This is a genomic window from Streptomyces sp. cf386, from assembly GCF_900103585.1.
Taxonomy (GTDB): domain Bacteria; phylum Actinomycetota; class Actinomycetes; order Streptomycetales; family Streptomycetaceae; genus Streptomyces.
Genome location: NZ_FNHV01000016.1, coordinates 113,004 through 226,991, shown reverse-complemented (window position 1 = coordinate 226,991; position 113,988 = coordinate 113,004). Strand labels below are relative to the sequence as shown.

General features: G+C 71.0%; 96 protein-coding genes and 1 pseudogene (3 of these 97 only partly in view). 51 read left to right on the top strand and 46 right to left on the bottom strand.

Annotation, left to right across the window (positions count from 1 at the left end; genetic code table 11):
• Position 1 carries a 1-nt sliver of a dTDP-glucose 4,6-dehydratase gene (gene rfbB / locus BLU79_RS34785; RefSeq protein WP_093909972.1) on the bottom strand. 989 nt of this gene lie to the left of the window's left edge, so a 1-nt sliver of its 990-nt coding sequence is all that appears in the window; its start codon straddles the left edge of the window (only 1 of its three bases is visible, at position 1); its stop codon lies off the left edge, out of view.
• Positions 1–1,065 carry the 5' portion of a glucose-1-phosphate thymidylyltransferase gene (locus tag BLU79_RS34780; protein WP_093909971.1) on the bottom strand. Its footprint begins 3 nt before the window's first position, so 1,065 of the gene's 1,068 nt are visible here — the first part of the coding sequence; it begins with the start codon at positions 1,063–1,065; its stop codon lies beyond the left edge, outside the window. The genes rfbB and BLU79_RS34780 overlap by 4 nt, the downstream gene beginning before the upstream one ends.
• Positions 1,066–1,160: 95 nt before the next feature.
• Complete coding sequence (locus BLU79_RS34775) at positions 1,161–3,602, bottom strand: SpoIIE family protein phosphatase (RefSeq protein WP_093909970.1); 2,442 nt, start codon at positions 3,600–3,602, stop codon at positions 1,161–1,163.
• Between the two features lie 187 nt (positions 3,603–3,789).
• Between BLU79_RS34775 and lanKC the strand changes: the two genes are divergently transcribed.
• The 4 genes from lanKC to BLU79_RS50115 all read left to right on the top strand — a co-directional run bounded on the left by lanKC (position 3,790) and on the right by BLU79_RS50115 (position 10,772).
• Positions 3,790–6,396, top strand: coding sequence for a class III lanthionine synthetase LanKC (lanKC, locus tag BLU79_RS34770; RefSeq protein WP_093909969.1), 2,607 nt, complete (start codon positions 3,790–3,792; stop codon positions 6,394–6,396).
• A 58-nt stretch (positions 6,397–6,454) separates the two neighbouring features.
• Positions 6,455–6,571 (top strand): SapB/AmfS family lanthipeptide, encoded by a 117-nt coding sequence (locus tag BLU79_RS34765; protein WP_093909968.1) that lies wholly within the window; start codon positions 6,455–6,457, stop codon positions 6,569–6,571.
• A gap of 145 nt (positions 6,572–6,716) precedes the next feature.
• Complete coding sequence (locus tag BLU79_RS34760) at positions 6,717–8,408, top strand: ABC transporter ATP-binding protein (RefSeq protein ID WP_093910004.1); 1,692 nt, start codon at positions 6,717–6,719, stop codon at positions 8,406–8,408.
• Positions 8,409–8,864: 456 nt separating this feature from the next.
• Positions 8,865–10,772 carry an ATP-binding cassette domain-containing protein gene (locus tag BLU79_RS50115; protein ID WP_371131999.1) on the top strand — a complete coding sequence of 636 codons (1,908 nt, stop codon included), beginning with the start codon at positions 8,865–8,867 and terminating at the stop codon, positions 10,770–10,772.
• On the opposite strand, the pseudogene BLU79_RS34750 reads toward BLU79_RS50115, so the two are convergent.
• Positions 10,695–11,276 (bottom strand): annotated as a pseudogene (locus BLU79_RS34750) (LuxR C-terminal-related transcriptional regulator); the annotation flags it as partial. The gene BLU79_RS50115 and the pseudogene BLU79_RS34750 overlap by 78 nt on opposite strands.
• A gap of 317 nt (positions 11,277–11,593) precedes the next feature.
• Between BLU79_RS34750 and BLU79_RS34745 the strand changes: the two are divergent.
• A complete protein-coding gene (locus BLU79_RS34745) occupies positions 11,594–13,744 on the top strand; it encodes a SpoIIE family protein phosphatase (protein WP_093909966.1) in 2,151 nt (716 codons plus the stop codon).
• Between the two features lie 133 nt (positions 13,745–13,877).
• On the opposite strand, the gene BLU79_RS34740 is transcribed toward BLU79_RS34745, so the two are convergent.
• The gene (locus BLU79_RS34740; protein WP_093909965.1) at positions 13,878–15,200 is read right to left on the bottom strand and encodes a S1 family peptidase; all 1,323 of its coding nucleotides are present in this window, start codon (positions 15,198–15,200) and stop codon (positions 13,878–13,880) included.
• A gap of 188 nt (positions 15,201–15,388) precedes the next feature.
• Between BLU79_RS34740 and BLU79_RS34735 the strand changes: the two genes are divergently transcribed.
• The 6 genes from BLU79_RS34735 (at position 15,389) to BLU79_RS34710 (ending at position 24,253) form a co-directional block, all read left to right on the top strand.
• Complete coding sequence (locus BLU79_RS34735) at positions 15,389–15,802, top strand: PaaI family thioesterase (RefSeq protein ID WP_093909964.1); 414 nt, start codon at positions 15,389–15,391, stop codon at positions 15,800–15,802.
• A 474-nt stretch (positions 15,803–16,276) separates the two neighbouring features.
• Complete coding sequence (locus tag BLU79_RS34730; protein ID WP_093909963.1) at positions 16,277–16,492, top strand: type A2 lantipeptide; 216 nt, start codon at positions 16,277–16,279, stop codon at positions 16,490–16,492.
• 142 nt (positions 16,493–16,634) lie between these two features.
• Positions 16,635–17,441, top strand: a complete 807-nt coding sequence (locus BLU79_RS34725; protein ID WP_093909962.1) for an HlyD family efflux transporter periplasmic adaptor subunit — start codon at positions 16,635–16,637, stop codon at positions 17,439–17,441.
• Entirely contained in the window at positions 17,438–19,660 is a 2,223-nt protein-coding gene (locus BLU79_RS34720; protein WP_093909961.1) for an NHLP family bacteriocin export ABC transporter peptidase/permease/ATPase subunit, read from the top strand. The genes BLU79_RS34725 and BLU79_RS34720 overlap by 4 nt, the downstream gene beginning before the upstream one ends.
• Position 19,661: 1 nt before the next feature.
• Positions 19,662–22,478, top strand: a complete 2,817-nt coding sequence (locus BLU79_RS34715; protein WP_093909960.1) for an NHLP bacteriocin export ABC transporter permease/ATPase subunit — start codon at positions 19,662–19,664, stop codon at positions 22,476–22,478.
• Between the two features lie 224 nt (positions 22,479–22,702).
• Positions 22,703–24,253 (top strand): alpha/beta fold hydrolase, encoded by a 1,551-nt coding sequence (locus BLU79_RS34710; protein WP_093909959.1) that lies wholly within the window; start codon positions 22,703–22,705, stop codon positions 24,251–24,253.
• Between the two features lie 20 nt (positions 24,254–24,273).
• Here BLU79_RS34710 and BLU79_RS34705 read toward each other — a convergent pair whose 3' ends face one another.
• The 10 genes from BLU79_RS34705 to BLU79_RS34660 all read right to left on the bottom strand — a co-directional run bounded on the left by BLU79_RS34705 (position 24,274) and on the right by BLU79_RS34660 (position 33,243).
• Positions 24,274–24,804, bottom strand: a complete 531-nt coding sequence (locus tag BLU79_RS34705) for an SRPBCC family protein (protein WP_093909958.1) — start codon at positions 24,802–24,804, stop codon at positions 24,274–24,276.
• A 6-nt stretch (positions 24,805–24,810) separates the two neighbouring features.
• Positions 24,811–25,152 (bottom strand): ArsR/SmtB family transcription factor, encoded by a 342-nt coding sequence (locus BLU79_RS34700; protein ID WP_093909957.1) that lies wholly within the window; start codon positions 25,150–25,152, stop codon positions 24,811–24,813.
• A 99-nt stretch (positions 25,153–25,251) separates the two neighbouring features.
• Complete coding sequence (locus BLU79_RS34695; protein WP_093909956.1) at positions 25,252–25,863, bottom strand: TetR/AcrR family transcriptional regulator; 612 nt, start codon at positions 25,861–25,863, stop codon at positions 25,252–25,254.
• Positions 25,864–25,910: 47 nt separating this feature from the next.
• On the bottom strand, positions 25,911–26,813 hold the full coding sequence (locus BLU79_RS34690; RefSeq protein ID WP_093909955.1) for a 3-hydroxybutyryl-CoA dehydrogenase: 903 nt from the start codon (positions 26,811–26,813) through the stop codon (positions 25,911–25,913).
• A gap of 34 nt (positions 26,814–26,847) precedes the next feature.
• On the bottom strand, positions 26,848–28,020 hold the full coding sequence (locus BLU79_RS34685) for an acyl-CoA dehydrogenase family protein (RefSeq protein ID WP_093909954.1): 1,173 nt from the start codon (positions 28,018–28,020) through the stop codon (positions 26,848–26,850).
• Between the two features lie 29 nt (positions 28,021–28,049).
• On the bottom strand, positions 28,050–29,222 hold the full coding sequence (locus BLU79_RS34680; RefSeq protein WP_093909953.1) for an acyl-CoA dehydrogenase family protein: 1,173 nt from the start codon (positions 29,220–29,222) through the stop codon (positions 28,050–28,052).
• 19 nt (positions 29,223–29,241) lie between these two features.
• Positions 29,242–31,296: an acetate--CoA ligase family protein gene (locus BLU79_RS34675; protein WP_093909952.1), complete on the bottom strand. Its 2,055-nt coding sequence runs from the start codon at positions 31,294–31,296 to the stop codon at positions 29,242–29,244.
• A gap of 1 nt (position 31,297) precedes the next feature.
• Positions 31,298–31,489: a ferredoxin gene (locus BLU79_RS34670; RefSeq protein WP_093909951.1), complete on the bottom strand. Its 192-nt coding sequence runs from the start codon at positions 31,487–31,489 to the stop codon at positions 31,298–31,300.
• Positions 31,490–31,561: 72 nt separating this feature from the next.
• Entirely contained in the window at positions 31,562–32,821 is a 1,260-nt protein-coding gene (locus tag BLU79_RS34665) for an NADH-ubiquinone oxidoreductase-F iron-sulfur binding region domain-containing protein (protein WP_093909950.1), read from the bottom strand.
• Positions 32,818–33,243 carry a hypothetical protein gene (locus BLU79_RS34660; protein ID WP_093909949.1) on the bottom strand — a complete coding sequence of 142 codons (426 nt, stop codon included), beginning with the start codon at positions 33,241–33,243 and terminating at the stop codon, positions 32,818–32,820. Before BLU79_RS34660 ends, BLU79_RS34665 begins: the two co-directional genes overlap by 4 nt.
• Positions 33,244–33,684: 441 nt before the next feature.
• Between BLU79_RS34660 and BLU79_RS34655 the strand changes: the two genes are divergently transcribed.
• The 7 genes from BLU79_RS34655 to BLU79_RS34625 all read left to right on the top strand — a co-directional run bounded on the left by BLU79_RS34655 (position 33,685) and on the right by BLU79_RS34625 (position 41,819).
• Positions 33,685–34,863, top strand: coding sequence for an aromatic ring-hydroxylating oxygenase subunit alpha (locus BLU79_RS34655; protein ID WP_093909948.1), 1,179 nt, complete (start codon positions 33,685–33,687; stop codon positions 34,861–34,863).
• A 200-nt stretch (positions 34,864–35,063) separates the two neighbouring features.
• Complete coding sequence (locus BLU79_RS34650) at positions 35,064–36,188, top strand: polyamine ABC transporter substrate-binding protein (RefSeq protein WP_093909947.1); 1,125 nt, start codon at positions 35,064–35,066, stop codon at positions 36,186–36,188.
• A gap of 3 nt (positions 36,189–36,191) precedes the next feature.
• Positions 36,192–37,085: an ABC transporter permease gene (locus BLU79_RS34645; protein WP_107489326.1), complete on the top strand. Its 894-nt coding sequence runs from the start codon at positions 36,192–36,194 to the stop codon at positions 37,083–37,085.
• Positions 37,082–37,963: an ABC transporter permease gene (locus BLU79_RS34640; protein WP_093909945.1), complete on the top strand. Its 882-nt coding sequence runs from the start codon at positions 37,082–37,084 to the stop codon at positions 37,961–37,963. The genes BLU79_RS34645 and BLU79_RS34640 overlap by 4 nt, the downstream gene beginning before the upstream one ends.
• Positions 37,964–37,967: 4 nt before the next feature.
• The gene (locus BLU79_RS34635) at positions 37,968–39,038 is read left to right on the top strand and encodes an ABC transporter ATP-binding protein (protein ID WP_093909944.1); all 1,071 of its coding nucleotides are present in this window, start codon (positions 37,968–37,970) and stop codon (positions 39,036–39,038) included.
• A 47-nt stretch (positions 39,039–39,085) separates the two neighbouring features.
• Positions 39,086–40,405 carry a flavin monoamine oxidase family protein gene (locus tag BLU79_RS34630; RefSeq protein ID WP_093909943.1) on the top strand — a complete coding sequence of 440 codons (1,320 nt, stop codon included), beginning with the start codon at positions 39,086–39,088 and terminating at the stop codon, positions 40,403–40,405.
• A complete protein-coding gene (locus BLU79_RS34625; protein WP_256333577.1) occupies positions 40,398–41,819 on the top strand; it encodes an aminobutyraldehyde dehydrogenase in 1,422 nt (473 codons plus the stop codon). The genes BLU79_RS34630 and BLU79_RS34625 overlap by 8 nt, the downstream gene beginning before the upstream one ends.
• Positions 41,820–41,846: 27 nt before the next feature.
• On the opposite strand, the gene BLU79_RS34620 is transcribed toward BLU79_RS34625, so the two are convergent.
• The gene (locus BLU79_RS34620) at positions 41,847–43,487 is read right to left on the bottom strand and encodes a sigma-70 family RNA polymerase sigma factor (protein ID WP_093909941.1); all 1,641 of its coding nucleotides are present in this window, start codon (positions 43,485–43,487) and stop codon (positions 41,847–41,849) included.
• A 333-nt stretch (positions 43,488–43,820) separates the two neighbouring features.
• Between BLU79_RS34620 and BLU79_RS34615 the strand changes: the two genes are divergently transcribed.
• Positions 43,821–44,243, top strand: coding sequence for an STAS domain-containing protein (locus BLU79_RS34615; RefSeq protein ID WP_093909940.1), 423 nt, complete (start codon positions 43,821–43,823; stop codon positions 44,241–44,243).
• A gap of 139 nt (positions 44,244–44,382) precedes the next feature.
• Here the strand turns inward: BLU79_RS34615 and BLU79_RS34610 are convergent, their stop codons facing one another.
• The gene (locus tag BLU79_RS34610; RefSeq protein WP_093909939.1) at positions 44,383–44,817 is read right to left on the bottom strand and encodes a protease inhibitor; all 435 of its coding nucleotides are present in this window, start codon (positions 44,815–44,817) and stop codon (positions 44,383–44,385) included.
• A gap of 337 nt (positions 44,818–45,154) precedes the next feature.
• On the opposite strand from BLU79_RS34610, the gene BLU79_RS34605 reads away from it, so the two are divergent.
• The 5 genes from BLU79_RS34605 to BLU79_RS34585 all read left to right on the top strand — a co-directional run bounded on the left by BLU79_RS34605 (position 45,155) and on the right by BLU79_RS34585 (position 50,463).
• Positions 45,155–45,706, top strand: coding sequence for a hypothetical protein (locus tag BLU79_RS34605; protein WP_093909938.1), 552 nt, complete (start codon positions 45,155–45,157; stop codon positions 45,704–45,706).
• Positions 45,707–46,000: 294 nt separating this feature from the next.
• Positions 46,001–47,554 carry a purine-cytosine permease family protein gene (locus tag BLU79_RS34600; RefSeq protein WP_177001292.1) on the top strand — a complete coding sequence of 518 codons (1,554 nt, stop codon included), beginning with the start codon at positions 46,001–46,003 and terminating at the stop codon, positions 47,552–47,554.
• Positions 47,551–48,246: an alpha/beta fold hydrolase gene (locus BLU79_RS34595; protein WP_093909936.1), complete on the top strand. Its 696-nt coding sequence runs from the start codon at positions 47,551–47,553 to the stop codon at positions 48,244–48,246. Before BLU79_RS34600 ends, BLU79_RS34595 begins: the two co-directional genes overlap by 4 nt.
• Before the next feature lie 73 nt (positions 48,247–48,319).
• Positions 48,320–49,489, top strand: coding sequence for a lactate 2-monooxygenase (locus BLU79_RS34590; protein WP_093909935.1), 1,170 nt, complete (start codon positions 48,320–48,322; stop codon positions 49,487–49,489).
• A complete protein-coding gene (locus BLU79_RS34585; protein WP_093909934.1) occupies positions 49,486–50,463 on the top strand; it encodes a 2-hydroxyacid dehydrogenase in 978 nt (325 codons plus the stop codon). Before BLU79_RS34590 ends, BLU79_RS34585 begins: the two co-directional genes overlap by 4 nt.
• A gap of 149 nt (positions 50,464–50,612) precedes the next feature.
• Here the strand turns inward: BLU79_RS34585 and BLU79_RS34580 are convergent, their stop codons facing one another.
• The 3 genes from BLU79_RS34580 to BLU79_RS34570 form a co-directional block, all read right to left on the bottom strand.
• Positions 50,613–52,229: an RICIN domain-containing protein gene (locus BLU79_RS34580; protein WP_093909933.1), complete on the bottom strand. Its 1,617-nt coding sequence runs from the start codon at positions 52,227–52,229 to the stop codon at positions 50,613–50,615.
• Between the two features lie 504 nt (positions 52,230–52,733).
• Positions 52,734–53,111 carry a toxin Doc gene (locus BLU79_RS34575; protein WP_093909932.1) on the bottom strand — a complete coding sequence of 126 codons (378 nt, stop codon included), beginning with the start codon at positions 53,109–53,111 and terminating at the stop codon, positions 52,734–52,736.
• Between the two features lie 3 nt (positions 53,112–53,114).
• On the bottom strand, positions 53,115–53,360 hold the full coding sequence (locus BLU79_RS34570) for a hypothetical protein (RefSeq protein WP_093909931.1): 246 nt from the start codon (positions 53,358–53,360) through the stop codon (positions 53,115–53,117).
• Positions 53,361–53,582: 222 nt separating this feature from the next.
• Between BLU79_RS34570 and sigJ the strand changes: the two genes are divergently transcribed.
• From sigJ to BLU79_RS34555, 3 genes are all read left to right on the top strand, one after another.
• The gene (gene sigJ / locus BLU79_RS34565) at positions 53,583–54,509 is read left to right on the top strand and encodes an RNA polymerase sigma factor SigJ (RefSeq protein WP_093909930.1); all 927 of its coding nucleotides are present in this window, start codon (positions 53,583–53,585) and stop codon (positions 54,507–54,509) included.
• On the top strand, positions 54,506–55,975 hold the full coding sequence (locus BLU79_RS34560; protein WP_093909929.1) for a cytochrome bc1 complex cytochrome b subunit: 1,470 nt from the start codon (positions 54,506–54,508) through the stop codon (positions 55,973–55,975). Before sigJ ends, BLU79_RS34560 begins: the two co-directional genes overlap by 4 nt.
• A gap of 165 nt (positions 55,976–56,140) precedes the next feature.
• Positions 56,141–56,920: a hypothetical protein gene (locus tag BLU79_RS34555; RefSeq protein ID WP_093909928.1), complete on the top strand. Its 780-nt coding sequence runs from the start codon at positions 56,141–56,143 to the stop codon at positions 56,918–56,920.
• A 60-nt stretch (positions 56,921–56,980) separates the two neighbouring features.
• Here BLU79_RS34555 and BLU79_RS34550 read toward each other — a convergent pair whose 3' ends face one another.
• Positions 56,981–59,212 (bottom strand): glycoside hydrolase family 9 protein, encoded by a 2,232-nt coding sequence (locus BLU79_RS34550; RefSeq protein ID WP_093909927.1) that lies wholly within the window; start codon positions 59,210–59,212, stop codon positions 56,981–56,983.
• A gap of 237 nt (positions 59,213–59,449) precedes the next feature.
• Positions 59,450–62,557 carry a glycoside hydrolase family 2 TIM barrel-domain containing protein gene (locus BLU79_RS34545; RefSeq protein WP_093909926.1) on the bottom strand — a complete coding sequence of 1,036 codons (3,108 nt, stop codon included), beginning with the start codon at positions 62,555–62,557 and terminating at the stop codon, positions 59,450–59,452.
• 192 nt (positions 62,558–62,749) lie between these two features.
• Here BLU79_RS34545 and BLU79_RS34540 point away from each other — a divergent pair, with 192 nt between their 5' ends.
• Both BLU79_RS34540 and BLU79_RS34535 read left to right on the top strand, forming a co-directional pair.
• Positions 62,750–65,134: a SpoIIE family protein phosphatase gene (locus BLU79_RS34540; RefSeq protein ID WP_093909925.1), complete on the top strand. Its 2,385-nt coding sequence runs from the start codon at positions 62,750–62,752 to the stop codon at positions 65,132–65,134.
• A 34-nt stretch (positions 65,135–65,168) separates the two neighbouring features.
• Complete coding sequence (locus tag BLU79_RS34535; RefSeq protein ID WP_093909924.1) at positions 65,169–65,834, top strand: DUF4232 domain-containing protein; 666 nt, start codon at positions 65,169–65,171, stop codon at positions 65,832–65,834.
• 9 nt (positions 65,835–65,843) lie between these two features.
• On the opposite strand, the gene BLU79_RS34530 is transcribed toward BLU79_RS34535, so the two are convergent.
• Together BLU79_RS34530 and BLU79_RS34525 are read right to left on the bottom strand one after the other, a co-directional pair.
• Entirely contained in the window at positions 65,844–68,123 is a 2,280-nt protein-coding gene (locus tag BLU79_RS34530) for a ricin-type beta-trefoil lectin domain protein (RefSeq protein WP_093909923.1), read from the bottom strand.
• 315 nt (positions 68,124–68,438) lie between these two features.
• Positions 68,439–69,359 carry a helix-turn-helix domain-containing protein gene (locus tag BLU79_RS34525; protein ID WP_093909922.1) on the bottom strand — a complete coding sequence of 307 codons (921 nt, stop codon included), beginning with the start codon at positions 69,357–69,359 and terminating at the stop codon, positions 68,439–68,441.
• A gap of 63 nt (positions 69,360–69,422) precedes the next feature.
• On the opposite strand from BLU79_RS34525, the gene BLU79_RS34520 reads away from it, so the two are divergent.
• Entirely contained in the window at positions 69,423–70,244 is an 822-nt protein-coding gene (locus tag BLU79_RS34520; RefSeq protein WP_093909921.1) for a phytanoyl-CoA dioxygenase family protein, read from the top strand.
• A gap of 87 nt (positions 70,245–70,331) precedes the next feature.
• Here BLU79_RS34520 and BLU79_RS34515 read toward each other — a convergent pair whose 3' ends face one another.
• Both BLU79_RS34515 and BLU79_RS34510 read right to left on the bottom strand, forming a co-directional pair.
• Positions 70,332–71,300, bottom strand: coding sequence for an aldo/keto reductase (locus BLU79_RS34515; RefSeq protein WP_093909920.1), 969 nt, complete (start codon positions 71,298–71,300; stop codon positions 70,332–70,334).
• Positions 71,301–71,441: 141 nt separating this feature from the next.
• Entirely contained in the window at positions 71,442–73,565 is a 2,124-nt protein-coding gene (locus BLU79_RS34510) for an alpha-galactosidase (protein WP_093909919.1), read from the bottom strand.
• Positions 73,566–73,635: 70 nt separating this feature from the next.
• Between BLU79_RS34510 and BLU79_RS34505 the strand changes: the two genes are divergently transcribed.
• The 5 genes from BLU79_RS34505 (at position 73,636) to BLU79_RS34485 (ending at position 80,353) form a co-directional block, all read left to right on the top strand.
• A complete protein-coding gene (locus BLU79_RS34505) occupies positions 73,636–74,673 on the top strand; it encodes a LacI family DNA-binding transcriptional regulator (RefSeq protein ID WP_177001291.1) in 1,038 nt (345 codons plus the stop codon).
• A gap of 56 nt (positions 74,674–74,729) precedes the next feature.
• Positions 74,730–76,052 (top strand): ABC transporter substrate-binding protein, encoded by a 1,323-nt coding sequence (locus BLU79_RS34500; protein WP_093909917.1) that lies wholly within the window; start codon positions 74,730–74,732, stop codon positions 76,050–76,052.
• Between the two features lie 2 nt (positions 76,053–76,054).
• Positions 76,055–76,975, top strand: a complete 921-nt coding sequence (locus tag BLU79_RS34495; RefSeq protein WP_093909916.1) for a carbohydrate ABC transporter permease — start codon at positions 76,055–76,057, stop codon at positions 76,973–76,975.
• Positions 76,972–77,805 carry a carbohydrate ABC transporter permease gene (locus tag BLU79_RS34490; protein ID WP_093909915.1) on the top strand — a complete coding sequence of 278 codons (834 nt, stop codon included), beginning with the start codon at positions 76,972–76,974 and terminating at the stop codon, positions 77,803–77,805. The genes BLU79_RS34495 and BLU79_RS34490 overlap by 4 nt, the downstream gene beginning before the upstream one ends.
• 82 nt (positions 77,806–77,887) lie before the next feature.
• Entirely contained in the window at positions 77,888–80,353 is a 2,466-nt protein-coding gene (locus tag BLU79_RS34485) for a CBM35 domain-containing protein (protein ID WP_093909914.1), read from the top strand.
• A 49-nt stretch (positions 80,354–80,402) separates the two neighbouring features.
• On the opposite strand, the gene BLU79_RS34480 is transcribed toward BLU79_RS34485, so the two are convergent.
• Together BLU79_RS34480 and BLU79_RS34475 are read right to left on the bottom strand one after the other, a co-directional pair.
• A complete protein-coding gene (locus BLU79_RS34480) occupies positions 80,403–80,933 on the bottom strand; it encodes a flavoprotein (RefSeq protein WP_093909913.1) in 531 nt (176 codons plus the stop codon).
• Positions 80,934–80,982: 49 nt separating this feature from the next.
• Positions 80,983–81,441 carry a nuclear transport factor 2 family protein gene (locus BLU79_RS34475; protein ID WP_093909912.1) on the bottom strand — a complete coding sequence of 153 codons (459 nt, stop codon included), beginning with the start codon at positions 81,439–81,441 and terminating at the stop codon, positions 80,983–80,985.
• Positions 81,442–81,552: 111 nt separating this feature from the next.
• Between BLU79_RS34475 and BLU79_RS34470 the strand changes: the two genes are divergently transcribed.
• Positions 81,553–82,104: a TetR/AcrR family transcriptional regulator gene (locus BLU79_RS34470; protein WP_093909911.1), complete on the top strand. Its 552-nt coding sequence runs from the start codon at positions 81,553–81,555 to the stop codon at positions 82,102–82,104.
• Positions 82,105–82,177: 73 nt separating this feature from the next.
• Here BLU79_RS34470 and BLU79_RS34465 read toward each other — a convergent pair whose 3' ends face one another.
• A complete protein-coding gene (locus BLU79_RS34465; protein ID WP_093910003.1) occupies positions 82,178–82,378 on the bottom strand; it encodes a ferredoxin in 201 nt (66 codons plus the stop codon).
• Between the two features lie 42 nt (positions 82,379–82,420).
• Positions 82,421–83,629, bottom strand: a complete 1,209-nt coding sequence (locus BLU79_RS34460) for a cytochrome P450 (RefSeq protein WP_256333575.1) — start codon at positions 83,627–83,629, stop codon at positions 82,421–82,423.
• A 317-nt stretch (positions 83,630–83,946) separates the two neighbouring features.
• Here BLU79_RS34460 and BLU79_RS34455 point away from each other — a divergent pair, with 317 nt between their 5' ends.
• The 4 genes from BLU79_RS34455 to BLU79_RS34440 all read left to right on the top strand — a co-directional run bounded on the left by BLU79_RS34455 (position 83,947) and on the right by BLU79_RS34440 (position 86,658).
• Positions 83,947–84,576, top strand: coding sequence for a LysE family transporter (locus tag BLU79_RS34455; protein WP_177001299.1), 630 nt, complete (start codon positions 83,947–83,949; stop codon positions 84,574–84,576).
• An 82-nt stretch (positions 84,577–84,658) separates the two neighbouring features.
• Complete coding sequence (locus tag BLU79_RS34450; RefSeq protein WP_093909908.1) at positions 84,659–85,108, top strand: nitroreductase family deazaflavin-dependent oxidoreductase; 450 nt, start codon at positions 84,659–84,661, stop codon at positions 85,106–85,108.
• A gap of 208 nt (positions 85,109–85,316) precedes the next feature.
• Positions 85,317–86,330, top strand: coding sequence for a glutathione S-transferase family protein (locus BLU79_RS34445; protein ID WP_093909907.1), 1,014 nt, complete (start codon positions 85,317–85,319; stop codon positions 86,328–86,330).
• A 70-nt stretch (positions 86,331–86,400) separates the two neighbouring features.
• Positions 86,401–86,658 (top strand): DUF4235 domain-containing protein, encoded by a 258-nt coding sequence (locus BLU79_RS34440; protein ID WP_093910002.1) that lies wholly within the window; start codon positions 86,401–86,403, stop codon positions 86,656–86,658.
• Positions 86,659–86,730: 72 nt separating this feature from the next.
• Here BLU79_RS34440 and BLU79_RS34435 read toward each other — a convergent pair whose 3' ends face one another.
• The 3 genes from BLU79_RS34435 to BLU79_RS34425 all read right to left on the bottom strand — a co-directional run bounded on the left by BLU79_RS34435 (position 86,731) and on the right by BLU79_RS34425 (position 88,441).
• Complete coding sequence (locus tag BLU79_RS34435; RefSeq protein WP_093909906.1) at positions 86,731–87,123, bottom strand: VOC family protein; 393 nt, start codon at positions 87,121–87,123, stop codon at positions 86,731–86,733.
• A gap of 79 nt (positions 87,124–87,202) precedes the next feature.
• Positions 87,203–87,667 (bottom strand): pyridoxamine 5'-phosphate oxidase family protein, encoded by a 465-nt coding sequence (locus BLU79_RS34430; protein ID WP_093909905.1) that lies wholly within the window; start codon positions 87,665–87,667, stop codon positions 87,203–87,205.
• 15 nt (positions 87,668–87,682) lie between these two features.
• Positions 87,683–88,441 carry a TetR/AcrR family transcriptional regulator gene (locus BLU79_RS34425; protein WP_093909904.1) on the bottom strand — a complete coding sequence of 253 codons (759 nt, stop codon included), beginning with the start codon at positions 88,439–88,441 and terminating at the stop codon, positions 87,683–87,685.
• A gap of 125 nt (positions 88,442–88,566) precedes the next feature.
• On the opposite strand from BLU79_RS34425, the gene BLU79_RS34420 reads away from it, so the two are divergent.
• From BLU79_RS34420 to BLU79_RS34410, 3 genes are all read left to right on the top strand, one after another.
• Entirely contained in the window at positions 88,567–90,072 is a 1,506-nt protein-coding gene (locus tag BLU79_RS34420; protein WP_093909903.1) for an APC family permease, read from the top strand.
• 20 nt (positions 90,073–90,092) lie between these two features.
• Positions 90,093–91,727 carry an amidohydrolase gene (locus tag BLU79_RS34415; RefSeq protein WP_093909902.1) on the top strand — a complete coding sequence of 545 codons (1,635 nt, stop codon included), beginning with the start codon at positions 90,093–90,095 and terminating at the stop codon, positions 91,725–91,727.
• A 452-nt stretch (positions 91,728–92,179) separates the two neighbouring features.
• Positions 92,180–93,793 carry a hypothetical protein gene (locus BLU79_RS34410; RefSeq protein WP_256333574.1) on the top strand — a complete coding sequence of 538 codons (1,614 nt, stop codon included), beginning with the start codon at positions 92,180–92,182 and terminating at the stop codon, positions 93,791–93,793.
• A 76-nt stretch (positions 93,794–93,869) separates the two neighbouring features.
• On the opposite strand, the gene BLU79_RS34405 is transcribed toward BLU79_RS34410, so the two are convergent.
• From BLU79_RS34405 to BLU79_RS34380, 6 genes are all read right to left on the bottom strand, one after another.
• Complete coding sequence (locus BLU79_RS34405; protein ID WP_093909901.1) at positions 93,870–95,120, bottom strand: cytochrome P450; 1,251 nt, start codon at positions 95,118–95,120, stop codon at positions 93,870–93,872.
• The gene (locus tag BLU79_RS34400; RefSeq protein WP_093909900.1) at positions 95,117–95,722 is read right to left on the bottom strand and encodes a GTP-binding protein; all 606 of its coding nucleotides are present in this window, start codon (positions 95,720–95,722) and stop codon (positions 95,117–95,119) included. The genes BLU79_RS34405 and BLU79_RS34400 overlap by 4 nt, the downstream gene beginning before the upstream one ends.
• Entirely contained in the window at positions 95,703–96,074 is a 372-nt protein-coding gene (locus BLU79_RS34395) for a DUF742 domain-containing protein (protein WP_093909899.1), read from the bottom strand. The genes BLU79_RS34400 and BLU79_RS34395 overlap by 20 nt, the downstream gene beginning before the upstream one ends.
• The gene (locus BLU79_RS34390; protein ID WP_030043913.1) at positions 96,071–96,481 is read right to left on the bottom strand and encodes a roadblock/LC7 domain-containing protein; all 411 of its coding nucleotides are present in this window, start codon (positions 96,479–96,481) and stop codon (positions 96,071–96,073) included. Before BLU79_RS34390 ends, BLU79_RS34395 begins: the two co-directional genes overlap by 4 nt.
• Positions 96,482–96,485: 4 nt before the next feature.
• Positions 96,486–98,210 carry an ATP-binding protein gene (locus BLU79_RS34385; RefSeq protein ID WP_093909898.1) on the bottom strand — a complete coding sequence of 575 codons (1,725 nt, stop codon included), beginning with the start codon at positions 98,208–98,210 and terminating at the stop codon, positions 96,486–96,488.
• Between the two features lie 288 nt (positions 98,211–98,498).
• Positions 98,499–99,479: a GlxA family transcriptional regulator gene (locus BLU79_RS34380; protein WP_093909897.1), complete on the bottom strand. Its 981-nt coding sequence runs from the start codon at positions 99,477–99,479 to the stop codon at positions 98,499–98,501.
• A 71-nt stretch (positions 99,480–99,550) separates the two neighbouring features.
• Between BLU79_RS34380 and BLU79_RS34375 the strand changes: the two genes are divergently transcribed.
• Positions 99,551–100,501 (top strand): NADP-dependent oxidoreductase, encoded by a 951-nt coding sequence (locus BLU79_RS34375; RefSeq protein ID WP_177001290.1) that lies wholly within the window; start codon positions 99,551–99,553, stop codon positions 100,499–100,501.
• Position 100,502: 1 nt separating this feature from the next.
• Here the strand turns inward: BLU79_RS34375 and BLU79_RS34370 are convergent, their stop codons facing one another.
• Together BLU79_RS34370 and BLU79_RS34365 are read right to left on the bottom strand one after the other, a co-directional pair.
• Positions 100,503–101,609, bottom strand: coding sequence for an NAD(P)-dependent alcohol dehydrogenase (locus tag BLU79_RS34370; RefSeq protein ID WP_093909895.1), 1,107 nt, complete (start codon positions 101,607–101,609; stop codon positions 100,503–100,505).
• 25 nt (positions 101,610–101,634) lie between these two features.
• Positions 101,635–103,086: an aldehyde dehydrogenase family protein gene (locus BLU79_RS34365; protein ID WP_093909894.1), complete on the bottom strand. Its 1,452-nt coding sequence runs from the start codon at positions 103,084–103,086 to the stop codon at positions 101,635–101,637.
• Between the two features lie 103 nt (positions 103,087–103,189).
• Here BLU79_RS34365 and BLU79_RS34360 point away from each other — a divergent pair, with 103 nt between their 5' ends.
• Together BLU79_RS34360 and BLU79_RS34355 are read left to right on the top strand one after the other, a co-directional pair.
• Positions 103,190–103,627 carry a MarR family winged helix-turn-helix transcriptional regulator gene (locus BLU79_RS34360; protein WP_093909893.1) on the top strand — a complete coding sequence of 146 codons (438 nt, stop codon included), beginning with the start codon at positions 103,190–103,192 and terminating at the stop codon, positions 103,625–103,627.
• 164 nt (positions 103,628–103,791) lie between these two features.
• Positions 103,792–104,157 carry an anti-sigma factor antagonist gene (locus tag BLU79_RS34355; RefSeq protein WP_256333573.1) on the top strand — a complete coding sequence of 122 codons (366 nt, stop codon included), beginning with the start codon at positions 103,792–103,794 and terminating at the stop codon, positions 104,155–104,157.
• Here BLU79_RS34355 and tuf read toward each other — a convergent pair.
• The 3 genes from tuf to BLU79_RS34340 all read right to left on the bottom strand — a co-directional run bounded on the left by tuf (position 104,150) and on the right by BLU79_RS34340 (position 107,744).
• Complete coding sequence (gene tuf / locus BLU79_RS34350; protein WP_093909891.1) at positions 104,150–105,343, bottom strand: elongation factor Tu; 1,194 nt, start codon at positions 105,341–105,343, stop codon at positions 104,150–104,152. The two genes, BLU79_RS34355 and tuf, sit on opposite strands and share 8 nt — an antisense overlap.
• An 80-nt stretch (positions 105,344–105,423) precedes the next feature.
• Entirely contained in the window at positions 105,424–106,377 is a 954-nt protein-coding gene (locus tag BLU79_RS34345) for a ribose-phosphate diphosphokinase (protein WP_093909890.1), read from the bottom strand.
• 176 nt (positions 106,378–106,553) lie between these two features.
• Positions 106,554–107,744, bottom strand: coding sequence for a cytochrome P450 (locus BLU79_RS34340; RefSeq protein ID WP_093909889.1), 1,191 nt, complete (start codon positions 107,742–107,744; stop codon positions 106,554–106,556).
• 144 nt (positions 107,745–107,888) lie between these two features.
• On the opposite strand from BLU79_RS34340, the gene BLU79_RS34335 reads away from it, so the two are divergent.
• Complete coding sequence (locus BLU79_RS34335) at positions 107,889–108,551, top strand: DUF4230 domain-containing protein (protein ID WP_093909888.1); 663 nt, start codon at positions 107,889–107,891, stop codon at positions 108,549–108,551.
• Between the two features lie 95 nt (positions 108,552–108,646).
• A complete protein-coding gene (locus BLU79_RS34330; protein WP_093909887.1) occupies positions 108,647–109,342 on the top strand; it encodes a VanZ family protein in 696 nt (231 codons plus the stop codon).
• A gap of 31 nt (positions 109,343–109,373) precedes the next feature.
• Here the strand turns inward: BLU79_RS34330 and BLU79_RS34325 are convergent, their stop codons facing one another.
• Entirely contained in the window at positions 109,374–110,150 is a 777-nt protein-coding gene (locus BLU79_RS34325; protein WP_093909886.1) for a sulfite exporter TauE/SafE family protein, read from the bottom strand.
• 255 nt (positions 110,151–110,405) lie between these two features.
• Here BLU79_RS34325 and BLU79_RS34320 point away from each other — a divergent pair, with 255 nt between their 5' ends.
• A complete protein-coding gene (locus BLU79_RS34320; RefSeq protein ID WP_093909885.1) occupies positions 110,406–111,635 on the top strand; it encodes a ricin-type beta-trefoil lectin domain protein in 1,230 nt (409 codons plus the stop codon).
• A gap of 38 nt (positions 111,636–111,673) precedes the next feature.
• On the opposite strand, the gene BLU79_RS34315 is transcribed toward BLU79_RS34320, so the two are convergent.
• Positions 111,674–111,910, bottom strand: a complete 237-nt coding sequence (locus BLU79_RS34315) for a hypothetical protein (RefSeq protein ID WP_093909884.1) — start codon at positions 111,908–111,910, stop codon at positions 111,674–111,676.
• Positions 111,911–112,009: 99 nt separating this feature from the next.
• Between BLU79_RS34315 and BLU79_RS34310 the strand changes: the two genes are divergently transcribed.
• Positions 112,010–113,020, top strand: coding sequence for a PHP domain-containing protein (locus BLU79_RS34310; RefSeq protein ID WP_093910000.1), 1,011 nt, complete (start codon positions 112,010–112,012; stop codon positions 113,018–113,020).
• A gap of 68 nt (positions 113,021–113,088) precedes the next feature.
• A protein-coding gene (locus BLU79_RS34305; protein WP_093909883.1) for an SDR family NAD(P)-dependent oxidoreductase crosses the window boundary here: on the top strand, positions 113,089–113,988 show its 5' portion. Its footprint extends 66 nt past the window's final position; only the first 900 of its 966 coding nucleotides appear in the window; it begins with the start codon at positions 113,089–113,091; its stop codon lies off the right edge, out of view.

The following is a 113,988-nucleotide window of genomic DNA, read 5'->3' as shown; positions in this document are numbered from 1 at the left end:
TGTGTGTATCTGCACCTTGCTGTGGTCTCCGAGGACGAGTCGGTGGGCGCTGGGCACACTGGGCGCCGGGGTGACCTCGACGTGCCGCCCGATGAGCGAGGACTCGATCCGGCCCACCCCGTCGATGGAGGCGTCCCGTAGCACGATGGAGAACTCCAACTCGCTGTCGGTGATACGGCAGTTCTCCGCGATGGAGGTGAAGGGGCCTACGTAGGAGTCCTCGACGACGGTGCCGGCGCCCACGACGGCGGGGCCCACGATGCGCGAGTTGACGATGCGCGCCCCCTCCTCGACGACCACCCGGCCGACGGTCTCCGAGGCGTCGTCGACGTCGCCGTCGATGCGGCGCGCCAGGCCCTCCAGGACGGTCCGGTTGACCTCCAGCATGTCGGCGACGTTCCCGGTGTCCTTCCAGTAGCCCTTGATGACCGTGCAGCGCACGTCGGCGCGGGAGTCGATCAGGTGCTGGATGGCGTGGGTGATCTCCAACTCGCCGCGCCAGGACGGCTCGATGGCGCGGACGGCGTCGTGGATCAGCGGGGTGAACAGATAGACGCCGACGAGGGCGAGGTCGCTCTTGGGATGCTCCGGTTTCTCCTCCAGGCCGATGACCTGGCCGAGGTCGTCGAGTTCGGCGACGCCGAAGGAGCGCGGGTCCTGGACACGGGTCAGCAGGATCTGGGCGTCGGGGCGGTTGCCGCGGAACTCGTCGACGAGGTCGCTGATTCCGCCGACGATGAAGTTGTCGCCGAGGTACATCACGAAGTCGTCGTCACCCAGGTAGTCGCGGGCGATGAGGACGGCGTGGGCCAGTCCCAGCGGGCGTTCCTGTGGGATGTAGGTGATGTCCAGACCGAATCCGGTGCCGTCGCCGACGGCGTCCTGGATCTCCGCGGCGGTGTCGCCGACGATCACGCCGACGTCGGTGATGCCCGCTTCGGCGATGGATTCCAGCCCGTAGAAGAGCACGGCCTTGTTGGCCACCGGCACGAGCTGTTTGGCCGAAGTGTGCGTGATCGGCCGCAGGCGTGTACCGGCGCCGCCGGACAGCACGAGAGCCTTCATCTGCTTCACCTTAGCCCGGATCCGGCCGATTTGATGGGGTCGGGATTGGCTTGTTCGTAACTGCCGCACCGCCCGGCGTTCACCGGGAACCGGTCTCACTCAGTCAGCGCGAGCTCGCTCCACACCTGTTTCCCGCCACTGACGGGCACCGTTCCCCAGGTGGCCGACACGGCCTCGACCAGGAGGATGCCGCGTCCGCCGGTGGCCTCCCAGCTGATGCTGGTGGGCTTGACCGGGGTACGGGGCGAGGCGTCGGCGACGGCGACGCGCAGCCGGTGGTTGACGAGGGTGAGGTAGAGGCGGACCTGTCCGTCGGTGTGCACGAGGGCGTTGGTGACGAGTTCGCTGACGACGAGCAGCGCGGCGTCCATGTCCTGCGACGGCACGCCCCAGGCGCGCAGGGTGCGCCGGGTGAAGCGGCGGGCGTGGCCGACGGCCTCCGGGACGCGCCAGACCGTCCAGGTCTCGCGCAGCGGGCGCACGGCCATGCCGTCGTAGCGCATGAGGAGCAGGGCGATGTCGTCGCTGCGGCGGGCGCCCACGAGGAGGGCGTCGGCGACGAGGCCGAGGTGGGCGGGGTCGGAGCGGCCGAGTTCCCGGGCGAGCCGGTCCATGCCGTCGTCGATGTCGGCGTCGGCCGACTCGACGAGCCCGTCGGTGGTGAGGGCGACCACGGTGCCGGGCCGCAGCCCCAGCGGGCTCATCGGGAAGCCGGCCTGCCGCACCACGCCGAGCGGTGGGCCGCCCTCGGCCTCGACGATCTCCGTGCTGCCGTCCGGGTGACGGAGCACCGGCGGGAGGTGTCCGGCGCGCACGCACCAGGCGGAGCCCTCCTCCAGGTCGACGTCGACGTAGCAGCAGGTGGCGAAGAGGTCGGTCTCCATGTCCATGAGGAGACGGTTGGCGTGGTGGACGACCACGTCCGGCGGGTGCCCCTCGGCGGCGTAGGCGCGCAGGGCTGTGCGCATCTGACCCATGAGGGTGGCGGCGGCCGCGCTGTGGCCCTGGACGTCACCGATGACGAGGGCCACGTGGTTGTCGGGGAGCGGGATCACGTCGTACCAGTCGCCGCCGACCTCCAGGCCGGCCGTGGTCGGCAGATAACGGGCGACGGCCTCCGCGCCGGGCAGCCGGGGCAGGCGGCGCGGCAGCAGCTGGCGCTGGAGCATGCCGACGAGTTCGTGCTCGGCGTCGAAGGCGTGGGCGCGCAGCAGGGCCTGGCCGGCGAGGCCTGCGGAGGCGGTGAGCAGGGCGCGTTCGTCGGGGCCGAAGTCGTGCGGGGCGTCCCAGCCGATCAGGCAGGCGCCGGCCATCCGGCCCCCGGCGGGCAGGGGCAGGACGGCCAGGCCGCCGGGGCCGACGTCGGCGAGGGCGGGCTCCAGCGGGCTGCCGGCCGGCCAGATCTGGGCGCGGCCCTCGCGTAGGGCGGCGGCGAGGGTGGGCATGGCGCGGACGGGGGCGTCGGGCCATTCGGTACGCCACTCCAGGCGCCACAGCTCGGGCCAGGACTCGGGTTCTGGCGGGTCGAGGACGGTGACGACGAGCCGGTCGTTCTCCAGTACGGCGAGCGCGATGCGGTCGGCGTGCAGCGGCCCCCGCAGGGCGGTGACCACGGCGTGGCCGACGTCCCGGACGGTACCGGCGATGGCGAGGGCGGCGGCCAGACGCTGGACGCGGGCCACATCGGTGACCTCGGCGCGCAGGGTGGAGGCGTCGGCGACGGTGCCGAGGAGGCGGGCCGGGACGCCCTCGCCGCCGGGCAGGAGGCGGCCACGCAGCCGGAGCCATCTGGGCGGGCCGGTGGGCTGCAGGATCCGGAACTCCAGCTCGCGGTCGCCGATGGACATGTGGCCGGCCTCGACGACGGACATCAGCGACGGCAGGTCCTCGGGGACGGTCAGGCCCAGCAGGGTCTCGACCTTGCCGTCGAACGTGTCCGGGGAGAGGCCGAACAACGTGAGGATGTCCTCGCCCACGTCGACCCGGCCGGTGTCCATGGCGAGGCTGAAGGCGTTGCCCGGCAGCTCGCCGCCCTCGGCAGCCGCGGGCAGCGCCGGGAAGGCGACGGCCTCGGCGACCAGCTCCAGGCACTCCCGGTCCTCGGTGTCGAAGCCGCCCGGGTTCTCGCTCACGGCCAGCAGACAGCCGCCGTCGCCGCGCGCGGGGAGGGCGGCCAGGAAGAAGTCCCGCGCGGGCGCACGTCGCGATTCGGCGAGCTGCTCCGGAGCGAGCCACCGGGGACGGCCGGTGCGGTGGACGTCGGCGACCGGGGAGCGTCCGGCGAGGGCGTAACTGTCGCGCAGGCCGTACAGGGTCCGGGGCACGCCTGCGGACTCGACCAGGCACAGCAGTTCGCCGTCCTCGCTCGGTGTGTACACGGCGGCGAAGGAGGCTCTGCCGAAGACGAGCGCCTGTTCCAGGACCCGGCGCAGCCGCTCGGGCGAGTCGGGCTCGGCAGAAAGCGCCTTCAGGGCACCCTCGGCACGCGGACGCCTCGTCCTGCCTCCCGCAGCGCCCTCACTGACCACGTCCGCCATTACAGCGCTTGTGGGCCACCTGCGCAGCCCTTGTGACCATTCGATGGTGCGTTGACGTGGGACACGCTCGAAACCCTCCGAACAGTTCTTGACGCATGCGTTCCGCACGGCGATCTCGTGACAGGCATGACTGTCGGTGCCCGCCGGCCCGCTGGAAGTCTCGGCGTGGGGCCACGGAGGGGGAGGCATGGACAAGCGGTACGAGGTGTACGCGCTCGCCGACCGGTACTTCTACGAGACGCCGGAACGCATGTCCGCAGGGGCACGGGACACCGGGCACCTGTACGAGACGGCGCGGCGCGAGGTGGCGGAGGGCTGGGAGGCGGGACGGATCGGCGACTGGCTCGCGCTCACGCCGCTCGACGCGCAGGGGGCGCCGGTGCCCGGCCCGGCGCAGGGCTGGAAGATCCATGCCTCGGCCACCCGGACGAACGCGGAGCACATCGCCGCGCTCGTGTGGGACTACTGCGTGCCCCGCCGCATCCCGTTCAAGTTCGTGCCGGGCCCGCAGCTGCTGCACCTGCGCAACACCAAGTACGCCGCCCGCGACTCCAGCGGCAAGTTCGTCACGATCTACCCGGCCGACGAGGATCAGCTGCACCTCGTGCTGCGCGAGCTCGGCCAGCTCCTGGAGGGCTTCGAGGGGCCGTACATCCTCACCGATTTGCGCTGGTACGACGGCCCGCTCTACGTCCGCTACGGCGCTTTCGCGCGCACCTTCGTCGTCGACGAGCGTGGCTCGCTGGTGCCGGCGGTGCTGGACGGAGACGGGAAGAGGGTGCCGGACCGGCGGGCACCGTCCTTCCAGGTACCTGAGTGGGTGACGCTGCCGGCGTTCCTGGAGCCACATCTGGCGGCACGCAACACAACGACGGTGGGCGACCTGCCGTACCGCATCGAGAAGGCGCTGCACTTCTCCAACGGCGGCGGGGTGTACGTGGGCACCGACACCCGGGACGGGCGCCGGGTCGTCCTCAAGGAGGGGCGGCCGCACGCGGGGCTGGCTGCCGACGGGGCGGACGCGGTCGCCCGCCTGGAGCGGGAGAAGGCGGCGCTGGAGCAGGTGGCGGGGACGGGGGTGGTGCCGGAGGTGCGGGACTGGTTCACGCTCGGCGACCATCGGTTCCTCGTCATGGACTTCCTTCAGGGGCGCCCGCTCAACTCGTTCTTCGCGCAGCGGCATCCGCTGCTGACCCCGGATCCCGACCCGAAGGCGGTGGCCGAGTACACGGCATGGGCGGTGCGCATCCACGGGGCCGTGCAGCGGGCGGTGGAGGCGGTGCACGCGCGCGGGATCGCCTTCAACGACCTGCACGTCTTCAACATCATGGTCGGCCTCGACGAGGAGTCGGTGTCCCTGCTCGACTTCGAGGCGGCGGCACCGATCGCCGAGCAGGGCCGCCAGGTGGTCGCCCATCCCGGATTCTTCGCCCCGCCGGACCGCACCGGCGCCGACGTGGACCGCTACGCGCTGGCGTGTCTGCGGCTGGCCCTGTTCCTGCCGGTCACCACGCTGTTCGTGGTCGACCGGGGCAAGGCGGCCCACCTCGCCGAGGTGATTGCCCATCAGTTCCCGGACGTGCCGCGGGAGTTCCTGGACGAGGCTGTCGCGGAGATCACGCGGGGCAGCACCGCGCCCGCGCCCTCCCCTGTCGAACCGGGCGACTGGCCGTACAGCCGCGACTCCATGGTCAAGGCACTCCTCGCCTCGGCGACCCCGGAGCGCGACGACCGGCTCTTCCCCGGCGACATCACCCAGTTCTCCGACGGCGGCGGCCTCGGGCTGGCGCACGGTGCGGCCGGCGTGCTGTACGCGCTGCACGCGGTCGGTGCCGAGCGCTACGAGGAGGGCGAACGCTGGCTCCTGGCCCGCACCGCACCGCCGCCGACGGGCACGCCGCTCGGGCTGTACGACGGTCTCGCGGGCGTCGCCCACGTCCTGGACCGGCTCGGTCACCGACAGCGCGCCCTGGACCTGATCGAGGGAATCCTCGCGGAGCGGTGGCAGAACCTCTCCTCCGACCTGCACGGCGGACTGGCCGGACTCGGCCTGGTCCTGGGCGAGTTGGCGCACACGACCGGCGAGACGGAGCTGCGGGACCGTGCCGCCGAGGTCGCCGACATCCTCGTACGACGACTGGCGCAGCCGCTGGCGGACACTCCCCGGCGTCGCCGGGCCGGGCTGCTGCGGGGTGCGAGCGGATCCGCGCTGTTCTTACTGCGGCAGTACGAACGGACCGGCGATCCAGGGTTGTTGGCTGCTGCCGGGGTGGCGCTTCGCCGGGACCTGGAGTGCTGTGTGACGCACCCGAGCGGCTCGCTGGAGGTCGACGAGGGCTGGCGGACGCTGCCCTACCTCGGTGACGGGAGTGCGGGCATCGGGATGGTCCTGGACGACTACCTCGCCCAAGTCGGAGAACCCGAGGGCGAGTTCGAGCGGTCGCGCGCCGGGATCCTGACCGCCGCGACCAGCATCTTCTACGTTCAGCCCGGTCTCTTCCAGGGGCGGGCCGGGATGATCCTGCACCTCGCCCGCACCGCCACGCCCGGAGCGACCGGCGAACGGCTCGCCGAGCAGATCGCCGGGCTCGGCTGGTTCGCCATGGACTACCAGGGCCAACTGGCCTTCCCCGGCCACCAGATGATGCGGCTGTCGATGGACCTGGGCACCGGAACGGCAGGGTGCCTGCTCGCACTCGGCGCGGCCCACGCGTCCCCCGGCGATCCGGCGCCCGCGCACCTGCCGTTCTTGCCGCCGCTCGGGCGGCCCTCACAGCACGGTTCCGCGATCTGACGGAGCCGTGACCCAACCCCGTCCCCACGGGTGGACGACACCGAAGGAAGGAAACGAGATGGCACTGCTCGACCTGCAGGCGATGGAGTCCGAGGAGCGCACCGAAGGCGGCGGCCCCAGCACGCTCAGCCTGCTGTCCTGCGTCAGCGCGGCGAGCCTGACGCTCTGTCTCTGACGAACACAGTGCGTCCAAGGCTCCGGGCGGTCCACTCCCGCGAGGGAGGGGCCGCCCGGGGTCCCGCACAGACCCAGGGGGCAGCAGCCGCATGACGGAAGCCAGCCGCATGACGGAGGCCGGCCAGGCAGCGAAGGCCGGTCGTATGACGGAAGCCATCAGGACGCTCCCCGGACCGCTCGGCCCGACGCCCGTCCGCACGCTGGCCCTGTGCCTGGTGAGCACGGCCGCGACCGGCGCCGGTCTGCTGCTGCCCGCCGCGCTGGGACACACCCTGGACTTGCTGCTGACCCGGGCCCCGGCGACCCACTGGGTGCTGTACTGCGCAGGGGTCCTCCTTCTGCTCACCCTGCTCGACACGTGCGAGACCGTACTGCGCGGCACGGTCGACGCCCGCACCTCCGCCTTCCTGCGCCTCCGCCTGACCGAGCATGTCCTGGCCGTCGGCCCACGCGCCGCCGCTCGCTTCGGCGCCGGTGACCTCGTCGCCCGCCTCGTCGGTATCGCCGCCCAGGCCGGTACGGCACCGACCGCCCGCGCGGCTCTGCTCGCCGCGCTCGCCGGACCGGTCGGCGGGATCGTGGCCCTCGCCCTGATCGACCCGTGGCTCGCGGCCGTGCTGCTGGCCGGGGCACCGGTGCTGGCGCTGCTGCTGAGGGCCTTCGCCCGCGACACCAGGGACTGCGTCGCGCGCTACCAAGAGGCGCAGGGGCGGATCGCTCAGGCGCTCTCGGAGGCCGTTCGCGGGCACCGCACCATCGAGGCGTCGGGGACGGCCGACCGGGAGACAGCGCGGGTCCTGCGTCCGCTGCCCGAACTGTCCGACGCCGGGCACCGCATGTGGCGGGTGCAGGGCAGAGCGGCGGGCCAGTCCGTGGCCGTGGCCCCGCTGCTCCAACTCGGCGTCGTCGCCGTGGCCGGCGTGCTGCTCGCCCGGCACCGGCTGACGGTGGGCGACATGCTCGCGGCCTCCCGGTACGCGGTCCTCGCCACCGGCGTCGGCGTGCTGGTCGGACAACTCGCCGGGCTGGCCCGGGCTCGCATGGCAACGGAACGCCTGGACGAGGTCCTGACAGAGCCGGCCACCCGCTACGGCAAGCAAGACCTCCCACCCGGTCCGGGCCGGCTGGAACTGCGCGGGGTGACCGCCCGACGCGGTACCCGTGCCGTGCTCGACGGCGTCGACCTCATGGTGCCGGGCGGGACCACGCTGGCTGTCGTGGGGCGATCGGGCGCGGGCAAGTCGCTGCTCGCCGCGGTCGCCGGACGGCTGGCCGAGCCGGACGAGGGAGAGGTGCTGCTCGACGGGATGCCGGTGCGCGAACTCACCCACGAGGCATTGCGCCGGGCCGTCGGCTACGCCTTCGAGCGCCCCGCCCTCCTGGGCGGCACCGTCGAGGAGGAGATCGGCCTCACCCTGGCGTCCCCCTCCCCCACCCGCATCCGAGAGGCGGCCCGCACGGCCCACGCGGACGACTTCGTGCGCCGCCTCCCCCAGGGCTACGCCACCCCCATCGCCGACACCCCGCACTCCGGCGGCGAGTCCCAACGCCTGGGCCTCGCCCGGGCATTCGCCCACCCCGGCCGACTGCTCATCCTCGACGACGCCCTCTCCAGCCTCGACACGGTCACCGAGGCCCGCATCACGGCAGCCCTCGTCCACACCGACGACCAGATCACCACCCGCCTCCTGATCGCCCACCGCGCCACCACGGCGTCCCGCGCGGACGCGGTTGCCTGGCTGGACGCGGGGCGGGTGCGGGCGGTGGGGCGACACGGGGAGCTGTGGGAGATCCCAGAGTATCGGGCGGTGTTCGCGGACGGGGCGGGGCCGTGACCGAGAGGGGGTGGCGGCGCGGGCTGGGATTCGTGGCGGGCCGGTGGGGGGTGTGGTGCGGGCGGGTGAGGTGCGGGCGGATGCGCGTGGTCGGGCGGCACGAGGAACTGCCGGGGTACCGGGCGGCCTTCACGGACGGGACCCTGTCATGACCGAGGGCGGTCGACGACGCGCACTGCGCCTCCTCACCGAGGGGCTACAGACCCTCATACGGGCGGGTGAGGGGCGGGCGGATGCGGGCCGTCGGGCGGCACGAGGAACTGCCGGGGCACCAGGCAGCCGTCACGGACGGAACCCGACCATGCCCAAGAGCGGCCGGCGACGCGGACTGCGCCTCCTGACCGACCAGCGACAGACCCTCACACGGGCGGGCGAGCGGCGGGCGGATGCGGGCCGTTGCGCAGCCCGAGGAAATCTGTCGGCGCACCGGGCGGCCTTCACGGACGGGACGCAGCCATGACCGTGAGCGACCGACGACGCGGACTGCGCTTCCTGGCCGATCGGTGGCGGGTGGTGATGCGGCTGGGTGTCTGGTCGATTCTGGAGACCGGGCAGACCTTTCTCACCGGGTTCGCGCTCGCCCGGGCCCTGGACGAGGGATTCCTCACCGGGCGGCCCGGGAACGGGCTCGCCTGGCTCGGGGTGGCCGGCCTGGCTGTGCTCGTCGGGGCGTACGGCACTGTGCGCGTGTACGGCGCGGTCGCCGGGCTGGCCGAGCCGCTCCGGGACCGGCTGGTGGCGCGGGTCGTCTCGCGCGGGGTGCGGGAGGCGGACGCCGGGGCGCTGTCCGGGCTGACCCAGCAGGTCGAGATCGCTCGGGACACCTTCGCCGGGCTGGTGATGGTGTCCCGTTCGTTCGTGTTCACCGCGGTGGGTGCCGTCGTCGGCCTGGTGTCGCTCGACCCGCTGCTCCTGCTGGTCGTCGGGCCTCCGCTCGCCGCGGGTCTGGGCCTCTTCGCGGCAACGCTGCGACCGCTCGCCCGCCGCCAGGAGGCGTTCCTCGCCGCCGACGAGGCGCTGGCCGACCAGCTCGGCGCCGTCTGCCCAGGATTACGGGACATCACGGCGGCCGGCGCGGAGGAACGGGTCGCCGCCACCACGGAGTGTCGCGTCGATGCCGAGCGGCGGGCCGCCTGTTCCCTCGCCCGCTGGGGTGTCCTGCGCGTGATCTCGCTCGCGCTGGGTGGCCATCTGCCGATGGTGCTCCTCCTGGCCTGTGCGCCCTGGCTCCTCGACCACGGCGTCACCACCGGCGCACTGGTGGGCGCCCTCGCCTACGTCACTCAGTCCCTGCTCCCGGCCCTGCACAACCTGGTCCACGGGATGGGCACGAGCGGGGCTCGGCTGGTGGTGGTGCTGCGGCGGGTGACCCGCGAGGCCGAATCGGGGGTGGGGGCTGGAGCCGGGGCGAGGGCAGGTGCGGACGCGCGGGCGGCGGCCGAGACAGAAGTGCGCGCCTGCCCCGGTCGCCCACCCCAACCACCGCCCGACCACCCCGCCCTCTCCCTCAGCTCCATCACCTTCGCCTACGGCCCCTCCGCGACCCCCGTCATCGACGGCCTGGACCTCGCCCTCCCGCCCGGCGCCCACCTGGCCGTCGTGGGCCCGAGCGGCATCGGGAAGTCGACGCTCACCGCGCTGATCGCCGGGCTGCTGGAACCGGGTCGGGGCACCGTCCGGCTCTGCGGGCACCCGGTGCCGGGGCCGGAGGCCGCCGCGCTGCGGGTGCTGATCCCCCAGGAGGCGTATGTGTTCACCGGCACGCTCGCCGAGAACCTCGGGCTTCTGCGGGCGGACCCCGTGCCCGAGGCTGAGGTGCTCGCCGCAGCGGATGCCGTGGGGCTCCTGCCGTTGCTCGACGCGCTCGGTGGACCGGCCGCGACGGTCGATCCGGCGGCACTCTCGGACGGTGAGCGGCAGCTCGTCGCCCTGACCCGGGCCTATCTGTCGCGTGCCCCGCTCGCCCTGCTCGACGAGGCGACCTGCCACCTGGACGCACGGGCCGAGCAACGCGCGGAGCGGGCCTTCGCGGACCGGCCGGGCGGCACCCTGGTGGTCGTCGCGCACCGCATCAGCTCGGCCCGTCGCGCCGACCGGGTGCTGGTCCTGGACGGCCGCCGCACGGCGTACGGCACCCACGACGAACTCCTGCGCCGCTCGCCGTCGTACCGCGATCTCGTGGACGGCTGGACGCCCCCACCGTCACAGCCAGCCCTCGCCCTGCGAGATCCGGATCGCGTCGATGCGGTTGCGGGCACCGGTCTTGCGGGTGATGGCGGCCATGTAGTTGCGCACGGTCCCGTGGGACAGGTGCAGACTCCCCGCGATCTCCGCCACCGAGGCCCCCTCGGCGGCGAGGGATAACACGCTCAGCTCCCGCCGGGTCAGCGGCATCTCGGCGGCCTTGAGGAAACCGAAGCCCAGCGAGTCGTCGACGAAACGTTTTCCCTCGGCGACGCGCCGGATCCCGTGCACGAGGTTCTCGGGCGAGCCCTCCTTGTCCACGTAGCCGAGCGCCCCGGCCTCGGCGGCCCGCTTCAGCAGGCCCGGCCTGTTCGCGCTCGCCAGCACGAGGAGCCGTGACGGTGTCCGGCCCGACTCCCGTGCGGTGAGGTCGCCCAGCGGCGGGATGCCGTACGCGTCCGAGCAGTCGAGGTCGACCGCGCAGACGTCCGGACGCACCGATCGCAGACGGCCTGCCGCGCTGTGCCACGAGACGTCGAACACCCCGAGGTCCCGTTCCCGGCGCAACCACTCCGCCAGGACCGACCTGACCAGACACGCGTCGTGCACCAGAAGCACGCGGATCACTGCCCGTCCTCTCCGCTCCCCGTTCACCGGTTCCGTGGTGAGAAGCGCGTGCCCCATTGTTCGCGTCCGGCACCGTCACCGGACGCGAAGATCCAGCCATCAGGGTGCGCGGGGGCGCACGCGCGGCGCCCACACACCGCCCCGCGCTTCAACTGCGGGGGCATGGGCCGGGGGCGAGGGGGTACACGGCGGATCTCGTCGGCGCGCGGGCAGCCGTGCGCCGAGGCACGAGCCGGGCCGGTGCGACCCGGCCCTCGCCCACGGCCCGCCCGCGCTCGCCGTGCGCGAAGGCCCGCAAGGGGGGAGATTTGAGCCCTGGGGCCCGGCTCGCGCGAGCGGTCCGGGTCGCCTCCGGGGCGCGCCCGTGCGAGGAGGTGGTCGGCGTGTCCGACGGGCAGACGTCCGCCCAGGCACAAGCGGCCGCGCGCACGCGGGTCGGCAGGCCGCTGCTGTCGCTCGCGCTGGCCTCGATGATGGACGAGGTGCACGCGCACTCCGGTGCCGTGTATCTGCTGGCCGCCGACGAGCCCGTGCTGGAGATGGCGGTGATGGCGGGGCTGCCCCGGGCGTTCGCGGCTCCGTGGGAACGGGTCGGGCTGAGCGCGCCGATCCCGGTCGCCGAGGCGGTGCGGGAGCGGCGGCTGGTCTGGGTCGGGGGCGAGGAGGACATGGCGGCGCGGTATCCCCGTATCGCCGTCGTCCTGCCGTATCCGTTCGCGCTGGCCGCGCTGCCCGTGGCCACCGACTCCACCGCCTACGGCGCGATCTTCGTGACCTGGCCGGGTGCGCATCCCCCGGAGCTGTCGGACCGGGAGGAGGAACACCTGACGGCCGCCTGCCGACGGCTCGCGGTGCGGCTGGAGCGGGCCATGGAGGACAGCCGCCCACCGCTGCCCGAGCCCGATCTGGTCGCCGGGCCGGCGTTCAGCGGGCCGGCGGGCACGCTCGGCACGGTGGAGGCGGCACGGATGGTGTCGCGGTTGCCGTACGGGCTGTGCTCGCTCGATCTGCACGGCCGGATCAGCTTCGCCAACCCGGCGGCGGCCGAGCTGATCGGCCTCCCGGTCAGCAAACTGCTCGGCAACCAGCTGTGGGCGACGGTGCCCTGGCTGAACGACCCTGTGTACGAGGACCGGTACCGGGCCTCGCTGATGAGCCAGCACACCACGTCGTTCGTGGCGCTGCGCCCGCCCGGGGACTGGCTGTCGTTCCGCATCTATCCGAGCACGACCGGCCTGAGCGTGCGCATCAGCCGGGCCCGCGCGGTGGCCGAGATGAGCCGCAGCGGGCCCGAGCCGGGCGACGCGCCAGCCCGGCTGGTGACGATCTCCCAGGTGCTGAGTCTGGCCGGTGCGCTCACCGAGGCGGCGAGCGTGCAGGACGTGGTGCAGCTGGTCGCGGACGAGATCGTCCCTGCCGTCGGCAGCCAGGCCCTCGTCGTCCTGGGGTCGCGGGCGGGCCGGCTGCACGTACTGGGTCACCGCGGCTACCCGGATCCGCACACCGTGGAGCGGTTCGACGGGCTGCCGCTGACCGAGCCGACTCCGGGTGCGCACGCTCTGAGCACCGGGGTGCCCGCGTTCTTCGACACCCGGGAGGAGCTGGAGCGGCTGTATCCGGCGCGGCAGGCGACCCCCGACGGCTTCGCGGCCTGGGCGTATCTGCCGCTGATCGCCTCCGGCCGCCCGGTCGGCACCTGCATGTTCGCCTACGCCGAGCCGCATCCTTTCCCCGCGGACGAGCGCGCGGTCCTGACCAGCCTGGGCGGGCTGATCGCGCAGGCGCTGGAGCGGGCCCAGCTCTACGACGCCAAGCACCAGTTGGCGCACGGCCTGCAGGCCGCTCTGCTCCCCCACTCGCTGCCGCAGCTGCCCGGCATCGAAGCGGCCGCGCGCTATCTGCCCGCCACACAGGGCATGGAGATCGGCGGCGACTTCTACGACCTGGTGCCGACGGAGCAGGGCCTGACGGCGGCGGTGATCGGGGACGTGCAGGGGCACAACGTCACCGCGGCCGGCCTGATGGGCCAGATCCGCACCGCCGTACGGGCGTACACGACCGTCGGTCAGCCGCCCGAGGAGGTCATGCGCAGCACCAACCGGCTGCTGCTCGACCTCGGTTCCGACCTGTTCGCCAGCTGTCTGTACCTGCGCCTCGATCCGGCGCACGGGCGGGCGGTGATGGCCCGTGCCGGGCATCCGCCGCCGCTGCTGAGACGGCCGGACGGACGGGTGCGGGTGCTCGATCTCGCCGGTGGCCCGCTGCTGGGCATCGACGGCTCGCCCGCCTATCCGACGACGGAAGTCGACCTCGCGCCCGGCAGTGTGCTCGTCCTCTACACCGACGGGCTGATCGAGTCGCCCGGCGTCGACATCGAGGACGCCCTCGCCGATCTGGGCCAGGTGCTCGCCGAGGCCGGGGAGCGACCGCTCGACGAGCTGGCCGATCTACTCGTCCAGCACAGCACGGCGGTACGGGACCGGGTGGACGACGTGGCGCTGCTGTTGTTGCGGGCGCTGGGCTGAGGGCCCCGGACGCGGGCAGCGGGCAGCGGGCAGCAGGACTACGTCCCCGTAAGCGAAGCGGTCCGACCCTCCCGCCGGAGGGCCGGACCACGTTCGTGCACATCACTCGGATCTGTGCGTCGGTGTCCCTGTGTCAGTTCCCGACGCCGTTGCCGACGATCTCACCGAGGCCGTTGCCCGTGCCGTCGGCGTTGCCGTTTCCGACCTCGTCCTCAGCACCGGCTTCCTCGCCGCCGACCTCTTCACCGGCTCCGGCTTCCTCACCGGCGCCCGCTTCCTCACCGGCGCCCGCCTCCTCGCCGGCTCCGGCCTCGTCACCCGCGCCCGCGCCGCCCGCGGCGTCGCCGCCGAGGGTCGCGCCGACCGCCTCCAGGGCGGTGGTCACCGGCTGGAAGAAGGTCTCGCCGCCGACCGTGCAGTCACCGCTGCCGCCGGAGGTGAGGCCGACCGCCAGGCCGTCCTGGGTGAACAGGGAGCCGCCGCTGTCGCCGGGCTCGGCGCAGACGTTGGTCTGGATGAGCCCGGTGACCGTGCCCTCCGGGTAGTTCACGGTGGCGTCGAGGCCGGTGACCTGACCGTCGCTCAGCCCGGTGGTGCTGCCCATCCGGAAGACCTGGAGACCGACCTCGGCGTCCGCGGCCTGGCTGATCGCGAGGGTCTGGTCGCCGAGGTTGACCTCGCTGGGTGCCTCGGTCGCCGGGTCGTCGTACTTGACGAGGGCGAAGTCGCCGGCGCCGGGGAAGGTGGCCTGGTCGACGGTGGCGATCGGCTGGCCGCCCTCGGCGTCCGACCACTGCTCGGCCGCGACCCCGCAGTGACCGGCGGTCAGGAAGGCGGGGGTGCCGTCGCCGGCGGTGACGTTGAAGCCCGCGGAGCAGCGTGCGCCGCCGGCGAAGATGGCGTCGCCGCCGGAGAGGAACGTCTTGAAGGTGCCGGCCGACTTCTTGATGGTCGCCATGCCCGAGCCGAGGCCGTTGACGGTCGACTCCAGCGTGTCCCAGTTGTCGCCGGTGACGGTGCTGTCGGCGGTGACGAGGATCTTGTTCGTTCTGGGGTCGACCGCCCAGGCCGTGCCCGGGATGGTCGCCTCGGACTTCAGCGTCTGCGCGCCGGACGCGAGCTCGTCCAGGCTGTTCTCGACCTCGCGGACCTTCGCGCCGGCCTGCTTCGCCTGGACGATCACGTTGTTGTCGTCGCCCGGGATGACGTTGACGACGAGCTGCTGGCTGCCGGAGTCGTAGTACGAACCGGCAAAGGCGTCGCCGAGCAGACCCGCGAGCTGCGAGGCGAGATCCGACGCGTCCGCCGCCTTCAGGGTCTTGGGGGCGGCGGCTTCGTCCGACGCACCGTCCTGGGACGCGTTGGCGTTCGGCAGCAGAATCGCGGCCGCTCCGAGCGCCACCACGCTGCCCGCGGCTATCGCGGCCTTGCGCTTCGGAATTCGCTTGTGACTCAAACTTCTCGACCTCCTGGGGGACGGGGTCTGTGCCGCCGTCTCTGCGGCGACTGTTCGGGGCGCCTGGTTGGCAGTTGGTACGCACGGTTCGGGTGGGGCGTTCAATTCCGTTTGCGGGCAACCGACTCGGGCCACCTATTCGGCCAAGGAACGCGTCCAGGGGTCCGGCGGCGGGAACAATCCCCCATATGACGATGACCACCGCCGAAGCCGACAAGATCCTCTCCGCCAACTTCGCCCCCTGGGTGCTCCGCCTGGGCCTGTCCGTCGAGGCGGTGGAAGATCATCGCGCGGTCCTGCGAATGCCCTGGTCGGAGGGGCTGGCACGGGAGGGCGGCGCACTCTCGGGGCAGGCGCTGATGGCTGCCGCCGACACCGCGACCGTGATCGCCGTATCGGTGGCGCGCGGGGCGTACGGGCCGATGACGACGGTGCAGCAGTCGACGTCCTTTCAGCGCGCGGTGATCGGTTCGGATGTCCTGATCGAAGCGGTCGTCACCAAACTGGGCCGGCGTATGGCGTTCGCCGACATTGCGATGACCGACGAGGGGTCGGGGGAAATCGCGGCCCGGGCGAGCACCGTGTACGCACTTCTGGGCTGACACGATCCGCTACCGATCGGTAACGGTCGGTCGTGCACAGCGAGGACAATCCAGGCTCCAGCGAATCTGCACATTCAATACTCAACGAAGTCACCGTGCGCCGGGGTTCTGCACAAGGGGCTACCGACGGTCACCCTCTTGGGACGGGAGTGTCGGATTCGCCGCCGCTCCGACGGAGTTCCCCATGACGGGCGCAACAGCTCGCCGGAGCCGATGCTGTGACGCTTGTGAAGAAGTCACCCACGAGACGTGCACAAGTCTGCACGGATGGATGCTCCAGGGACTCAAGTGCCCTGGTGAGACGGATGTTTGATTGGAAGCCCGCACCTCGGGCGTGCTTTGATCCATCGCACCGCAGGGGCCGCCAACGGCTTCCGGAAACGGACGCCGGGTACCCGCGGTCGCGGCCGTCATCTGTCCCCAGAGGGGGCCGCTCCCCCTTGTGAAATACCCATTAGGAAGGGAAGTTCCATCATGAACTCCACCCCCCAGGTTGCGACCGTCGAGATCTCCGACGCCGAGCTCGACAACGTCTCCGGCGGTCTGCAGATCAACGCCGTGAACGGTGCCCTCGACGCTGTCAACGGCATCGCCCCGGTCTCCGGCCTGGTCGACACGGTCGTCGGCACCGTGGAGGGTGTCACCGGCCTGAACACCGCCCCGGTCACGAACCTGGTCGCCGGTCTCTGATCGCGCCTTCGTAACCACTGAGTCCCGGAGCCGTTCCAGGCTCCGGGACTCTCGGGTGCCAGAAAACAAATCCGGCACCACTCGCAAAACGACCGGCCCCCGCGCGCCGGTCTCCGCTCATCTTCAGGTGAGGGAAAGTCCCGTGCAGTTCCGCCAACAGGCCCTCGCCAAGCTTCAGTCACCGGAGGAGCTCGACCTTCCGGTGCGCTTCGCCCGCCCCCAAGGGTGGCTCGTCCTCTCCGTGACCGTGGTCGTGATGGCCGCCGCGTCCGTGTGGGCGGTGACCGGCTCGGTCACCTCCACCGTCAGCGCGCCCGCCATCCTCACGCACGGCCAGGGCAGCTACCTCCTGCAGAGCCCGGTCGCCGGGCAGGTCACGGCCGTCCTCGCCGAGCAGGGCGAGCGGCTCCCGGCCAACTCCCCCGTCCTGAAGGTCCGCACCGCCCAGGGCGAGACGACCGTCCGCACCGTGGCCGCGGGCCGGGTCACCGCGCTCGCCGCCACCATCGGGCAGATCATCTCCACCGGCGCGAACGTCGCCGCCGTCGAGAAGGTCGCCCACGCCAAGGACGCGCTGTACGCCACGGTGTACGTCCCCGCCGAGAACGCTGCCTCCATCCCCGACAAGGCGGCCGTGGATCTCACCATCTCCTCCGTGCCCACCCAGGAGTACGGCGTCCTGCGCGGCCATGTGAAGTCGGTGGACCGCTCCGCTCAGTCGGCGCAGCAGATCGCCGCGTTCCTCGGCGACAACCAGCTGGGCGAGCAGTTCACCAAGGACGGCAGGCCGGTCGCCGTACTGGTGAAGCTGGACAAGGAGTCGAGCACGAAGAGCGGCTACAAGTGGTCGTCCGCGGACGGGCCGCCGTTCGATCTCACCTCCATGACCCTGGCCTCGGGCTCGATCCGGCTGACCGACCAGCGTCCCGTCGATTGGCTGCTGCCGTGAGCGCCGCGCAGGAGACGCGGAGCAGGCGGCGCGCCGCCCCGCCGAAGCGCCCGGTCCCCAAGGGGAAGGCGAAGACGGTCCGTACCCCCACCGTCCTCCAGATGGAGGCCGTGGAGTGCGGCGCCGCCTCGCTCGCCATGGTGCTCGGTCACTACGGCCGCCATGTCCCGCTGGAGGAGCTGCGCATCGCGTGCGGTGTCTCCCGCGACGGCTCACGCGCCAGCAACCTGCTGAAGGCGGCCCGCAGCTACGGCCTGACCGCCAAGGGCATGCAGATGGACACGGCCGCCCTCGCCGAGGTGAAGACGCCGGCCGTCCTGTTCTGGGAGTTCAACCACTACGTCGTCTACGACGGCATGGGCCGCCGCTTCGGCCGCCGGGGCGTGTACATCAACGACCCCGCCAAGGGCCGGCGCTTCGTGCCCATGGAGGACTTCGACGGCAGCTTCACCGGTGTCGTCCTGGTCATGGAGCCCGGCGAGGGCTTCAGCAAGGGCGGCCGCAAACCGGGCGTACTGGGCGCGATGCCGGCCCGGCTGCGCGGCACCGCGGGCACGATGCCGGCCGCGGTCCTGGCGAGCCTGCTCCTGGTGCTGGTGGGCGCGGCGGTGCCCGCGCTGAGCCGCACCTATATCGACATGTTCCTCATCGGGGGCCAGACGTCCCTGCTCGGCGTCCTGTTCGCGTCGATGGGCACCTGCGTCCTGCTCACGGTCGTGCTGACCTGGCTGCAACAGGCGAACCTGTTGCGCGGCCGCGTCATCTCCTCCACGCTCTCCAGCGCCCGATTCCTGCGCCATCTGCTGCGGCTGCCGGTGACGTTCTTCTCCCAGCGCAGCCCGGCCGACCTGGTGCAGCGCCTCCAGTCGAACGACGCGGTGGCCGAGACCCTGGCCCGCGACCTCGCGGCGGCGGGCGTGGACGCGGTGGTCGTCGTCCTCTACGCGATCCTCCTCTACACCTACGACCCCCAGCTCACCTTCGTCGGCATCGGCGTCGCCCTGCTGAACATCGTCGCCATGCGCGTCGTCATCCGCCTGCGCGCGACCCGTACGGCGAAGCTGCGCGCGGACAACGCCCGGCTCACCAACACCGCCTACACCGGCCTCCAGCTGATCGAGACGATGAAGGCCACCGGCGGCGAGGACGGCTACTTCCGCAAGTGGGCCGGCCAGCACGCCACCACGCTGGAGGAGCAGCAGCGCCTCGGCGTGCCGAGCGCCTGGCTGGGCGTGGTCGCCCCCACGCTCGCCACGCTCAACAGCGCGCTCATCCTCTGGATCGGCGGGATGCGGGCGGTCGAGGGCCATATATCCGTCGGCCTGCTGGTCGCCTTCCAGGCCCTGGTCACCCGCTTCACCGCGCCGATCACCCGCCTCAACGGCGTCGCGGGCCGCATCCAGGACTTCGCCGCCGACGTGGCCCGTCTGAAGGACGTGGAGAACTTCGAGGCGGACCCGCTCTACGGCCGCCCCGGCACCGGTGAGTCGACGCGCCGGCTGCACGGCCATGTCGAGCTCCAGAACATCACTTTCGGCTACAGCCCGCTCGACAAGCCCCTGCTCACCGGCTTCGACCTGACGGTCGGCCCGGGCCAGCAGGTCGCCCTGGTCGGCGGCTCGGGCAGCGGCAAGTCGACGGTCTCCCGCCTGATCTCGGGCCTGTACGCCCCCTGGGAGGGCGTCATCCGCATCGACGACCAGCGCATCGAGGACATTCCGCGCGGCGCGCTCGCCTCGTCCGTCTCCTTCGTCGACCAGGAGGTGTTCCTCTTCGAGGGCACGGTCCGCGACAACGTGGCGCTGTGGGACCCGTCGATCCCGGACGACGCGGTGGTGGACGCGCTGCGCGACGCCGCGCTGTACGACGTGGTCATGCGTCGGCCGGGCGGTATCAACAGCAGGGTCGAGCAGGACGGCCGCAACTTCTCCGGCGGACAGCGCCAGCGTCTGGAGATCGCCCGGGCGCTGGTCCGCCGCCCCAGCATCCTCGTCCTCGACGAGGTGACGAGCGCGCTGGACGCCGAGACCGAGCAGGTCGTGATGGACAACCTGCGCAAGCGCGGCTGTGCCTGTGTGGTGATCGCGCACCGGCTCAGCACCGTGCGGGACAGCGACGAGATCGTCGTACTCCAGCACGGCACGATCGTGGAACGCGGGCGGCACGAGGAGCTGGTGGCGCGCGGCGGTGCGTACGCGGCACTGGTCAAGGAGCGATGAGATGACCTCCGTCCACGAGGGCGACCTCGTTCTCAACGCGCTCGGTCAGATGGGCACACGCATCGACTGCGCCGGTTTCAACCGCCTCGACCTCGAAGGCCCGCAGGTGCTGTGGCTGGTGGCGTCCGGCGCCGTCGACCTGTTCGCGGTCGACGCCGAGCAGCAGGGCCACTGGCATCACCTCGGCCGGCTGGAGGCGGGCTCGCTGCTGCTCGGCCCGGTCGCCGGACCGCAGCACACCCTTGTGGCACGCCCGCTCAGGGACTGCGTCGTCCACCGCATCGGGCTGCGCGAGCTGTACCAGCCCGCGAACACCCAGACCTGGTCGTACGACGAGTACGGCAACCCGCAGTACGTTCCGCCGCAGACGAGCCCGCTGGAGTACGCCCTCGCTCTGGGCGTCGGCCGCAGCCTGACCATCCTCTTCCAGGCGCCGATGGCCACCGAGCGGGCCGCCGAGGTGACCGACGACGACGTGTTCTGGATGCAGGTGCCGCCGGGCAGTGTGCAGTACGGCTCGCTGTACGGCGCCGAAGCCGCAGCCGACCTGCTGATGGACCCGGCGGTCTGGCAGTCCATGGTCGACCAGCAGTACCGCCTGCTCACCACCCTGGACCGCTGGATCGAGCAGCTGGAGCGCACCCACGAGTCGCGCACGGCGGCGGGGATCAAGGCCGGCGAGGCGGTGCGTGCCCAGGCCGATCAGACCCTGCTGGCGTCCATCGGCAAGCGCGGCGACAAGCGGACGACGGCCGCCGACGCGGACGCCAGTTACGCGGCCTGCAAGCTGGTCGCCGAGGCGGCCGGGATCACGCTGGCCGAGCCCGCGCAGAGCGGCACCGAGAGCGACCGCCTCGACCCGGTCGAGCGGGTGGCCATCGCGTCGCGCGTACGCACCCGGGCCGTACGGCTGGACGGGCGTTGGTGGCGGGACAACGTGGGGCCGCTGGTGGGCCATCGCGCACTGTCGGGCGCGCCCGTGGCGCTGCTGTGGCGGCGCGGCGGCTATGTCGCCGTCCATCCGGCGACCGGTCGTGAGACGCCGATCGAGAAGGCCAACGCGGAGGAGTTCGAGCCGCGCGCGGTGATGTTCTACCGCCCGCTGCCCGACCGCGCGCCCAGCCCGCTGCGGCTGCTGCGGTTCAGCATGCGGGGCACGGGCGGTGATCTGACCAACCTCATGATCAGCGGACTGGTGACGGTCGCGATCGGCGCGCTGGTGCCGATCGCGACGGGCAAGGTGCTCGGCGAGTTCGTGCCGAAGGCGCAGACCGGGCTGATCGTGCAGTTCTGTCTGGCCGTGATGATCAGCAGCGTGGTGGCCGCGGCCTTCATGCTGCTGCAGAACCTGACGATCCTGCGCCTGGAAGGCCGTATCGAGGCGACCCTTCAGCCGGCCCTGTGGGACCGGCTGCTGCGGTTGCCGACGAAGTTCTTCACCGAGCGCTCGACCGGCGAGCTGGCGAGCCAGGCCATGGGCATCAGCGCGATCCGCCGTCTGATGGCCGGAGTCGGCCCCGTCGTCGCGTCGTCGGTGACGGTGGGCGCGATGAACCTGGCGCTGCTGTTCTGGTACAGCGTGCCGATGGCGCTGGCGGCGATCGGCATGCTCGTCGTCATCGCGGCCGTGTTCCTGGGGCTCGGGCTGTGGCAGGTCCGGTGGCAGCGGCGGCTGGTGGTGCTGAGCAACAAGCTCAACAACCAGGCGTTCCAGACACTGCGGGGGCTGCCGAAGCTGCGGGTCGCGGCCGCGGAGAACTACGCGTACGCGGCGTGGGCCGACCGGTTCGCGCACAGCCGTGAGCTTCAGCAGAAGGTGGGGCGGATCAAGAACCTCACCACGGTGCTGGGCGCGGTCTATCTGCCGGTGTGCACGCTGCTGATGTTCATGCTGCTCGCGGGTCCTGCGCGCGGGTCGATGTCGGCGGCGGCCTTCCTCACCTTCAACACCTCGGTGACGATGCTGCTGACCTCCGTCACCCAGCTGACCGGCTCGTTCGTCTCGGTGGTGGCCGCGCTGCCGCTGTTCGAGGAGATCAAGCCGGTGCTGGACGCGCAGCCCGAGGTCCGCACGGCGAGCACCCGGCCGGGCCCGCTGACCGGGTCGATGGAGGCGCGTCGGCTGTCCTTCCGGTACTCCGACGACGGTCCCCTGATCCTCGACGACGTGTCCTTCGACATCCGCCCGGGCGAGTTCGTGGCGATCGTCGGCCCGAGCGGCTGCGGCAAGTCGACGCTGCTCAGGCTGTTGATCGGCTTCGACAAGCCGGTCTCCGGCAGTGTGCTCTACGACGGCCAGGACCTGGCGGCGCTCGACCAGTCGGCCGTACGGCGCCAGTGCGGGGTCGTGCTCCAGCACGCCCAGCCGTTCACCGGTTCCATCCTGGACGTCATCTGCGGTACGGAGCCGTACACGCCGGAGGAGGCGATGGCGGCGGCGGAGATGGCGGGGCTCGCCGAGGACATCAAGCGGATGCCGATGGGGCTGCACACCATCGTCTCGGGCAGCGGCGCGATCTCCGGCGGTCAGCGGCAACGCCTGATGATCGCCCAGGCGTTGATCCGCCGCCCGCGCATCCTGTTCTTCGACGAGGCGACCAGCGCCCTGGACAACGAGACGCAGCGCACGGTCATCGAGTCGACCAGGGCCCTCAACGCCACCCGCATCGTCATCGCGCACCGCCTGTCGACGGTGCTGGACGCCGACCGCGTGATCGTGATGGAGGACGGCAAGGTCGCCCAGCAGGGCCCGCCCGCACAGCTCCTCGCGGACACGAGCGGACGGCTGCACGAGCTGGTCCGGCGCCAGATGGCGTGAGGGCGGCGGCGGCGCGGCAAGTACGGGGGCATCCCAAGCCCAGGGACGCCTCAGGGGTTCGCGGGGCAACCCCTGAGGCGTCGCCCTGAGGGTGACCCCGACCACGACCCGGTGCCTTCCCTGATTCCCGTCCTGCACGGTTGTGCCCCCGATCGGATCACTGCGACGTTGATCATGCGGGCAACCCCCGTGATCCGTCAGGCAGGACTCTCGGAAGGGATTTCATGCAACCGCTCTTCAGGGCGCTCACCGGAGTGCTCGCCGCGGGATTGCTCGCGGGATTACTCACCGGGGTGGCGACGCCGGGCGTCGAGGCGGCGGACGCCGGCCCACCCGGCGACGGCTCGTCGCCCCAGGAGTCGATCGACTGGACCCCGTGCCCGCAGGACGCCACGGCGGAATGCGGGACCCTGCGTTTGCCCGTCGACTGGTCGGACCCGTCGGCCGAGACGTTCGGTCTCGCGGTGGCCCGTCGCAAAGCCGCGGATCCGGCTCGCCGGGTAGGCACACTGCTGGTCAACCCGGGTGGGCCGGGCGCTTCGGGTGTGAGCTTCGCCGTGCGGGATGCCAAGTCCCACTTCAGCGAGGACATTCTGGAGAGGTTCGACATCGTCGGGTTCGACCCGCGCGGAGTCGGCGGCAGCCATCCGGTGAGGTGCTCCACCGAGCTGCTGGACCGACGGCCGTCGCCTTACCCCCGCAACCAGGCACAGTTCGATCGACTCGCCGAGTACAACCGCACGTTGGCCGAGGACTGCCGACGGCACACCGGTCCGCTCTTCGACCACGCCGACACCTTGAGCGTCGTCCGGGACATGGACGCGCTGCGAGCGGCGCTGGGCGAGGAGAAGATCAACTACTTCGGGCACTCCTACGGCACGCTGATCGGCGAGCAGTACGCCGAGGAGTACGGCGGCCGCATCCGGTCCATGGCCCTCACCGCGAACATCGACCACAGCCTCGGCACCCGGGAGTTCCTCGTCTCCTCCGCTGCCGCCGCCGAGGACTCGTTCCACCAGTTCGTGCAGTGGTGCGACCGCACCAGCTCCTGCGCCCTGCACGGCCGGGACGTGACCGCCGTGTGGAACGAACTGCTCGCCAGGGCGGACCGGGGGGAGATACACGATCCGGAGCGTCCGGACCAGATCCTGACCGGCGACGCGATCCGTCTCGCCGCCTTCATGGAGCTCTACGGCCCGGACCCGGACGAGCTGGCCGCCTATGTGGCGGGCCTCGACGCGCAGAATCCGAACGAGCGGCGAGGATCCGGTCAACCCCGACAGGCCAAGCCGTCGGCGGCACAGGAGCCGCGACCATCAGCAGCGGCGGAACCGCAGACGAAAGCGGACCCGTTCGCCGCGGTCTTCTGCCAGGACTGGAGCATCCGGCCGAAGGACTACCGGGAGTACGCCAAGCTGGCCCAGGCGGAACTGCGGGCCGCCCCGCACATGCGCGACTCACCTCGCATCCATGACGGCGTGGCCCGTTGCATCGGCATGCCCGACGAGGTGAACAACCCGCAGCACCGGCTGCGCATCACCGAGGCCCCCAAGATCCTCATGCTGCATGCGCGGCACGACCCGGCGAACCACTTCACATGGGCGGCCAACGTCCACCGCCAGACCCGCGGGACGACCGTCCTGCTGCCGTACGAGGGCACGGGACACAGCGTCTACGGGCGCAGTGACTGCACACGTGACGCCGTGGACGACTACCTCACGGAGCTGAGGCTCCCGAGAGCGGGGAGCAGTTGCGCCCCCGCCGGGACGGACTGATCGCGCGCGGCCGAACCCGGTCAGGCGTCCAGGCCCGGGACCGGGGCGCCCGAGGGGACACCCGCGGCCACATAGCCGGCGTAGATCTCCTTCCAGGGCGCCTCGGCCCCGGCGTGCGGACCCTCGAAGCGCTCCCCGCGCGCGTGTGCGTCGAGCGCGGACAGGCAGACCTCCCAGCCGGCGCTGTTGCGGGCGGCCGTGTCCTGGGCGACGAGGACGTTGGTGAGCGTGAAGCGGGTGCGCTTGTCGTCCAGGGCCTCCAGGTCGAAGTGCAGTTCGTCGCCGCCCCACTCGAAGGACAGGTGCCGGGGCTCGTCGACGGCGATCACCCGGCCCGTGGAGTCCTCCATGTTCGGGTCGCCCCCGAACTTGATCGTGCCGCCGGGGCGCAGATCGATCTCGGCGCGGGACGGGAACCAGTGGGCCAGTTCATCGGTGTCGGTCACGAACTGCCAGACGCGCTCGACGGGATGGTCGTAGGTACGGCTGAAGCGGACGGCCGGGCGGCCGTCGTCCAGGGTCAGATAGGTGCCGGTGAGGTCGGCGGTCATGGTGGATCAGTCCTTCGTGGTGGGTCCCTTGTCGTCCGACGTGTCGTCGAGTCGGCGGCCCAGAGCGTCCAGGCTGCTGTTCCAGAGGTTGCGGTACGGGGCCAGCCAGGCATCGAGCGAGGCGATCGGGGCGGGGTCGAGGGCGTAGACACGCCGCTGCGCGTCCTGCCGTACCCGCACCAGACCCGCCTGCCGCAGCACCTTCAGATGCTTCGACGTGCTCGGCTGGCTCAGCCCGCATGCCTCCACGATCTCCCCGACGGGCCGCGGCCGCTCCAGGAGCAGCGCGACGATGGCCCGCCGGTGGGGATCGGCGAGGGCGCTCCAGAGGGAGGCGTCGTCGGACATGAGTCCAATATGCCTCTGCGGTTATATGCCCGTCAAGGAATACGGCCCGCTCAGGAATACCGCTCGCTCAAGAAGATCCGCACGCTCAAGGAGCCGCACTCACTCCGTCGGCACCGCGGCCGGCAGGCCGAGTGCGGTGGAGACATGGCGCCAGATGGAGGTGAGCGCCGTGTCGAGGGTGACCGTCGGGTCGCGCAGCATGAGGCGGATGCCGTAGCCGTCGCTCAGGGACAGCACGAGGGTGCTGAGGTCGTCCACGTCGGTCGGCGTGAACTCGCCGGAGGCGATGCCGCGCCGTATCGCGTCGGACACCCAGCCGTGCAGCTGGGCGTACAGGTCCACGGCGAAGACCCGGGTGGTCTCGTCGCGCAGGGCCCGCACCCACAGTTCCTGCCACAGCCGCCAGTCCTGGTGGAGTTCGGGATCGGTCGGCAGCAGGTTGCGCAGGATGCGGGCCAGGACGACCGCGGCCGGTGCCGTTTCCGCGTCGCGTTCGACGTCGAGGGCCGTGTTGGCGAACGAGTGCGTCATCGCCTCGGTGAACAGCTTCTCGCGCGTGTCGAAGTGGTAGTGCAGCAGCGCCGTCGACACTCCGGCCCGCTCGGCGACCATGCGCATGCGGATCTTCTCGAAGCCGATGTCGGCGATGACCTCGCACGCCGCGGTCAGGATGCGCTCGCGCGTGTCTGCCGTGCGCACCTTGGTGGACACCCTGCGGCTCCCCTCGTTCGGTGGTCGTAGGTCATGACCATCTTCCCTCACGGCCGGCTCACCGGTACCGGTACGTCGCGATGTGGCTCCTCGTCGTACGCGTGGAAGCCTCGCCCGGACTTCCGCCCCAGCAGCCCGGCCTCCACCATCCGGGACAGCAGCGGGGGCGGTGAGTACTGGGGCTCGCGGAACTCGGCGTACAGGGACTCGGCGATGGCCCGTGTGGTGTCCAGGCCGATCAGGTCCGTCAGGGCCAGCGGGCCGAGCGGGTGCGCGCAACCGAGGACCATGCCGCGGTCGACGTCCTCGACGGTCGCGCTGCCCGACTCCACCATGCGGATGGCGGCCAGGAGATAGGGCACGAGCAGCGCGTTGACGACGAACCCGGCCTTGTCCCGGGTCCGGACGACCTCCTTGCCGAGCGTTCCGGTCACGAAGTCCTCGGCCCGTGCCGCGGTGGTGGGAGAGGTGAGCAGCGACGGCACGAGTTCGACGAGCCGCAGCACCGGTACGGGGTTGAAGAAGTGCACGCCCACGACGCGATCGGGGCGGGATGTCGCGGCGGCGAGCCTGATGACCGGGATGGAGGAGGTGTTCGTGGCGAGGAGGGTGCGGTCGCCGGTGATCACGGAGTCGAGCCGGGTGAAGACATCGACCTTGAGGGCCTCGTCCTCGGCGACCGCCTCGATGACCAGGTCGTGGTCGTGCAGCGCTTCGAGCTCGTGGACGACGGTGATCAGGGCCGCGGCGGCCTCCCGTCGTTCGTCGCTCAGCCTGCCGTTGGCGGTGGCCCGGTCGAGCGAGCGGGTGATGCGGAGGCGGCCGGCCCGGGCCGCCTCCGCGTCGCGCTCCACGACCGTGACCGGTACGTCGGCCCGTGCGCAGACCTCGGCGATACCGGCGCCCATCAGCCCGCAGCCGACGACTCCCACGCGCTTGATGTCGGTCATCCGTCTCCCTCTCTCTGGTCTGCGGTGGTACGGCTCAGGCGCTGGGCAGGTCCAGGACCCCCGAGCCGCGCTTGACGAGCTCGTTCGCGATGATCAACCGCTGGATCTCGGAGGTGCCCTCCCAGATCCGGTCCACGCGCAGCTCGCGGTAGAGCCGTTCGACGGCGTACGAGCGGTCGTAGCCCCGCCCGCCGTGGATCTGGAGGCACCGGTCGACGACCCGGCCCGAGGCCTCGCTCGCCGAGAGCTTGGCGATGGCCGCCTTGGCGTGCAGGGTCTTGCGCTCCTCGGCCGACGCGTGGTCGATCTCCCAGGCGACCTGGTGGGTGTAGGCCCGGTTGACGGCGATGTCCACGGCGCAGTCGGCGAGCATCCCCTGGATCAGCTGGTACGAGGAGATCGGCGCCCCGAACTGCTCGCGCTCCACCGCCCAGTCACGGGACAGCTCCAGCGCCCGCTCGGCCGCGCCGATGGTGCGGGCGGCGATCATCAGGCGTTCCTCGGTGAACCAGGAGCGGGTGATGTCGTATCCCTCGCCGACGCCGCCGAGCACGGCGTCCTCGCTCACCTGCACATCGGTGAAGGTGAACTCGGGGTGCTCGTACACGAAGGTGTGCATCCAGCGCGGGACGCGGGTCATCTCGATGCCGGGCGTGTCCTTGTCGACGAGGAAGAGGGTGGGGGCGCGCTCGGGGCCCGCCGCCGCGAGCACGATCATGAAGTCGGCGTGGTCGCCGACGGTCACGAACCACTTCTCACCGTTGAGCACCCAGCCCTGGTCGTTCCGGATCGCGGTGGTGGCGAGGTGCTGCGGGTCGGAGCCGGCGCCGGGCTCGGTGACGGCGTAGCAGTCGCGCCGCTCGCCCTTGATCACCGGGACGAGGAAGCGCTCGCGCTGCTCGGGGGTGCAGAAGCGCAGCGCGTTGGCCGGCCGCCACACCATGTCCCACAGGGCGCCGGTGAGCCGCCCCAACTCCTCCTGCACGGTGACCTGTTCGGCGATGGTGAGGCCGGCGCCGCCCCACTCGGCGGGCATGTTGACGGCCTGGAGTCCGGCGTCGAGGACGGCGTCACGGACCTTGGTGTGCGCGTCGGCGGGCAGGCCGTTGTCCTCCTCGCACTGGGTCTCGTAGGTGGCGATGAAGTCGGTGAGGGCGCGCGCGTCGGCCTTGAGCTGAACCTGACGCGGGGTGAGGCGGAAGTCCATGGAAGTCCTCGCTGATGAAGGGTCGGGGGTCAGTGCGTGGGCAGGGCGAGGGCGCGCGTGCCGCGCTTGATGAGCTCGTTGGCGATGATCAGCCGCTGGATCTCGGAGGTGCCCTCCCAGATCCGGTCCACGCGCAGCTCGCGGTACATGCGCTCGACGGGATAGGTGCGGTCGTAGCCCCGGCCGCCGAAGATCTGCAGACAGCGGTCGGCGACCCGTCCTGCGGCCTCGCTGGCGGCGAGCTTGGCGGTGGAGGCCTTGGCGTGCAGCGTCTTGCGGTCGGTGCCCGGCTGGTCGGCCTCCCAGGCGACCTGGTGGGTGTAGGCCCGGTTGACGGCGATGTCCACGGCGCAGTCGGCGAGCATCCCCTGGATCAGCTGGTACGAGGCGATGGGCGCCCCGAACTGCTCGCGCTCCACGGCCCAGTCACGGGCGAGTTGCAGGGCGCGCTCGGCCGCACCGACCGTACGGGCCGCGATCATCAGGCGTTCGTCGGTGAACCATTCCTTGGTCAGCTCGTAGCCGTTGCCGACGCCGCCGAGCACGTCCTCGTCGGCGACGAAGACGTCGGTGAAGGTGAACTCGGGGTGCCCGTTGACGGCGGAGTGCATGAAGTGCGGGACCCGGGTCATCTCGACGCCGGGCGCGGCCCGGTCCACGAAGAACAGCGTCGGCTGCCGTTCGGGTCCGGCGTCCGCCTGCACGAGCAGGAAGTCGGCGATGTCTCCGCAGGTGACGAACCACTTCTCGCCGTTGAGTACCCAGCCGCCGTCCGTGCGGTCGGCCGTGGAGGTGCCGGAGGACGGGTCGGATCCCGCGCCCGGCTCGGTCACCGCGAACGCGTCGAACTTCTCCGCGCGGATCACCGGCAGCAGATACTTCTCGCGCTGCCGCTCGTCGCCGTACGCGAGGACGTTGGCGGGCCGCCAGGGAATGTCCCACAGGCAGTTGGTGACCTTGCCGAACTCCTCCTCGACGATGACCTGGTCGAGCAGGCTGAGTCCGGCGCCGCCCCACTCGGCGGGCATGTTGATGGCGTAGACACCGGCGTCCATGGCGGCCCGGGTCAGTTCGGTCACGAGCTGCTGCGGCAGGGGCCCGCCGGCCTGCTCGGACTGGTCCTCGTACCGCATGAGCAGCCGGGCGTACTCGGCGGCGCGACGCTTCAGGTCGGCCTGCTCGGGGGTGTAGCGCATGTCCATGGGGACCTCTTCCAGTCGGTCAGGCGAGTACGGCGCGGGAGTCCAGTGCGAGGACTCCGTCGGGGCGTACGAGAAGGGGGTTGACCTCGATCTCGGCGATCTCCGGGTGAGCGGCGGCGAACGTCGTGATCGTCTCGACGGCCCGCGCGGCGGCGGCGACGTCGACGGGCGGGCGTCCGCGCACCCCGTCGAGCAGGGCGGCGGTGCGCAGTCCGCGGAGCAGGTGCAGAGCGCGGTCGGCGGGCACGGGAGCGAGGGTGAAGGCGACGTCGTGCAGTGCCTCGGCCAGCACTCCGCCCAGGCCCACCATGGCGACCGGGCCGAAGCGCGGGTCCCGGTTGACGCCGACGATCAGCTCGATGCCGTCGGTCAGGTCCGCCATGGCCTCGACGGAGTAGGCGGAGGCGCCGAGCCGGGCGTGCATCTCGCGGAAGGCGGCGAGCAGTTCGTCGGGTCCGGCAAGGCCCAGTGCCACTCCCCCGGCATCGGACTTGTGCAGCAGATGCAGGGCCTTGAGGACGTACGGGGCCGTGAACTCCTGGGCTGCGGCGAGCAGTTCGGCCTCGTCGTGGATCTCCTCGGCGGCGGGGAAGGCGAGTCCGGCCGCTTCGAGGGCTCTGCGTGTCTCCATGTACCCGCTCTCGCGCATCGGGGACGCGGGCCGAGGAAGGGGTACGACTCCCGTGCTCTGCGCGCCCGGTGCCGTGGCGGCGAGTGCGCGGGCGGCGTCCTCGGTGGCTCCGAAGACCGGTACGCCGGCGGCGGCGAGGGTGCGGCAGCTGGGCGAGTCGGGGTACATCGACTGCACCACGAGAGGCTTGGCGGTGGCGCGGTGCCGTGCGGCGATCAGGCGGGCGGCGGTCTGCTCCCCGTCCGCGAGCGCCCTGCCTCCTCCGCCGAGCCCGCCCTCGGCGGCCGCGTATCCGCCGAAGTAGCCGGTCATCAGCACGGCGTCGACCTCCTCGGCCGCCAACAGCTCGGCGACCGTCTCCGCGTACGAGCCGGGGTCCTGCTCGCCCATCCCGGCGAGGTCCACCGGGTTGGCCACGGCCGACTGCTCCCACAGGGCCTCCCGCAGCCGCTGCCGCGTCGGCTCCCGGAGTTCGGGGACGGTCAGCTCGGCGGCCTCGACGGCATCGGCGGCTATGACGCCGTGGCCCCCGCCGTCCGTGAGCACGGCGACCCGGTGGTCGGCGGCCCGGCGCCCACCGTTCAACGCGGCCAGGACGACGGTGAGTTCACGCGGTGTGGCGACCAGCTCCACCCCGGCGTCCCGGCACGCCGCGGCCACGACGTCGGCGGAGGTGGTCAGCGCCCCGGTGTGCGACTGCGCGCTGCGCGCGGAGGCGTCCCCGCGCCCGGCGGTGAGCAGCACCACGGGCTTCCCGGCGTCGGCGGCGGCCTCGGCGAAGGCGCGTCCGTCGCCGAAGTCCTCGGCGTAGACCCCGATGGCCCGGGTGCCCTCGTGCCGGGCGCAGTCGGCGAGCAGGTCGACGAGGGTGACGTCGGCCTGGTTGCCGAGCGAGACGAAGCGGGAGAAGCCGAGGCCGTGCGGATGGAAGCGGAGCTGGAGTTCGAGCGCGAGATTCCCGCTCTGGCTCAGCAGTGCGACGCCGCCAGGGGTGAAGGTGTCGGACGCCAGGAAGAGGTCGGTGGTGTTGTCGGCCAGCCCCAGGCAGTTGGGCCCGACCATCACGGCACCGGCGGCGCGCACCCGCTCGGCGACGGCGTCCTGCCGGACCCGCCCCGCGTCGCCGGTCTCGGCAAACCCGGCGGTGATCGCGACGATCGCCCGTGCCCCGCAGTGCAGGGCCTCGTCGACGGCGTCCTCGAAGCCTGCGGCGGGCACGGAGACCACGGCCAGGTCGACGGGTTCGCCGATGGCGCTCAGGCTGGTCGCGGCCGTGCGGCCGAGTACCGTGCCGCCCCGGCGGTTGACCAGGTGGACGGGGCGCCGACCGTTGGCGCGGACCGCCTGCGCGGCGATGGCGTGGCCGTACTTGGCCGGGTCGTCGCTGGCACCGACGACGGCGACGGAGACGGGGTCGAAGAGTGCCGACAGATCGCGTCCCATGTCACTTCACCAGCCGCAGCGCGGAGTTGGGGCAGGCATCGACGGCGGCCTCGGCGGAGTCCTCGCCGCCCGGCGGCACCTCGGTCACACGCACCTGTGCGTAGCCCCACTCGTCGAGGTCGATCTGCTCGGGCGCGGGTTCCTGGCAGAGGCCGTAGCCCTGGCAGCGGGTGGAGTCCAGCAGGAGTTTCATGAGACGGGTCCTTTCGGTACGGCGGGTTCGGGCGTCTCGGCGGGAGGTCGGCTCTCGTTTCCGGCGCGCGGGTCAGGGCACGGACACCGCGAACCGGCGTCCGTCCTCGGCAGCCGCGTCCGAGCACACGGGGCAGGCGGCCCCGCGATGGGCGTCGACCCGGTCGGGGAAGTGGGCGAGGAGGGTCGCGCCGATCCGTGCGGCGGCGTCGAGCAGCCCGCAGGCACCACGGCCGGGGAGCTGCCGCGACCAGCGGTGCAGCTTCTCGACCGTGTCGTGGCCCGCCTCCCCGCGTGCCACGGCCACGAGGGCCTTGGCCAGCGCACCGGTGCCGGAGACACACACCCCGCACTGCCGGGCGCTCTGCGCCCCGAGGTACGAAGCGGCCTCGACGGCCACGGCGACCGGGCAGTCCTCGGGGCCCAGGAAGTGCAGTGCTCCGCAGCCGAGGGCTCCGCCGGCGGCGTTCAGGCTGTCGTGGTCGAGCGGTAGATCCGTCCAGCCCTCGCCGTACAGCCCGCCGAAGAGCCCGCCCAGCAGCACCGCGTCGGCCCTGCCGTGCCCGCACAGATCGGCCAGGACCTTCAGATGCGTACCGGCGGGCACCTCGATGAGCGCGGCACCACCGCCGGCACCTGAAGCGGCACCGCCGCCGGCCCCCGAGACGGTCACCAGATGGGACCCCGCGACAGCGTCCGCCGCGTCGGGGCGCGAGTACATCACCGCGACGCGGGCCAGCGTCTCCACATTGGCGACCAGCGTGGGCGCGCCGCCGACACCGGCCTCGAACGGGCGCGGGGGCTTCGCCGTGGGCAGCGCCGGGCCGCCGTCGATGCGTCGGACGACCGCGGTCTCCTCCCCCGCGACATAGGTGTGCTCGGTCCGTACGACGTCGATGCGCAGCTCGGGGGAGCTCTCGGCGAGCGCCCGCCGCACGGCCCGCTCGGCGAGGGCGTCGGAGAGGTACACGACCCCCCGCCCGGCGCCGGTCACGGCTGCGGCCAGCCGTAGTCCGTCGAGGACCACGTGCGGGCGGTGCCGCAGCAGCCAGCGGTCCTTCACGGAGCCCGGTTCGCCCTCCTCGCCGTTGGCGACGACGACACGCGGGCCCGCCGCGTCACGGACGGCACGGAGCTTGACCGCGGCCGGGAAACCGGCCCCGCCTCGGCCACGCAGCCCCACGGCGGCGATCCGGTCGAGCAGACGCTCGGGCGCGACCAGCGGCGCGTAGCCGCCCTCGGCGAGGTAGCTGTCGATGCCCTCGGCTGCCCCGAGCGGCGGACCGAGCAGGCCGAGCCGTCCTTCGGGGAGGAGGGAGAACACGCCGGTCATACGGTGCTCCTGGGTTCGGTGCGGCCGGTGAGTGCGGGTGCGGGGCGCGACCTCAGGCAGGCCAGTGCCCGCTCCAGGTCCCGGCGCTGCGGGGCGGTGCGCTCGTAGCCCGCGCCGGGCAGGCCGATCAGCATGCGGTGGTGATCGAGGACGACCTGGCCGGCCAGCAGCGCCGCCCCCGGGTCGGTACTGCGGGATCCCGCCGCGTCGACGACCAGGTCGGTGACTTCGCGCAGGTAGCGCAGCCAGCCGCGCTGCGTGCCGCGCAGCACCAGCCGCTCGACACGGTGGCGCTCGGCGGCGACGAGGGCCGACGGCGGGCGGCCGACGGCCGGGGACCGCAGGGCGGCCACCGCGGCGGGCAGCTCCTGTTCGGGCTCCGGCGTGAGGCCGAGCCATACGAGACTGCGGCGAGCGCTCATGCGTGCCTCCGGGGTCGCGCCGCTTCCGGGTGATCCGGGATCGCCGTTTTCGGGTGATCCGGAGTCGCGCCGTTTCCGGGTGGTCCGGAGACGGGGGTGGCGCGGCCATGACGTGGGACGGTGATGCTCCGGCGCCGTGACGCGAGGGGCGGGGAGCTGTGCGGGGTGTCCGGATCCGGACGCCCGACGTGGCGCGGGCCGATGGCCCACGGGTTTGCGGAACGCGCCTGGGCCTCCGTCTGCGGGCCTGGGCCGTCCATCCGGCACGAGACTAACTAACTAATTAGTCAGCCCACAAGTCTTGACTTGCCGCCTCGGCCGCCCCACTCTGACTAACCAATCAGTCAGCCGGATCGCGGCAGGTCCGCAAACCCCACCTGCCCCCGTCCGGCCCATCCCCTCACCGCCCATCGCCGCCGCAGCGGCGCGGAGGAGGACCCCATGAACCCCTCGACGACCCGGGCACCCGGCATCGTCTCCCCAGCCCCGCCGGGGCCGCTCCCCGAGCACCCGGGGGAAGCCCTGGCGGCCCGCTACTACACCGATCCGGCCATCGCCGAGGCCGAGACCGACCGCATCTTCGCCAAGTCCTGGCAGCTCGTCTGTCACGAGTCCGACCTGCCCGGCCCCGGCGCCCGGCTGACCGCCACCGCCGCCGGCCGGGAGGTCCTGGTCGTCCGTACCGAGGACGGCGGTCTCGCGGCTCACCTCAACGTCTGCCGGCACCGCGGCACCCGTCTGGTCACCGACCCGGAGCCGTCGGGCAAGGCGATCCGCTGCCCGTACCACGGCTGGACCTACAAGCTGGACGGCCGGCTGGTCGGCGCCCCCGAGGCCCGCCGGATCCCCTGCCTGGACAAACCGAAGCTCGGTCTCCACCCGGTCAACGTGGAGTCCTTCCTCGGCTTCGTCTTCGTCAACCTCGACATGGAGGCGACCCCGCTCGCCGAGAGCTGCGCCGGGCTCGCCGAGGCCGTAGGGCACTACGCCGGGCCCGGTCTGGTCCCCGTCGGCAAGCACCGTATCCACGACGTGTCGGGCGGCGAGGAGCAGAACGCCAACTGGAAGGTGATCGTCGACAACTACCTGGAGGGCTACCACGTCCCCGTGGCCCACCCGGCGCTCATGCGACTGCTCGATTACGCGGCGTACACGGTGGACGTCCAGGAAAACTACGTCCTGTTCGAGTCGCCCCTGCGTGACAAGCCCTCCTCGAACTGGACCGAGCGGCTCTATCAGCGGCTGGCGACGCCGATGCCGGGGCTGGTCGAGGCCGACCGGCGGGTATGGCGGTACGCCGTGATCTACCCCAACACGCTCATCGACTTCTACCCTGACCACGTGCTCGCGTGGACCGCCCTGCCCACCGCCCAGGACCGGGCGACGATCCCCGGTGCCTTCTACACCAAAGTCGGCGAGGGTTTGCGCACGCGGCTGGCCCGGCGGCTGAACATCCACATCGGCTGGGTCACCAACGACGAGGACGCCGAGCTGGTGGAGCGGGTGCAGGCCGGTATGGGGACCCCCGGATTCGAGCCGGGTCCGCTGTCGCAGCGCGAGGCCGCCGTCGGCTGGTTCGCGCGCCGGGTCCGGGAGGACCTGGAGAAGGACGCGCGGTGACACCCGCCGCCCCGGCGCTCGCGCCGCACCCGCACACCGCCGCCGTACCTCTGTCGCCGGCCGCGGCGTTACCGCGCGCAGTCTGAGCCGCGCACGCACCCTCCCCAGACCGGTCTTCACTGCGGAATCAGGGCCTGAAGTGAGCCGACCAGCCGGTCCCGCCCTGGACTTGTGCCGTTCCTCGACGGAGAGGACGCTTCATGTCCCCCGAGGTACCACCGCCGTCCCGACGCGCCCTACTGCGGGCGGGCGCCTGCGGCCTGCTGGGCGCAGCGGCCGGCGGTTGCGGGTTCATGCCCGCGAAAAAGCCCGACGCCAAGCAGCTCGCCCCGGTCGAGGCGCGCGTCGACGGCGATCTCGTCTACTTCAACTGGGCCGACTTCGTCGACCCGTCCGTGTTCAAGGGCTTCGAGAAGGAGTACGGCGTCAAGGTCATCCAGTCGAACTTCGACTCGATGGAAGGCATGGTCGCCAAGCTCAACGCGGGCAACCGCTACGACATCATCTTTCCGACGGCCAAATGGGCCCAGCGCCTGGCCCGAGGCGGGCGACTGCGCCGTATCGACCACTCCATGCTCACCCACGCGCAGGACATCTTCGGCATGTACGACTACTTCGCCGACCCCTGGTACGACCCCGGCTCCGCGCACACCGTCCCCTTCACCGCGTACAAGACGGGTATCGGCTGGCGGCGCGACCGGATCGGTGAACTCACCGACTCCTGGCGGGACCTGTGGAACGACCGGGCCAAGGGCAAGGTCTTCCTGCTGGACGACCGCGACGAGGTGCTCGGCATGGGCGCCCTCGCGCTGGGCCTCGACGTCAGCACCGGTGACACCGGCGACCTCGACCGCGTCACCTCACTGCTGGGTACCCTGCGCCCCCGCCTGCGGGGTTTCTCCAGCGACAGCTACAACAACCTCCTCAACGGCAACGCGCTGATCCAACAGGCGTGGAGCGGCGACATGGCCGCCATGCTCTACCAGGCCGAGGACCCGTCCGTGTTCGGGTTCGAGGCCCCCAAGGAGGGCACGCCGATCAACTCCGACTGCTACGCCATCCCCTGGAACGCTCCCCACCCCGGCACCGCGATGCTGTTCATCGACTACATGCTGCGGCCGGAGAACGTGAAGAAGAACATCGAATACATCGGCTACCCGATGCCGGTCGCGGGCTCCGAGAAGACCTACGCCGATCTTGTCGAGCCCTTCCCGGAGTGCATGGTCACCCAGGACGACCTGAAGGCCGGCCTGTTCTTCCGCAACGGCGGCAGCGCGGCGGAGGACGCCCGCGACACCGCATGGACCCATGTGAAGGCGGGCTGAGACATGGCACTGCTCCGCCCCTCCTCGCGAGGCCGTCGCCGGGACACCTCCGGAAACCGGATGTGGATCTGGTTCATGCTGCCGGGCACCCTGTGGATGACCGGCTTCCTGATCGCCTCGCTGGCCCTCGTCGCCGTCCTCGCGGTCGGCACCACCGACGAACTCGGCAACCCGCGCTTCGGCTTCGACCTGGCCGGCGTGCGCGCCCTCGCCGACCCCGCCTACACCGAGGTCCTGGCCCGCTCCCTCGGCTATGCCCTGCTGACCTGCGTGATCTGTCTGCTGATCGCCTATCCGGTGGCGTACACGATCGCCCTGTACGGCGGGCGCTACAAGCACGCGCTGATCGCCGCGATCGTGGTGCCGTTCTTCGCCAACTACCTGGTGCGGATGTACGGCTGGTCGGTGGTCCTCTCCGACGACGGGCCCGTCCTGAGCGCGCTGCGTGCGGTGGGCCTGGCCGACGCGGGCACGAAGATCCTCAACAGCGGGTTCGGTGTGATCGCGGGACTCGTCTACGGCTTCGTCGTCTTCATGATCATCCCGTTGTACGCGGCCCTGGAGCGGCTGGACGTCTCCCTCATCGAGGCCGGCCGCGACCTGTACGGCGGCCCGGTCCGCACCTTCTTCTTCGTCACCCTGCCCGCCACCCGGCAGGGCGCGGCGGCCGGGCTCGTCCTGGTCTTCCTGCCCGCCATGGGCGACTTCGTCAGTGCCCAGCTCATGGGAGGCCCGGACCAGATCATGATCGGCAACCTCATCCAGGACAAGTTCTTCCAGGGCCAGAACTGGCCGCTCGGCTCGGCGCTCACCATGCTGCTGATGCTGGTCCTGCTCGTCGGGATGCTCGGCTATCTGCGCCGTACCCGCAAGGACGAGGCGGAGGCACTCCGATGACTCTGATCCGCCTCCCCTCCGCCACGACCACGGCCCGTCCGACCCCGCGGACCCGCATCCGACGCGCCCGCGCCCACCGCAGGCCCCGTGTCCTCATCGCGGTCACCGGGCTGTTCTTCGCGCTGCTCTACCTGCCCATCGCCGTGGTGGCGCTGTTCTCCTTCAACTCCCAGAAGTCCCTGACCGTGTTCGACGGGTTCAGCCTGCGCTGGTACCGGGCCTTCGTCCACGACGACGTCCTGATCGCCTCCCTGGGCACCAGTCTGCGCATCTCCCTGGTGGCGATGGCCGGTTCGGTCCTGCTCGGGGTGGCGCTGGCGCTGGGTCTGGTCCGCTGCCGCACCCGGCTCGGCTCACTGGCCGGACTCGTCATGCTGGTGCCGCTGATCACGCCGGAGATCGTCACGGGCGTGGCGTCGATGCTGCTGTTCAAGGGACTGGGCGTGCCCCTGTCCACCGGCACGGTGATGCTCGCCGAGATCACCTTCTCGATCTCGTACGTCACCGTCATCCTCCGCTCCCGCGTCGCCGCGCTGAACCCGGAGGTGGAGGAGGCCGCGATGGATCTCGGCGCCACCCGGTGGCAGGCGGTCCGGCTGGTGACGCTGCCGGCGCTGCTGCCCGCCGTGCTCGCCTCCGCCGTACTGATCTTCGCGCTGGTCTTCGACGACTTCGTCCTCGCCTACTTCACCACCGGCGTCGATCCGCAGCCCCTGTCGGTGCGCATCTACTCGGCGATCCGCTTCGGGGTGCAGCCCACCATCAACGCGGTCGGCACGCTGATGCTCGCGGGATCCATCGCCCTGATCGCCCTGGCCCTGTTCATCCCACGCCTCTTCGGCCGCCGCGGCGGCCTCGACATCCTCTCCGGGGAGTGACTCCATGGACGCGACCCCCGCTGTCCGGCTCGACGGCGTCTCCAAGCAGTTCGCCGACTCCTACGCCGTGCACCGCCTCGACCTCGACATCGACTCCGGCCACTTCTTCTCCCTGCTGGGCCCGTCCGGCTGCGGCAAGACCACCACGCTGCGCATGATCGGCGGGTTCAGCGATCCCACCGAGGGTGCGGTGCTGCTGGCCGGTGAGGACGTGACACACCTGCCGCCGAACAAGCGCAACGTCAACACGGTCTTCCAGAGCTACGCGCTCTTCGACCATCTGAGCATCGCCGACAACGTCGGCTTCGGCCTCAAGCGCAGCGGCGTCGCCAAGGCCGAGATACGGCAACGTGTCGGCGAGATGCTGGAGCTGGTCCAGCTCTCCGGGCTCGCCGACCGCAGGCCCCGTACCCTCTCCGGCGGCCAGCGCCAGCGCGTCGCCCTCGCCCGCGCGCTGGTCAACCGGCCGGCCGTGCTGCTCCTCGACGAACCGCTGGCCGCCCTCGATCTGAAGCTGCGCCGGCAGATGCAGGTGGAGCTGAAGCAGATCCAGCGCGAGGTCGGCATCACCTTCGTCTTCGTCACCCACGACCAGGACGAGGCACTGACGATGTCCGACCGGATCGCCGTGATGAACGCGGGCCGTATCGAGCAGTGCGGCACCCCCGAGGACATCTACGAGCATCCCGCCACCTCCTTCGTCGCCTCCTTCATGGGGACCTCAAACCTGATGACCGGCACCTACCGGGACGGTGAGGTGGCGTTGGAGAAGGGTCCCGCCCTGCCTGTCGGGACGCGTTCCGACATCGCGGACGGCACCGCCGTCAGCGTGTCCGTGCGCCCCGAGAAGATCTGGCTGTCCGACTTCGAACCGGGCATGTCGATGCTGAGCGGTGTGATCCGCGAGACCGTCTACAGCGGCCCGACCACGACCTATCTGATCGAACTCGCCCCCGGCGTCACGCTGTCGGTGCTGGAGCAGAACACGGCCCGTGCCCGCATGGAGGACCGCTGGAGCGGCGGCGAGTCGGTGGAGTTCGGATGGCGGCCGGAGCACTGCCTGGTCCTGGCCTGAGAACCCCTCCTTCTGCAGCCGAATCTCTGTGATCGAAAGCGAAGCTGATGCATCACGACGTGATCGTGCTCGGCGCCGGTCTCGCCGGGCTCTGTGCAGCCCGGGACCTGGCCGCCGCCGGCACCGACGTGCTCGTCCTGGAGGCCCGGGACCGCGTCGGCGGCCGGGTCGAGCAGACCCGTACACCCGACGGCCGTACCGTCCAGCTGGGCGGCGAGGTGGTGGGCAACGGGCACACCGCCTATCTCCGACTCGCCAAGGAACTCGACCTCGACCTGGTCCCCAGCTATGTCGAGGAGCCCGGCCGCATCACCCGTGCCACTGCGGAGGGCGTCTCGGCCGGTGACCCCCCGCACTGGTTCGGCACCGGTGACGCGGCCCTGCACGAGCGCCTGAGCGGCGAGTTCACCGCGCTCGCCGCCACCGTCGACCCGGACGACCCCTGGTCGCATCCGGACGCTGCCGCCCTGGACCGCCTCTCCGTGGCCGACTGGCTGCGCTCCCGGCAGGCCACGCCCGCCGTCGTACGGCTGTGGGACATCGGCCAACTCGCCCTGGCAGGGGGCTCCTACGAGCGGATCTCCCTGCTGGCGGCGCTGCGCAAGAGCGCCGCGGTCCCCGGCTCCGGCACGGGCGACTACGACTACGCCGACTGGGAGGGGCTGCGGCTCGCGGACGGATCGGCGACGCTCGCCGAGGTCCTCGGCCGCGAGCTGGGCCCGCGCATCCGGCTCGGCTCGCCCGTCGCCGCGCTGGACGTACGCCCCGGCCGGTGCTCCGTACGTCTGGTCGCCGGCGAGGTCCTCACCGCCGGGGCGGTGGTGAGCGCCCTGCCCGTCGGTCCGCTGCGCGACGTCGCCATCAGCGGGGTGAGCGAGGCGCGGCTCGCCTCCCTGCATCGGCAACGCCAGGCCACGGCCGCGAAGTTCGCCGCGGTCTACGACCGTCCCTTCTGGAGGGAGGCCGGTCTGAACGGTCTGTCCGAGGCAGAGGGTGTGCTGGGCAGCACCTGGCCGCAGAACGAGGGCGTCTTGTCGGCGCTGATCCCGCCCGAGCGATACGGCGTCCTGCTGGGCACCCCGCCCCAGCTGCGAACCCCCGAGCTGCTCGCCGAGATGGCCGGCATGTTCGGCGACGAGGCACTGGAGCCGGCCTCCTGCCATCTGCGGCTGTGGGGCACCGATCCGTGGACCCAGGGGTACGTCACCCAGTGGCCGCCGGGCGAGGTGATGGCGGTGGGGCCGCTGCACGGCACCCATGAACCGCCGTTCTACGTGTGCGGCTCCGACCAGTGGGTCGCCGGATACATGGAGGGCGCCGTGCGCACCGGCCGCGCCGCCGCCGAGGAGACGCTGCGCCGTGGCTGATACCGACCGCCTCAACCACATCGGCGGCAGGGACGTACCGGCCGCGTCCGGCGCCATCCTGCCCTTGATCGACCCGGCCACCGGACTCCCCCACGGGACGGCCCCGCTCTCCGGTCCAAAGGACGTGGACGCTGCCTGCCGGTCGGCCGACGAGGCCTTTCACGGCTGGTCCTCGACGACTCCGGCGCAGCGGCAGACCGCACTGCTGCGCATCGCCGACGCGCTGGAGCGGGAGGCCGACGCGCTGGCGGCGGCCGAGGTGACCGACACGGGCAAGCCGCGCGCCCTGTTCCTGGCGGACGAACTGCCCGCGATCGTGGACGTGTTGCGGTACTTCGCCGGAGCCGCCCGGAACCTGCCGGGTGCCGCGGCGGCCGAGTACACGCCGGGCCGCACGTCCGTGGTGCGGCGCGAGCCGGTCGGCGTGTGCGGCCAGATCACGCCGTGGAACTACCCGCTGATGATGGCCGTGTGGAAGGTCGCCCCCGCGCTGGCCGCCGGGAACACCGTCGTCCTGAAGCCGTCCGACACCACGCCGTCGTCGGCCGCGCTCCTGGCGCGGCTGGCCGCCGAGCATCTGCCGCCCGGTGTGCTCAACGTCGTCTGCGGCGACCGCGACACCGGGCGGGCCCTCGTCGCCCACCCGCACATCCGGCTGGTGGCCGTCACCGGAAGTGTCCGCGCCGGACAGGAGATCGCCGCCGCGGCGGCCGTCGACCTCAAGCGGCTGCACCTCGAACTCGGCGGAAACGCACCGGTGTTGGTGCACGCGGACGCCGATCTCGACGACGCGGTCGAGCAGTTGTCGGCGCTCGCCTTCTACAACGCGGGGCAGGACTGCACGGCCGCGACCCGGATCCTGGTGGACCGACGGATCCACGACGGCTTCCTGGCCCACTTCGCCGACCGGGCCGCGCGGCGGCTGCCCGGCGCACCGGACGACGAGCACGCCGACTTCGGGCCGGTCGCGAACGCCGCCCAACTCGCCGCCGTACGCGGCCTGTTGGAGCGGCTCCCGGACCACGCCGAGGTCATCACGGGTGGCGCCGCTCTGGACCGACCCGGCTACTTCCACCAGGCCACGGTGGTCGCCGGGGTGCGGCAGCGGGACGAGATCGTGCAGAGCGAAGTGTTCGGGCCGGTCGTCACCGTCCAGCCGTTCACCGACGAGTCCGAGGCCGTCCGGATGGCCAACGACGTTCCCCAGGGGCTCGCCGCGAGCGTCTGGACCCGCGACCACGACCGCGCCATGCGGGCGAGCCGGGCGCTGCGGACCGGCATCGTCTGGGTCAACACCCACGGCACGACGGTGTCGGAGATGCCGCACGGGGGCGTTCGCCACTCCGGGTACGGCAGCGATCTCTCCCTCACCGGTCTGCTCGACTACACGCAGGTCAAGCACGTCATGCTGTGACGCCCCCCGGGCGCCAGGCGGTCCGCCTCACAGCTTCGCGCCGAAGGCCTGCGTCCACCAGGGGCCGCCCGAGCCCTTGTGGATGCCCACGCCGATGTCCTTGAAGGAGCAGTTGAGGATGTTGGCGCGGTGGCCGGGGCTGTTCATCCAGGACTCCATCACCGCCTCCGGGGTCTGCTGGCCCATGGCGATGTTCTCCCCGTACGTGGACCAGCGGTAGCCCGCGGCGGTGATGCGCTGGCCGGGGTCCTCCCCGTCCGGGTTGGTGTGGTCGAAGAAGTCGCGGGCGGCCATGTCCTCGGAGTGGCCCAGCGCGGCCTTGTTCAGCAGGGTGTCCTCGGCGACCGGACCGCACCCGGCGGCCGACCGTTCCTTGTTCACCAGCGCGACCACCTGGCCGACGGTGTCCGTCGGGACCGGCTGCGACTGCGGCGTACTGGACGCGGTGCGAGTCGGCCTGGGCGTCGGTTTGGGAGTGGGCGAGGCCTTCTTGGTGGGTTTGGCGGACTTGGAGGGGCTCGCCTTCTTCGACGGTGACGCGGAGGGCGAGGGAGACTTGGAAGGTGACGGGGACGTCTCGACGGGACTCACTTCCGAGAGGTCCACATCGGGGGCGCCTGAGGCGGCCTGCGCGGCGGTCGGCTCCTCGGTGCCGGAGCCGGGGGTCCTGTCGAAGTACCAGAGGCCGCCGCCCGCCACGCAGGCCGCCACCACGACACCTCCGACGGCGCGGCGCCGGATACGTCGACGCCGACGGGCCTGGCTGCGGGAGGCCACCCGGCCACCCGCACCACGGTGCCCGGCATTGCGGCCCGCCCCGGAGTGGCCCCCGGACTCTTTCAGCCGGGAGGCCGAGCCGACCGCGGCCATCCCGCCGGAGGCGGACAGCACCCGCTCCAGGAGCGCGGGCGCCGCGACGACTAGCGCGAGTCCGGCCAGGAGGCCTTCGGCGGGCATCAACCCGCTCCACATACCGGAGCATTGCACGCAATCACGGGCATGCCGGGCTATTCGCTTACGCCAGAGCGCCGAGGGCCGGCCGTCCCAGGAGGCCAGCAAGCCGTGCAGTTCCGGGCAGCGGGGCCGCCCGTCGAGGGCCCGCACCACCACCCGGGCCGCCTCCAACTGCGCCTTCATCCGCTGCACCCGTACCGCTGTGTGCTGCGGCGACAGCTCCAGGGCGGACGCGACCTCGGCCCGGGTCAGCTCGCCCGCGCACTCCAGCCACCAGAGGGACAGCAGCCCTCGGTCGTCGGGCTCCAGCCAGCGTGTCGCGCGTGCGGTCTCCTGACGCTGACCGGACAGCTGGAGCTGCACCATGGTCAGGTCCACGAAGTCGGCGCCCGGATCCGCGAGATCCTGGGCCTCCTCCACGGCGCCGGGGGCGGACTGGCGGTCGTGCCAGTGGGCCCGGACCTGGTTCATCGCGATCGCCACGAGCCAGGAGCGGAAACTCTCGGGAGTGCGCAGACCGCCGAGCGCGTCGAGGGCACGGAGCATGGTGTCCTGCACGACGTCATCGACGTCGACGGAGCCGTTCAGAGCCCTCCCCACGATGTTGTAGACCAACGGGAGGTACGCACCGACCAGGGCATCCTGAGCCTCCGGGTCGCCGTCTCCGGCTGCGGTGACCAGTGCCGCCAGTTCCGTCGCGCGCTCTGTACTCATCAAAAACTTCCCTGTCCTCGACGCCGAACGAAGCTGTCCGATACATGGGAGATGGATCGACGAGCCGCGGATAACGGTTCTTCGGACGCTTGTTCCACGAGAGACTCACGGGGTTGGCGGGGCGGCGCAATGGGGGACGTCACATTGGCGGGACCCAGCCGTCGACCGCCCGGAGAGGACGATGCTCGACAAATGGGATGAAAAGTCAATCACTTTGGACTGAATTCATCAGGTCGAGTGAACCAGATCTTGCGCACGGCGCGGCGGGGATGCCGACCCCCGCCTCCGGGTAACTACCCGCATCAAATGCCCCCCTGCCGAGGTGGAGCGGACATGACGCCGGACGCCGACGACCGCGCCCCCAATCCGACCGAGGAAAAGGCGGCGGACCCACTCCGCCACGTGCCACCCCCGGCGAACAGTCATGCCCGCACCCGTAGATGCGGCCCGTTCACCGTGGTCGAGGTTCTGGGCGAGATCGATCTGGCGACCGCGGTGTTCGCAGCCGAGCACCTGGACGCGGCGACCGCGCGACCGGAGCCGGACGTGCTCGTCGATCTGCGGCGGGTGGACTTCTTCGACTGCTCGGGACTGCGCGTGCTGTGCCGGGCCGAGACGCGGGCCAGGGACCGGGGCGGTCGCCTCCGGATCGTCTCCGACGCACCGCGGATACGGCGGCTGCTGCGCGGTGCCGGCCTGCTGGACCGGTTCGCGCCATTGGCGGGCATCCCCGGGGAGGACGGTGATGCTCCGTAGCGATCCGAGGTGTCGGCCGGGCGGCCCCACTCCGCCCGACCGACCCCCGGTACGAGATCGCGGGGGCCTCACGGCAGGACGCGCACTCCCCATCCGCGCGCCTCTGCCGAACTGCACGGGGCCATGCGATCCCGGTCCTTTAGAACGCGAAGAGGCTCGTCCCGTAGGAGCCCTTCACGCACTCGTTGGCGAAGGTGCGCTCATAGGAGACGCGCTTGCCCTGCCAGACGCCGTCGACCGTGACGATCACCGGGTCGTACTGCTTGGTACACAGCACGCCGTCTCTGGCTCTCAGCGCGTCGAAGTCCCCGCCCACGCCCCGCAGTTCGACACAGGCCGACATGGCGTCCGGGTGCGTGCCGGAAGCCGTCGGGGCGCAGCTCAGGGTGACCGCGCGCACCGGCGTGGTCACGGTGGCGCTGTCGCCGTTGGCCAGGGTGAGCACCAGGGCCGAGGGGGCGTAGAGCGAGGCGGGGGTGGCGTCCTGGGCTGCCAGGGCGGATCCGGTGAGGGGTCCGCAGACGGCGGTGGCCGTGAGGCCGAGGGTCGCTGCCCAGCGCGCGGTGTTCCGCATTGTGTGCATCCTTCCGCTCGAGTTGAGGGTGTGTCGACTCCGACGCGATCGGTGCCGGAGCGACGAGCGGGAGTCTGCCGAGTCCGCCGCCGAAACTCACATCGACACCACGGGTTTCAGTAACCTTGCGTATTGAATCAGTGGCGTGAAGTAACGGACTTCGAACGTTCCAACGCCGAAACTTGGCGGCTCTTGATCGTTCCAAGTCGCCTCGTGGCCGGTTTTCGCACGCTGATTAATAGGCCTGAAACATTCCGATTGGGCCCTCCGATTGAGCTCTCGGCTGACTCGCCGCCTGCCCCTTGTGTTCATGAAGCGCCGAAGTAATCGTCATTACATGATTACCAGCGAACAACGACAGAAGCTGCGCGGCTGGTTCGCCGGCCGTCTGCCGGACGACCTCTTCGAGGAACTGACCGAGGTCACGGTCGACCGCGAGGAGATCACCGTGATCGGCCGTATCCCCGCTCCCCACCTGGCCGAGGACGTCTCGGCCGCCGAGCGGGAGGCGGCCGTGGAGGGCCGGATCCAGGAGTTCCGGGAGCGCACCCGGGAGACCCGGATCGGGGTGGCCCGCGAGGCGGAGCACCGGTTCCGCCGGAAGGTGTCCTGGGGCGTGGAGTGCGACGGTGAGCGCGCCCTGTTCACGCACATCGCCGCGCCGGTGATGACCCGGTTGCGCCAGCCCGAGCGCCAGGTCCTCGACACCCTGATCGCCGGCGGGGTCGCCCGCAGCCGCAGCGACGCGCTCGCCTGGTGCGTCCGGCTGGTCCAGCGGCACACGGACGACTGGCTCGCCGAACTGCGCGATTCCCTGGAGAACGTCCAGCGGGTGCGGGCACAGGGACCGGACGCGGAGCCGGAGGACGCGCCCACGGACAGCGACTGATGATGGAGGTTTCGTCCACTCGGCGCACCGAAGATGGATGAACCGTCCTCTGGTGCGGATCTCGCGCCCGGCCGTACCGTCTGCAGATCCCGAGAGGACGGCATCCGCGCTGCCCGCACACCCCAGCGGCAGGCACCGGCCCTCGCCCCCGCCGCGCCACAACGCGCTCCACCGTCCCGTCCCCGCTGGAGCCCCCCCTTGTCCTCGCAGTCCCCGCAGTCGTCTCAGGACCCGCAGCCCTCGAAGGCCTCTCAGCCCCCACCCCTCTCCCCCGCCCCCACCCCCGCTCCCTCCTTGACCGAGGTCGAGACCCACGGCGTCGACCGCATCCCCGACGCCGAGCGCACGGCGACCCCGCTCGATCTGTTCCGCCTCGCCTTCGGTGGCGCCAACACCTTCTCCACCTGTGTCCTGGGCGCCTTCCCGATCCTGTTCGGCCTCTCCTTCTGGCAGGGCCTCGCCGCCACGCTGCTCGGGGTCGTGGTGGGCGCGCTGATCCTCTGCCCGATGGCGGTGTTCGGACCGGTCAACGGCACCAACAACGCCGTCTCCTCCTCCGCGCACCTGGGCGTGCACGGCCGCGTGGTCGGCTCCTTCCTCTCCCTGCTGACGGCCGTCGCGTTCTTCTCGATCTCGGTGTGGAGCTCGGGCGACGCCCTGGTCGGCGGCGCGCACCGGCTCTTCGGACTGACGCGCGGCAATCTGTCGTACGTCGTCGCGTACGCCCTGTTCGCGGGACTGGTCCTCGCGGTCTGCGTGTACGGCTTCCGCTTCATGCTGTTCGTCAACAAGATCGCCGTGCCCTCGGCGAGCGTGCTCTTCCTGATCGGCGTGATCGCCTTCGCCGGTGACTTCGACCCGTCGTACGCGGGCGTCTTCACGGACTCCGCGGACGCGGCGACCCAGTCGCTGTTCTGGCCGTCGTTCATCGGCGCCGCCCTGATCGTGCTCTCCAACCCGGTCTCGTTCGGGGCGTTCCTCGGCGACTGGTCCCGCTACATCCCGGCGAGCACCCCGCGCCGCAAGGTGATCGGCGCCGCGTTCCTGTCGCAGATCTCGACCCTGCTGCCGTTCCTCTTCGGCCTGGGGACCGCGAGCATCATCGCCACGAAGGTTCCCGAGTACGTCGATCCTGCGGCGCCCGACTTCGTGGGCGGGCTGCTGGCGATCTCACCGGGCTGGTACTTCCTGCCGGTGTGTCTGCTGGCACTGATCGGCGGTATGGCGACGGGCACGACCGCGCTGTACGGGACCGGGCTGGACTTCTCGTCGGTGTTCCCGCGGCTGTCGCGGGTGCAGGCGACGCTGCTGGTCGGCGGGCTGTCGATCGCGTTCATCTTCGTCGGGCGGTTCGGCCTCAACCTCGTCCAGTCGATCTCGACCTTCGCCACGATGATCATCACCTGCACCACGCCGTGGATGGTCGTGATGATGCTGGGCTACTGGACCCGGCGCGGCTGGTACGACCCCGACGCCCTCCAGGTCTTCAACCGCCGTCAGCGCGGCGGCCGGTACTGGTTCGCGCACGGCTGGAACTGGCGGGGCATGACCGCCTGGTGGGTGGCGGCCGTGATCGGCGTCCTGTTCACCAACATCCCGGGCCAGTTCGTCGGCACGCTGGGCGATCTCGCGAACGGGGTGGACATCAGCCTGCCGTTGTCGCTGGCCGTCGCGGCCGTGCTGTTCCTGGCGCTGCTGCGGCTGTTCCCCGAACCGCGAGCGGTGTACGGGCCCGAGGGTGCGCGGCTGGCCAGGACCGTCGAGGTGCCGGTGCCACCGATCACCGGGCCCGGTGCGAAGGCCGACGCGGAGCCGTTGTCAGACCCCTCCGCTACGTTGCGGGCATGACCAACTTCGTACTGGTGGCAGGGGCGTGGCTCGGGGCGTGGGCGTGGGACGAGGTGGCGGCGGAGCTGCGCTCGGCCGGACACGGCGTCCATCCGCTGAGCCTGTCCGGACTCGCCGAGAAGCGGGGCGCGCCGACGCCCGGGCAGCAGACGCACGTTCAGGACATCGTGGGTGAGGTCGAGCGCCTCGATCTGCGGGACGTCGTCCTCGTCGGACACAGCTACTCCGGCGTGCCGGTCGGGCAGGCGGCCGAGCGGATAGGCGACCGGCTGACCCGTGTGGTGTTCGTCGACGCCATGGTCCCGGTCGACGGAGAGTCGTCCCTCTCCGGCTGGCCGAGCGACGAGGTGCGGGGGGCGATCGCCGCGACCGGCTTCTGGCCGCCGCAGACCGCCGAGGACTACGCGGGGCAGGGCCTGACGGACGAGCAGATCGCCCGGATCGTGAACGGCTCCACCCCGCACCCGGGTGCCACGGCAACGGAACCGGCCGTACTCACGGGCGACCTCGGCAAGCTTCCGGGGACGTACATCAAGTGCCTCCTCGACGGCGACGAACCGTGGGGTGCCGCGGCCGAGCTCCTCAAGAGCGACCGCTGGGACCTGGTGAACATGAACACCGGCCACTGGCCGATGTTCTCCCAGCCGCGCGAACTGGCCCAGATCCTGCACGAGTCGGTGACGGCCCCCTGATCCACTCCCCCGCCTACCGGTCGGTATGGTCGGCGTACAGCGCGTTCTCAGTGACGAGAGGCGGGGCGTACGCATGGGCAAGCACTGGGCGGACTTCCAGTACGAGATCTACCTGAACGGGATGACGGGTGCCGTACCCCGGCTGCCCACCGATCTGACCCGGCTGGAGGAGCTGACCGAGCAACGGCTCGACCCCGGCCCCGTCGGCTATGTGGCGGGCAGCGCGGGTGACGGCAGCACCGCCCGCGCCAACCGGGCGGCCCTCGGGCGGCGCCGGATCGTGCCGCGCATGCTGCGGGACGTACACGAACGGGATCTGTCCGTCGAGGTGCTGGGCCGCTCCCTGCCCGCTCCGCTGGCACTGGCGCCGGTCGGAGTGCTCTCGATCATGCACCCGGACGCCGAGTGCGCGGCAGCCCGGGCCGCCGCCGCACAGGGCGTGCCGTTCACCCTCTCGTCGGCGTCCAGCACTCCCATGGAGCAGGTCGCGGAGGCGATGGGCGACGCCGAACGCTGGTTCCAGCTGTACTGGCCGAAGGACCCGGAGGTGGCCCGGAGTTTCCTCGCCCGGGCGAAGGCGGCCGGGTTCACCGCGCTCGTCGTCACCCTGGACACGCCGATGCTGGCCTGGCGGCCACGCGACCTCGACCAGGCCTATCTGCCGTTCCTGCACGGCGTGGGCACCGCCAACTACTTCTCCGACCCGGCGTTCCAGGCAGGCCTGGCCAAGCCGGTGCTGGAGGACCCGAACGCGGCCGTCATGCACTTCGTCGGCATGTTCTCGGACCCCGCCAAGACCTGGCCGGACCTGGCGTTCCTGCGGGAGAACTGGGACGGCCCGATCGTCCTGAAGGGCATCCTGCACCCGGACGACGCCCGCGCCGCCGCCGACGCCGGGATGGACGCAGTGGTCGTCTCCAACCACGGTGGCCGCCAGGTGGCAGGCTCCGTCGGGGCGGCCGACGCCCTGCCCCGGGTCGTGGAGGCGGTCGGCGACCGCCTGACCGTGCTGTTCGACAGTGGCATCCGCACCGGCGACGACGTCTTCAAGGCGCTCGCCCTCGGCGCGAAGGCGGTGCTCGTCGGACGGCCGTACGCCTACGGGCTCGGCCTCGACGGACAGGCGGGCGTCGAGCACGTCATCCGCTGTCTGCTCGCCGAACTCGATCTCACTCTCGCCCTGTCCGGGCACGCCACCCCCGCCACCATCGGCCCCGCCGACCTCATCGAGGAATCCGTATGACCGCCGCCAAGAACGTCCTCGCCGTCATCTCGCCCCACGTGGGCGGCCGTGGCATCGGAGCCGGCCTCGCCACGCTCTTCCCCGAGGGGGCGAACGTCACGGTCGTCGAGGCGGCCGACGAGGACCCGGCGGCCCTGCGCTCCGCCCACGTCGTCATCACCGCGCTCGCCCCCGTGACCGCCGAACACCTCGCCGCCGCACCGGAGTTGGCGCTGGTGCAGTGCGCGAGCCACGGCTTCGACTACGTCGACGTGGACGCGGCCCGCGAGCGCGGAGTGCGGGTGTGCAACATCGGCTCCAGCGGCGCCGAGGCACAGAACGTCGCCGAGCAGACCTTCGCCCTCATGCTCGCCCTGGCCAAGCAGCTGATCCCGGCCCACACCGCGCTCGTCGAGGCCGACTGGGCACTCCCCCGGCTCCAGAACTCACTGACCGAACTGTGCGGCAAGACGCTCGGCATCGTCGGCCTGGGCCAGATCGGACGACAGGTCGCCCGTCGCGCGGTCGCGTTCGACATGAGCGTCGTCTACGCCGGACGACGCCGACTGCCCCCGGAGACGGAGACCGAGTTCGGCGGCGCCCGTCACGTCCCGCTCGACGACCTGCTGAGCACCGCCGACTACGTCTCCCTGCACACCCCGCTCACCGACGAGACCCGCCACCTGCTGAACGCCGACCGGCTGGCACTGCTCAAGCCGACGGCGTTCCTGATCAACACCGCGCGGGGCGCCCTGATCGACCAGGACGCCCTGGCGGACGCATTGGAGAAGGGCGCCCTGGCCGGAGCAGGCATCGACGTCTTCGACCCCGAACCCCCCACCCCGGCCCTCCGCCTGCTCCGCGCCCCGAACGTGGTGCTCTCCCCACACGCCGGCGGCGTCACGCGCGAGACCATCGTACGGACCGCCCTGGCGGCGGTCCAGAATGTAACCGGCTTCCTAGCGGGCGGCGCGCCGAAGGATGTCGTGGACTGAGCAGGCCCGGCGAACTTTCTGCCGACGGGTCGGCAACGCCCTCAGGGGCGCGGGGCTGTGCTCGATATGCGGCTCCGCCGCGCGGGCGCGACCAGCCCCCACGGCGCCGCAGACAACCGACAACGCACCCGGCACCACCAGCAAAGCGTCTACACCTCTTCCTCCGCCAACCTCACAGCCCGCGCCGCCGGTGTCTCGGTCTCCCCGCTCGACAGCGAGCCGGGGCTCGCCGACGCCACCGGATCGGTGAGCCAGCGCTGCGCGTCGGACCCGTCGCGGACCTTGACGACGATGTCGGAGCCCGCGTCGGACGCGGTGGGCGCGAGGGCCAGCTGGTCGTCCCAGCGGGGCAGTAACTCGCCCTGCACGGTGAGGTCGTAGCGCACGTCCTCGGCCCGCTTCGCGTCGTCGTCGGCGCACTTGCCGAGGATCACCACACCGGCGTCGATGTGCGAGTCCAGGCACAGGTCGGGTTCCGCCACGCTGCGCAGCAGGCCGTCCTTCTCGTACGACCACTGCTGGGTGTCGTCGGCCGAGCACTCGGCCAGCTCGGTCCCGGCACCCGCCTTCGGTTCGCCCCGGATGTCGAGGCACAGGTCGGCGTCGGTGTTGCGCAGCCTGGACTGCAGCGGTGCGGTGGGGAGTTGGGCCGTGCCGGGCGGTGAGGAGGACACCGCGGGCGGCAGCTGGGTTCCGGTGCCGCCGCCGGTGGCGGAGGCGGCCGGGTCGACCCCGTCGTCGTCCGAGAGCAGGCCGGCGGCGAGCATGGCCGCGATCAGCCCCGCGGAGGCCAGGCCCACGCCGGTGAGCAGGGTCCGCGAGGAGCGCGGTCCGCCGGCGGGTCTGCGGACCTGCATGGGGATGCGCGACAGGAGGCGTCGTCGTCCGGCGCCGTGCCGGGCGGAGCCTCGCGCGTGGGTGCCGTCGGTCTGTGTACGGCCCGGACGGGTGTCCAGATAGCGGCGCGCGCCCCAGCCGAGCACCGCCTCGGCGATGAGCCCGCCCAACCCGCCCTCGAAATGGCTCAGTTGTTCGGCGGCGTTACGGCAGTAGCGGCACTCCGTCAGATGCTGCTGGACATCCGGCAGCAGAGCCCCGCCTCGACGAATCGGGACGTCGAGGAGGCGGTTGTAGAACCGGCAATCCTTCGTCGGCGCGAGTTCCCGATGGGCATGTACACAACCTTCACGGAATTTATCACGCGCCTGTTCGAGGGCGGCCGAGGCGGTAACGGTATCCATGCCCAACAGACCGGCCGGGATGCTTAGCGGCTCGGCTTCGACCTCGGTATGCCAGAGCAGACATCGGGCAAGTCCCGGAAGCGCCTGGAATGACCGATCGGCGAGCTTCCGATTTTCGGGCGTCATCGACTTCGCCGTTCGCATACCGCGGCCGCCCGCGGGTTTCGCCAGCTCCGGCAGAACGCCCGCTATTTGGTCTTCGGCCGACCACTGCCGGACCGTGTCCCGGACGGCGACAAGGAGCCGGGGCCGTAGCGCGGCGGCCGGTTCGCCCAGCGCCAGACGGTCGAGGACCTGGTGGAAGGCGGCGGCGGTCACCATGTCCGCGGCGCCTGACGGAGCGGCGAGACAGATCACCGCGTATTCGCGGGCCGGTTGCCAGTGCCGCGCCATGAGCAGCGCGACGGACGGGGCGGCCTCGTTGTCCGGACGGCCCCGCAGCCGGGCGGCGAGACCTTCGTCGGATTCCTCGGGAACCCCGCCGGGCGGCGGGTAAGGGGGGCGAGGGGGGTGGGGGGTGGGCACTGAACGGAATCCTTCCCACGCGCAGGTGACTCAGAAGGTCTGGTGGCCGAAAAGGCGGAGCGGTCTGGTGTGTACCTTTTCGGCGTGAGCGCGGGGAGCGCGAATTCACCAACGTCCATCCGTCCCGGTTCCCCACGGAACGAATGAGCCCCAGCCTTTTCCACCCCCCACGGGTAGTTCACCCTTGCACAGCACACTCATGACCAACAAGGCACTTGGGCAACATCCGCACCTTTGAAAGAAAGTCAGATTCGGCGGCAACTCGCCGCACCTGCGCGAGCTTTCGACATTCCATGCGCCCCGTGTGAAACACACGCACACGCCGGAGCACCACGCACGCTCCCCAGCGCGTGCACCGGCGTAGTCCACTGGAAGCGGCCCCTCGGAAGGCCCCGCGCAGGACCGGCGGCTCTCCTGCGCGACATGGGCCGCCGACCCCGTTCCTCCCGCCCTCGGTCGGCGGCCCCGAGGGCGGGCCGAACGGGTCCGCCCGGCCGACGGGTCTCAGATCTGCCAGGAGCGCAGCCGGTCGGCCGCGCCGTACACGTCGACCTTGCCGGAGATCAGGTCGCGGGCGAGGTCGACGAGGGCGCCGTAGGGCGGGTCGATGCCGACGCCGCTGACGAACATGTAGGCCACCGCGGACGCGCAGGCGAAGCGGGCGTTGGCCGAGGGAAGCGGCTTGAGCAGGGCGAGGGTGTGCAGCAGCGCGGCGGCTCGCCAGGCCGGGTCGGAGTCGACGCCCAGGCGGGGCGGATCCACGCGATGGCGGGCGACGGCGGCGACCAACGCGGAGAAGTCGTTGATCGTGGGCTGGTCCGGCAGGACCTCTTCGTGCCGTTGGAGCAGCCAGGGCACGTCGATATGGAGGACTGGTGCCATCGGTCAGGCAGCCCGTCCCGCGCCCTTGGCGGACGGTTCGTCGTCAGGGAAGGCGGCCGCGAACTCGTCGGCGTGCGACGCGAAGAACCGACGGAACGCCTCGGCGCCCTCCTGCAGCGCACGGTGCCGGGCTATGTCGGCCGCGGCGGCCTCGCGCACGAGTGCCTTCATCGACGTACCGCGTTCCTTGGCGATCTGCCGCAGGTCCTCTAGCTCGCGGTCGCTGAACTCCACGTTGAGAGCTGGCATGCCCTCACGGTACCGCTCGGGTACTTACCCGTAAATACGTGCAGGTCAAGTGTGATGCACGACGGTACCGAGGGGACACGGAACGCTCGGTCGAGCACCTGGCCGCTCACCGGACCACCCCTACGACGGTCCCGAGACGTAGGTCACATTCGCCCCCTGGGATGTCACACTCAGGCCCCCGCCGGCCCTCGCAGTGGTGAGCACGCACTGGGAGGCCCCCGTATGTCCGACACCCCCGCACCCGTCACCGACGACGCGACCGGCGTCTTCGTCCGCCACCGTGAGCTGATGTTCGGCGTCGTCTACAACATGCTCGGCAGCGTCGCCGACACCGAGGACGTCCTTCAGGAGACCTGGCTTTCGTGGACGGCGCGCGGCAGGGGTGCGCCGCTCGACGGGGTCGCGAACCCGCGGGCGTATCTCGTGCGGATCGCGGTGAACCACGCGCTGACCCGGCGGTCCGCGATCAGCCGTCGCCAGGAGACGTACGTCGGCCCGTGGCTGCCCGAGCCGCTGGTCGCGGACGGCGAGGGTGCCGGGGCCGACGACCCGGCCCTGCGCACCGAGTCGGTGTCACTGGCGATGCTGGTCGTGCTGGAGTCGCTGACGCCGCTGGAACGCGCCGTGTTCGTGCTGCACGAGGTGTTCGGGTATCCCCACACGGAGATCGCGCAGATCATCGACCGCAGCCCGGCGGCGGTACGGCAGCTGGCGCATCGCGCCCGGGAGCATGTGCACGCGAGGCGACCGCTGTACGAGGCGCATCCGCGGGTGCGGCGGGAGGCGACCGAGCGGTTCGTGCGGGCCGCGGTGGGCGGCGACATCGCCGAGCTGATGGAGATCCTCGCACCGGACGTGACGGTGTGGACGGACGGCGGCGGCAAGCGGAAGCCGGCGGCGCTGCGTCCCGTGCGGGGACGGGACAAGGCGGTCCGGTTCTTCGGCTCGTACGCGAAGAGGGGCGGTGGGGGCCACCTCCAGCTGCGCTACCGGCGGGTCAACGGCGACGACGCGGTGATGCTGTTCCAGGGCGAGGAGCCGTATGCCGTCCTGGTCCTGGACCTCACGCCGGACGGCGAGCGGGTGTCGGGCGTCTACGTCATCAGCAACCCGGACAAGCTGACGCATGTGCGCAGGGAGGGGGCATGAGCACCCGGGAGCTGCCGCCCGGCAGGGGTGAACGGGTCGCGGACTGGTTCGACGGGCGGCTCGGCATCCACTCCCTCGGCCGGAAGTACCTGCGCAAGGTCTTCCCGGACCACTGGTCCTTCCTGCTCGGCGAGATCTGCCTGTACAGCTTCGTCGTCCTGATCCTGACGGGCGTGTACCTCACCTTCTTCTTCCATCCGTCGATGAACGAGGTGACGTACCACGGCAGTTACCTCCCGCTGAACGGCGTCCGCATGTCCGAGGCGTACGCCTCCACGCTGGACATCAGCTTCGACGTACGCGGCGGGCTGCTGATCCGGCAGCTGCACCACTGGGCGGCGCTGGTCTTCGTCGCCGGGATGCTCACGCACATGATGCGGCACTTCTTCACGGGGTCGTTCCGGAGGCCCCGGGAGGTCAACTGGCTCTTCGGCTGGTCCCTGTTGTTCCTCGGCATGTTCGAGGGCCTCTTCGGCTACTCGCTACCGGACGACCTGCTGTCGGGGACGGGCCTGCGGTTCGTGAACGGCGCGCTGCTGTCGGTGCCGATCGTCGGGACGTATCTCTCGATGTTCCTGTTCGGCGGCGAGTTCCCGGGCCATGACATCGTGGCGCGCTTCTACTCGCTGCACATCCTGGTGATCCCCGGCATCATGGCGGCGCTGATCGTGGCGCACCTCCTGCTGGTCGTGTTCCACAAGCACACCCAGTTCGCGGGCCCCGGACGTACCGAACGCAATGTCGTCGGCGCCCCGTTCATGCCGGTGTACCTGGCGAAGGCGGGCGGCTTCTTCTTCCTGGTGTTCGGCGCGCTCACGTTCATGGCGGCGGTGGCGACGATCAACCCGGTCTGGTCGTACGGCCCCTACCGCGCCGACCAGGTCTCCACCGGCGCCCAGCCCGACTGGTACCTGGGCTTCGCCGAGGGCCTGGTCCGCGTCATGCCGGGCTGGGAGATCACGCTGTGGGGCCACACGCTCGTCCTCGGGGTGCTGATCCCGGTCGTGGTCTTCCCGCTCCTGCTGGTGTTCATCGGCGTGTACCCCTTCCTGGAGGCCAGGATCACGGGTGACAAGCGTGAGCACCACCTCCTCGACCGTCCCCGCAACCGTCCCGTCCGCACGGGGATCGGCGCGGCCTGGATCAGCCTCTATCTGATCCTGCTGGCGGGCGGCGGCAACGACATCGTGGCGACCCGGCTCCATCTGTCGATCAACACGGTGACCTGGGCGATCCGTATCGCCGCGCTGGTCGTCCCGGTGACCGTGTTCGTCGTCACCCGCCGCATCTGTCTCGGGCTTCAACTCCGCGACAGGGAACGGGTGTTGCACGGCCGGGAGACCGGCGTGATCAAGCGGCTTCCGCACGGCGCGTACGTCGAGGTGCACGAGCCGCTGAGCCTGGCCGAACTGCACACCCTCACCGCCCACGAGCGACCCGGCGAGCTCGTCGAGAACGAACCGTAGGGAAACGGGCGGCGACCAACGGTCGTACTGCATGTACCGGGGCCGTCCCGTCCCGACGGCCCCTACAACCCCGGGTGATGCCCCGCTGTCACACCCCATGCCGGCACACCACCACATGTTCCCGGCACGACAACGAGCCTCATCTCCAACGGAGTTCACGTGCACATGCGCTTAACAGCCACCCGGACGACCGCGGTCGCCGCCCTCACCCTGCTCGCCGGCGCGGTGGTCGTACCGTCCGCCCACTCTGCGGACCGCGACTACACGGTGACCCTCACCAGCAGCACCGCTACCACCGACTTCGACCAGCGCACGGTCGACCTGACCGGGACCCTGACCCGGCCGGACGGGACGCCCGCCGCGGACACGCCGGTCGAGCTGGAGCAGTCCGTCCTGTTCGACACCTGGAACCCGTGGGGCGACCCGATCGACCCGACGGAGTGGGAGACCCGCAGCCTGGGCACGGTCCGCACGGATGCCAAGGGACGGTTCGCCCTTGAGGACGTCCCGGCGGACCGCTGGGAGGACCAGCCGAGCCGTTACCTCTCCCCGCGCCACCAGGTGCGGTTCCGCGCCATGCACGACACGGACCCCACCGACGGCCAGATGGCGTTCGCGGACACCGCCGTGAACGTCGAGCCCGTCACGAGCTCCCTCACGTACCGCGTCAGCAACCTCATCGTGCACCCCGGCATGCGCCTCACCGTCACCGGCAAGGTCACCTGGCCCGCCGGGCACGGACCGGTCGCCGGGACCCGGGTCTTCCTGCGGCAGTACTACGAGAGCGAGTACCACGCGCAGACCACCACGGACGCTGACGGCAACTTCACCATCACCACCAGGATCCGCGCGTACGACCGCGAGTTCGTGCTCTTCTCGGCCCCCAAGGACTACTACATAGCGGGCGCGAGCAAGGACCTCCCGGTCAGGAACACCGCCTCGTAGCGGCAGCCCGTCACCGCCGGAAGCCCGCCGCCGCACTCCGCGACGGCGGGCTCGCCGCTCCTACCCCTGGTCGGCCACGAAGGAGGCCATCCGGGTCAGGGCGGAGTTCCAGTTGATCGTGTGCTCGTTCGTCGACCAAGACTGAATATCGTCGATGTAGCAGAACTGACCGACGCAGCCCTGGAGTTTGCTCTGTGCGTAGGGGTCCTGAATGCTCGAGTTCGGCCCGCCCGCGAGCGTGCCGACGGGCGGGTTCGGCTGGTTCGGGTCAAGCTGGTGGGCATACCAACGGGCGTGCTGGTTGCGGGAGTTGACCTCGCCGTAGCCGGTCACGTACGAGATGTTCAGCGCGTTGCGACCGAACAGGTAGTCCATGCTCTCCACCGCGCCGTCCCGGTACTTCGAGGCGCCCGTGATGTCGTACGCGGTGGCGATGACGACGGCGTTGTGCAGGATCTGGTGGTTGGACCCCCAGTCGTAGAGGTTGCCCGCCGGGGCGTACGGCATCCCGTACGGCTGTGACTTCAGGGTGGCCAGGTAGGCGTCCGCACCCTTGATCACGGACTGGCGCACCTTGTCCCGGCCCGGCAGCCCGCTCGGCACGGTCGCCAGGTCCAGCCGGGCCGCGGCCGCGGTCCTGGCCCAGTCGTAGCCCAGGGCGCCGAAGATGTCGGCCGTGTGGACCGGGGAGCCCAGGACGTGGTCCGCGAACTCCTTCTCCCCCGTGCTGAGATACAGCTCGGCCGCGGCCCAGTAGAACTCGTCGGTGACATTGTTGTCGGCGTACGTACCGCCGCCGATGCCGTCGCTCTCCGAGGCGTACCGGTCGGGATGCGCGAGCGCCGCCGTCCAGGCCTTGCGGGCGGCACCCAGCACCCTCGCCGCGAACTCCTTGTCGTACGGCTTGTACAGGCGCGCCGCCTGCGCGGCCGTCGCCGCCAGGTTCAGGGTCGCCGCGGTGGACGGCGGATGCAGCTCACGCTTCTGCGGGTCGTCGCTCGGCAGCAGTGGCAGGCCCGTCCACTGCTCGTCGTGGATCTTGTGGTGCGCCATGCCGGCCAGCGGCTGCCCGGCGGGCACCTGCATCTTCAGCAGGAACTCCAGCTCCCAGCGGACCTCGTCCAGGATGTCCGGCACCTTGTTGCCGCTCTCCGGGATGGCGAGCGTGCCGTCGCGCAGCTTCTCCGACTCCCCCGTGCGGGCCAGCCGTTCGCGTTCGTACGTGCTCAGCAGTTCCCACACGGAGATGCCGCCGTTGACGACGTACTTGCCGTGGTCGCCGGCGTCGTACCAGCCGCCGGTGACGTCCAGCGTGTAGTCGCACACGCCCGGCCGGCAGGGCACCGCGCCGTCGCCCCGGTTGGGCACGACGTCGACGTGTCCGGCGGGGCGGGCGTAGCCGGGGCGCAAGTCGTCGCGGATCGCGATGCCGCTGCGCTGCGTGTAGTAGTACTTCACGGCGTCCAGGCGCAGCCGCTCATAGGCGGCCGTGCCGATGTCGAAGGGGCGGCTCGCCTCTCCGTCGGCGACCAGCGTGAAGTCGTTGCCCTTCTTCCGATAGCCGCCGAAGTCGATGGAGTGGACGTTCTGCGCGGAGGACGCGTCGGTGCCGCGCGGCACGGTCCAGCCGTGGGCGACCACCGCCCCGGAGGCGTTCTTCAGCTGCCAGGGCAGCTTCTCGGTGGCGTCGGTGACCAGCGTGGCGTTCTTCGGCCCGGCAGGCAGATAGGCGACCTGGTTCACCCGCACCCGGGGCCCGGTGTCGGGCTCGTACACCTCGGGCGGGACGCCGCCCAGCAGGGACGCGTCGTCCATGCAGAAGCGCCACGCGTCCGCACTGCCGCCGAGCTGGAAGGCGACCTGGCCCTGCGGGGTGTCGACGGGCGAGGTGAAGGTGTACGCGTACGAGTTGCCGGAGACACTCAGCTCCGGCGTCACCTCGAAGTAGGTGTCGTACGGGGCCGCCGACAGGCCGACGATCGCCCGCACGACGTGCCCCTCGGGCGAGCCGTTCGCGGTGAAGGAGAAGCGGTACGACTCCCCCTTCACCAGGGCGATGCCGTTCTGGCCGACGGCCGCGTCCCAGCGGTTGGTGGTGCCGCCGGGCACATCGGCGCAGAGTCGGCCGTCGGACAGGCCCGCGGTGACGGTGCTGCTCGCCCACCAAGGCTCGGTGGTGGTGTCGAAGGTGCCGTTCTTGAGCTGCTCGACCTCTGCGGCGCCTGCCGGTACGGCGAGGCCTGCGGCCAGCAGGGCCGTCAGGGTCAGCAGGGTGGTTCTGCGTCGTTTCACGTCTGGGCTCCTCGGGGGGAGGTGCGGGTTACGCTCGCGATGGGAGCGCTCCCAGATGCGGACGCGACCATGCTTGTTGGCGACATGACACTCCGTCAACGGTGCGGACGAAACGCTCCGCTGGGTATTGCCGCGATGGGTCGCATTTCGGCTGCGGCACCGCCGTGGCTGGTCGCGCAGTTCCCCGCGCCCCTTACGGGGCGCTGCACGAACCGTTCGTCCGGACCGTGACGTGGGTCAGGTAGTGGGCACCTCCAGCTTGCTGATGCGTACTGCTCCTCGCGCCTGACCTGGGTGAGCGCTGGTCAAGGTGAGCCGCAACCGGGAGCCTCGTACCGCATCGAAGGTGAGGGCGGTCGGCGCGTCCGAGGCGGTGGCCCAGTCGACGGCCGCCCCCTTCACCGGCACATACCGGCGGCCGTCCCACACCTCGGCCCCGACCGACGCGGGCAGGGAGTGCCTCGCGTCCACGGTGAACGAGACCTCCACCCGGCCGAACGTCCGCGCGCGGCCGAAGTCCACACTCACCCAGTCCTCGGACCTGGCTCCGTCGAAGGCCGGCAGCAAGGCTGTCGCCGCCTTGAGGAAGCCATTGGACCAGGCGGTGGCCGGGTCGCCGTCGAGCATCGCGGCGGGGAGGGTGTCCGGACGGCCGGAGTAACTGGCGTCAGCGTACGGGTAGTTGGCGGGCTGCGGATAGTCGGGCTCGAAATCCGCCGCCGGGGTGAGTGCGGCCGACCTGGCGGGCGCCGTCCGCACGGTCACGCTGCCCGCCCGCAGGCCCTCGGCCCGTGCGGTCACCTTCAGCAAGCCCGTCTTCGTGCCGGATCGTATGATCGCCAGCGCCTTGCCGTGGAAGGCCGTACGGGTGCTCGCCTGGTAGCGCTCGGCGCTCTCCTCGCGCCCGTTGTCCAGGCCGGCGAGCGAGCCGCCCCGCACGTCGAAGGAGATCAGGTTCTCGGCGTCCGGCACCACCACACCCCGGGCGTCGACCACCTCGGCGGTCACGAAGACCAGCGAACGGCCGTCGGCGTTCAGGGACTTGCGGTCGGCGGTCAGTCGTACGGCGTTCGGCGCTCCGGCCGTGCGCAGCACATCGGTGGCGACCGCCTTGCCGCCCCTGCGGGCCACCGCCTTCAACTCCCCCGGCTTGTAGGGCACTTTCCAGGTGAGGTGGAGCTTGCCCGCGCTGCCGTTGGGGCTGGTGTAGCTGCCGGGGTAGGGGCCGTCGGTGAAGGTCTTGTCGTCGCCGGTCGCCTCGGTCGTCTCCAGGTAGGCCCGGCCGTCGACGGTCTTCTTGGTGTCGAACGTCCGGGTGCCGAGGGACTTCCCGTTGAGGAACAGCTCGACGGCGTCGGCGTTGGAGTACGCCCACACCTCGACGGTGTCGCCCTCCGTGTGGTTCCAGGTCATCGGCAGCAGATGGACCATGGGCTCACTCACCCACTGGCTCTGCAACAGGTAGTACATGTCCTTCGGGAAGCCGGCCGTGTCGACCGCGCCGAAGAAGGACGCCTTCACCGGGAAGACGTCGTACGGCGTGGGCTCGCCTATGTAGTCGATGCCCGACCACAGGAACTGCCCGGCGAACCACTTCCGGTCGCGGTCCTTCTTGTGCCCGTACTCGCCGCTCATGGTCCAGGAGGCGAGGTTGTTGTCGTAGGAAGAGGTCGAGCGCTTGCCGGGTGTGTAGTTCTCGCCGGTGTTGAGGCGCTCGGGCTCCTGGTAGGCGCCTCGGGTCGAGGTCTCGGAGGAGGACTCGGACTCGAAGAGGAACAGGTGGGGATAGCGGGCGTGCAGGGCGTCCACCGACTTGGCGGTGTTGTAGTTGAGGCCGAGGCCGTCGAGCTTGGCCAGGATCAGGTCGCCCGGTGTGCCCGGAGCGGGGACGCTGCGGTGGCGGTGGGAGCCGATCACGATCGGGCGGGTGTCGTCGGAGGCCTTGATGGCGGCGATCAGGCGGTCGGCCATGGCGAGTCCGGGGGCCGAGGTGAACTCGGAGACCTCGTTGCCGATCGACCAGGTGAGGACGGCGGGCGAGTTGCGGGCCGCCAGCACCATCTCCGTGATGTCCTTGTCGGCCCACTCGTCGAAGAAGCGGCCGTAGTCGTAGCGGGTCTTGGGCGAGCGCCAGCAGTCGAAGGCCTCCACCAGCATCACGATGCCCATCTCCTCGCAGACCTGGATCATCTCCGGCGAGGGCGGGTTGTGGGAGGTGCGGAAGGCGTTGACGCCCATCGACTTCATGATGGTCATCTGCCGCCGGATCGCGTCGATACTGACGGCGGCACCCAGGGCGCCGAGGTCGTGGTGGAGGTCGACGCCCCTGATCTTGCTGTGGGCGCCGTTGAGGTGGAAGCCCTCGTCCGGGTCGAAGCGGAAGGTGCGGAAGCCGAAGGTCGTGCGGTGGGTGTCGGCGGTTCTGCCGCCGACGCGCAGTTCGGTCTTCAGGGTGTAGCGGTGGTGCGGGGTCGCGAAGTCCCACACCTTCGGTTCGAGGACCGTGAGTTCGTGGGTTTCGGTCGCCTTGTCGGTGACGGGGACCGTGGAGGAGGTACGGGCTACGGTACGGCCACCGGGGTCGACGATCCGCGAGACGATCTCGACGTCCGTGCCGCCTGCGGAGGCGTTGACCACCGAGGTCCGCACCCGTACGACGCCCCGCTCCTCGGTGATCTCGGGAGTGGTGACGTACGTGCCCCAGCGCTCCACGTGCACCGGTTCGGTGACGACGAGGCGGGCCTCGCGGTAGATGCCGCTGCCCGAGTACCAGCGACTGCTGGGAAGGCGGTTCTGCACCTTGACCGCGAGCACGTTCTCGGTGCTGCCGTCGGTGTGCACCAGGTCGGTGAGATCGAAGGCGAAGCCGGTGTAGCCGTAGGGGTGGCGGCCCACTTCCTTGCCGTTGCAGTGGACGTACGAGTCCATGTAGACGCCGTCGAACTCCACCGATATCCGCTTGCCCGCGAGGGCGGGCGGCAGGGTGAAGGCGAGGCGGTACCAGCCGAGGCCGCCGGGGAAGAAGCCGGTGCCGCTGGTGGTGCCGTGCTCGGTGGTCGGGGCGAACTCGATGCTCCAGTCGTGCGGCACCGCGACCTCGCGCCAGCCCGAGTCGTCGTAGCCGGGCTCGGCGGCACCGGCGTACGCGCCGGTCGGGTCCGTGATCCCGCCCGGGTTCACCAGGGCGAAGCGCCAGCCGTCGCGCAGCGGCACGGTGCGGCGGCCGGAGGCGGCAGGCGCGGTTTCGGCTAGTTCGGCGGCCCCTGCCGGCGGGGTGCTCAGCAGCGCTCCGGCCGCCGGGGCGGCCGTGGAGGCGAGCAGTAACGATCTTCGAGTGACTGTCATGGCGGCTCTCCCTCATCAGGGCCCAGAAGTACTCACAACTGATCGTGAACAAACAGATTCTGACGGGGTGGCACACGGAGCAGTCAAGAGCGCGCCAAGAGAGTTCCGATACGTACGCGTCGCCGACGCACTAGGCTGGAGCCCAAGTGCTCACGGTTGTTCACCGTGAGTGTGCGCGATGGAGTGGCGAGCATGAGCCCGGAGTATCCGTTCGACGAGGCCGCGACGGCCCGGGCGGTCGTCGACGACAGCGGCGTGGTCGTCGAGTGGAACGCCGGGGCCGAGCGACTGCTGGGCCACCCGGCCGCCGAGGTCCTGGGGCGCCCCGCCGTGAATCTGCTGGCCGACGAGGGGCAGACCCGGTCCGGCGCCCCCGACGGCGAGCGGTGGGACGGCATCCTCACCCTGCGCCATCGCGACGGCGGCGCGGTGACCGTGTGGCTGCTCGCCCACCGGGTGCGGCCGCAGGACGCCGGGCCCGACCACTGGCTCGTGGTCACGCCGATCGAGGGGGACGGCCCCCGGCTGCCCGACGATCCGCTGGACGGCGTCGGGCTCCTGGAGTCCCCCTGCGCCATCGCGATCTACGACGAGCGGCTCCGGCTGCGCCGGATCAACTCCGTCATGGCGGAGGTCCTGCGCCTGTCCGAGGAGCATGTGCGCGGGCTGCGGGCGCCCGAGCTGACCGGCCGGGCTCAGAGCTACGACATCGAGCGGCAGCTTCTGCGGGTGCTCACCACGGGCCGGGGCACCGACGTACGGACGTACGTTCCGGTCGGCGGTGACAGAACGTACGCCTGGTTGGCCCGCATGGCCCCGATCACCGACGGCAAGGGCCGGGTGCGCGGCGTGTCCGTCGCCGCGCACGACTTCACCGACCAGTACGTGGCCCAGGAGCGGCTCCAGCTGGTGAACGAGGCCAGCGTGCGCATCGGCACCACCCTCGATGTCACGCGGACGGCCCAGGAGCTGGCGGACATCTGCGTTCCCGCCCTCGCCGACTTCGTGAGCGTCGACCTGCTGGACCCGCCCGAGCACGGGAGCGAACTGCCCACCGGTCGGCTGACGGCCCCGATCTCCCTGCGCCGGGCCGCCCATCGATCCGTCAACCACGGCACCCCCGAAGCCGTCGTCAAGCCGGGGAGCATGGACGTGTATCCCGCCCCCTCGCCCCAGGCCGACGCGCTGCTGGCGGGGCACGCCATCGTGGCCTCGACCTCGACCGGTGATCTGGGCCAGTGGCTCTCCTGGGACCCGGCACGCGCGGAGCGCATCCAGGAGTACGGCATCCACACCACCATGTCGGTGCCGATCCAGGCCCGCGGCACCACCCTCGGCGTCACCGTGCTCACCCGGTTCAAGAACCCCGAGGCGTTCACACCCGACGATGTGCTGCTGGCCGAGGAGATCACGGCCCGCGCGGCCGTCTGCATCGACAACGCCCGCCGCTACTCCCGCGAGCGCGAGACCGCCCTCGCCCTGCAGCGCAGCCTGCTCCCCCGAACCCTGCCGCGCACCGCCGCGCTCGAAGCGGCCTCCCGCTACCTCCCGGCGGCGCGGTCGGGGGTGGGCGGCGACTGGTTCGACGTGATCCCGCTGTCCGGGATGCGGGTGGCGATGGTCGTCGGGGACGTCGTCGGGCACGGCATCCAGGCCTCGGCCACCATGGGCCGGCTGCGCACCGCCGTACGCACCCTCGCCGACATCGATCTCGCGCCCGACGAGCTGCTGACCCACCTCGACGACCTGGTCGTCCGCCTGTCCGAGGAGACCGGCAGCGAGGGCAGCCCCGGCGAGGTCGGCGCCACCTGTCTGTACGCGGTGTACGACCCGGTCTCCCGGCGCTGCACGCTGGCCCGGGCCGGGCACCCCTCGCCGGTCATGGTCCCACCGGGCGGCGCGCCGCGGGAGATCGAGCTGCCCGCCGGGCCACCGCTGGGCCTGGGCGGGCTGCCCTTCGAGTCCGCCGAGATCGAGCTGCGCGAGGGCACGGTGCTCACCTTCTACACCGACGGCCTCATCGAGACACGTGAGCGCGACGTCGACGCCAGCCACTCGCTGTTGTGCGACGCGCTGGCGGGTGCCTCCGGCTCGCTCGACGAGACCTGCGAGCGCGTGCTGAACGCGCTCCTCCCGACGGGCGGGGTCGCCGACGACGTGGCGCTGCTGGTGGCCCGCACCCAGGGGCTGCCCGCCTCCCAGGTCGCGACCTGGGACATCCCGGCGGACCCGGCGCTCGTCGCGCCCATCCGCAAGCAGGCCGTCGAGCAGCTCGACACCTGGGCTCTGAGCGAGGTGTCGTTCACCGTGGAACTGGTGGTGAGCGAACTGGTCACCAATGCCATCCGCTACGGCATCCATCCCATCCGACTCCGGCTGATCCACGACGCGGCCACCCTGATCTGCGAGGTCTCCGACACCAGCCACACGGCACCGCATCTGCGCCGCGCCAAGACCTTCGACGAGGGCGGCCGCGGGCTGCTGCTGGTCGCCCAGCTCACCCAGCGGTGGGGCAGCCGGCACACGACGGAGGGCAAGACGATCTGGGCGGAGATCGGGCTCGTCGACGAGGGGTGAGTAGTCGGTGCGAAAACGGGGAGTCGTGACAACCATGGGACATGCACGGGCATTCCGCCCCTTACACCGAGCGACTCCCCTCGTCAGCGCCGTCGCGTTGCTGAGCCTGGTCGCCGCGTGCGGCAGCGGCGCCGACGGTGCCGTGCGGACACCGGACGGCACCGGCAGCCCTGCGGCCACGGCCGGTACGGCCAGTGCGGGGAGTCCCGCAACCCAGCCGGACCCGACCGCACCCGGCACCGCCGACACCGCAAGCCCCGTGACCCAGTCGGCCGCCGCCGCTCCGCGCTGCCACACCTCCGAGCTGCGCGCGAAGATCGGCCGTCCCAGTCCGGGGGCCGGGCAGCGCAACTTCCCGATCGTGCTGACCAACGCGACCGACCGCACCTGCACCGTCCGCGGCTACCCCGGTGCCGCCTTCGTGGACGCGTCCGGCAAGCAGCTCGGCCCGGACCCGAAGCGGTCCCCCGACACGCCGACGACCGTGTCGCTGGCCCCGGGCCGCAGCGCATGGGCCGGGCTGTCCTTCGCCAGCCCGGAGATCAGCGGGGCCCGTACGGCCGTGCCGGAGGCGCTGCTCGTGACGCCGCCCGACGAGCGGGATCCGCTGCAGGTGGCATGGACGGCCGGTGAGGTGCCGGTGGCCGGGAACGAGTCGTCGGTGCGCCTGACGGTGCTCCAACCCGGCACCGGCGGCTGACCGGCGTGGTCAGTGGCGGCCGCCACCGCCGTATCCGTACCCTCCGTAGCCCCCGCCGTATCCGTACCCCCCGCCGCCTCCGTACCCGCCGGAACCCCCGTATCCGCCGCCGGACCAGCCGTTCTGGCCGTCCCCGGAGCAGTAGTACGGGTAGTACGAGCACGCGTCGGTCGGGGACGGGCTCGTGGCCGTCGGCTGCACGGCCGACGGGGTCGGGGTGGCGGTCGGGGTCGACTTGGGGGTGGGGGTCGGGGTCGGCTCCGGTGTGCTCGGCGTGTCGGTCTCGACCTCCTTGCCCCAGTTGACCACCTCCAGCTGGAGCTCCGTGCGCGAGGTGTCGATCACCCAGTGCTGGGCGTCGCCCTCGTCGTCGCGGGTCTTGAGGACCAGGGCGCCCGAGCCGTCGGTGGCGGCCGGGCTGAGGGCCAGGTCCTGGTTGAAGCGTGGCACCAGGGTGCCCTGGAGCGTGAAGTCGTAGCGGACGTTCTTCTTCTCGGAGTCGGAGCCGCCCGTGCACGGGGCCAGCCGGACCGAGTAGCCGAGGTGGGAGTCGAGACAGAGGTCCGGGTTCGTGGCGCTGCGCATCAGGCCGTCGGTCTCGTACGACCACTGCTGGCCGGGCGCAGCGGAGCACTTGGTGAGTTCGGCCTCCGCGTTATCGACGGCCTTCCCGCCGACGAGGCCGACGCACAGCCCGGACCCGATGTTGTGCAGCCGGCCCCGCAGATCGCCCTTCGCGGCCTCGGCCGCGCCCGCCCAGGACGGGTTGCTGGTGGCGGTGCCCGCGTCGGGGGCGGGCGTCTGGGCGGGGCGGTCGTCGGCGGCCGGGGCGGGGCCGTCTCCGGAGCCGAGCGCGGACCAGACGACGAGCGGGAGGACGACGAGGGCGCTGACGGTGACGACGGCCGCGGTGAGGTTGCGACGCCGTGCGGCACGGCGGGCGGCCTTGAGGGCGGAGCGGCCGGAGCAGGCGCGGGTCTCGCCGGTGGGGGCAGCGGGGGCGGGGTCGCCGGGACGGGAAGCCGTGGCGGGGCCGGTGCGCGGGGCGGCCCGACGGGCGGTCCGGCGGGCGCGTCGGGGACCCGGCACGGCGGGCGAGGCGACGACGTCCGCGGCGGTGAAGGGTTCACCCACGGGTGCGGCGGTCCCTCCCGCGGGGGCGAATGCCTCACCCCCGGGAACGAACGCCCCGCCCCCAGCAGCGAAGTTCCCACCAGCGGCAGCGAACGCCTCACTCCCGGCAGCGAAGTTCCCACGCACGGAAGCGAAAGCCTCCGCGGCGGGGGCGGGGCCTGCGCCCGAGGCGACCTCTCCCGCAGGGGTCGGGGTGTCTCCCGCAGGGGCGACGGCGGCATCGTCGGCGAAGAAGGACTCGCCCGCGATCTCCGCCGCCCGCGCCGGCGGCTTCACCTCCGCCGGCGTGTCGGCCTGTCTCGCTCTCGACTCCAGATAGGCACCCGCGCCCCAGCCGAGCACCGCCTCGGCCAGCGCGAAGCCGAGCCCCGCGTTGAAGAGGTTCAGCTGCTCGGCGGTGTCGCTGCAGTGCCCGCAGCGGTTCAGGTGCTCGCCCAGGTCGGGGTCGATGTCGACGCCGCCGCGCCGGTAGGTGACGTCCAGCATCCGCAGATAGCGCCGGCACTCCTGCTCGGGGGCGAGTTCGCGGTGGACCTGGAGGCTCTCCTCGCGCAACCGCTCGCAGGCCCGGCCCAGTTCGACGTGGGCGGACTCGTCGTCGAGGCCGAGGAGTCCGGCCGGTACGGCGAGCGGCTCGGCCTCGACCTCGGTGTGCCACAGCAGACAGCGGGCCGACTGAGGCAGCCGCTGGAAGGCGCCGGTCAGCAGTCGGCGGTTGGCCGGCGGCAGCAGCCGGGCCACGGCACGCTCCGCGCCGTCCGACTCGGAGCGCAGCTCGGGGTGGAGCAGCTCGCGCCGACGGTCGGTGTCCCACTCGGCCGCGATACGCCGCACGGTGACGAGCAGTTGGGGGCGCCATGCGGCCGTCGGCCCGGTCTGCCGCAGCGTTTCACCGAAAAGGCGGGTGAATGCCGCGGTGGTGAGCATTCCCGCGGAACGGGCGTCCGCGGTGCACAGCCGGGCATAGGCGAAGCCTGCTTCCCAGTGCCGGTCGAGGAGTTCCCCCACGGGATGGAGCGCTGGTGTCGCCCCTGTCCACCTCTTGAGTTCGGCGCTCAGTTGAGCGTCCGTCACTTCAAAAAGACGGGCGTCGCGAGGGGAATTCGACGGGCCAGCGTCATGCACGGTGGCATTCCTCCGGAGGGCATGCGGCATTAAAGGTCCATACCAAGGGGTATGCTCCGGGCGCGACTCTTGTGAAGCGCGGGGCGTGTGGGAGCGAAGCACACCTTTGCACAGGTCAGCGACAGGGAACAAGTCATTCCCGGGTTTTGTGCATTGCGTGCCGGGCGGTCACTATTTGACGAACGGTCAATAGCGGTCCAGGGTCATTACGGCGTATCCAGTGGGCAATTGGAAATGGTATTCACTCACCTCACCGCGAACTTCGCCGCAAACCATTGAGGAACCGCACTCCCTCCTTTTTGCCTGGTCATACGTGCGCACGCGTCTTCACAGCGCCTCCACAAGTCACCCGCCAACCATTGAACCGCCCGCCCGGTACGCACCCGGCGGCATCCCGTACCGTTCCCGGAACACCCGGTTGAAGTGGAACGGGCTGACGAATCCCGAGGCGGCGGCCACGCGTTCCACGGACAGGTCGGTGCCCTCCAGCAGCCGGGCGGCGTGTCGCAGCCGCGCCTCGCGCAACGCGCGCATCGGTGACTGACCGGTCTGCTCGGTGAAGAGGTGCGCGAACCGGGAGGGCGAGAGTGCGACACGCCCGGCGAGCGAGCGGACGGTGTGCGGGGCGGCCGGATCGGCTGCGATCAGCGCGTGGGCCCGGCGTACCCGCGTGTCGAGACCGGGGCCGGACCGCACCGTCCGCGCGGTACCGGCGGTGAGCAGGACGGCCTCCTCCAGTGAGCACAGGGCGAGTTCACGCGCCGCGGTGCCGTGCGCCACGGCGACCGGCTCGTCCCCCGGCGCCACGTCGGGCGGCGCCTCCGTCCCCGTCCAGCGGGCGTCGGCGAGCATCCGGCCGAACGCCGCCTCGACGCGGCCGCGCACGGCGTCCGGTGTCGGCGTGACGACGTACATCCCCTCACCGGCGTCGTACGGGCGCAGCCAGGACCGCCAGGAGGGGCGGGCCTGGCAGTGCGCCCACCAGAACTCCCAGTGCCGTGCGCCCGGTTCGACCCCGTAGCGGTGCGGGACACCCGGTGCGAGCACCACCAGGTCCCCCGCCCCGGCCCGCGCCTCGGCGTCCCCGTGCCACAGCCGGCCCCGGCCGCCGGTCGTCCAGGTGAACAGCCAACTGTCCGCACCGCTCGGCCGGTTGACCCCGTACCCCGCCGGCTGGTCGAAGTACCCGACCACCACCAGGCCCGGCGGCGGGGCGGGATCACCGGGCGCAGCAGTCTCAGGCAAGTCGTCAGCGCTCACGGTCATCCTCCTGGAACGTCGATCGGCCTAGCGTGGCAGGGAAAGGACACCTGACCGAGGAGTGGACAGATGACAGCCACGGACATCAGTGACGCCGACGCTCCCATCCTGCCCGAGGCCGGACTCCGCCAGTTCCGCGACGACGGCTTCACGGTCGTACGCGGGCTGTTCGGGTACGACGAGATCGACCGGCTCCGCGACCGGTTCACGGCACTGCACGCGGCCGGGCCGGTGCCCGGGCACTTCGAGCCGCGCCCGTCGGGCGGGGACCCGCTGGGTGTGTATCCGAGGGTGTTGCAACCGCACGAGATCGACGAGCTGTCCCTGCGGGTGCTGCTCGATCCGCGGTTGCGCGGCGTGTTGGAGGTGCTCCTCGGGGAGGAGGTGCTGGCCGCGCAGAGCATGTTCTACTTCAAGCCGCCCGGGGCCCGGGGGCAGGCGCTGCACCAGGACAACTTCTATCTGCGCGTCGAGCCGGGCACGTGTGTGGCGGCGTGGATCGCCTGCGATGTGATCGACCGGGACAACGGTGGGCTCGAAGTCGTCCCCGGCACGCATGAGATGGACCTGTTCTGCCCGGAGACGGCGGACGCCGAGGTGTCCTTCGCGCGGGAGTACGTCGCGCCTCCGGCGGGTTTGGCGGCGGTGCCGGTCGATATGGAGCCGGGGGATGTTCTGTTCTTCAACGGGAGTCTGGTGCATGGGTCGCAGCCCAACGGGACGGACGATCGGTTCCGGCGGTCGTTCATCGGGCACTATGTGGGGCGTTCGGCCGAGCGGATCGGGGCGTATTACCGGACGGTGTCGATGAGCGGCGATCGTGTGGCGTTGGACGAGAGTGACGGGGCGGGCCCGTGCGGTAGCGAGTTCGCGCCGTACGGGCCCCACTAGTACGTCGGCTGCGGGTTCGTTGCGGCTGGTCGCGCCCACGCGGCGGAGCCGCAAATCGACACAGCCCCACGCCCCTATCGGGGCGCTTCAGTGGCCGATGATCGGATGGGGAGCGTAGGGCTGCTCCAGCTCCTCCAACTCCTTCTCAGTCAACGCGAGTTCCACCGCACCCACCGCGTCCTCGATGTGCTGCGGCTTGGATGCGCCGATGATCGGGGCCGTCACCGTGTTCTGGTGGAGCAGCCAGGCGAGGGCGACCTGGGCGCGCGGGACGCCGCGTTCGCTCGCGACGCGGGTGACGGCGTCGACGACGACGCGGTCGCTGTCGGCGTACAGCCGGCTGCCGAAGTTGTCGCCCGCGCTGCGTTCGGTGACCGTGCCCCAGTCGCGGGTGAGCCGGCCGCGTGCCAGCGGGCTCCAGGGCAGGACGCCGACGCCCTGGTCCGCGCAGAGCGGCAGCATCTCGCGCTCCTCCTCGCGGTAGAGGAGGTTGTAGTAGTTCTGCATCGAGACGAACTTGGTCCAGCCGTGCCGCTCGGCCGTGTGCTGCATCTTGGCGAACTGCCACGCGTACATCGAACTCGCCCCGATGTAGCGCACCTTGCCCGCCCTGACCAGGTCGTGCAGGGCCTCCATCGTCTCCTCGACCGGGGTGTGCGGGTCGAAGCGGTGGATCTGGTACAGGTCGACGTAGTCGGTGCCGAGGCGGGCGAGGCTGTGGTCGATCTCCGTCATGATGGCCTTGCGGGAGAGGCCGGCGCCGTTGGGACCGGGCCGCATCCGGCCGTTCACCTTGGTCGCGAGGACGATCTCGTCCCGGCGGGCGAAGTCGCTCAGCGCCTTGCCGACGATCTCCTCGCTGGTGCCGTCGGAGTAGACGTTGGCGGTGTCGAAGAAGTTGATCCCGGCGTCCAGCGCCTGGCGGATCAGCGGCCGTGACGCCTCCTCGTCGAGGGTCCACTCGTGCACGCCTCGGTCGGGGAGCCCGTAGGTCATGCAGCCCAGACAGATCCGCGACACGTCCAGGCCCGTCGAACCGAGCTTCACGTACTGCATCGTTGCTGCTCCTGCCTTCGGGGTGGGGTACCAGGGGGAGCGTACGTCGTCATGTCCGGCGACCCCTGCTTTCCCGCCGCGCCCTTGACGACCGCCGTTCCCCGGCGCTTTGATCCGCCCTGCGCACTCGACTGACGGGGCCTACGAAGTCAGCCGGATCAGGAGCACACCGGGGGTGCGCGGCAGGGTCACCCGCAGTCCGTCTCCATCCCAGGCTGCCGTGCCGGCGTCCGGGGTGGAGGGGTGCAGGATCTCCGTACGCGCAGTGCGGCCCGCCAAATGCCGCACAGGAAGCCGTAGTTCAGCCTCCCCGCCGCGGCGCCACACGGTGATGCAGGAGGAACCGCCCGGCACCCGCATCCCGAGCGCCAGCCACTCGTCCGTCCACTCCGGCAGGCCGAGCGGCCAGAACGGAACGGCCGTAGCGAGCTCTCCCCGGATCGACTTGTACGTGCTCACCGCGTCCCGCACGAGCCCGAACTGCTGCTCCGACATCCGGTCCAGGTGACCGGACAGATGAATGCGGCCCAGCAGCGCCCCGCCCAGCGTGAAGTTGATCAGGTCGTCGTCGAACTCCGGCTGCGGGTAGGCCCAGACGGCACCCTGCTCGGGCGGGGCCGCGGTGGGTGCGGAGGCCGCGATGGGCGGATAGCTCAGGGGGTCCTGCTGGTCGCTGGTGGACTGGAGCTGGGCGACGGCGAGGGTGGCGCCGTCCATGCGCATGCCACCGGAGGCGCAGTTCTCGACGACCAGGCCGGGGTGGCGGTCCAGGACGTCGGACAGCCACTCCAGATAGGCCTGGGTATGGCCGAGCAGGCCCGCTCCCGGAGCGAGATCTCCCGGGGCGCAGGTTCCCGGGTCGACCACGATGTTGTAGTCCAGCTTGAGGTAGCCCACGCCCCAGGCGCCGACGATCCGGTCCACCGTCCTGTCGAGGTGGGCGCGGGCGGCCGGGTGGCGCAGATCGAGCTGGTGGCGGCCCTGTTCGGCGAGGCGCACACCGTCTCGCCGGAAGAAGGCCTCCGGCGGTAGCTCGGAGGCGATCGGGCTGCGTACGCCCACGACCTCCGGCTCCAGCCACAGCCCGGGCACCATGCCGCGCTCCCGGATCCGGTCCAGGACCACCCGGATCCCGCCGTCGGGAAAGCGCCGTGCGGACGGCAGCCAGGCGCCGACGCTGTCCCACCAGCCGCCGTCCGCCGAGTCGTCGTACCAGCCGGCGTCCACGCAGAAGTACTCGGCGCCCGCTTGCGCCGCCGCGTCGATCAGGGGCAGCAGCTTCTTTGTCGTCGGGTCGCCCATCAGCGTGTTCATGTAGTCGTTGAAGACGACGGGGAGCGTGCTGTGGTCCGGGTGCGGGCGGCGGACGGCGCGGCGATACGAGGTCAGAGCGCCCATCGCCGCGTCGAACCCGGGGCCGAGGGCGAGTGCGGCCGGCACGGTGGTGTGCTCCTCGCCCGGCGCGAGCCCGACCCGCCACTGGTGCTCGGCGTCGGTGGGGCCGTTCAGCGCCAGATAGCCGCCGCGCGCGTGTTCGCCCAGGTCCCAGCGCCAGCCGGCCGGGGACTCGATCTGCCACAGCCAGGTCCGGCCGCCGTCCCGTTCCGTCAGCGCGCCCATCGCGAGGTGGCCGTCGGTGGGCCAGCTGCCGCGCCCGGTGAGGACGAGGGCGGCCCGGCTGTCGTGCTGGTGGACCTGGACGTTGATGTCGGCGACGGTCGCGCGCAGTGGCTCGGCCCACCAACGGCACTCGGCGAGCCAGTCGTTGCGGGCCCGGTGCACATCGAGGGCGTCCGGCGAGGGAAGGCCGCCGAGGAGCAGGCTGCTGACGGACTGGACGACGAGGGGTTCCGTGCCCTCGTTGCGCAGCCGGACCCGGGAGCGGAGCACCGGCACCCCGGTGGGGGACGACAGCTCGACGAACGCCGTCAACCCGGTTGCCCGGTCGTGGAGTTCGATGGTCAGCCACTCCCACTCGGCGCGGCGACCGCTGTGGTGGGCCCGGTGGCGGAGCCGCGAACCGAGGGCGGTTCCGGTGAAGCGCGATCCGGACCAGCCGCTGCCATGGCCGAGGGCGGTCAACTCCACCAGCGGCAGGGCCGAATCGGGGTCCACCCGGTCACAGGGACCGCTGCCGAGCCGGACGATCCGCAGGGTGCCGTCCGGGGCGGTGGCGAACTCGACCGCCAATGCCGAGTGGCCCCAACTGAACGCATGTTCAGGCGAGTTGGAGACTTCACTCGTCGCGTCCGCCGTACCGGTCAAGGTACCTCCCCGCGTAAATCCATCGTTACGGTCTCTTGACGACCCCTGTGTGACCGGTCACAATCCTCGCATGAATGTGACCGGTCACACAAGGCGCCCGGCGAGCATCCGGGACGTCGCGAGCGCCGCCGGCGTCTCGTACCAGACCGTCTCCCGGGTGATCAACGGCCATCCCAGCGTCAAGCCCGCGACCCGGGAGCGGGTGCTCGCCGCCATCGACGAGCTGGGCTTCCGCCGTAACGCCACCGCGCTCGCCCTGGCCAGCGGACGCAGCCGGGCCGTGACCGTGCTCACCGCCAACACCACCCACTACGGCTACGCGTCGATCCTCCAGGGCGTCGAGGAGGCCGCCCGTGCCGCGTCCTACGCGGTCGGGATAGGCGTCCTGGAATCGGCGGACGAGGCCGCCGTCGCCGCCGACGTGCAGCGCGCGGCGGACGCGGGCGGCGGGCTGATCGTGATCGCCTACGATCCGGCCGGTGTCCGGGCCCTGGGTGCCGTCCCCGCCGAGCTGCCGGTCGTCGGCGTGATCGAGACCCCGGCGAGCCCGCCCGACCCCGGCCGCCCCTGGGTGTGGGCCGACGACCGCGAGGCCGCCTACCGGGCCACCCGGCACCTGCTCTCCCTCGGCCACGAGACCGTGCACTACGTCGCCATCCCGTCCAGCACCCGGCGCACCAGTGCCCGCACCACCGGCTGGCGGCAGGCGCTGAAGGAGGCCGGGGCACCGGAACCCCGTCCCGTGCAGGGCAGTTGGGGCCCGCCGGGCGGCCACGCCGCGGGCCGGAAGCTGGCGAAGGACCCGGCCGTCACCGCGATCCTGTGCGGCAACGACGACCTCGCACTCGGCGTGCTCCGCGCCCTGCACGAGGCCGGCCGGTCCGTGCCGGGCGAAGTGAGCGTGGCCGGGTTCGACGACGCCCCGCACTCCGCCTATCTGACCCCGTCCCTGACGACCGTACGCCTGGACTTCACCGGCCTCGGGCGGGCCGCCTTCGCCCTGCTGCACGGGGTGCTGGAGGAGTCCGCGCAGGTCGCCCCGCACCTCGTCTCCGTACCGGAGCTGGTGGTGCGGGAGAGCTCGGGGCCGCCGCCCTCCCGCGACTGAGATCTCGGTACCGCCGCACTGAACACCCCGTTCACGAAAGGCACTTGAGGTACGTGATGAAGACGAGAGCCCTCCCCGCGCTGGCCCTGATATGTGCCTGTGCCCTGGCCGCCACCGCGTGCAGCGACCCCACCGCGGGCGACTCCGGCACGGACGCCGAGCAGACCGCGGTGAATCCGACCGCCCGCCTGGACGGCGTGAAGCTGACCATGTGGACCGCGCAGAACACGGTCAACGCGCCCAAGCAGGTCGTCGAGGCCTTCGAGAAGGCCACCGGCGCCGAGGTCGAGACCCAGGCCATCCCGGACCCGTACGAGTCCAACGTGCCGACGAAGCTCGCGTCCGGCGACCGCCCCGACCTGATGTTCTGGCAGCCGTCCGTCTCCACGCTGCCCTTCGTCCAGCCGCAGCAGAACCTCCTCACCCTCGACGGGGAACCCTGGGAGTCCAAGCTCGGCGACACCGAGAAGTCGCTCGGTGTCATCGACGGCAAGCGGTACGCGGCGATCGTCACCAGCCCGGCCATGCTGGGCGTCTACTACAACAAGGACGTCTTCCAGCGGGCGGGCATCGCCGAGAAGGACTTCCCGAAGTCCTACGACGAACTGCTCGCGCTGGGCCGCAAGGTCGTCGACGACACCGACGCGGCCGGCTTCTACGAGGCCGGCGGCGACAAGTGGCCCCTGCAGTGGCAGACGCAGATCCAGCTCACCGACCTCGACCAGCAGTGGTGGGACGGGTTGAACGAGAACAAGGAGAAGTGGACCGATCCGGTCGTCGTCTCCGCGATCAAGAAGTACAAGGAGAGGCTGCTCGACGCCGGAGTCGCCCAGAAGAACTACCGCACCGGCACCTTCACCGGCCAGGCCGACGCCCTGTGGAAGGGCGAGGTCGGCATGGTCCTCAACGTCACCTCCTTCCAGAGTCAGTTGCAGGCCAAGTACTCCACCGCCGAGATCGACCGGGAGATCGGCTGGTTCCCGGTCGCCAACTCCTCGGCCACCGGCCTGTACTCCCCCGACCAGACCAACGGTGTCGTCGCCTTCAGGACCGGCGACGAGAAGCGGCAGAACGCCGCCCGGCAGTTCCTCGCCTTCTGGCTCGGCCCCGACTACGCCGACTACATCAAGGCGATGAAGATCCCGTCCGTGCAGCCGTCCGTGCCGACGCCCGACGGGCTCCCGCAGACGTCCAAGGACCAGGTCGCCGCCCTGCCCCAGGCCATCGGCGTCTTCCAGGCCAAGGCGATCGTGGCCCCGGACACCCACCTCTACCTCGCCGACATGATCTTCGACAAGAAGAACCCGCAGCAGGTCGCCCAGGCCATCCAGGACCAGTTCGCCCAGGTCGCCAAGGCCCAGGGCGCTCCCGGGTTCTGACCATGGCCCACACAGTCGTACGCGCCAAGCCCGCCTCGACGACGGGCGCGCCGAAGAAGGCGGGCCGTCTGCCCCGCGCCGCCGTGCACCATCCCTGGTGGTTCGCGCTCCCCGCGATCGTCGTCTTCGCGGGCTTCTTCCTGGTACCGAACCTGCTCAACTTCTATTACCCGTTCACCAATTGGTCCTCCTACCACGCGGACATCGCCTTCACCGGCCTCGACAACCTCCGGACCATCGCCGACGACGGCTCCCTGCTGCGCGCGATCCGCACGACCCTGCTGTACGCCTTGCTGGCCGCGGTGTTCCAGAACGCCTTCGGGCTCGTGCTGGCGCTGCTGCTGGAGGACGACACCCGCTTCAACCGGTTCTTCCGTGCCGTCTTCTTCCTGCCGGTGCTGATCTCGGCCCTCGCCACCGGCTACGTCTTCCAGGCCCTGCTCGACCAGGACGGCGCCCTCAACTCCGTGCTCGGCACGGACGTTCCCTGGCTGGGCTCGACGACGTGGACGCCGGTCGTCGTCACCCTCATCCACGGCTGGAAGTGGATGGGGCTGGCCATGCTGATCTATCTGGCCGGACTGAAGGGCATCCCGGGCGACATGCTGGAGGCCGCCCGGATGGACGGCGCCGGACCCTGGCGGACCTTCTGGTCGGTGCGTTGGCCGATGCTCGCGCCGGCCGTCACCTTCAACGTCACCACGGCGCTGATCGGTTCGATGAACACCTTCGACATCGTGCAGGCCACCACGGGTGGCGGGCCGGCGGCCGCCACGGAGGTCTTCAACATCTACATGTTCCGGATCTTCGGCCAGGGCCTGTACGCCCAGGCCTCCGCGATGAGCCTCGTCCTGTTCCTGGCCGTGGTCGCCGTGGCGATTCCGCTGGTCGTCGGCCTGAGGCGAAGGGAGCAGACGCTATGACGCGGGTGGCTCCGGCGTGGCGGTACGGCCGCCCGGCCCTCGTCCTGCTGCTGGCCGGTCTGGCGGTCGGCGTCCCGCTGTGGCTGGTCGCGGTCACCTCCGCCAAGCCGCAGGCGGAGGCCATCAAGCCCAACCTGGACCTGCCCCGGCACTGGCAGTCGGCGGCCAACTACGCGGACGCCGTCGGCCAGGGCGAGATGCTGCGCGGTTTCTTCAACTCCCTCCTCGTCGTGGTCCCGTCAGTCGTCCTGGTGCTGCTCCTCGGCGCGGGCGCCGCCTGGGTCTTCGCACGCCGCAAGTCGAAGCTGGTCTCGGCGGCGTACGCGCTGTGCATCAGCGGGCTGCTGCTGCCGCCCGCCGTCATCACCATCGTGATGGAGCTGCGGCAGCTGGGCCTGGCGAACACCCGCCCCGGAATGATCGCCGTCTACACCGGCATGTACCTGTCGACGTCGATCTTCTTCATGACCGGCTTCATCCGCGCCATCCCGATGGAGTTGGAGGAGGCGGCCCGGATCGACGGGGCGACACCGGCGCGGATCTTCTGGCGGATCGTCCTGCCCCTGCTCCGGCCGGTGATCGCCACCGCGACGATCATGGTGATGCTCTACGCCTGGAGCGATGTCTTCTACGCGTTCTTCGTCCTCGGCGGCGGAGAGCGGGCGACCCTGCCGCTCAACCTCTACCAGGTCGCCAGCGCCCAGCTCTACCTCAACAACTGGCATCTCGTCTTCGCGTACGTCGTGGTGATGAGCCTGCCCATGGTCGCCGTCTTCCTCGTCGGCCAGCGAAAGATCGTGTCCGGAATCACCAGTGGAGCCGTCAAGTGACCGGAGGTCCAGCAGCGTGATCGCCCCCACCCGCACGAGATCCCGCACCGCCTTGCTAGCAGCCGCACTTGGAGTAGCCGCCATGGCAGCCACCCTCCCCGCCACGGGGTCCGCAGCCGCCGCCGACCCGCAGCGCCTCACCATCGACCTCGCCGCCTCCGAGGGCCCGGTGATGCTCGGCGCCAACGGCGCGCTGTACGGGCTCAGCGACGACGGGGTGCCCAGTGACGCCGCGTTGGAGCCCTTGAAGGTCACCAGCATCTCGCAGAAGCCGGAGGGCGGTGCCCAGCACCCCAACGGCGACGCGCTCACCGTCTCGAAGTCGTTCTTCCGCAACGGCGGCGGCGAGATCAACGTGATGATGCAGGACATCTACGCCAAGTGGCCGTACGAGGACCTCGGCATCGACGACTACCTCCCCAAGGTCGACAGGATCGCCAAGGAGGTCGCCGCCGACCCGAACGGCGACCGCTTCGTCTACATCCCGTTCAACGAGCCCGACCAGATCTGGTACAAGCTCGGCGTCGCCGACCAGGCGCAGTACGAGGCCAACCGCGACCGGTTCTTCAATGACTGGAAGACGGTGTACCAGCGCATCCGCGCCATCAACCCCGACGCGCGCATCGCCGGCCCCAACGAAGCCGGCTACCACACCCGCCTGCTCAGGGACTTCCTCGCCTTCGCCAAGCGCGAGAACGTCCTGCCGCAGGTGATGACCTGGCACGAGCTGGGCTCCGGCTCGCTGCGCGACTTCCAGGCCCACTACGACGACTACCGCTCCCTGGAGCGGGAGGCCGGGATAGTCCCGCTGAAGATCAACATCGACGAGTACGCCAACCGCCGTGACCTGTCCGTGCCGGGGCAACTCGTGCAGTGGGTCTCGATGTTCGAGCGCAACAAGGTGTACGCCAACGCGGCCTACTGGGACGCGGCCGGCAACCTCAGTGGCCATGTCGTCCGCTCCAACATCCCCAACGGGGGCTGGTGGTTCTTCCGTTGGTACGCCGGACTGACCGGTGACACCGTCAAGGTGACCCCGCCTCGGGCCGACACCATCGACACCCTCCAGGGCCTGGCCTCTCTCGACACCTCGCGCCGCCAGGCCCAGGTGCTGCTCGGCGGCTCGGACGGCGACTCCGACGTCGTGGTGGAGAACGTCTCCCGGTCCGTCTTCGGCCGTACGGTCACCGCGACCGTCGCGGAGGCCGCCTGGTCGGGCTACGAAGGGCAGCACGCCACTCCGCGTGTCCTCGCCCGCACGAAGGTGAAGGTGGCGGACGACGGCACGGTGACCGTCCCGCTGCGCGGCATGCAGAAGATGTCCGCGTACCGGATCGTCCTCACCCCCGGCGGCACCGGCAGCCCCTCCCCCGCCTCCGTCCCCTGGTCGGCGTCGTACGAGGCCGAGACAGCAGCCATCACCGACGGCAGGGTCTACACCCAGGGCACCGTCGACAACGCCAACGGCTACGCGGCCTCGGGCACCAAGGACGTCGGCTCGCTCAACCAGGCCACCAGCAAGGTCGCCTTCACCGTCACGGCGCCGAAGAACGGGACGTACGACCTGGCGATCCTCTACGGCAACCAGTCCGGCCGCCCCGCCACCCAGCAGCTGTCCGTCGACGGCGGCACCCCGGTCACGGTGACCTACCCGTCCACCGAGAACTGGACCTACCGCGCCAAGAAGGACATCGGCGTGGACCTCTCGGCCGGCGCCCACACACTGACACTGGCCAAGGGCGACGCCGAGGTCACCCTCGACCGCATCGACCTGACCGCCCGCACCGCGGTGCCCTCCGCGCGCTACGAGGCCACGCTCGCCGACATCGGCGGCACGCCGTCCTACGACTACTCCTCCTCGGCCGGGGTGGGCACCGGCTCCCTCGTCCTGCGCTCCGGGGACAAGGCGGTGTTCGACGTCTACGCCCCGCGCGACGGCTACTTCACGGTCGTGCCGCAGACCACGGCGCCGGTGCGGCTCGCGCTGCACGGGGAGACGGTGACGGCGGCGCCCGGCAAGCCCCTGCGGCTCTACCTGGTGGCCGGCAACAACCGCGTCGCCCTGACCGCCCGGCACGCCGCCGTCCGCTCCCTCGACGTCTCGGGCAACGGCTCGGCCACCGGCGCGCTCTCCTACGAGGCCGCCTCGGCCGGCCTGGCGGGCGGCGCCGAGCTGGTCGACTCCCCGTACGCCTCCGCCGGCTCCTACATCGGCTCGCTCGGCAACAGCCCCGCGAACACCGCCGAGTTCACGGTGGACGCACCCCGGTCCGGCCGCTATGTGCTGGTCGTCCACTACGCCCACAACGACCGGCGGGACAACGGCCACGCCTACAACACGGACATCATGTCCCGTACGGCGGACATCACGGTCGGGGACGCCGCTCCCGTCAAGGCGACCTTCAAGAACACCTGGAGCACGGACGACTACTGGACGCTGGGCGTCCCCGTCGACCTGAGGAAGGGCTCGAACACGGTGACGTTCGGGAACGCGAGCGCGTGGGCCCCGAACATCGACCGGATCGAACTGGGCCGAGTGATCGGCTGACGGTCGCGACCGTCGCGGCGGTGACCCGGGACCCCGGTCGGGGCCCGGGTCACCGCTCCAGCAGGTCCAGCGCCCTCGCCCACCCGAACTCCGGCCGCCCGCCGTTCTCCCCCACCTCGCCGGTGTACGGCTCCCCGAAGCGCACGCCCATCCCCCGCAGCCGTATCAGGCTGTCCTGGTAGGCGGGATGGGCGGCCAGCGCGTCGGCGACGCAGGGCAGGGCGGCGATGGGGACGCCGAGGCCGTACGCCTCGCAGAGGGTGCCCAGGGCGAGGGTGTCGGCGATGCCGGCGGCCCACTTGTTGAGGGTGTTGAAGGTGGCCGGGGCGAGGACGACGGCGTCGGGGGGCGGGAAGGGGCGCGGATCGGCCGGTGTGCGCCAGGCCGAGCGGATCGGGCGGCCGGTCAGGGCCTCGACGGCGGCGATGTCGAAGAACCCGTTCATGGCGACCGGTGTCGCGATGACACCGACCTCCCAGTCCCGCTCCTGCGCGGCGCTGATCAGCTTGCTGACGTCGGCGGCGATCCCGGCGGCGCAGACGACGACGTAGAGGAAGGGCTTGCGGGCCTGTTCGGTCACCCGGGAACCCTACTCAAGGCCCTCGACCGGCCTATCGCCCTCAGCCGCCCTAGCGCACCGGGAAGGACAGCCCGCGCTCGTTCTCCGGGCGCGGCCCGAAGACACGGCGCTCCTTCTCCTCGATCGGCACGTCGTTGATGCTGGCCTCGCGCCGGGTCATCAGCCCGTGCTCGTCGAACTCCCACAGCTCGTTCCCGTACGACCGCCACCACTGGCCTTCGGCGTCCCGGCACTCGTACTGGAAGCGGACCGCGATGCGGTTGCCGTCGAAGGCCCACAGGTCCTTGCGCAGCGCGTACTCCCGCTCGCGGGCCCACTTCGCGGTGAGGAACTCGACGATCTCGGCGCGGCCGGTGACGAAGGTGCCGCGGTTGCGCCACACCGAGTCCTCGGAGTAGGCGAGGGCGACCTTGTGGGGGTCGCGGGTGTTCCAGGCGTCCTCGGCGGCCTGCACCTTCTGTGCGGCGCTCTCGCGGGTGAACGGGGGTAGGGGCGGGCGGTCGGTCATGTCATCCCTCCAGGGCCGGAACGGCCGGGCAGAACAAGGGAGAACGTGCGTTCTCCGGCGTGACTGCTACCGTAGGAGAACGCTCGTTCTCGCGTCAAGGAGAGGTCGTACATGGACAGCGCAACCGCCCGGGAGCAGGCACTGGACGCCGCCGAGAGCCTGTTCTACGGGCGCGGCATCCAGTCCGTCGGCATGGACGACATCCGGGGCGCGTCCGGGGTCTCGCTCAAGCGGCTCTATCAGCTCTTCCCGGCGAAGGAGCAGTTGGTCGAGGCGTATCTGGAGCGGCGCGACGTGCGCTGGCGCGGGCGACTCGCCGAGTTCGTCGAACGGGAGCCGGACCCCGAGCGGCGGATCCTGGCCGTCTTCGACTGGCTGGAGGAGTGGTTCGGCGAGAAGGACTTCCGCGGGTGCGCCTGGATCAACTCCTACGGCGAGCTGGGCGCCCGGTCGGAGCGGGTGGCGGACCAGGTCCGGGCACACAAGCGGGCGTTCCGCGAGTATCTCGCCCATCTGGTGGCCGGAGCCGAACTGCCCGCGGCACTGACCGGGCCGCTGTACCTGCTGGCCGAGGGCGCCATGGTCACGGCGGGGATCACGGGCAGTACGCGATCGGCGGCGGAGGCGCGGGAGGCGGCGCGGTCGCTGCTGGCGGCGCGCTGAGAAAGGGTGGGCGGGCCCGGCACCGAGTGCGGGCCCGCCCATCAGCTGCGGGCTTTCGGTGATGCGGCCCGCCTCAACTCCCCTCGTCCGACACGGTGATGGCGCTGACCGGGCAGGCCCGGGCCGCCTCCCGCACCATCGGGTCGCCGGCGCCGTCCTCCCGGCCCGGGATCAGGGCGCTGAAGCCGTCGTCGTCCTGGGTGAAGACGGACGGGGCGGCCAGGGCGCACTGGCCGGCGCCGATACAGCGGTCGTGATCGATGTCGATGTTGATTTGGCCTGATTCGTGCGTTTCGTTGTGCATGACCGGAGCCTCTTACCAGGTCACGGGGAGTTCCAGCATCCCCTGGATCGTGTCGCCGGGTTTGAAGGGGATTTCCTCCGCAGGAACCGCCAGACGGAGGGTGGGCAGCCGGTCGAAGAGGGTGCGCAGGGCGATCTCCATCTCGGCGCGGGCCAGGTTCTGGCCGAGGCACTGGTGGATGCCGAACCCGAAGGCGACGTGATGGCGGGCCGGACGGTGCCAGTCGAGGGTGTCGGGGTCGGGGTACACCGACTCGTCACGATTGATGACCGAGGTCGAGAAGACCACGCCCTCGCCCGCCCGGATCGTCTCGCCGTCCGTCTCGATGTCCTCGACGGCGACCCGCAGCATGCCGTCGGCGATCGACAGCATCCGCATCAGCTCCTCTACCGCGGCGGGCAGCAGCCCCGCATCGGCGCGCAACTCGGCCAGGCGGTCGGGGTGTTGGAGGAGGGTGAAGGTACCCAGGGAGATCATGTTGGCGGTCGTCTCATGGCCGGCGACCAGCAGGATGATCGCGAGGGCGATGAGCTCTTCACGATCCAGCTCGCCGTCGCGCAGCTGCTGGTGGACGAGTTCGTCGAGGACACCGTCTCCGGGCTCCGACTGCTTCTGTTTCCGGTCGATCAGCTCGACGAAGTACGCCTCCAGCCGGTCCCGGGCGGCCATACTGTCGGCGGCCGTGGGGCCGCGCAGCAGGCGCCGGGACTGCCCCTCGAAGAAGTCGTGGTCGGCATAGGGGACACCCAGCAGGGCGCAGATGACCATCGAGGGCACGGGCAGCGCGAAGGCGCTCACCAGCTCGGCCGGCGACCCCTGGGCGATCATCGCGTCGAGCCGTTCGTCCACGATCCGCTGGATCTCCGGACGCAGCCCTGCGGCGCGCCTGAGCGTGAAGCTGGGCACCATCATCCGCCGCTGGACCCGGTGTTCGGGGTCGTCCACGCCCAGCAGCGCGGTCTTCCGGTCGCGGATCGCCGCGAACCGGGCGGTGGGCGCGGGGAAGCCGGACCGCATGCGATCGGAGGACAGTCGCGGGTCGGCCAGCAGGGCGCGGGCGAGGGAATGGCCGGTGACCAGCCAGACCGGCCGGCCGTCGAAGAGGGTGATACGGGCCAGTGGGCGCGCATCACGGAGGGGGTCGTAGGCCGTGGGCGGGTGGTACGGACAGGTGCGGTTCTGAGGGAAGGCGACGGTGTGCGATTCCGTCATGTCCGTCATCGAAGACCTCGCAGACGAAGAGTGCGTCGTGCCGATCTTCATTAGATGCCCGGGGCATCTAAAGAACGACGCCAAGTTCGGCCAGATCAGGCGCGCCGCCAATCTGGCCGGGGATCGTCGCACAGAGCTTCGGTCTCGACGCCGTCGGGCCGGTGCTGCCGGTACCGCCGGGAAATTCGCTTGTCGACGGGCAGCCGCCACCCGCAGAATCCGGCCATGCCTACGACTATCGCCTGCCTGCCGCCGACCGTCGCCGTTCGTCCGGTGCGGTTCCAGCAGCAGCCCGGCCGTCCATGGAGGCCCACGCTTCCCACGTCGTGACCGCCGCGCTCGTCGCGGGACTGCTCGCGGGCTACGGCATCGCCGTCCCGGTCGGCGCGGTCGCGACCTACCTCGTATCCCTCACCGCCCGTACGTCCCCGCGGACCGGGATCTGCGCCGCTCTCGGCGTCGCGACCGCCGACGGGCTCTACGCCCTCGTGGCCACCCTCGGCGGCTCCGCGCTCGCCGCCGCTCTGCGTCCGGTCCTGACGCCGCTGCGCTGGGCCTCCGCCCTGGTGCTGGCGGTCCTCGCGGTACGGGGCGCCGTCACCGCCGTACGGCACTACCGCGACCACCGGCTCGCCACCCGCTCCACACCCCCTCCCCCGAGCCCGGCGCGCGCGTACTTGACCCTGCTCGGCATCACGCTGCTCAACCCGACCACCGTGATCTACTTCGCGGCCCTGGTCCTCGGCACCCGCGCGACCGACGCCGTACCGCCCCTGGAACAGGGCGTCTTCGTCCTGGCCGCGTTCGCCGCGTCGGCCAGCTGGCAGCTGCTGCTCGCCGGGGGCGGGGCGTTGCTGGGGCGGATGCTGACGGGGCACCGGGGGCGCTTGGTGACGGCGATGGTGTCGAGCGGCGTGATCTTGGCATTGGCCGTCCGGATGTCGATGGAGAGGTAGCCGAGGCAGGATGAATCCCGAATGTGCCGGTGTTGTAGAGCACAGTCAGTCAGGACCACGACACGACGACGGGACGGATGCAATGCCTCTTGAGGGCGAGTACGAGCCCAGCCCGACCCAGTGGGTGCGCGACCAGGTGGAGCTGTACGAGAGCTCCGGCGGCACCAAGGGGACGACCCTGATGGACACGGGAATGCCCGTGATCCTGCTTACGACCCGGGGTGCCAAGAGCGGCAAGATCCGCAAGACACCGCTGATGCGCGTCGAGCACGAGGGACGCTATGCGGCGGTGGCCTCGCTGGGCGGGGCGCCCCAGCACCCGGTCTGGTACCACAACGTCAAGTCCGATCCCCATGTGGAGGTCCAGGACGGGCCGGAGAAGCAGGACATGCGGGCCCGCGAGATCACCGGTGCGGAGAAGGACGCCTGGTGGGAGCGTGCGGTCGCGGCCTATCCGCCGTACGCCGACTACCAGGAGAAGACGGACCGGGTGATCCCGGTCTACGTGCTGGAGCCGTTCGACGGGGACTGACCGAGGTTCCGGATTTTTTCTCGCCCAGGACGCATGAACCCACGTTCCCCGGGCACACGTGCGTCAGGCCCCGCCGCGTTCCCCCGTCGCGGCGGGGCTTCCCCGTGCTGCCACCAGGGCGATGGACTCACACCGTGCCATCGGGGAACCCGGCGTAGGACGGTGTCCGGGTGCCCGTCGACGGCGTGCGGCAGAGAGGGGCGCGATCATGAGCGACGGGGGTAACGCCGCCTACGGCAGGAAGTCGTTCCAGCGGTCGAGGGCCCACTTCACGGACCGGATCACGGCGGACGGCCGGGACGGCTGGCCGGTGGCGGCGGGCCGCTACCGGCTGGTGGTCAGCCGTGCCTGTCCGTGGGCGAGCCGGGCGCTGGTGTCCCGGCGGCTGCTCGGCCTGGAGGACGCCCTGTCGCTGGCGATCGCCGATCCGATCCAGGACGACCGCAGCTGGCGCTTCACGCTGGACCCCGACGGCCGCGACCCGGTGCTCGGCATCCGCCACCTCAGCGAGGCCTACGACCGGCGGGAGACCGACTACCCGGGCGGCGTCAGCGTCCCCGCGATCGTGGACGTACCCAGCGGAAGGCTGGTCACCAACGACTACCAGCGGATCACGCTCGACCTCGCGACCGAGTGGACGTCCCTGCACCGCGAGGGGGCGCCCGATCTCTACCCGGAGGAGCTACGGGACGAGATCGATTCCGTGATGGCGGACGTCTACGAGGACGTCAACAACGGTGTGTACCGGGCGGGGTTCGCCAACGGGCAGGAGAAATACGACGCGGCATGCGCGCGGCTCTTCCGGCGGCTGGAGCTGCTGGCGGAACGGCTGTCCGGGCGGCGCTATCTGGTCGGCGACACGATCACCGAGGCGGACATCCGGCTCTTCACCACCCTGGTCCGCTTCGACGCCGTCTATCACGGTCACTTCAAGTGCAACCGCTGGAAATTGACGGAGAACCCGGTGCTGTGGGCGTACGTCCGCGACCTCTACCAGACGCCGGGATTCGGTGACACCGTCGACTTCGACCACATCAAGCGGCACTACTACCGGGTGCACAGCGGTATCAACCCGACCGGCATCGTGCCCCTCGGGCCGGATCTGCCGGGCTGGCTGACGCCGCACCACCGCGGGGAATTGGGCGGCAGGCCGTTCGGCGACGGGACACCGCCGGGGCCGGTTCCGCAGGCCGAGGAAGTCCCTGCTCGGGGGCGGCCCTGACACCAAGGAGGCGCACGTGGCCAAGAAGACCCAGAAGAAGAAGCTGAAGCTTCCCCTCGCGTACAAACCCATGGGGTTCGCGCTCGGCTGGTCGAGCGGCTGGCTGGCGGGGCTCGCCTTCCGCAAGACCTGGATGGCGATACGGCACGAGGAGGACGCCCCCGACGCGCTGGACCGGGACCGTGGCTGGGGCGAGATCCTGCTGGCGGCCGCGGTTCAGGGCGCCCTGTTCGCGGTGGCCCGCAGCGTGGCGGACCGAACCGGCGCGAAGGCGATCGAACGCTCGACGGGTGTGTGGCCGGTCAGCGAGAAGGGCGGCCGGGACTGATCACACATCCGGCAGGCCGACAGCGGGCCCGGGAGAGCGCACCTCCGACAGACCGCCGGCGCCCCCGGCGACTCAGCCCTGCTTCGGCGCCGTGGGTGCGACGAGGCGCAGTGTGAAGGAGTGGCCGGCCGGGTCGCTGAAGCCGCGTTCCTCGTAGGGGCCCGCCGCGTCCTTCGCCTCCAGGGGGCGCCCGCCGAGCCCGACGATCCTGCGCTCCGCCTCGTCCAGGTCCTCCACGACGAAGTCCAGATGGGCCTGGAGGGAGTTCTCGGGGCGCGGCCAGCTCGGCGGCGTCGCGTTCACGTCGCGGCGGAAGGCGAGCCGGGTGCCGTCGACGCCCCTGATCTCCACACGGTTGGCGGTCGCCTCCGTCTGCTCGGCCTCCAGCAGTTCCCGGTAGAACACGGCGAGCTTCTCCGGCTCGGCACAGTCGAGCACGACGAAGCCCGCTTTCACCAGCGACATGATTCCTCCGAGGGGTCCGGGACGCGGGACGGTCCTGTCCCGCCGCCCTGTCACTCCCGGGTGTCCCGCCCGGGCCGTTTCAGTCCTCCACCAGCCACTTCCCGTCCCGCATCAGCTCCCGCCCGTCCAGCTCGTTGGCCTCGCGCCAGGCCTGCACGCGCTGCGGTCGGATGCGGAAGTACAGGTAGGGCGTGGTGAGTCGACGGGGATCGAAGCCGATCCTGGTCGCGAAGCGGTCGGCCTCCTCCTCGGGCAGCTGGGCGACGGTGAGCGTGTCGGCCGTGCCTTCGATCATCACGACGTCACGGGTCGGTCCGACTCCGAGGCGCGCTCTGCCGGTCGTCCGCAGATTCCGGCCCGTCGGGCTGTTGGCCGGCGTGGCCAGCAGCAGGGTGGAGCCGTCCCAGAGGAAGGAGAGCGGGACGAGATAGGGCACGCCCCCGTCGACCTCGGCGGTGGCGACCCACACGTCCTCGTCGTGCTCCAGTCGGTGCAGGGTGTCCTGCTTGCGCTGCTTGGCGGGGCGTGCGGGCTGCGCGGTCATCGGCGAACGGCCTCCTCATGGGGCGGTGTTGACGGACCTGTCCAGTGTCGCTGTCGGACGGGCCGCCCGGGGCCCGGTTGCCGCCAGTCGCGCCGCCGCGGCACTGAGCAGCAGGTCCAGGGCGGCCGGGTAGGAGCTGTGCGGCATGTCCGCCACCAGGTGGCGGGCGGTGGCGGCGATGTGCGGGTGGGTGTCCGGGGGCAGTCGCGCGTACGTCGCCCGCCAGACGGCCGCCTCCGCCTCCCGTGCCGCCTTCGGCATCGCCGCGCTCGCCGAGTCGAGGGCCCCGTGGGCGAGGGCCTGGTCGACGAACACGTGGTAGATCCGCACCGCCTCGGCGTCGGGGAACCCGGCGCGACGCAGGACGCCCAGGATGGTCTCGACGGCCTGGATCTCGTACACCCGCCCGGTCACCCGGTACGAGCTGAGGACCGCCGCCCGGGGGTGTGCGAGGGCCCCGGCATGCATGCGCAGGCCGAGATCCCGCAGGTCGGCGTGCCAGTCTCCGGTGGGGCGCCAGGTGCGCAGCGTACGGCCGATGAGTTCGTCGGCGATGGCCAGCATCAGGTCGTCGGTGTGCTGGAAGTACCGGTACAGCGAGCTGGGGTCGGCGCCGAGGGCGCGGCCGAGGCGGCGTACCGAGAGGGCGTCGGCGCCGTGCTCCTCGATGAGTCTGAGGGCCGTCTCGACGATCAGGGCCTCGGACAGGACGACGCCCTGCTTGGTGGGGCGCCTGCGCTGCCGGGCGGCGGGCGGGACGACGCGCTCGCTCATGGACTGCCTCCCTCGGGCCGGTGTGGGCACCTTATGACAACACCGTTGACCTGTTAAGCCCTCGGGCAGTTTCATGTCCGCTCATCGGGGCCGCCCAGGGCCCCCGGTGCGAGCGGAGACCGGCCATGTCCGACCAGCAGCCCCACAGCGTCGATCCTCCAGCGCGGCCCGAGCTGCGCAAGTCCCTCGGCGTCCTGGACGGCGTCGCCATCGCAGCGTCCAGCACGGCCGCGACCACCAGCATCGGCATCGGCCTGGGGGTCACTGCCGGGGTGGTCGGTCTGCACCTGCCGGCGATCATGCTGCTGGCGTTCCTGCCGATCCTGGGCATCGCGGGTGCCTACTCCCGGCTCAACAAGGTCGAGCCCAACGCGGGCAACGGCTATGTGTGGGTGGGCCGTTCGCTCACTCCGTGGCTGGGCTTCATGGTGGGCTGGGTGAACATCGTGGCCGTGGTGGCGTTCCTCGCGTACACCACGGCGGTCACCGGCTCGGCCCTGATCCAGCTGGCGGGGGACGCCGGGGTGCACCGGGTGGGCGGCCTGGCGCTGGACCCGGGTTCGACCGCGCAGACCACGGCGCTCGGCATCCTGGTCCTGGTCGCGGTCACGCTGACCGCCGTGACCGGCATCCGCACCGCCGCGCGCCTCCAGGCCGGGCTGCTGGTCTTCGAGTACGTCGTCCTGCTGGGCTTCTGCGGATACGGCATCGTCACCGGCCCGCACGACTTCAGCCTGAGCTGGTTCGACCCGTTCGCGATCCCGTCGGCGACGGCACTCGCGCAGGGCATGCTGCTGTCGGTGTTCTGCTACTGGGGCTTCGAGTCGGCGTTCAGCGTCAACGAGGAGGTGCGCGACCCGCGCGACGCGTCCCGGGCCGGGATCACCACCTTGTTCACCATGCTGGCGCTGTTCCTGCTCGGCTCGGTCGCCTTCCAACGCGTACTGTCCGAGAAGGAGTTGGTCGGCCACGGACCCGAGGGCCTCGCCTTCTTCGGTGAGCGGCTGGCGTCCCAGCCGTGGGCCGCGCTCCCCCTGATCGCCCTGATGTTCTCGGCGGTCGCCTCGCTCCAGGCGGGGGTGATTCCGACGGCCCGGGCGATGTTCGCGATGAGCCGGGACCGTACCCTCGGGCCGGTGTGGTCCAAGGTCAGCCCCCGGTACGGGACTCCCGCCGCCGGCACGGTGCTGATCGGCGCGGTCGCCGCGGCGGTCGCTGCCCTCGCGCTGGTCATCCCGCGCCTCGCCGACATGATCATGGCAACGGTGAGTGCGGTGGGCATCGTGGTCGCCCTGTCGTACGCCCTCACGGCTCTCGCGGCGGCGGTGCGGTTCCGCGCGCTGCTGCGCGAGGACTGGCGGGAGGGGGTGCGCGCGGTCGTGCTGCCCGCGCTGAGCGCGGCCGTGCTGCTGGGCCTCGGCGGCTACCTCGGCTGGTCGTTCTACACCTCCGCCGACCACTTCGAAGTCAGCGCGGACAACGGGTGGTTCCTGCTCGCCACTCCCCTGGCGATGATCGCGTCCGGCTTCGTGGCCGCCGCCTGGGCCAGGTGGGTGCGCAGGTCGCCGTACTTCCGCACCGGCAAGGGCACCGACGCCGACGCACCCCAGCTCCTCGTCACCTCTCGCTGACCCCTACCAGGAAACGGAACATGTACGCAGATCTCCTCTTCACCGGCGGCTCCGTCCTCACCCCCGAGGGTCGCACCGCGACCGCCGCGGCCGTCACCGGCGACCGCATCACGGCCGTAGGGCGGGAGGAGGTGCACGATCTCGCCGGGCCGCGGACCGAAGTGGTGGACCTCGCCGGGCGGCTGCTGCTGCCCGGTTTCCAGGACGCGCATGTGCATCCGGTACCGGCCGGTCTTGAGCTCACCCAGTGCGATCTGACCGGGACGAAGACGGCGGACGAGACCCTGGCCGCGGTGCGCGCGTACGCCGACGCGCACCCCGAGCGGGAGTGGATCACCGGTGGCGGCTGGTCGATGGAGGCCTTCGAGGGCGGTACGCCGACGAAGGAGCTGCTGGACGCGGTGGTGCCCGACCGGCCGGTCTATCTGCCCAACCGGGACCATCACGGCGCCTGGGTCAACAGCCGTGCCCTGGCGCTCGCCGGCATCACGCGCGAGACGCCGGACCCGGCCGACGGGCGGATCGACCGGGACGCCTCCGGTGAGCCGAGCGGGAGCCTGCAGGAGGGCGCGATGCAGCTGGTGGGGCGGCTCACCCCGCCGGCCACGCGGGCCGACCGGGTGGCGGCCCTGCTGCATGCCCAGCGGCATCTGCACGCGCTCGGCATCACGGCCTGGCAGGACGCGCTGGTCGGGGAGTTCCTCGGGATGGACGACCCGTCCGAGGCGTACCTGGCGGCCGCGCGGGACGGCTCACTGACCGCGCGTGTCGTCGGGGCGCTGTGGTGGGACCGCGAGCGCGGCTCGGAGCAGATTCCCGAACTGGTCGAGCGCCGGGCGGCGTTGAGCCACGGCCGGTTCCGCGCGGGCAGCGTCAAGCTGATGCTGGACGGTGTCGCCGAGACCGGGACGGCCGCCCTGGTGGACCCCTACCTCGACAAGTGCGGCTGCGCCACCGCCAACCGCGGCACCAGCTTCATCGACGCCGAGCAACTGCCCCAGTACGTCACCGAGTTGGACGCGCTCGGCTTCCAGTGCCACTTCCACGCCCTGGGCGATCGGGCCGTGCGCGACGCGCTGGACGCGATCGAGGCCGCGCGCGCCGCCAACGGGCCGAGCGACACGCGGCCCCACCTGGCCCATCTCCAGGTCGTCCAGCCCGCCGACGTGCCGCGGTTCGCCCGGCTCGGGGCCACGGCGAACATCCAGCCGCTGTGGGCCGCGCACGAGCCGCAGATGGACGAGCTGACCATTCCTTTCCTGGGGCCCGAACGGGCCGCCTGGCAGTACCCGTTCGGCGCGCTGCTGCGCTCCGGCGCGCGGCTCGCGGCGGGCAGCGACTGGCCGGTGAGCAGCCCGGATCCGCTCCAGGGGATCCATGTCGCGGTCAACCGTGTCGCACCGGACGGCGGCGACACGCCGGTGTTCCTGCCCGGTGAACGCATGGGACTCGCCGAGGCGTTGACCGCCTACACGGCGGGCTCGGCCTATGTGAACCACCTCGACGACACGGGTGAGGTGCGCGCCGGGGCGCTCGCGGATCTGGTGGTCCTGGACCGCGATCCGTTCGAGGGGCCGACGGAGGCGATCACGGAGACACGTGTATCTCTCACTTATGTCGGGGGCGCGCGAGTATACGCAGCTCAAGGGGCATGAGCAGTAACGCAGATCACGGTCCGGTTACGGTGTAGATCATTTACGCTCTGGGCAGCTTCGTACCGCTTCTCGGTTCAACTTTCGTACCGCGAAGACCAGTTCGAGTGCGTGGGCGGTCACGACGACCGCCCACTCGCAGGGGCGGGGGGCTCTGCGTTCCGTCTCCCGAAAGGAAGCGCATGCCTCAGGACGTCACCTTCGACCTCCCCTTCGACACCCCCGTCAGCAGACATCTGGAGTACGCCCAGAAGCGGGTCATGGGCCCTGCCGCAGGCCGCCGACGCAGCTGATGCGGCGGTGCCGTTGTCATGACCACAGCTTGATGGGAGACCGGTGTGAAATCTCGAATCGTAAGTGCTTTTCGGACGGCGTCCGCCAACAGCTTGCTCCCGGCGCAGCCAAGCGCCCAACTCCAGCCCACGGAAGCGGGGAACGCCCTGGCCCGCCTCTTCGTGAAACGCATCAATGGCAGCACGGAGCAGTACCGAAGGGCTCAGAATGCCGCTCAGCAGCGGCTGGACGCACTCGGATCCCCCCACGCCGGCACCACGCTGCAGCTGGAGGGAGCCCTCCATCTGGCGCAGCCCGCGTTGCTCCCTCCCGACGAGGAAGGCCATGCCAGGCTGAGGCACCTCGACGCCGGCCTGCGCGTGATCGAGAAAGCCTTCCCCCAAGTCAGCACCGATATTGAGATATGCCGCTTGACCTGCATGATGCTGGAAGGGGCTTGGAGGAGCCGGGCACTCACCCCGCCGCGCGAGGAGGAGCAGGCAACCGTCTGCGCCTGTGCGCTGTGCCGTCGGCTGCCCACGCCCCCCGCACGCGCGCTGGGTGACTACGGTTGGCGGCAGAGCGCCGGTCGTCCCCTCACCGTCAAGACCTGGCCGTACCGCCGGGAACTCGACAGCGTCCTGACCGGTGGATGGTCCTGGACCCGGCAGATGAACGACCTTGAACGAGACATAGGCCACCGCCACCGCTTCGAGGACGACATCCTCGTCTTCCACGAATACAAACGCGTTGTCGACACCATCGACACAACGCGCCTCACCCAGCACGCCGAAGGCCGCTTGGCCGAGAATTTCAGCACCAACAGCGCACGGGCCCTGGTCAGCGGACTCTTCTCGGCCCACAAGCGGTCCGTCGACGAGTACTGGCTCCAACAGCACCTCGCGGGCAGCGTCACGCTCCCCCAGACCAGCCCGCTCACCCAGAGCACCTACTCGATCCTGCAGATGCTGGACTGCCTGTTCTGGCACGTCGCACCCGACACCGAACTCTGGCAGGAGGAGAACCTCGCCTCCCTGCTGCTGTGCCGCGTCATCGACGACATGACCGACGTACGAGCCGACGCCCTCACCGGTGAGATCAGCAACTTCTGGCTCGCCGAGATGCCCACCCACACCAAGGCCTTCTACGCCGCCTGCGCCATAGCCCTCGTCAAGTACGGCTGCATGCCCGAGGCGCACACCTCGATGTGGAACACCTGGCTGATGACCACCACCATCACCTGGATGGGGCTCACGGGCCGCCACGCCCTGTGGTTCGACGGCATCACCCAGGGCCTCCCCCCGACCGAGGACTGCCCGCTGTGCGACCTGCAGCCCAACCCGTGCACCGGCATCCTCACCCACGGCACCACCCTCACCATCGCCCCGCGGCCCACCGCACCGGTACTGAGCACCCGGGCCGCCGAGCTGTCCGCGCGCTGCCGAGCCCAGTACCCCCGGACATGGCCCCTCTTCGACGCCGAGCTCCATGCCTTCGAAGCACTGCACGGCCCCTGGCACGGCAACATCGACAGTGCCTGGGAGATCCTGCGCCGCACCTACATCGCCGCCGTGGAGGCATCCAGCGCCGAGCCGTCCCCAACCCGCGCCCGTGATGTCCAACAAGACGCCGGCGTAGTCGGATCCGAGAAGTTCCACACCCTGCACGACCCTCGAACCGGGAGGGAAGACACCGCGCTGCTCGCCTACATGTTCGCAGGCGCCCACCCGCATTTCCTCTGGAACGCCACGGGATACCGTCCCACGGGCGTCGAAGGCGACTGGCTCGACGGCTGACGCCTCGCCCCTTCGAGGAGGAGGACACGACGCTGCCCGGCCGGAATCCGGCCGGGCAGCGGTCGCTTGGTGTGGCCTAGACGGCGAACTCGACCGGCAGACTGTCCAGTCGGAACTCCCACGTGGAGGCGGTCGAGCCGAGTTCCTCCGGCGGTACGGCCAGGCGCAGGCCCGTCAGCCGGTGCAGCAGGACGTCCACGCCGACCTCGATGATGGACTGGCCGATGTTCTGCCCGGGGCACTCGTGCGGACCCGCGCTGAAGGCCAGGTGCGACTGGTTGCCCTGGACCGCCACGCCCTCGTCGGGCCGGATCTCCGGGTCGACGTTACCCGGGGCGAGGCCGAGGAGGAGCAGGTCGCCCTCCTCGATGTCGTGCCCGCCGAGCTCCAGCTCGCTGGTGGCGAACCGCGCCGGCAGGACGGCCAGCGGCGGGGTGTTCCACATGACCTCCTCCACCACGGCGGACACGTTCAGCTGACCGCTGATCAGGCCGGACAGCCGCGCCGTGTCGGTCAGGAGCAGCTGCAGCACGCGGGCCAGCAGGTTGCTGGTCGTGGTGTGGGCGGCGATCAGCACCAGGCGCAGATGGCTGACGACCTCGTCCTCGTCCAGCGCCGCCGGGTGCTCCAGCAGGGCGGTGGTGAAGTCCGAGCCCGGTTCGGACCGCTTGCGCTGGGCGAGTTCGCCCAGGATCTCCATGATGTGTCCGTTGTGCACGAGGGCGTCCTCGCCGCCCTTGAAGACCTGGGCGCACGACTCGACCAGGCGCAGCCCGTCCGCCTTGGGAAGGCCCAGGATCCGGGTGAGCACAAGCATCGGCAGCTGGTCGGCGTAGTCGGCCACCAGGTCGGCGTGCCCGGCATCGGCGAACCCGTCGATCTGCTTGTTCGCGAAGTACGTGGCGTGCCGCCGGATGCCGCGGCTGGAGGCGGCCAGCAGTCCGTCGGTGACCGCGCCGCGCAGCCTGCGGTGCGGCTCTCCGTCCTGGGAGACGCAGTCGGGCCGCCAGCCCACCATCGGCACCAGCGGATGGGACTCCTCAATCCGGCCCTCCCGCCAGTCCCGCCAGATGCGGGCGTCCCGGCTGAACTGACGAGGGTTGTCCAGCACCCGCCGGTTGTCGCGGTAGCCGAGCACCAGCCAGGCGGGAACGTCACCCTCCAGCAGCACCGGTGCGACGGGGCCGTGTTCCTTGCGCAGCCGCTCGTAGATGGCCTGCGGGTCGGTGGACGCTTCCGGGCCGTACAGCCGCGTGAGTTCTGCCCCGCCGTGTGCGACGGGGCACCCGCGGGGCGCGTCGGGGCCGTTTAAAGTCTGCTCGTTCATCGGGGCTCCAGTGCGACGGAGGAGCGATCCTTCAAGTGCCGGATCAGCGCGACGAGCACGTCACGGCTGGAGGCCCGGTCGCGGGCGTCGCAGGCCACGACCGGGATGTGCTCGGCGATGTCCAGGGCGTCCCTGATCTCCTCGACCGGGTAGTCCTTGGAGTCGGGGAAGACGTTCAGCGCGACGACGAACGGGACGTTCTGCCGCTCCATCTCCTCGATGGCCCGGAAGCTGGAGGCGAGCCGGCGGGTGTCCACCAGGACGACCGCGCCGAGCGCGCCCTTGAACAGGCCGTTCCACAGGAACCAGAAGCGCTCCTGGCCGGGCGTGCCGAACAGGTACAGCATCAGGCTTTCGTTGAGGCCGATCTTGCCGAAGTCCAGGCTGACGGTGGTCTCCGTCTTGTCGGCGACGCCGATGAGGTGATCATCGGCGGCGCTGGCCTGGGTGAGGGTCTCCTCGGTGGTGAGCGGCTTGATGTCGCTCACCGAGCGGACCATGGTGGTCTTCCCGGTGCCGAAGCCACCGGCGATCATCACCTTCACCGAGCGGGTGCCCCCACCACCCGGCCCGCCGGGATGGTCAAAGCCTTTGAAGTCCACTGAGTACCTCCTCAAGGAGCGCGAGGTCGGGCCCGCGGCCGGCGTCGTGCGCCGGGATGGGGTCACGGGCTTCGACGTGGCCTGCCTCCAGCAGATCCGTCAGCAGCACCGCGAGAATGTTGAAGGGCAGTCCGAGGTGGGCGCCGAGTTCGGCCACCGACAGCGGATCGCGGCAGCGCCGGAGGATCTCCTCGTGCTCGTGCTGCAAGCCCAGCGCGGGGGCGGTGCGGGAGACGATGAGGGTTGCCACGTCGAGACTCGACGCCGAACCGCCCGGTCCGCTACGCCCCTTGGTGAGGACGTAATAACGCTCGAGACCGGACGGATTCGTGGGCCGGCGGGGAGCACTCATCCAGAGTGCTCCTCCAGGCGCGGAGTGGTGCCGAGCAACTCACCCATCCTGCGCGCCAGGTCCCTCATCTGGTGGCCGAGCAGGCCCTGGTCGAGGCCTTCCCGGGCGAGGACGCCGAGATAGGTCTCCACCCCGGCCCGTACGACGAAGAGGTGCCCGCCGTCGACCTCGATCATCGCCAGCCTGAGCTGTCCCGCGTACTTGGGGAACTGCTCGGCGACCGGCTGCGCCAGCGCCTGCAGTCCGGCCACCACGGCCGCGAACCGGTCGACGTCGTCGGGGTCTTCGGCACCAAAGGAGGTGATGGCCTTGCCGTCGCTGGAGGCCACGAGGGCGAATCGGATCTCCGGGATGGACTCCACCAGATCACGGAGCGCCCAGCTCACGTCGGTTCCCTGTTGCGTCATGGGACTAGTCGCTCTCTTCAGTGTGGTGCTCGGTGGATCCGCTTCCGGCAGGTGCGGTCTCCTCCTCGGTGGACTCCTCGCCGACCTCCCGGCCGGCCGTGGCGAAGGCGGCCAGACCGGCGAACGAGGCGTCCGGCGGGACGGCGGCGACGCTCGACTCCTCGGTCCGCTCCGGCCGTTCGGCCGGCTCGTGCCGCACCGTCTCGTTCCGTTTGCTGCGGCGCCGGGGCAGTCCGCCGGGCGTGGTGTCCACGGTCTCGCCGGGCTCGGCCACCCATTCGACGGCGGCCGCCGTGCGCACCGGGGCGGCCTCGGCGGACTGCACCGCCGGGGTCGCGGCGGCGGCCGGGGCGGCGGCGGGCAGCGGGCTGAAGTACTTGTGCGGAACCACCACCACCACCGAGGTGCCGAGCCAGGGCGAGTCCGCGAAGGTGACGCGGATGCCGTAGCGGCGGGCGAGAGCGCCGACGACGCGCAGACCGATGTTGGCGTCCTCGGAGATGCCGCCGATGCCCGGTCCGGCCGCGGTGCCGGTCAGAGCCTCCTCGGCCTCGCGCTTCTTCTCCTCACTCAGGCCCTTGCCGGAGTCCTGGATCTCGATGCCGACGCCGTTGGGGACCTCCTTGCCGGAGACGACCACCGGCTCGGTGGGCGGCGAGTAGCGGGCCGCGTTGTCCAGCAGGTGGGCGAAGATCAGCGTGAGGTGGTCCACCAGGCCGCCGTCGACGCCGAGTTCGGGCAGATGGCGTACGTCGATCCGGTGGAAGTCCTTGATCCGGCCGATGCCGCCGCGCACCACACTGAGCAGCCGCTGCGGCTCCTGCCACTGCCGGCCGGGCCGGTCCGAGCCGCCGAGCACGCTGATGCTGGCGGCGAGACAGTCGGCGGGGCCGATCGCCTGGTCGAGCTCCATCAGACCCCGGGCGACGGCCGGCAGCCGGCCGTGCTCGCCCTGCAGCTCGTGCAGCCGACCGCGCAGCTTGCTGGTCAGGACGTGGATACGGTTGCCGACGCTGATCACGGCCTGCTCGGCGGAGGTCGAGCGGTTGAACTCCTCCTCGACGCCGATCAGCGAAGTACGCAGGACCTTGCGCAGGTTGGCCTGCAGCTCCGCGCTGACCTTGGCGCACTGGTTGACGCTCGGCAGCAGGTCGTCGATGGCGTCGCCCTCGCGCAGCTGGCGCATCGCTTCGGGGAGCTGCTCGTCGGCGAGCCGGGCGACCGCGGACAGCTGGTGTGCCAGCTGCTCCTGCCAGACCTCGGCCTGATCGGCGAGCTGGGTCTCGTACGACGTGGCCTGGGCGGCGATCCGCTCCTCGTAGGAGGCGCTCTCCTCGGCCAGTCGCTCCTCGTACGCCCGGACATGCTCAGCCATTTGGGCCTCGTAGGCACCGGACTGCTCGGCGAGGCGGTTCTCCAGGGCGGCGCGGTCGGCGCTGAACTTCCGCTCAAGGCCCGCCACATGCTGCTGCCACTGCTGCGAGTGCTCGGCCTGCGAGGTGCGGAACTCACCCTCGGACTTGGTCAGCTGCGTCCGTGTGCGCAGCAAGAGACGTACACACACGGAGGTGGCCGCGGTCGCCGCGACGCCCGCGACACCGGCGGTTATTCGCTCCGAGCTCATGAACGTGGCGGCAACCGTCCCACCTCCTAAAGCCAGTGGCATCAGCCACCAGCTGTACCAGGCGACAGGGGGCCGCGCCGCCGGCGGCGGAGTGGCGAGTTCCATCTGCATCCTTCGAGGCAACGATCGATCAAGGGGGGTGTGCAAGGCGATCGCACTCATGAGTACGCACCGCGAGACGACCGATCAAGAGCAAGTCTCGACCGAGTCAACTCGCAGCGCCGAACGGGAGCTTATCGGGTTTGAACGCAAAAGGATCAACCACGCAGCTTGGCGGAAGTGAGGGTTCCGTCACTGTCCGCCAAGAGAACGTAAATCGACAAATGGCTTTACTCACCTGCACAGTTGGAGAAATCGACGAGTCGGTTCACCCGGGGTTCACCTCGGCGGCGCTCAGCGGGTCGCGGCGGCCTGGAACGTACGCCGGTAGGTCTGCGGCGACACCCCGATCGCGGCGTGCAGGTGCTGACGCAGGGAGGCGCCCGTCGCGAAGCCGACCCGGCCGGCGATCCGGTCGACCGACAGGTCGCTGGACTCCAGCAGGTGCCGGGCGCGCACGACGCGCTGCTGGATCAGCCAGCGGCCGGGGCTGAGGCCCACCTCGTCGTTGAAACGCCGGGCGAAGGTGCGCAGGCTCATCCGGGCGTGGCCGGCGAGATCGGCCAGGGTGAGCGGTTCGTCGAGGTGCTCCAGGGCCCAGGCGCGGGTGGCGGCGGTGCTCGCGGCTCCGCTCTCCGGCACCGGTTGCTCGATGTACTGGGCCTGGCCGCCGTCGCGGAACGGGGGCACGACGCAGCGCCGGGCGACCCTGTTGGCCAGTTCGCTGCCGTGGTCGGTGCGGACGATGTGCAGGCAGACGTCGACGCCGGAGGCGGCGCCGGCCGAGGTGAGGATCCGACCGTCGTGGACGAAGAGGACGTCCGGGTCCAGGTCGACGTGTGGGTACCGGCGCCGGAACAGATCGGTCACGTGCCAGTGCGTGGTGGCCTTCCGGCCGTCGAGGAGGCCCGCCGCGGCGAGGACGAAGGCGGCGGTGCAGATCGACACGATGCGCGCGTCCGGGCGGATCCGCGCGAGCGCGTCGGCGACCTCGGCAGGCAGCTCCATGGGAATGTGCGGGACGGCCACGGAGGCGACCACCACGGTGTCGGCCGTGGCGAGGATCTCCGGGCCGTGCTGGACGCCGATGGTGAAGTCGGCGTTGCTGCGCACCGGGCGGCCGTCGACGCTGCAGGTCAGCACCTCGTAGCGGCCGTCTGCGGCGCCGAAGATGCGGCTGGGGATGCCGAGCTCGAAGGGGTAGACGCCGTCGAGGGCCAGCACGACGACCCGTTCCACTTGCCCTTCACCCTGCTCACTACGCTCACCACACATGGCACGATCCTATCGAAGGTTGGCCATCGTGCCATTTTCCTGCCGGGCGGCCCCCGGCAGGCTGGTTGACCATGAGCACTGTGAACACGATGCGAGCCATCAGTCAGGACGTCCTCGGCGGTCCCGAGGTCCTGAAGGTGGTGGAGGTCGACCGACCCGAGCCGCGCCCCAACGAGATCCTGGTCCGCGTACGGGCCGCCGGCGTCAACCCGACCGACTGGAAGCACCGCGCGACCGGCGGCTTCCTGGGCGAGCCGCCCTTCGTCCTGGGCTGGGACGTCTCCGGCGTGGTCGAGGCGGTCGGGATCGGCGTCGCCCGGTTCGAGCCCGGCGACGAGGTCTTCGGAATGCTGTCCTACCCCTTCGGCCACGGCTCGCACGCCGAGTACGTCGCCGCCCCGGCGCGCTTCTTCGCCCACAAGCCGGCCTCGATCGACCACACGCAGGCGGGCGCGCTGCCGCTGGTCTCCCTCACCGCGTGGCAGGCCCTGGTCGAGTACGCGGACGTACAGCCCGGACAGCGGGTGCTGATCCACGCGGCGGCCGGCGGGGTCGGGCATGTGGCCGTGCAGATCGCCAAGGCCCGGGGCGCGTATGTGATCGGCACGGCGAGCGCGGGCAAGCACGAGTTCCTGCGCAGCCTCGGCGCGGACGAGGTGATCGACTACCGGGAGACGGACTTCACCGAGGCCGTGAAGGACGTGGACGTCGTGCTGGACACTCTGGGTGGTGAGACGTCGGTGCGCTCGCTGAGCGTGCTGCGTCCGGGCGGTGTCGTCGTCTCGATCCTGCCGGTCGGGTCTGCCGAGTTCCATGAGGAGGCCGAGCGCCTCGGCGTTCGGGCCGTGCGGATGCTCGTGGACGCCGACCGTGCCGACCTGCGGGCGATCGCGGACCTCGTCGAGCAGGGCCGGCTGCGCGTCGAGATCGCCGGTACCTTCCCGCTGGCCGACGCCGCCGAGGCACACGCACTCGGCGACACCGGCCGGACCACGGGGAAGCTGGTCCTCACGCTCGACTGAGTCAGAACGTCAGCACGGGCTTGATCGCCTTGCCCGCGCCCATGTCCCGTACCGCCTGGTCGATGTCCGCGAACGGATAGGTGCTGATCAGGCGGTGCAGGGGAAGCCGCCCCTCCTTCACCAGCCGGACCAGGGCGGGGATGAAGTTCTGCGTTTCGGCGTCGCCGAGGGTGAGGCCGACGATCTGCTTGCCGCCGAGCAGCCCGTTGACGTCCAGGGCGACTTCGGTGCCGAACGGCGGGGCGCCGACGACGACCAGGGTGCCGCGGGCGGCGAGCGTGTCAACGCCCTGGCGCAGGACGCCGACGTTGCCCGTGGTCTCCACGACGCCGTCCGCGCCCCGGCCGTCGGTGATCTCGGCGAGCGCCCCGCCGAGGTCGGCCTCGGCGGCGTTGACGGTGTGGGTGGCGCCCAACTCCTTGGCCAGAGCGAGGCGTTCGCCGACCCGGTCGACGGCGACGATATGGGTGGCGGGCGTGAGGGCGGCGGCCATGACCGCGGAAAGACCGACCGCTCCGGCACCGAGGACGACGACCGTGCTGCCGGTGACCGGCTTCAGTACGTTCCAGACGGCGCCGACCCCGGTCTGCACGCCGCAGCCCAGCGGGGCGATCGAGGTGAGCGGCACGTCCGGGTCGACCTTCACCAGGCTGCGCTCGTCCACCAGCGCCCGCTCGGCGAAGGAGGACTGCCCGAAGAAGTGGCCGCCCAGCTCCTCGCCGCCCCGGCTGATCGTGCTGCTGCCGTCGGCCCGGCGCCCGCCGATGAGGTTCAGCGGCAGCCAGGTCGCGCAGTACGCGGGGTGTCCGCCGCGGCAGTTGCGGCAGTCGCCGCAGGAGGTGAAGGACAGAACGACATGGTCGCCGGGCGCGACGCCGGTCACGGCCGAGCCGACGGCCTCGACGACGCCCGCGCCTTCGTGGCCGAGGACGCCGGGGAGCGGGAAGGGCAGTCCGCCGCTCGCCACGCCGAGGTCGGTGTGACACAGCCCGGTCGCCACCATGCGGACGACGGCCTCGTGCGGCCCGGGCTCGTCGAGCTCGACGTCGGAGAGGGTGAACGGGGCACCGCCGGACTCGACGACGGCGGCACGGGTGGGGATGGTCATGGAACGGATCTCCTTGGCGGTGCGCTCAGTCGAGCGAGACGACGACGGACTTGGTGGTGGTGTAGGCGTCGAGCGCCTCGTGGCCGTACTCGCGACCGAAGCCGGAGTCCTTGACGCCGCCGAAGGGGACCGCCGGGTCGAGCATCGCCCAGTCGTTGACCCAGACGATGCCGGCCTGGAGCCGGTCGGCGACGCGGTGGGCGCGGGCCAGGTTGCCGGTCTGGACGCCGGAGGCCAGTCCGTACGGCGTTGAGTTGGCCAGCTCGATCGCCTCGTCCTCGGAGTCGAAGGGCTGGACGGTGAGGACCGGGCCGAAGATCTCCTCCTGGATCACCCGGGAGTCGTTCGGCAGGTCGGCGATCACCGTGGGCTTGTAGTAGTAGCCGCCGTCGAGGTCGAGCCGCTCACCGCCGCAGACGATGCGGCCGCCCTCCTTGCGGGCCAGGTCGACGTACTCCTCGACCTTGCGCAGGTGCCGCTCCCCCGCCATCGGGCCGATCACGGTCTCGGGCTTGCGGGGGTCCCCCAGCGGCACTCCGGGCACCGCGTCGGCGAGGATGCCGAGCAGCGTGCTGTAGACCTGGCGTGCCACCAGCAGCCGCGGTGCGCCCATGCAGAACTGCCCGGTGTTGAAGACGAAGCCCTTGATGATCGCGCCGACCGCCTTCTCCAGGTCGGCGTCCTCGAAGACGAGATGGGCGGCGTTCCCGCCGAGCTCCATCGTGACCGGCTTGAGCGACTCACCGGCGATGCCGGCGACCTTCCGCCCCACCGCGGTCGAGCCGGTGAAGGCGACCTTGTCGACACCGGAGTGCCGCAGCAGCGCCTCACCGGCCGCGGGGCCGCCGGTGACGACGTTGACCACACCGTCGGGGACCCCGGCCCGCTTGAAGAGATCGGCCATGTAGAGGGCGCTGAGGGGGGTCTCCTCGGCCGGCTTGTGCACGACCGTGTTGCCCGCCGCGAGGGCCGGGGCGATCTTCGAGCCGGCCAGGATGAGCGGGAAGTTGTACGGCGTGATCGCCGCGACCACACCGAGCGGCCGGCGTCGCACGTAGGCGAGGGCGTTCATGGGTGTGTCCCGGACGGAGCCGTCCAGGGCGTGGGCGAGGGCGGCGAAGTGCTCGTAGTCGTTGGCCGCGTTGGTGACGTCCACGGCGTGGGCGAGCATGATCGGCTTGCCGACGTCTCGGCTCTCCAGCTCGGCGATGGTGTCGGCGTTCTCCCGGATCAGCTCGGCGACCCGGTGCAGCACCCGACCCCGCTCCCGTCCGCTCAGTCCCGACCAGGCCCCGTCGTCGAAGGCGTCCCGCGCGGCGCGTACGGCCGCGTCCACATCGGCGGCACCCGCGTCCGCGACGGTCGTGACGACCGCGCCCCGGGCCGGGTCGACCACCTCGGTGCGTGCTCCGTCGGCGGCCTCATGCCACTGGCCCCCGATGAACAACCGACCGGGTTCGATCTCGAAGGTGGTCATCGCCACTCCTCAGCCTCATCGCTAAGATTTCAACCAACAGGATTCCTGTTTGTCCGCAGTCTCTTTACAGACAGGTTTCCTGTCAATGCTCTAGGCTGAACTCATGCTCGACACCCAGGCAACCAAGGCACCTCCGTCGCTTCTCTACATGGTGAAGCAGGTGGAGCTGGTCGTGCGCTCCCACCTGGACGAGCTGGTCAGACCGTCCGGGATCACCGCGCTGCAGTACACCGCGCTCACCGTCCTGCAGCGACACGACGGACTGTCGGCCGCCCAGCTGGCCCGCGACTCGTTCGTCACGGCGCAGTCGATCGCCGACCTGGTGCGCAGCCTGGAGACCCGCGGCCTCGTCCGCCGGGAGCGCAACCCGCGCAACCGCCGGGAGCTGCTGATCCTGCTGACCGACACCGGCCGTGAGCTGCTCGCCCGGCACGAGGGGGCCGTGCGGGAGCTGGAGGAGCGGATGGTGCGGGACCTCACGGCCCATCAGACCGAGCAGTTCCGCCAGTCACTCTCCAAGGCCTGGCACGCGCTGTCGTAGCCGCGCCCCGCACATCTCCCGGTCATCACGCGACGCGACTGTCGCAATTCGAAGACATATGTCAATCGAACATGCTCAGATTCGCTCAATCGAGGGTAACTTGCAGTGCGGGGACTGGATTTGAGCAGCCCGCCGCAAGTGAGCAGGTTGGAGGCGATGTCGTCGTGCAGCAGGAACCTGCGCCGTTCAGTCGGCATCTGCGCGTCCACCGGCACCAGGGGCACACGGTGCTGGAGTTCCGCGGCGAGATCGACATCTCGGCGGCGGTGGAGATAGCCCCGTACCTGGACCGGGTGACGGCACACCCCGACGCCCGCATCGTGATCGACCTCAGGAGCGTCGAGTTCTTCGACTGCTCCGGACTGCGGCTGCTCTACCGGGCCCGCAGCCGGGTGCTCGACCACGGCGGGCAGTTACACCTGGTCTGCACCCACCCGCTGACCCTGCGCGTCCTGAGAATCACGGGCCTGTCCCGGCTGCTGCCACCTCATCCGACGCTGGACGCCGCCCTCGGCCAGCCGGCTACTTGAGGATCCGGGTGACCTGACCGGCCCCCACCGTCCGGCCGCCCTCGCGGATGGCGAACTTCAGCCCCTCTTCCATGGCGATGGGCTGGATCAGCTGGACGTGCATGCCGGTGTTGTCGCCCGGCATGACCATCTCGGTGCCCTTCGGCAGGGTGACCACGCCGGTCACATCCGTCGTGCGGAAGTAGAACTGGGGACGGTAGTTCTGGAAGAAGGGCGTGTGCCGGCCGCCCTCGTCCTTCGACAGGATGTACGCCTGCGCCTCGAACTCCGTGTGCGGGGTGACCGATCCAGGCTTGATGACGACCTGCCCGCGCTCGACGTCCTCGCGCTTCACGCCCCGCAGCAGCAGCCCCACGTTCTCCCCGGCCCGGCCCTCGTCGAGCAGCTTGCGGAACATCTCGATACCGGTGACGGTGGTCTTCGTCTTCTGGTCGTGGATGCCGATGATCTCGACCTCGCTGTGCACGAGGAGCTTGCCGCGCTCGATCCGGCCGGTGACGACCGTGCCGCGCCCGGTGATCGTGAACACGTCCTCGATGGGCATCAGGAACGGCTTGTCCACATCACGCTCCGGCTCCGGGACGGCCGTATCGACGGCCTCCAGGAGGTCGAGCACCGACTGGGCCCACTCCGGGTCCCCCTCCAGGGCCCTCAGCGCGGAGACCTTGACCACCGGGACGTCGTCGCCGGGGAACTCGTACTCCGTGAGCAGCTCGCGCACCTCCAGCTCGACGAGCTCCAGGATCTCCTCGTCGTCGACCATGTCGGTCTTGTTGAGCGCCACGACGATGTACGGCACTCCCACCTGCCGGGCGAGCAGCACATGCTCCTTGGTCTGCGGCATCGGGCCGTCGGTCGCCGCGACGACCAGGATCGCGCCGTCCATCTGGGCCGCACCGGTGATCATGTTCTTGATGTAGTCCGCGTGCCCGGGGCAGTCCACGTGCGCGTAGTGCCGGCGCTCCGTCTGGTACTCGACATGGGCGATCGAGATCGTGATGCCGCGCTGCCGCTCCTCGGGCGCCTTGTCGATCTGGTCGAACGGTGTGAACGGGTTCAGGTCGGGATACCTGTCGTGCAGCACCTTCGTGATGGCCGCCGTGAGCGTGGTCTTCCCGTGGTCGATGTGGCCGATGGTCCCGATGTTCACATGCGGCTTGGTCCGTTCGAACTTCGCCTTCGCCATGGCGAGCCCTCCTGAGCATCCGGGTGATGCCGAGCACCGGGCATCCGGGTGATGCCGAGCCTTGCTCCGCTCCCTCCTGTCTATTCGGTTCCCGGCGCGTCGAACAGGGCGCTCACGGACTCCCCGTTGTGAATGCGGCGCACGGCCTCGGCGAGCGCCGGGGCGATGGACAGGATCCGCAGCTTCTCGGTGCGCTCCTCCGCCGGGACCGGCACGGTGTTGGTGCACACGATCTCCAGTACGTCGGGCTGCTCACCGATCCGCTTCAGCGCACCGGACGCGAACAGACCGTGCGTACAGGCGACCCGGATCGACCGCGGCCCCAACTCCCGCAGCCGGTCAAGGAGTTCGAGAACGGTACTCCCCTTGGCGATCTCGTCGTCCAGGATGATGACGTCCCGCCCGGTCACCTCGCCGATGACGGTGTTGATGCTGACCCGGTCGTCCGCGAACCGCTGCTTGGCGCCTGCGGCCACCTGGGCGCCGATCAACCGGGCGAACGCGGCGGCCTCCTTGGCGTTGCCGAGGTCCGGCGAGACGACGGTCGTACGCGAGAGGTCGTACTGCCGGAAATGCGCGGCGAGTTCGCGCAGCGCGTGCAGGTGGTCGACCGGCACCGTGAAGAAGCCGTGCACCTGGGGCGAGTGCAGCGTCATCGCGAGGACGCGGCCGGCGCCGGCCGCCACCATCAGGTCGGCGACGAGCCGACCCCCGAGGGAGATGCGGGGCGCGTCCTTCTTGTCGGAGCGGGCGTACGAGTAGTGCGGCATGACGACGGTGATACGGCGCGCGGACGCCCCGCGCGCGGCGTCGCACATCAGCAGCAGCTCGACGAGGTGTTCCTGGACCGGGCGGACCAGCGGCTGGATCAGGAAGACGTCCCGTTCGCGGCAGTTGGCCTGGAGCTGCACCTCCAGGCAGTCGTTGGCGAACCGGCTGACCCGGCTGGGGCTCAACGGCACCCCGAGGTGAGCGCAGACCTCCGCGGCTAGCTCCGGGTGGGCACTACCGCTGAACACGGCAATCTCTCGCACGATCCGCTCCTAGCATGATCATTCCGGGTGGCGGACTCATGCTACTGAGATCTGCAGAAACGTTGCGGCTCACACGAGGGCGAGGGCGTGTGGCGATGGCCTCAGTCGTGACGGCCTGAGTCGTGACAGCCTCAGTCGTGATGGGCTCAGTCGTGATGGCCGCGGTCGTGACGGCCTCACCAGGACACGGGCAACCGGAGCGGGCTCCGCGTCATCTGCCCCTCCCGCCACTCGATGGTCCCGGGGGTGAACTCGGCGCGCAGGTTCGGGAAGCGGGCGGCCAGGCGGTGCAGGGCGAGTTCGAGCTCCAGGCGGGCGAGCCAGGCGCCCAGGCAGTGGTGGGGCCCGGCGCCGAAGGCGATGCTGGGCGAGGTCAGGGGCGCGAAGAGGTCGGGCTCGCCGGGCGGGAAGACCTCCGGGTCGCGGCCCGCGGAGTTGGTCTGCACGGCGACCACACTGCCCGCCGGGATGAGGACGCCACCGACCTCGGTGTCCTCGACGGCGCGGCGGATCAGCCCCGGCAGGACGCGGCCCTCGCTGAGCGGAACGGTCCGCAGCAGTTGCTCGGCCGCGGTGGCCGCCGCCTCCCCGTCCTCGGCGAGCCCCTTCCAGGCGGCGTGCCCGTCGGTGAGGAGGTAGACGACGGCGTTGCCGAGCGCCGTCATGGTGGTCTCATGCCCGGCGACGACCAGTCCGCAGACCAGGGTGACCAGCCGGCGCTCGTCGATCTTGAGGCCGTCCCCCGCCGCGACCAGCCCGCTCACCAGGTCGTCGCCGGGTGACGCCCTCCGCTCGGCCACGAGCTCACCGGCGAACTCCCCGAACTCCCGCATGGCCAGGCCGACTTCCTCCGCCGTATGGGCGCCGCCGGACAGGGCGTGGTCGGCCCAGTGCCGGATGCGCTCACGGTCCACGTGTTCCAGCCCCATCAGCCGGCAGATCACCGAGACGGGCAGCGGACGCGTGAACGCCTCCACGATGTCGGCGGGCCGGTCCCGTGCGGCGAGGTCGTCGAGGAGCGCTTCGACCACCGGGGCCACCCAGGGCCGCCAGCGGGCGATGGCCCGGGGCGTGAACGCCCGCTGCACCGTGCCGCGCAGCTGCTGATGGGCGGTGCCGTCCTGGTTGAGGAGTCCGTCGGGGGCGTCCAGCAGATTCGGTACGAGGAGCAGGGGCGGGGCGTCGGGGGCGCGCAGCGAGCCCCGGTCGAACCGGGGGTCCATGAGCACCTGCCGCGCCTCGGCGTACCGGGTCACGAGCCACACCGGGGTGCCGGTGGCGAGGGTGGCGAGCCGGGGCGGTCCGGGCTCGGGGAGGCTGATGCGGTGCATGGGGCGAAGCGGCCGGGAGGTGCTCTCTGCGCTCATCCGGGTCTCCAGACGCGCCGGTGCGGACACTTTCCCACGCCAGTGCGCCGTCCCTGCTCCAGTCAGGGTCGGCAATCGGCCAACGGACAGGTCCGGTACGGGATTTGGGGGTACTTGGTTGAACAGGGAAGGAGGAACGTCGACATGACGACCCCCATCAAGCGCATCAACACGCGCATGCCCGGCTGGGCGAAGGTGGTGAGCGCCCTCGTCCTGGTGCTCGTCGTCTTCTTCGCCGGGATCCGGCTGAGCGTGATCCCCGGCCTCAAGGACCTGTTCGGCACCGAGACCAACGACCGCTCGGGTCCCGCGCTGCTGCAGTCCATCCAGGATATGAGCCGCTACGACGCCGCCACCGGCAACTTCCAGATCGTCGTGGATCTGGAGAAGGACGCCAAGTTCCTGCCCGACGCGATCCGCGGCACCCGCACGCTGTACGTCGGCGCGGGCACCGTGGACGCCTATGTCGACCTCGGAAAGGTCGGCGAGGACGACGTGACGGTCAACGACGACCGTACGTCCGCCACACTCAGCCTCCCGCACGCCGCTCTCGGCAAGCCGGCCCTGGACCCCGACCGCTCCTACGCCGTCTCCAAGGAACGCGGCCTCCTCGACCGCCTCGGCGATCTGTTCTCGGACAACCCGAACAGTGAACAGGCCGTACAGAAGCTGGCGGTCAAACACATCGGCGACGCGGCCGAGCAGAGCGGGCTGACGTCCCGCGCCGAGTCCAACACCACCGACATGCTCGAAGGACTGCTGCACTCCCTCGGTTTCAAGGAGGTGAAGGTGACGTACGGGGCCTGAACCCTGCCACAACCGGGCGCGGCACAGCGGGCATCCCGACGCGGAACCGGGGTAATCCCCTTAGAACGAAAGGAAGTTGAAGACTGGAGGACCGCATGGCCCGTGGAACCTCACGTTCGCGTGCCGCGATAAGCCCCGGCACTTCCAAGAGCACAGGCGCCGCCAAAACGGCGGGCAACGCCCATCCCGCAGGCGCCGCCAAATCGGCAGGGGGCGCAAAGCCCAAGGTCGGCACGGCGGGCACCAAGAAGCCCGGGCGCCGCGCCAAGTCCGGGCGCGGCGCCAAGCCACCCGCCGGCACCAAGGCCCAGCCCACCCCGCGACCCGACCGACACCCCCTGCGCTTCCTGGCCCGCCTTCTGGCGATGCTGTGCGCCTTCACGCTCATGGTCGCCTTCGCCGTCGTACTGGCGAAGCTCACCCTGCAGCCCTCGCCCGCGTCGGAGGCCCTGACCCACACCAACCTGCATCCGGGCCGCTCCCTGCGGGCCTATCTGGACCAGCCCGAGCTGCGGGACGCCGTCCGGCAGATCGGCGGGAATCTGCTGCTCGGGGTTCCGTTCGGCATCCTGGTCCCCGTCGTGGCGCCACGGACGCGCGGCGTCCTGCGTGTGCTGCTGCTGACGGCGACCGTGATGCTTCTGGTCGAGTTCGCGCAGGGTGCGCTGGTGACGGGGCGCGCCTTCGACATCGACGACGTCATCCTCAACACCAGTGGAGCCCTGATCGGCTACCTGCTGCTGGGGCGGCGACTGAGCCGCGTGGTGCACGCGAAGGAGCGCCGATCCTGACGCCCCAAGTCCAACCCCTGACTCCTGGCCCCTAGCGCACAACCAACTGCACGATGGCCACCGTTCCGACCACCACGATGAGGGCCCGCAACACAACGGGGGGCAGCCGGCGGCCCGTCGTCGCTCCGACGTGGCCGCCGATCGCGGACCCGACCGCGAGAAGGCCGACGGCCGTCCAGTCGAAGTCCGCGACGACGAGGAAGAGCAGCGCGGCGACGGAGTTGACCACGGCGACGAGCACGTTCTTGACGGCCGTGAGGCGTTGCAGATCGTCGTCGAGGAGCATGCCCATCAGGGCGACGTAGATGATGCCCTGGGCGGCCGAGAAGTAGCCGCCGTAGACGCTGGCCAGGGTCAGTCCGACGAGCAACAGGGGGCCGCCGTCGGGGCGGGCGGTTCTGCCCTGTCGCGCGCGGCGACCTCGCAGCCTCCTGCTGATCAGCGGCTGGAGGACGACCAGTACCAGGGCGAGCCCCACCAGGGCCGGCACGATCCGTTCGAACGCCGAGGCGGGCAGCGTGAGCAGCAGTGCGGCACCGGTGAGTCCGCCCAGCAGGGCGCCGGCGCCCCACTTCAGGATGCGCCGGCGCTGACCGCTCAGTTCCCGGCGATACCCGATGGCGCCGCTGATCGAGCCGGGGATCAGGCCGAGCGCGTTGGAGACCGTGGCGGTGACGGGCGGCAGGCCGGTCGCGAGCAGGACAGGGAACGTGATCAGCGTCCCCGAGCCGACGACGGCGTTGACGGCGCCGGCGGCGATGCCCGCGCCCAGGACGGCGAGCAACTCACCGATGTGTGCGGCGTTCATGGAAGGCAGCCTAGAAACCGCACACTTCGGCGGCTGACGAAGCATGCCGGGCGGACGACGATCCTGGGCACCCACACGGAAGGACCTGCCCCCCCGGCAGATCCCCCGGGCCGCTCCCCCGAGTCCCTCAACTACTGGTCCGTACCAAAGTCTTGACGCCCACTTATCTCACTCCTTAAATCAAGTGGCGACACCTTCACCCCCCACCACGGTCGGCGCACCCGTTCGCCGGGGCGCCGTACGGAAGGGAGCACGATGGCCTCCCCACGCCTGCTCCGCACATGTCTGCTGGCCGCTCTGTCGGCCGTCCTGGTCGCGTCCGCCGCGATCGGCCCCGCGCAGGCGGATCCGCCGGACGTCACCGCCGCCGCGGTCACGTTCTCAGACGGCTTCGACGGGCCCGCCGGTGCCGCCGTCGACTCGTCGAAGTGGCAGATCGAGACCGGCGACAACGTCAACAACCACGAGCGGCAGTACTACACCTCCGGCAACAAGAACGCGGCGCTGGACGGCCAGGGGCACCTGGTGATCACGGCCCGGCGCGAGAACCCGGCCAACTACCAGTGCTGGTACGGCACCTGCCAGTACACCTCGGCCCGGCTGAACACCTCCGGCAAGTTCACCGCCCAGTACGGGCACGTCGAGGCGCGGATGAAGGTGCCGCGCGGGCAGGGCATGTGGCCCGCGTTCTGGATGCTCGGCACCCCGGTCAACTGGCCGGACTCGGGGGAGATCGACATCATGGAGAACGTCGGCTTCGAGCCCTCGACCGTGCACGGCACCCTGCACGGCCCCGGCTACTCCGGGTCCGGCGGTATAGGCGCCGCCTACTCCCTCCCGGGCGGGCAGGCCTTCGCGGACGCCTTCCACACCTTCGCCGTCGACTGGGCGCCCGACTCCATCACCTGGTCCGTCGACGGGAACGTCTACCAGCGGCGCACGCCCGCCGACCTGGGCGGCCGGACCTGGGTGTTCAACAAGCCGTTCTTCCTGATCCTCAACCTGGCGGTCGGCGGCTACTGGCCGGGCGACCCGGACGGCTCGACGGTCTTCCCGCAGCAACTGGTGGTGGACCACGTCTCGGTGACGACCGGCGACTCGCCCGCCGGCGCCGCGGTCAGGGGGCTGGCCGGGAAGTGCGTGGACGTGGCCGGGGCGAGCTCCGCCAACGGCACGCCCGTACAGCTCTACGACTGCAACGGCACCGCCGCCCAGCAGTGGACCGTGGGCTCGGACGGCACCCTGCGCGCGCTCGGCAAGTGCCTGGACGCCACCGGCAACGGCACCACCGACGGCACGACCGTCCAGCTGTGGGACTGCTCCGGCGGCCCGAACCAGAGATGGACCGTCACCGCGGCGCGCGACATCGTCAACCCGCAGGCCGACAAGTGCCTGGACGTGACCGGCAACAACGCGGCCAACGGCACCCGGCTGCAGCTCTGGACCTGCACGGGCGCGGCCAACCAGAAATGGACGGTCGGCTGACCCGGCCGGCCGCCGGTCGGCCGACCCGACCCGACCGTCTAGTGGTGGTGCCAGGTGAACTTGTCGCCGCCCACCCAGCGGACCACGTCCGGGTCGTCCAGGTCGTGAACCGTGATGCCGAAGGCGGCGGCGGTCTCCAGGACGTCGGTGATGGCCCTCGCCATACCGACGACCACACCGTCGATCTCCATGATGCGGAACGGATCCGTGCCCGGCTGAACCCCGAGCACCAGGATCCGCGGGTGTGACATGTGCGGGCTCGCGCTTTCGGTCATGCATAGAGCGTAGAACGCAACCCGCGTCAACGAATCCTCACAGGTCTTCCGCACATGCGGGAGCGGCAGCGCCGGGGAACCCTGGAGGAGGAGGTGGCGATGGATCCCGTCGACGCGCTGACCCGGATCGCCTTCCTGCTGGAGCGGTCCCTGGCGCCGACGTATCGCGTACGTGCCTTCCGTACGGCCGCCCGGGTGCTGGCCGCTCTGCCCCAGGACGAGGTCCGGGCGCGGGCGGAGGCCGGGACGCTGGAGACGCTGCGGGGTGTCGGCCCGAAGACGGCACAGGTGGTGCGCGAGGCGCTGGCGGGTCAGGTGCCCGGCTATCTGACGGACCTGGAGGGCGCGCCCGCGGCCGCACCGCCCGAGGGTGGCCACGCGTTGTGGGAGCTGCTGCGCGGGGACTGCCATCTGCACTCCGACTGGTCGGACGGCGGCAGCCCGATCGAGGACATGGGCCGGACGGCGGCCGAGCTGGGCCACGAGTGGGCGGCGCTGACCGACCACTCGCCACGGCTGACCGTGGCCCGCGGGCTGTCCGCTGACCGGCTGCGCGAGCAGCTGGACGTGGTGGCGGAGCTGAACGCGACCTGGGCGCCGTTCCGGCTGCTCACCGGCATCGAGTGCGACATCCTCGACGACGGCTCGCTCGACCAGGAGCCCGAGCTGCTGGAGCGGCTCGACGTCGTGGTGGTGTCCGTGCACTCCAAACTGCGGATGGACGCGGGCGCGATGACGCGCCGGATGGTCACGGCCGTACGCAACCCGCACGCGGACATCCTCGGCCACTGCACCGGGCGCCTGGTCACCGGGCGGGGCCGGCCCGAGTCCGAGTTCGACGCGGACGAGGTGTTCGCCGCGTGCGCCGAGTCCGGTACGGCGGTGGAGATCAACAGCCGGCCCGAGCGCCTTGACCCGCCCCGACGGCTGCTGCGCCGGGCACTGGCGGCGGACGTGCTGTTCTCCGTCGATACCGACGCGCACGCGCCCGGGCAGCTCGACTGGCAGCGGTACGGCTGTGCGCGGGCGGAGGAGTGCGGGGTGCCCGCCGAGCGGGTGATCACCACGTGGGGCGCGGAGGAGCTGCTGGCCTGGACTCGCGAGAAGTGAACTGACCCGCTTGATGCCGCCCGACGCCGCTTGACTTCGAGAGCGCTCCAATTCGTAGCGTTTCGTTCATGACCACTGCACAGCACAAGATCGGTTCCGGTTTCGACGCGACGAGCACGGCCGACGACGTCCTGCACGGCATCGACCTCACGGGGAAGCTCGCGATCGTCACCGGCGGCTACTCCGGCATCGGCCTGGAGACCGGCCGGGCCCTCACCCGGGCCGGCGCCCGCGTCGTCGTCCCCGCGCGTCGCCCGGACGATGCGCGGAAGGCGCTGGAGGGCACGCCGGGCGTCGAGGTGGACGAGCTGGACCTCGGCGACCTGGAGAGCGTCCGCGCCTTCGCCGAGCGGTTCCTCGCCTCCGGACGCACCGTCGACTTCGTGATCAACGGCGCCGGTGTCATGGCATGCCCCGAGACGCGGGTCGGGCCCGGCTGGGAGTCCCAGTTCGCGATCAACCACCTCGGGCACTTCGCCCTGGTCAACCGGCTGTGGCCGGCGCTCGTGCCCGGCGGCGCGCGAGTCGTCGCCGTGTCCTCCGGCGGACACCATCTGACCGGCGTGCGCTGGGACGACGTCCACTGGCGGCACGGCTACGACAAGTGGGCGGCGTACGGACAGGCCAAGACCGCGAACGTGCTGTTCGCCGTTCACCTGGACCGGCTCGCCCAGGACGTCGGCGTCCGCGCCTTCGCCCTGCACCCCGGCGCCATCCTCACCCCGCTCCAGCGGCACATGGCGAAGGAGGAGATGGTGGAGCGCGGCTGGATCGACGAGAACGGCACCCCGCTGAACCCCGAGGGCTTCAAGAACCCGCAGCAGGGCGCGGCGACACAGGTCTGGGCGGCGACCTCGCCCCAGCTGGCCGGTCTGGGCGGTGTGTACCTGGAGGACTGCGAGGTGGCCGAGCCCGCTCCGGCCGACGGTGCGATGCGCGGGGTGAAGGACTGGGCCGTCGACCCGGAG

What these genes read in the sequence shown, in the direction of transcription:
- BLU79_RS34775 (WP_093909970.1), bottom strand. Translation starts at nt 3,602, where the DNA reads ATGGCGGACGTGGTCAGTGAGGGCGCTGCGGGAGGCAGGACGAGGCGT.
- lanKC (WP_093909969.1), top strand. Translation starts at nt 3,790, where the DNA reads ATGGACAAGCGGTACGAGGTGTACGCGCTCGCCGACCGGTACTTCTAC.
- BLU79_RS34765 (WP_093909968.1), top strand. Translation starts at nt 6,455, where the DNA reads ATGGCACTGCTCGACCTGCAGGCGATGGAGTCCGAGGAGCGCACCGAA.
- BLU79_RS34760 (WP_093910004.1), top strand. Translation starts at nt 6,717, where the DNA reads ATGACGGAAGCCATCAGGACGCTCCCCGGACCGCTCGGCCCGACGCCC.
- BLU79_RS50115 (WP_371131999.1), top strand. Translation starts at nt 8,865, where the DNA reads ATGACCGTGAGCGACCGACGACGCGGACTGCGCTTCCTGGCCGATCGG.
- BLU79_RS34735 (WP_093909964.1), top strand. Translation starts at nt 15,389, where the DNA reads ATGACGATGACCACCGCCGAAGCCGACAAGATCCTCTCCGCCAACTTC.
- BLU79_RS34730 (WP_093909963.1), top strand. Translation starts at nt 16,277, where the DNA reads ATGAACTCCACCCCCCAGGTTGCGACCGTCGAGATCTCCGACGCCGAG.
- BLU79_RS34715 (WP_093909960.1), top strand. Translation starts at nt 19,662, where the DNA reads ATGACCTCCGTCCACGAGGGCGACCTCGTTCTCAACGCGCTCGGTCAG.
- BLU79_RS34710 (WP_093909959.1), top strand. Translation starts at nt 22,703, where the DNA reads ATGCAACCGCTCTTCAGGGCGCTCACCGGAGTGCTCGCCGCGGGATTG.
- BLU79_RS34705 (WP_093909958.1), bottom strand. Translation starts at nt 24,804, where the DNA reads ATGACCGCCGACCTCACCGGCACCTATCTGACCCTGGACGACGGCCGC.
- BLU79_RS34700 (WP_093909957.1), bottom strand. Translation starts at nt 25,152, where the DNA reads ATGTCCGACGACGCCTCCCTCTGGAGCGCCCTCGCCGATCCCCACCGG.
- BLU79_RS34690 (WP_093909955.1), bottom strand. Translation starts at nt 26,813, where the DNA reads ATGACCGACATCAAGCGCGTGGGAGTCGTCGGCTGCGGGCTGATGGGC.
- BLU79_RS34685 (WP_093909954.1), bottom strand. Translation starts at nt 28,020, where the DNA reads ATGGACTTCCGCCTCACCCCGCGTCAGGTTCAGCTCAAGGCCGACGCG.
- BLU79_RS34680 (WP_093909953.1), bottom strand. Translation starts at nt 29,222, where the DNA reads ATGGACATGCGCTACACCCCCGAGCAGGCCGACCTGAAGCGTCGCGCC.
- BLU79_RS34675 (WP_093909952.1), bottom strand. Translation starts at nt 31,296, where the DNA reads ATGGGACGCGATCTGTCGGCACTCTTCGACCCCGTCTCCGTCGCCGTC.
- BLU79_RS34670 (WP_093909951.1), bottom strand. Translation starts at nt 31,489, where the DNA reads ATGAAACTCCTGCTGGACTCCACCCGCTGCCAGGGCTACGGCCTCTGC.
- BLU79_RS34665 (WP_093909950.1), bottom strand. Translation starts at nt 32,821, where the DNA reads ATGACCGGCGTGTTCTCCCTCCTCCCCGAAGGACGGCTCGGCCTGCTC.
- BLU79_RS34660 (WP_093909949.1), bottom strand. Translation starts at nt 33,243, where the DNA reads ATGAGCGCTCGCCGCAGTCTCGTATGGCTCGGCCTCACGCCGGAGCCC.
- BLU79_RS34655 (WP_093909948.1), top strand. Translation starts at nt 33,685, where the DNA reads ATGAACCCCTCGACGACCCGGGCACCCGGCATCGTCTCCCCAGCCCCG.
- BLU79_RS34650 (WP_093909947.1), top strand. Translation starts at nt 35,064, where the DNA reads ATGTCCCCCGAGGTACCACCGCCGTCCCGACGCGCCCTACTGCGGGCG.
- BLU79_RS34645 (WP_107489326.1), top strand. Translation starts at nt 36,192, where the DNA reads ATGGCACTGCTCCGCCCCTCCTCGCGAGGCCGTCGCCGGGACACCTCC.
- BLU79_RS34640 (WP_093909945.1), top strand. Translation starts at nt 37,082, where the DNA reads ATGACTCTGATCCGCCTCCCCTCCGCCACGACCACGGCCCGTCCGACC.
- BLU79_RS34635 (WP_093909944.1), top strand. Translation starts at nt 37,968, where the DNA reads ATGGACGCGACCCCCGCTGTCCGGCTCGACGGCGTCTCCAAGCAGTTC.
- BLU79_RS34630 (WP_093909943.1), top strand. Translation starts at nt 39,086, where the DNA reads ATGCATCACGACGTGATCGTGCTCGGCGCCGGTCTCGCCGGGCTCTGT.
- BLU79_RS34620 (WP_093909941.1), bottom strand. Translation starts at nt 43,487, where the DNA reads ATGAGTACAGAGCGCGCGACGGAACTGGCGGCACTGGTCACCGCAGCC.
- BLU79_RS34615 (WP_093909940.1), top strand. Translation starts at nt 43,821, where the DNA reads ATGACGCCGGACGCCGACGACCGCGCCCCCAATCCGACCGAGGAAAAG.
- BLU79_RS34610 (WP_093909939.1), bottom strand. Translation starts at nt 44,817, where the DNA reads ATGCGGAACACCGCGCGCTGGGCAGCGACCCTCGGCCTCACGGCCACC.
- BLU79_RS34605 (WP_093909938.1), top strand. Translation starts at nt 45,155, where the DNA reads ATGATTACCAGCGAACAACGACAGAAGCTGCGCGGCTGGTTCGCCGGC.
- BLU79_RS34595 (WP_093909936.1), top strand. Translation starts at nt 47,551, where the DNA reads ATGACCAACTTCGTACTGGTGGCAGGGGCGTGGCTCGGGGCGTGGGCG.
- BLU79_RS34590 (WP_093909935.1), top strand. Translation starts at nt 48,320, where the DNA reads ATGGGCAAGCACTGGGCGGACTTCCAGTACGAGATCTACCTGAACGGG.
- BLU79_RS34585 (WP_093909934.1), top strand. Translation starts at nt 49,486, where the DNA reads ATGACCGCCGCCAAGAACGTCCTCGCCGTCATCTCGCCCCACGTGGGC.
- BLU79_RS34575 (WP_093909932.1), bottom strand. Translation starts at nt 53,111, where the DNA reads ATGGCACCAGTCCTCCATATCGACGTGCCCTGGCTGCTCCAACGGCAC.
- BLU79_RS34570 (WP_093909931.1), bottom strand. Translation starts at nt 53,360, where the DNA reads ATGCCAGCTCTCAACGTGGAGTTCAGCGACCGCGAGCTAGAGGACCTG.
- sigJ (WP_093909930.1), top strand. Translation starts at nt 53,583, where the DNA reads ATGTCCGACACCCCCGCACCCGTCACCGACGACGCGACCGGCGTCTTC.
- BLU79_RS34560 (WP_093909929.1), top strand. Translation starts at nt 54,506, where the DNA reads ATGAGCACCCGGGAGCTGCCGCCCGGCAGGGGTGAACGGGTCGCGGAC.
- BLU79_RS34555 (WP_093909928.1), top strand. Translation starts at nt 56,141, where the DNA reads ATGCGCTTAACAGCCACCCGGACGACCGCGGTCGCCGCCCTCACCCTG.
- BLU79_RS34545 (WP_093909926.1), bottom strand. Translation starts at nt 62,557, where the DNA reads ATGACAGTCACTCGAAGATCGTTACTGCTCGCCTCCACGGCCGCCCCG.
- BLU79_RS34540 (WP_093909925.1), top strand. Translation starts at nt 62,750, where the DNA reads ATGAGCCCGGAGTATCCGTTCGACGAGGCCGCGACGGCCCGGGCGGTC.
- BLU79_RS34535 (WP_093909924.1), top strand. Translation starts at nt 65,169, where the DNA reads ATGGGACATGCACGGGCATTCCGCCCCTTACACCGAGCGACTCCCCTC.
- BLU79_RS34530 (WP_093909923.1), bottom strand. Translation starts at nt 68,123, where the DNA reads ATGCCGCATGCCCTCCGGAGGAATGCCACCGTGCATGACGCTGGCCCG.
- BLU79_RS34525 (WP_093909922.1), bottom strand. Translation starts at nt 69,359, where the DNA reads ATGACCGTGAGCGCTGACGACTTGCCTGAGACTGCTGCGCCCGGTGAT.
- BLU79_RS34520 (WP_093909921.1), top strand. Translation starts at nt 69,423, where the DNA reads ATGACAGCCACGGACATCAGTGACGCCGACGCTCCCATCCTGCCCGAG.
- BLU79_RS34515 (WP_093909920.1), bottom strand. Translation starts at nt 71,300, where the DNA reads ATGCAGTACGTGAAGCTCGGTTCGACGGGCCTGGACGTGTCGCGGATC.
- BLU79_RS34505 (WP_177001291.1), top strand. Translation starts at nt 73,636, where the DNA reads ATGAATGTGACCGGTCACACAAGGCGCCCGGCGAGCATCCGGGACGTC.
- BLU79_RS34500 (WP_093909917.1), top strand. Translation starts at nt 74,730, where the DNA reads ATGAAGACGAGAGCCCTCCCCGCGCTGGCCCTGATATGTGCCTGTGCC.
- BLU79_RS34495 (WP_093909916.1), top strand. Translation starts at nt 76,055, where the DNA reads ATGGCCCACACAGTCGTACGCGCCAAGCCCGCCTCGACGACGGGCGCG.
- BLU79_RS34490 (WP_093909915.1), top strand. Translation starts at nt 76,972, where the DNA reads ATGACGCGGGTGGCTCCGGCGTGGCGGTACGGCCGCCCGGCCCTCGTC.
- BLU79_RS34485 (WP_093909914.1), top strand. Translation starts at nt 77,888, where the DNA reads ATGGCAGCCACCCTCCCCGCCACGGGGTCCGCAGCCGCCGCCGACCCG.
- BLU79_RS34475 (WP_093909912.1), bottom strand. Translation starts at nt 81,441, where the DNA reads ATGACCGACCGCCCGCCCCTACCCCCGTTCACCCGCGAGAGCGCCGCA.
- BLU79_RS34470 (WP_093909911.1), top strand. Translation starts at nt 81,553, where the DNA reads ATGGACAGCGCAACCGCCCGGGAGCAGGCACTGGACGCCGCCGAGAGC.
- BLU79_RS34460 (WP_256333575.1), bottom strand. Translation starts at nt 83,629, where the DNA reads ATGACGGACATGACGGAATCGCACACCGTCGCCTTCCCTCAGAACCGC.
- BLU79_RS34450 (WP_093909908.1), top strand. Translation starts at nt 84,659, where the DNA reads ATGCCTCTTGAGGGCGAGTACGAGCCCAGCCCGACCCAGTGGGTGCGC.
- BLU79_RS34445 (WP_093909907.1), top strand. Translation starts at nt 85,317, where the DNA reads ATGAGCGACGGGGGTAACGCCGCCTACGGCAGGAAGTCGTTCCAGCGG.
- BLU79_RS34440 (WP_093910002.1), top strand. Translation starts at nt 86,401, where the DNA reads ATGGGGTTCGCGCTCGGCTGGTCGAGCGGCTGGCTGGCGGGGCTCGCC.
- BLU79_RS34435 (WP_093909906.1), bottom strand. Translation starts at nt 87,123, where the DNA reads ATGTCGCTGGTGAAAGCGGGCTTCGTCGTGCTCGACTGTGCCGAGCCG.
- BLU79_RS34430 (WP_093909905.1), bottom strand. Translation starts at nt 87,667, where the DNA reads ATGACCGCGCAGCCCGCACGCCCCGCCAAGCAGCGCAAGCAGGACACC.
- BLU79_RS34425 (WP_093909904.1), bottom strand. Translation starts at nt 88,441, where the DNA reads ATGAGCGAGCGCGTCGTCCCGCCCGCCGCCCGGCAGCGCAGGCGCCCC.
- BLU79_RS34420 (WP_093909903.1), top strand. Translation starts at nt 88,567, where the DNA reads ATGTCCGACCAGCAGCCCCACAGCGTCGATCCTCCAGCGCGGCCCGAG.
- BLU79_RS34415 (WP_093909902.1), top strand. Translation starts at nt 90,093, where the DNA reads ATGTACGCAGATCTCCTCTTCACCGGCGGCTCCGTCCTCACCCCCGAG.
- BLU79_RS34405 (WP_093909901.1), bottom strand. Translation starts at nt 95,120, where the DNA reads ATGAACGAGCAGACTTTAAACGGCCCCGACGCGCCCCGCGGGTGCCCC.
- BLU79_RS34395 (WP_093909899.1), bottom strand. Translation starts at nt 96,074, where the DNA reads ATGAGTGCTCCCCGCCGGCCCACGAATCCGTCCGGTCTCGAGCGTTAT.
- BLU79_RS34390 (WP_030043913.1), bottom strand. Translation starts at nt 96,481, where the DNA reads ATGACGCAACAGGGAACCGACGTGAGCTGGGCGCTCCGTGATCTGGTG.
- BLU79_RS34385 (WP_093909898.1), bottom strand. Translation starts at nt 98,210, where the DNA reads ATGGAACTCGCCACTCCGCCGCCGGCGGCGCGGCCCCCTGTCGCCTGG.
- BLU79_RS34380 (WP_093909897.1), bottom strand. Translation starts at nt 99,479, where the DNA reads ATGTGTGGTGAGCGTAGTGAGCAGGGTGAAGGGCAAGTGGAACGGGTC.
- BLU79_RS34375 (WP_177001290.1), top strand. Translation starts at nt 99,551, where the DNA reads ATGAGCACTGTGAACACGATGCGAGCCATCAGTCAGGACGTCCTCGGC.
- BLU79_RS34370 (WP_093909895.1), bottom strand. Translation starts at nt 101,609, where the DNA reads ATGACCATCCCCACCCGTGCCGCCGTCGTCGAGTCCGGCGGTGCCCCG.
- BLU79_RS34365 (WP_093909894.1), bottom strand. Translation starts at nt 103,086, where the DNA reads ATGACCACCTTCGAGATCGAACCCGGTCGGTTGTTCATCGGGGGCCAG.
- BLU79_RS34360 (WP_093909893.1), top strand. Translation starts at nt 103,190, where the DNA reads ATGCTCGACACCCAGGCAACCAAGGCACCTCCGTCGCTTCTCTACATG.
- tuf (WP_093909891.1), bottom strand. Translation starts at nt 105,343, where the DNA reads ATGGCGAAGGCGAAGTTCGAACGGACCAAGCCGCATGTGAACATCGGG.
- BLU79_RS34340 (WP_093909889.1), bottom strand. Translation starts at nt 107,744, where the DNA reads ATGAGCGCAGAGAGCACCTCCCGGCCGCTTCGCCCCATGCACCGCATC.
- BLU79_RS34335 (WP_093909888.1), top strand. Translation starts at nt 107,889, where the DNA reads ATGACGACCCCCATCAAGCGCATCAACACGCGCATGCCCGGCTGGGCG.
- BLU79_RS34330 (WP_093909887.1), top strand. Translation starts at nt 108,647, where the DNA reads ATGGCCCGTGGAACCTCACGTTCGCGTGCCGCGATAAGCCCCGGCACT.
- BLU79_RS34325 (WP_093909886.1), bottom strand. Translation starts at nt 110,150, where the DNA reads ATGAACGCCGCACACATCGGTGAGTTGCTCGCCGTCCTGGGCGCGGGC.
- BLU79_RS34320 (WP_093909885.1), top strand. Translation starts at nt 110,406, where the DNA reads ATGGCCTCCCCACGCCTGCTCCGCACATGTCTGCTGGCCGCTCTGTCG.
- BLU79_RS34315 (WP_093909884.1), bottom strand. Translation starts at nt 111,910, where the DNA reads ATGACCGAAAGCGCGAGCCCGCACATGTCACACCCGCGGATCCTGGTG.
- BLU79_RS34310 (WP_093910000.1), top strand. Translation starts at nt 112,010, where the DNA reads ATGGATCCCGTCGACGCGCTGACCCGGATCGCCTTCCTGCTGGAGCGG.